Source organism: Roseobacter cerasinus, from assembly GCF_009811755.1.
In the GTDB taxonomy this organism is placed as follows: domain Bacteria; phylum Pseudomonadota; class Alphaproteobacteria; order Rhodobacterales; family Rhodobacteraceae; genus Roseobacter; species Roseobacter cerasinus.
On record NZ_BLIV01000002.1, the window covers coordinates 280,273 to 393,763 of the forward strand.

At 60.6% G+C, this 113,491-nt stretch carries 112 protein-coding genes (2 of these 112 running past the window's edge); 51 read left to right on the top strand and 61 right to left on the bottom strand.

Annotated features, from left to right (window positions below; translation table 11 throughout):
• Positions 1-211: the 3' portion of a VOC family protein gene (locus tag So717_RS05190; RefSeq protein WP_159975151.1), read on the top strand. Its footprint begins 146 nt before the window's first position; only the last 211 of its 357 coding nucleotides appear in the window; its start codon lies off the left edge, out of view; it ends in the stop codon at positions 209-211.
• Positions 212-214: 3 nt separating this feature from the next.
• Positions 215-637: an alternative ribosome rescue aminoacyl-tRNA hydrolase ArfB gene (arfB, locus tag So717_RS05195; protein WP_159975152.1), complete on the top strand. Its 423-nt coding sequence runs from the start codon at positions 215-217 to the stop codon at positions 635-637.
• A gap of 165 nt (positions 638-802) precedes the next feature.
• On the opposite strand, the gene So717_RS05200 is transcribed toward arfB, so the two are convergent.
• A complete protein-coding gene (locus So717_RS05200; RefSeq protein WP_159975153.1) occupies positions 803-1,219 on the bottom strand; it encodes a VOC family protein in 417 nt (138 codons plus the stop codon).
• 474 nt (positions 1,220-1,693) lie between these two features.
• On the opposite strand from So717_RS05200, the gene So717_RS05205 reads away from it, so the two are divergent.
• From So717_RS05205 to So717_RS05300, 20 genes are all read left to right on the top strand, one after another.
• A complete protein-coding gene (locus So717_RS05205) occupies positions 1,694-3,013 on the top strand; it encodes an ABC transporter substrate-binding protein (protein ID WP_159975154.1) in 1,320 nt (439 codons plus the stop codon).
• Positions 3,014-3,112: 99 nt separating this feature from the next.
• Positions 3,113-4,060: a carbohydrate ABC transporter permease gene (locus So717_RS05210; protein ID WP_159975155.1), complete on the top strand. Its 948-nt coding sequence runs from the start codon at positions 3,113-3,115 to the stop codon at positions 4,058-4,060.
• Entirely contained in the window at positions 4,060-4,245 is a 186-nt protein-coding gene (locus So717_RS05215) for a hypothetical protein (protein ID WP_159975156.1), read from the top strand. Before So717_RS05210 ends, So717_RS05215 begins: the two co-directional genes overlap by 1 nt.
• Complete coding sequence (locus tag So717_RS05220; RefSeq protein ID WP_159975157.1) at positions 4,242-5,180, top strand: carbohydrate ABC transporter permease; 939 nt, start codon at positions 4,242-4,244, stop codon at positions 5,178-5,180. Before So717_RS05215 ends, So717_RS05220 begins: the two co-directional genes overlap by 4 nt.
• A complete protein-coding gene (locus tag So717_RS05225; protein WP_159975158.1) occupies positions 5,177-5,365 on the top strand; it encodes a hypothetical protein in 189 nt (62 codons plus the stop codon). Before So717_RS05220 ends, So717_RS05225 begins: the two co-directional genes overlap by 4 nt.
• 5 nt (positions 5,366-5,370) lie before the next feature.
• Positions 5,371-5,733: a bleomycin resistance protein gene (locus So717_RS05230; RefSeq protein WP_159975159.1), complete on the top strand. Its 363-nt coding sequence runs from the start codon at positions 5,371-5,373 to the stop codon at positions 5,731-5,733.
• A 1-nt stretch (position 5,734) separates the two neighbouring features.
• Complete coding sequence (locus So717_RS05235; protein ID WP_159975160.1) at positions 5,735-6,832, top strand: ABC transporter ATP-binding protein; 1,098 nt, start codon at positions 5,735-5,737, stop codon at positions 6,830-6,832.
• Entirely contained in the window at positions 6,825-7,820 is a 996-nt protein-coding gene (locus So717_RS05240) for an ABC transporter ATP-binding protein (RefSeq protein ID WP_159975161.1), read from the top strand. The genes So717_RS05235 and So717_RS05240 overlap by 8 nt, the downstream gene beginning before the upstream one ends.
• 14 nt (positions 7,821-7,834) lie before the next feature.
• Positions 7,835-9,466, top strand: coding sequence for a dihydroxyacetone kinase subunit DhaK (locus So717_RS05245; protein ID WP_159975162.1), 1,632 nt, complete (start codon positions 7,835-7,837; stop codon positions 9,464-9,466).
• A gap of 9 nt (positions 9,467-9,475) precedes the next feature.
• Entirely contained in the window at positions 9,476-10,552 is a 1,077-nt protein-coding gene (locus tag So717_RS05250; RefSeq protein WP_159975163.1) for a LacI family DNA-binding transcriptional regulator, read from the top strand.
• A 1-nt stretch (position 10,553) separates the two neighbouring features.
• Entirely contained in the window at positions 10,554-11,609 is a 1,056-nt protein-coding gene (locus So717_RS05255; protein ID WP_159975164.1) for a sugar phosphate isomerase/epimerase family protein, read from the top strand.
• Between the two features lie 70 nt (positions 11,610-11,679).
• Positions 11,680-12,810: a Gfo/Idh/MocA family protein gene (locus So717_RS05260; protein ID WP_159975165.1), complete on the top strand. Its 1,131-nt coding sequence runs from the start codon at positions 11,680-11,682 to the stop codon at positions 12,808-12,810.
• Positions 12,811-13,035: 225 nt separating this feature from the next.
• Positions 13,036-13,719, top strand: coding sequence for a PAS domain-containing protein (locus So717_RS05265; RefSeq protein ID WP_159975166.1), 684 nt, complete (start codon positions 13,036-13,038; stop codon positions 13,717-13,719).
• 92 nt (positions 13,720-13,811) lie between these two features.
• Positions 13,812-14,426 (top strand): ribonuclease D, encoded by a 615-nt coding sequence (locus So717_RS05270; RefSeq protein WP_159975167.1) that lies wholly within the window; start codon positions 13,812-13,814, stop codon positions 14,424-14,426.
• Positions 14,423-15,385: a KpsF/GutQ family sugar-phosphate isomerase gene (locus So717_RS05275; RefSeq protein ID WP_159975168.1), complete on the top strand. Its 963-nt coding sequence runs from the start codon at positions 14,423-14,425 to the stop codon at positions 15,383-15,385. The genes So717_RS05270 and So717_RS05275 overlap by 4 nt, the downstream gene beginning before the upstream one ends.
• Positions 15,386-15,391: 6 nt before the next feature.
• Entirely contained in the window at positions 15,392-16,000 is a 609-nt protein-coding gene (locus So717_RS05280) for a hypothetical protein (protein ID WP_159975169.1), read from the top strand.
• Between the two features lie 3 nt (positions 16,001-16,003).
• A complete protein-coding gene (locus So717_RS05285; protein ID WP_159975170.1) occupies positions 16,004-16,495 on the top strand; it encodes an LptA/OstA family protein in 492 nt (163 codons plus the stop codon).
• Positions 16,495-17,253, top strand: coding sequence for an LPS export ABC transporter ATP-binding protein (gene lptB, locus So717_RS05290; RefSeq protein WP_159975171.1), 759 nt, complete (start codon positions 16,495-16,497; stop codon positions 17,251-17,253). Before So717_RS05285 ends, lptB begins: the two co-directional genes overlap by 1 nt.
• A 250-nt stretch (positions 17,254-17,503) precedes the next feature.
• The gene (gene hpf / locus So717_RS05295; RefSeq protein WP_159975172.1) at positions 17,504-18,070 is read left to right on the top strand and encodes a ribosome hibernation-promoting factor, HPF/YfiA family; all 567 of its coding nucleotides are present in this window, start codon (positions 17,504-17,506) and stop codon (positions 18,068-18,070) included.
• Between the two features lie 43 nt (positions 18,071-18,113).
• The gene (locus tag So717_RS05300; RefSeq protein WP_159975173.1) at positions 18,114-18,578 is read left to right on the top strand and encodes a PTS sugar transporter subunit IIA; all 465 of its coding nucleotides are present in this window, start codon (positions 18,114-18,116) and stop codon (positions 18,576-18,578) included.
• 10 nt (positions 18,579-18,588) lie between these two features.
• Here the strand turns inward: So717_RS05300 and So717_RS05305 are convergent, their stop codons facing one another.
• The 6 genes from So717_RS05305 to cysQ form a co-directional block, all read right to left on the bottom strand.
• Positions 18,589-20,289 (bottom strand): DUF5927 domain-containing protein, encoded by a 1,701-nt coding sequence (locus tag So717_RS05305; protein ID WP_159975174.1) that lies wholly within the window; start codon positions 20,287-20,289, stop codon positions 18,589-18,591.
• Positions 20,286-21,239, bottom strand: coding sequence for a glycosyltransferase family 2 protein (locus So717_RS05310; RefSeq protein ID WP_159975175.1), 954 nt, complete (start codon positions 21,237-21,239; stop codon positions 20,286-20,288). Before So717_RS05310 ends, So717_RS05305 begins: the two co-directional genes overlap by 4 nt.
• A gap of 204 nt (positions 21,240-21,443) precedes the next feature.
• Positions 21,444-22,460, bottom strand: a complete 1,017-nt coding sequence (locus tag So717_RS05315; RefSeq protein WP_159975176.1) for a glycosyltransferase family 2 protein — start codon at positions 22,458-22,460, stop codon at positions 21,444-21,446.
• 141 nt (positions 22,461-22,601) lie between these two features.
• A complete protein-coding gene (gene galU / locus So717_RS05320) occupies positions 22,602-23,495 on the bottom strand; it encodes a UTP--glucose-1-phosphate uridylyltransferase GalU (protein ID WP_159975177.1) in 894 nt (297 codons plus the stop codon).
• Positions 23,496-23,981: 486 nt separating this feature from the next.
• Entirely contained in the window at positions 23,982-24,782 is an 801-nt protein-coding gene (locus tag So717_RS05325; protein WP_159975178.1) for a 3-deoxy-manno-octulosonate cytidylyltransferase, read from the bottom strand.
• Positions 24,782-25,579 carry a 3'(2'),5'-bisphosphate nucleotidase CysQ gene (gene cysQ, locus So717_RS05330; RefSeq protein WP_159975622.1) on the bottom strand — a complete coding sequence of 266 codons (798 nt, stop codon included), beginning with the start codon at positions 25,577-25,579 and terminating at the stop codon, positions 24,782-24,784. The genes So717_RS05325 and cysQ overlap by 1 nt, the downstream gene beginning before the upstream one ends.
• A 118-nt stretch (positions 25,580-25,697) precedes the next feature.
• On the opposite strand from cysQ, the gene So717_RS05335 reads away from it, so the two are divergent.
• Positions 25,698-26,522, top strand: a complete 825-nt coding sequence (locus So717_RS05335; protein WP_159975179.1) for an ABC transporter permease — start codon at positions 25,698-25,700, stop codon at positions 26,520-26,522.
• Positions 26,523-26,607: 85 nt separating this feature from the next.
• Positions 26,608-28,287: a putative bifunctional diguanylate cyclase/phosphodiesterase gene (locus tag So717_RS05340; protein ID WP_159975180.1), complete on the top strand. Its 1,680-nt coding sequence runs from the start codon at positions 26,608-26,610 to the stop codon at positions 28,285-28,287.
• Between the two features lie 24 nt (positions 28,288-28,311).
• Here the strand turns inward: So717_RS05340 and So717_RS05345 are convergent, their stop codons facing one another.
• Complete coding sequence (locus tag So717_RS05345; protein ID WP_159975181.1) at positions 28,312-28,914, bottom strand: alpha-ketoglutarate-dependent dioxygenase AlkB family protein; 603 nt, start codon at positions 28,912-28,914, stop codon at positions 28,312-28,314.
• Between the two features lie 211 nt (positions 28,915-29,125).
• On the opposite strand from So717_RS05345, the gene dnaK reads away from it, so the two are divergent.
• From dnaK to radC, 3 genes are all read left to right on the top strand, one after another.
• A complete protein-coding gene (gene dnaK / locus So717_RS05350) occupies positions 29,126-31,036 on the top strand; it encodes a molecular chaperone DnaK (protein ID WP_159975182.1) in 1,911 nt (636 codons plus the stop codon).
• 76 nt (positions 31,037-31,112) lie between these two features.
• Positions 31,113-32,267, top strand: coding sequence for a molecular chaperone DnaJ (gene dnaJ / locus So717_RS05355; protein WP_159975183.1), 1,155 nt, complete (start codon positions 31,113-31,115; stop codon positions 32,265-32,267).
• A gap of 136 nt (positions 32,268-32,403) precedes the next feature.
• Positions 32,404-33,165, top strand: coding sequence for a RadC family protein (gene radC / locus So717_RS05360; RefSeq protein WP_159975184.1), 762 nt, complete (start codon positions 32,404-32,406; stop codon positions 33,163-33,165).
• 3 nt (positions 33,166-33,168) lie between these two features.
• Here radC and So717_RS05365 read toward each other — a convergent pair whose 3' ends face one another.
• Positions 33,169-34,728, bottom strand: a complete 1,560-nt coding sequence (locus So717_RS05365) for a phosphate ABC transporter substrate-binding/OmpA family protein (RefSeq protein ID WP_159975185.1) — start codon at positions 34,726-34,728, stop codon at positions 33,169-33,171.
• A 97-nt stretch (positions 34,729-34,825) separates the two neighbouring features.
• Positions 34,826-37,534 (bottom strand): preprotein translocase subunit SecA, encoded by a 2,709-nt coding sequence (gene secA / locus So717_RS05370; RefSeq protein ID WP_159975186.1) that lies wholly within the window; start codon positions 37,532-37,534, stop codon positions 34,826-34,828.
• A 172-nt stretch (positions 37,535-37,706) separates the two neighbouring features.
• Between secA and So717_RS05375 the strand changes: the two genes are divergently transcribed.
• The 3 genes from So717_RS05375 to So717_RS05385 are packed head-to-tail and all read left to right on the top strand — an operon-like array spanning position 37,707 to position 40,204.
• On the top strand, positions 37,707-38,570 hold the full coding sequence (locus So717_RS05375; RefSeq protein WP_159975187.1) for a peptidylprolyl isomerase: 864 nt from the start codon (positions 37,707-37,709) through the stop codon (positions 38,568-38,570).
• 5 nt (positions 38,571-38,575) lie between these two features.
• The gene (argJ, locus tag So717_RS05380; protein ID WP_159975188.1) at positions 38,576-39,802 is read left to right on the top strand and encodes a bifunctional glutamate N-acetyltransferase/amino-acid acetyltransferase ArgJ; all 1,227 of its coding nucleotides are present in this window, start codon (positions 38,576-38,578) and stop codon (positions 39,800-39,802) included.
• Positions 39,803-39,805: 3 nt separating this feature from the next.
• Positions 39,806-40,204: a (deoxy)nucleoside triphosphate pyrophosphohydrolase gene (locus tag So717_RS05385; protein WP_159975189.1), complete on the top strand. Its 399-nt coding sequence runs from the start codon at positions 39,806-39,808 to the stop codon at positions 40,202-40,204.
• Between the two features lie 332 nt (positions 40,205-40,536).
• Here the strand turns inward: So717_RS05385 and infB are convergent, their stop codons facing one another.
• From infB to pip, 6 genes are all read right to left on the bottom strand, one after another.
• The gene (gene infB, locus So717_RS05390) at positions 40,537-43,011 is read right to left on the bottom strand and encodes a translation initiation factor IF-2 (RefSeq protein ID WP_159975190.1); all 2,475 of its coding nucleotides are present in this window, start codon (positions 43,009-43,011) and stop codon (positions 40,537-40,539) included.
• Positions 43,012-43,020: 9 nt separating this feature from the next.
• The gene (locus So717_RS05395; RefSeq protein WP_159975624.1) at positions 43,021-43,641 is read right to left on the bottom strand and encodes an RNA-binding protein; all 621 of its coding nucleotides are present in this window, start codon (positions 43,639-43,641) and stop codon (positions 43,021-43,023) included.
• 22 nt (positions 43,642-43,663) lie between these two features.
• Positions 43,664-45,286 (bottom strand): transcription termination factor NusA, encoded by a 1,623-nt coding sequence (gene nusA / locus So717_RS05400; protein ID WP_159975191.1) that lies wholly within the window; start codon positions 45,284-45,286, stop codon positions 43,664-43,666.
• Positions 45,287-45,865 (bottom strand): ribosome maturation factor RimP, encoded by a 579-nt coding sequence (rimP, locus tag So717_RS05405; RefSeq protein WP_159975192.1) that lies wholly within the window; start codon positions 45,863-45,865, stop codon positions 45,287-45,289.
• Positions 45,866-45,998: 133 nt separating this feature from the next.
• Positions 45,999-46,895: an ABC transporter substrate-binding protein gene (locus So717_RS05410; protein ID WP_159975193.1), complete on the bottom strand. Its 897-nt coding sequence runs from the start codon at positions 46,893-46,895 to the stop codon at positions 45,999-46,001.
• Positions 46,892-47,863, bottom strand: a complete 972-nt coding sequence (gene pip / locus So717_RS05415; protein WP_159975194.1) for a prolyl aminopeptidase — start codon at positions 47,861-47,863, stop codon at positions 46,892-46,894. The genes So717_RS05410 and pip overlap by 4 nt, the downstream gene beginning before the upstream one ends.
• 48 nt (positions 47,864-47,911) lie before the next feature.
• Here pip and ubiG point away from each other — a divergent pair, with 48 nt between their 5' ends.
• Positions 47,912-48,658 (top strand): bifunctional 2-polyprenyl-6-hydroxyphenol methylase/3-demethylubiquinol 3-O-methyltransferase UbiG, encoded by a 747-nt coding sequence (gene ubiG / locus So717_RS05420; protein WP_159975195.1) that lies wholly within the window; start codon positions 47,912-47,914, stop codon positions 48,656-48,658.
• 130 nt (positions 48,659-48,788) lie between these two features.
• Here the strand turns inward: ubiG and So717_RS05425 are convergent, their stop codons facing one another.
• Genes So717_RS05425 through So717_RS05440 form a run of 4 tightly spaced genes read right to left on the bottom strand, consistent with a single transcriptional unit; the run spans position 48,789 to position 51,084 of the window.
• Complete coding sequence (locus tag So717_RS05425) at positions 48,789-49,232, bottom strand: MarR family winged helix-turn-helix transcriptional regulator (protein ID WP_159975196.1); 444 nt, start codon at positions 49,230-49,232, stop codon at positions 48,789-48,791.
• A complete protein-coding gene (locus So717_RS05430; protein WP_159975197.1) occupies positions 49,232-50,062 on the bottom strand; it encodes a carbon-nitrogen hydrolase family protein in 831 nt (276 codons plus the stop codon). The genes So717_RS05425 and So717_RS05430 overlap by 1 nt, the downstream gene beginning before the upstream one ends.
• Positions 50,062-50,319 carry a glutaredoxin 3 gene (gene grxC, locus So717_RS05435; protein ID WP_159975198.1) on the bottom strand — a complete coding sequence of 86 codons (258 nt, stop codon included), beginning with the start codon at positions 50,317-50,319 and terminating at the stop codon, positions 50,062-50,064. The genes So717_RS05430 and grxC overlap by 1 nt, the downstream gene beginning before the upstream one ends.
• A 36-nt stretch (positions 50,320-50,355) precedes the next feature.
• On the bottom strand, positions 50,356-51,084 hold the full coding sequence (locus tag So717_RS05440) for a ComF family protein (RefSeq protein ID WP_159975199.1): 729 nt from the start codon (positions 51,082-51,084) through the stop codon (positions 50,356-50,358).
• An 18-nt stretch (positions 51,085-51,102) separates the two neighbouring features.
• On the opposite strand from So717_RS05440, the gene So717_RS05445 reads away from it, so the two are divergent.
• Positions 51,103-51,915 carry a methyltransferase domain-containing protein gene (locus tag So717_RS05445; protein WP_159975200.1) on the top strand — a complete coding sequence of 271 codons (813 nt, stop codon included), beginning with the start codon at positions 51,103-51,105 and terminating at the stop codon, positions 51,913-51,915.
• A 55-nt stretch (positions 51,916-51,970) separates the two neighbouring features.
• A complete protein-coding gene (gene hemH / locus So717_RS05450) occupies positions 51,971-53,050 on the top strand; it encodes a ferrochelatase (RefSeq protein ID WP_159975201.1) in 1,080 nt (359 codons plus the stop codon).
• 95 nt (positions 53,051-53,145) lie between these two features.
• Here the strand turns inward: hemH and So717_RS22030 are convergent, their stop codons facing one another.
• Both So717_RS22030 and So717_RS05455 read right to left on the bottom strand, forming a co-directional pair.
• Positions 53,146-53,322, bottom strand: a complete 177-nt coding sequence (locus So717_RS22030; protein ID WP_174238995.1) for a hypothetical protein — start codon at positions 53,320-53,322, stop codon at positions 53,146-53,148.
• A gap of 139 nt (positions 53,323-53,461) precedes the next feature.
• Complete coding sequence (locus So717_RS05455; RefSeq protein WP_159975202.1) at positions 53,462-54,073, bottom strand: L,D-transpeptidase; 612 nt, start codon at positions 54,071-54,073, stop codon at positions 53,462-53,464.
• Positions 54,074-54,238: 165 nt separating this feature from the next.
• Here So717_RS05455 and dalA point away from each other — a divergent pair, with 165 nt between their 5' ends.
• Positions 54,239-54,769, top strand: a complete 531-nt coding sequence (gene dalA, locus So717_RS05460; RefSeq protein ID WP_159975203.1) for a divisome-associated lipoprotein DalA — start codon at positions 54,239-54,241, stop codon at positions 54,767-54,769.
• Between the two features lie 3 nt (positions 54,770-54,772).
• Here dalA and So717_RS05465 read toward each other — a convergent pair whose 3' ends face one another.
• The 8 genes from So717_RS05465 to hslO all read right to left on the bottom strand — a co-directional run bounded on the left by So717_RS05465 (position 54,773) and on the right by hslO (position 63,996).
• Entirely contained in the window at positions 54,773-55,273 is a 501-nt protein-coding gene (locus So717_RS05465; RefSeq protein WP_159975204.1) for a L,D-transpeptidase family protein, read from the bottom strand.
• 87 nt (positions 55,274-55,360) lie between these two features.
• Complete coding sequence (locus tag So717_RS05470) at positions 55,361-56,140, bottom strand: ion transporter (RefSeq protein ID WP_159975205.1); 780 nt, start codon at positions 56,138-56,140, stop codon at positions 55,361-55,363.
• A gap of 10 nt (positions 56,141-56,150) precedes the next feature.
• Complete coding sequence (locus So717_RS05475; RefSeq protein ID WP_159975206.1) at positions 56,151-57,386, bottom strand: class I SAM-dependent RNA methyltransferase; 1,236 nt, start codon at positions 57,384-57,386, stop codon at positions 56,151-56,153.
• 40 nt (positions 57,387-57,426) lie between these two features.
• Positions 57,427-59,259 (bottom strand): ABC transporter ATP-binding protein, encoded by a 1,833-nt coding sequence (locus tag So717_RS05480; RefSeq protein WP_159975207.1) that lies wholly within the window; start codon positions 59,257-59,259, stop codon positions 57,427-57,429.
• Positions 59,256-61,100 (bottom strand): ABC transporter ATP-binding protein, encoded by a 1,845-nt coding sequence (locus tag So717_RS05485; protein ID WP_159975208.1) that lies wholly within the window; start codon positions 61,098-61,100, stop codon positions 59,256-59,258. Before So717_RS05485 ends, So717_RS05480 begins: the two co-directional genes overlap by 4 nt.
• 166 nt (positions 61,101-61,266) lie before the next feature.
• Positions 61,267-62,424 (bottom strand): CCA tRNA nucleotidyltransferase, encoded by a 1,158-nt coding sequence (locus So717_RS05490; protein ID WP_238840683.1) that lies wholly within the window; start codon positions 62,422-62,424, stop codon positions 61,267-61,269.
• On the bottom strand, positions 62,421-63,017 hold the full coding sequence (locus tag So717_RS05495; protein ID WP_159975210.1) for a CoA pyrophosphatase: 597 nt from the start codon (positions 63,015-63,017) through the stop codon (positions 62,421-62,423). Before So717_RS05495 ends, So717_RS05490 begins: the two co-directional genes overlap by 4 nt.
• The gene (gene hslO, locus So717_RS05500; RefSeq protein WP_159975211.1) at positions 63,007-63,996 is read right to left on the bottom strand and encodes an Hsp33 family molecular chaperone HslO; all 990 of its coding nucleotides are present in this window, start codon (positions 63,994-63,996) and stop codon (positions 63,007-63,009) included. Before hslO ends, So717_RS05495 begins: the two co-directional genes overlap by 11 nt.
• Positions 63,997-64,077: 81 nt before the next feature.
• Between hslO and So717_RS05505 the strand changes: the two genes are divergently transcribed.
• Positions 64,078-64,515 (top strand): NUDIX domain-containing protein, encoded by a 438-nt coding sequence (locus So717_RS05505; RefSeq protein ID WP_159975212.1) that lies wholly within the window; start codon positions 64,078-64,080, stop codon positions 64,513-64,515.
• On the opposite strand, the gene So717_RS05510 is transcribed toward So717_RS05505, so the two are convergent.
• Positions 64,503-65,708: a PP2C family protein-serine/threonine phosphatase gene (locus So717_RS05510; protein ID WP_306439496.1), complete on the bottom strand. Its 1,206-nt coding sequence runs from the start codon at positions 65,706-65,708 to the stop codon at positions 64,503-64,505. The two genes, So717_RS05505 and So717_RS05510, sit on opposite strands and share 13 nt — an antisense overlap.
• Positions 65,709-65,932: 224 nt before the next feature.
• Between So717_RS05510 and So717_RS05515 the strand changes: the two genes are divergently transcribed.
• Complete coding sequence (locus tag So717_RS05515; RefSeq protein ID WP_159975214.1) at positions 65,933-66,265, top strand: Hpt domain-containing protein; 333 nt, start codon at positions 65,933-65,935, stop codon at positions 66,263-66,265.
• Between the two features lie 36 nt (positions 66,266-66,301).
• Here So717_RS05515 and So717_RS05520 read toward each other — a convergent pair whose 3' ends face one another.
• Together So717_RS05520 and ilvA are read right to left on the bottom strand one after the other, a co-directional pair.
• Positions 66,302-67,114, bottom strand: coding sequence for an SDR family NAD(P)-dependent oxidoreductase (locus So717_RS05520; RefSeq protein ID WP_159975215.1), 813 nt, complete (start codon positions 67,112-67,114; stop codon positions 66,302-66,304).
• 8 nt (positions 67,115-67,122) lie between these two features.
• Positions 67,123-68,358 (bottom strand): threonine ammonia-lyase IlvA, encoded by a 1,236-nt coding sequence (gene ilvA / locus So717_RS05525; RefSeq protein ID WP_159975216.1) that lies wholly within the window; start codon positions 68,356-68,358, stop codon positions 67,123-67,125.
• 131 nt (positions 68,359-68,489) lie between these two features.
• Between ilvA and So717_RS05530 the strand changes: the two genes are divergently transcribed.
• On the top strand, positions 68,490-69,710 hold the full coding sequence (locus So717_RS05530) for an argininosuccinate synthase (protein ID WP_159975217.1): 1,221 nt from the start codon (positions 68,490-68,492) through the stop codon (positions 69,708-69,710).
• Positions 69,711-69,742: 32 nt separating this feature from the next.
• Here So717_RS05530 and So717_RS05535 read toward each other — a convergent pair whose 3' ends face one another.
• On the bottom strand, positions 69,743-69,922 hold the full coding sequence (locus So717_RS05535) for a YegP family protein (protein ID WP_159975218.1): 180 nt from the start codon (positions 69,920-69,922) through the stop codon (positions 69,743-69,745).
• A 273-nt stretch (positions 69,923-70,195) separates the two neighbouring features.
• Positions 70,196-70,891, bottom strand: a complete 696-nt coding sequence (locus So717_RS05540) for a sulfotransferase-like domain-containing protein (protein WP_159975219.1) — start codon at positions 70,889-70,891, stop codon at positions 70,196-70,198.
• 190 nt (positions 70,892-71,081) lie between these two features.
• On the opposite strand from So717_RS05540, the gene msrA reads away from it, so the two are divergent.
• Complete coding sequence (msrA, locus tag So717_RS05545; RefSeq protein ID WP_159975220.1) at positions 71,082-71,744, top strand: peptide-methionine (S)-S-oxide reductase MsrA; 663 nt, start codon at positions 71,082-71,084, stop codon at positions 71,742-71,744.
• On the opposite strand, the gene So717_RS05550 is transcribed toward msrA, so the two are convergent.
• On the bottom strand, positions 71,745-74,000 hold the full coding sequence (locus tag So717_RS05550; RefSeq protein ID WP_159975221.1) for an NADP-dependent malic enzyme: 2,256 nt from the start codon (positions 73,998-74,000) through the stop codon (positions 71,745-71,747).
• A gap of 135 nt (positions 74,001-74,135) precedes the next feature.
• On the opposite strand from So717_RS05550, the gene mutS reads away from it, so the two are divergent.
• Positions 74,136-76,772 carry a DNA mismatch repair protein MutS gene (gene mutS / locus So717_RS05555; protein ID WP_159975222.1) on the top strand — a complete coding sequence of 879 codons (2,637 nt, stop codon included), beginning with the start codon at positions 74,136-74,138 and terminating at the stop codon, positions 76,770-76,772.
• A gap of 57 nt (positions 76,773-76,829) precedes the next feature.
• Here the strand turns inward: mutS and So717_RS05560 are convergent, their stop codons facing one another.
• On the bottom strand, positions 76,830-77,393 hold the full coding sequence (locus So717_RS05560; RefSeq protein WP_159975223.1) for a nucleotide exchange factor GrpE: 564 nt from the start codon (positions 77,391-77,393) through the stop codon (positions 76,830-76,832).
• A gap of 9 nt (positions 77,394-77,402) precedes the next feature.
• Entirely contained in the window at positions 77,403-78,467 is a 1,065-nt protein-coding gene (gene hrcA, locus So717_RS05565) for a heat-inducible transcriptional repressor HrcA (RefSeq protein ID WP_159975224.1), read from the bottom strand.
• Between the two features lie 113 nt (positions 78,468-78,580).
• Here hrcA and rph point away from each other — a divergent pair, with 113 nt between their 5' ends.
• From rph to hemW, 3 genes are read left to right on the top strand one after another with little or no spacing between them, the layout of a single operon-like run.
• Positions 78,581-79,294 carry a ribonuclease PH gene (rph, locus tag So717_RS05570; RefSeq protein ID WP_159975225.1) on the top strand — a complete coding sequence of 238 codons (714 nt, stop codon included), beginning with the start codon at positions 78,581-78,583 and terminating at the stop codon, positions 79,292-79,294.
• Entirely contained in the window at positions 79,291-79,902 is a 612-nt protein-coding gene (gene rdgB / locus So717_RS05575; RefSeq protein WP_159975226.1) for an RdgB/HAM1 family non-canonical purine NTP pyrophosphatase, read from the top strand. The genes rph and rdgB overlap by 4 nt, the downstream gene beginning before the upstream one ends.
• On the top strand, positions 79,895-81,052 hold the full coding sequence (gene hemW / locus So717_RS05580) for a radical SAM family heme chaperone HemW (RefSeq protein WP_159975227.1): 1,158 nt from the start codon (positions 79,895-79,897) through the stop codon (positions 81,050-81,052). Before rdgB ends, hemW begins: the two co-directional genes overlap by 8 nt.
• Here hemW and So717_RS05585 read toward each other — a convergent pair.
• The 7 genes from So717_RS05585 to hemJ all read right to left on the bottom strand — a co-directional run bounded on the left by So717_RS05585 (position 81,038) and on the right by hemJ (position 88,415).
• On the bottom strand, positions 81,038-81,931 hold the full coding sequence (locus So717_RS05585) for a ParB/RepB/Spo0J family partition protein (RefSeq protein WP_159975228.1): 894 nt from the start codon (positions 81,929-81,931) through the stop codon (positions 81,038-81,040). The genes hemW and So717_RS05585 overlap by 15 nt on opposite strands.
• Positions 81,932-81,943: 12 nt before the next feature.
• Positions 81,944-82,753: a ParA family protein gene (locus tag So717_RS05590; protein ID WP_159975229.1), complete on the bottom strand. Its 810-nt coding sequence runs from the start codon at positions 82,751-82,753 to the stop codon at positions 81,944-81,946.
• On the bottom strand, positions 82,746-83,345 hold the full coding sequence (rsmG, locus tag So717_RS05595; RefSeq protein ID WP_438810637.1) for a 16S rRNA (guanine(527)-N(7))-methyltransferase RsmG: 600 nt from the start codon (positions 83,343-83,345) through the stop codon (positions 82,746-82,748). Before rsmG ends, So717_RS05590 begins: the two co-directional genes overlap by 8 nt.
• Positions 83,342-85,210, bottom strand: coding sequence for a tRNA uridine-5-carboxymethylaminomethyl(34) synthesis enzyme MnmG (gene mnmG, locus So717_RS05600; RefSeq protein ID WP_159975230.1), 1,869 nt, complete (start codon positions 85,208-85,210; stop codon positions 83,342-83,344). The genes rsmG and mnmG overlap by 4 nt, the downstream gene beginning before the upstream one ends.
• Positions 85,211-85,214: 4 nt before the next feature.
• Positions 85,215-86,501 carry a tRNA uridine-5-carboxymethylaminomethyl(34) synthesis GTPase MnmE gene (mnmE, locus tag So717_RS05605; protein WP_159975231.1) on the bottom strand — a complete coding sequence of 429 codons (1,287 nt, stop codon included), beginning with the start codon at positions 86,499-86,501 and terminating at the stop codon, positions 85,215-85,217.
• A 29-nt stretch (positions 86,502-86,530) separates the two neighbouring features.
• The gene (rho, locus tag So717_RS05610) at positions 86,531-87,826 is read right to left on the bottom strand and encodes a transcription termination factor Rho (RefSeq protein ID WP_159975628.1); all 1,296 of its coding nucleotides are present in this window, start codon (positions 87,824-87,826) and stop codon (positions 86,531-86,533) included.
• A gap of 139 nt (positions 87,827-87,965) precedes the next feature.
• Positions 87,966-88,415, bottom strand: coding sequence for a protoporphyrinogen oxidase HemJ (hemJ, locus tag So717_RS05615; RefSeq protein WP_159975232.1), 450 nt, complete (start codon positions 88,413-88,415; stop codon positions 87,966-87,968).
• A 403-nt stretch (positions 88,416-88,818) separates the two neighbouring features.
• Between hemJ and So717_RS05620 the strand changes: the two genes are divergently transcribed.
• The 4 genes from So717_RS05620 to dnaQ are packed head-to-tail and all read left to right on the top strand — an operon-like array spanning position 88,819 to position 91,532.
• Positions 88,819-89,418 (top strand): Maf family protein, encoded by a 600-nt coding sequence (locus So717_RS05620; protein ID WP_159975233.1) that lies wholly within the window; start codon positions 88,819-88,821, stop codon positions 89,416-89,418.
• On the top strand, positions 89,415-90,263 hold the full coding sequence (locus tag So717_RS05625; RefSeq protein WP_159975234.1) for a shikimate dehydrogenase: 849 nt from the start codon (positions 89,415-89,417) through the stop codon (positions 90,261-90,263). The genes So717_RS05620 and So717_RS05625 overlap by 4 nt, the downstream gene beginning before the upstream one ends.
• A complete protein-coding gene (gene coaE, locus So717_RS05630; RefSeq protein ID WP_159975630.1) occupies positions 90,260-90,853 on the top strand; it encodes a dephospho-CoA kinase in 594 nt (197 codons plus the stop codon). Before So717_RS05625 ends, coaE begins: the two co-directional genes overlap by 4 nt.
• On the top strand, positions 90,846-91,532 hold the full coding sequence (dnaQ, locus tag So717_RS05635; protein WP_159975235.1) for a DNA polymerase III subunit epsilon: 687 nt from the start codon (positions 90,846-90,848) through the stop codon (positions 91,530-91,532). Before coaE ends, dnaQ begins: the two co-directional genes overlap by 8 nt.
• 3 nt (positions 91,533-91,535) lie before the next feature.
• Here the strand turns inward: dnaQ and secB are convergent, their stop codons facing one another.
• Together secB and So717_RS05645 are read right to left on the bottom strand one after the other, a co-directional pair.
• The gene (gene secB / locus So717_RS05640; protein WP_159975236.1) at positions 91,536-92,015 is read right to left on the bottom strand and encodes a protein-export chaperone SecB; all 480 of its coding nucleotides are present in this window, start codon (positions 92,013-92,015) and stop codon (positions 91,536-91,538) included.
• 61 nt (positions 92,016-92,076) lie between these two features.
• Positions 92,077-92,553, bottom strand: a complete 477-nt coding sequence (locus So717_RS05645) for an FxsA family protein (protein ID WP_159975237.1) — start codon at positions 92,551-92,553, stop codon at positions 92,077-92,079.
• 104 nt (positions 92,554-92,657) lie between these two features.
• Here So717_RS05645 and So717_RS05650 point away from each other — a divergent pair, with 104 nt between their 5' ends.
• The 3 genes from So717_RS05650 to So717_RS05660 are packed head-to-tail and all read left to right on the top strand — an operon-like array spanning position 92,658 to position 94,941.
• A complete protein-coding gene (locus So717_RS05650; protein ID WP_159975238.1) occupies positions 92,658-93,317 on the top strand; it encodes a Tim44/TimA family putative adaptor protein in 660 nt (219 codons plus the stop codon).
• Positions 93,314-94,351, top strand: a complete 1,038-nt coding sequence (gene mltA / locus So717_RS05655; protein ID WP_438810638.1) for a murein transglycosylase A — start codon at positions 93,314-93,316, stop codon at positions 94,349-94,351. Before So717_RS05650 ends, mltA begins: the two co-directional genes overlap by 4 nt.
• Positions 94,348-94,941, top strand: a complete 594-nt coding sequence (locus tag So717_RS05660; RefSeq protein ID WP_159975239.1) for a Smr/MutS family protein — start codon at positions 94,348-94,350, stop codon at positions 94,939-94,941. The genes mltA and So717_RS05660 overlap by 4 nt, the downstream gene beginning before the upstream one ends.
• Here the strand turns inward: So717_RS05660 and So717_RS05665 are convergent.
• The 12 genes from So717_RS05665 to regB form a co-directional block, all read right to left on the bottom strand.
• A complete protein-coding gene (locus So717_RS05665; RefSeq protein ID WP_159975240.1) occupies positions 94,925-96,151 on the bottom strand; it encodes an MFS transporter in 1,227 nt (408 codons plus the stop codon). The genes So717_RS05660 and So717_RS05665 overlap by 17 nt on opposite strands.
• Before the next feature lie 38 nt (positions 96,152-96,189).
• Positions 96,190-97,494, bottom strand: coding sequence for an ATP-dependent protease ATPase subunit HslU (hslU, locus tag So717_RS05670; protein WP_159975241.1), 1,305 nt, complete (start codon positions 97,492-97,494; stop codon positions 96,190-96,192).
• 3 nt (positions 97,495-97,497) lie between these two features.
• Positions 97,498-98,574 carry a hypothetical protein gene (locus tag So717_RS05675; RefSeq protein WP_159975242.1) on the bottom strand — a complete coding sequence of 359 codons (1,077 nt, stop codon included), beginning with the start codon at positions 98,572-98,574 and terminating at the stop codon, positions 97,498-97,500.
• Positions 98,571-99,128 (bottom strand): ATP-dependent protease subunit HslV, encoded by a 558-nt coding sequence (gene hslV, locus So717_RS05680; protein ID WP_159975243.1) that lies wholly within the window; start codon positions 99,126-99,128, stop codon positions 98,571-98,573. The genes So717_RS05675 and hslV overlap by 4 nt, the downstream gene beginning before the upstream one ends.
• Before the next feature lie 130 nt (positions 99,129-99,258).
• On the bottom strand, positions 99,259-99,579 hold the full coding sequence (gene trxA / locus So717_RS05685) for a thioredoxin (protein WP_159975244.1): 321 nt from the start codon (positions 99,577-99,579) through the stop codon (positions 99,259-99,261).
• A gap of 36 nt (positions 99,580-99,615) precedes the next feature.
• Positions 99,616-102,969: a double-strand break repair helicase AddA gene (gene addA / locus So717_RS05690; RefSeq protein ID WP_159975245.1), complete on the bottom strand. Its 3,354-nt coding sequence runs from the start codon at positions 102,967-102,969 to the stop codon at positions 99,616-99,618.
• The gene (gene addB / locus So717_RS05695) at positions 102,966-105,920 is read right to left on the bottom strand and encodes a double-strand break repair protein AddB (RefSeq protein ID WP_159975246.1); all 2,955 of its coding nucleotides are present in this window, start codon (positions 105,918-105,920) and stop codon (positions 102,966-102,968) included. The genes addA and addB overlap by 4 nt, the downstream gene beginning before the upstream one ends.
• On the bottom strand, positions 105,913-106,605 hold the full coding sequence (locus So717_RS05700) for a nucleotidyltransferase family protein (RefSeq protein ID WP_159975247.1): 693 nt from the start codon (positions 106,603-106,605) through the stop codon (positions 105,913-105,915). The genes addB and So717_RS05700 overlap by 8 nt, the downstream gene beginning before the upstream one ends.
• Positions 106,581-107,603 carry an aminoglycoside phosphotransferase family protein gene (locus So717_RS05705; RefSeq protein ID WP_159975248.1) on the bottom strand — a complete coding sequence of 341 codons (1,023 nt, stop codon included), beginning with the start codon at positions 107,601-107,603 and terminating at the stop codon, positions 106,581-106,583. Before So717_RS05705 ends, So717_RS05700 begins: the two co-directional genes overlap by 25 nt.
• Positions 107,600-108,070 carry a tRNA (adenosine(37)-N6)-threonylcarbamoyltransferase complex ATPase subunit type 1 TsaE gene (tsaE, locus tag So717_RS05710; protein ID WP_159975249.1) on the bottom strand — a complete coding sequence of 157 codons (471 nt, stop codon included), beginning with the start codon at positions 108,068-108,070 and terminating at the stop codon, positions 107,600-107,602. Before tsaE ends, So717_RS05705 begins: the two co-directional genes overlap by 4 nt.
• A gap of 52 nt (positions 108,071-108,122) precedes the next feature.
• Positions 108,123-109,568 carry a PAS-domain containing protein gene (locus So717_RS05715; RefSeq protein WP_238840689.1) on the bottom strand — a complete coding sequence of 482 codons (1,446 nt, stop codon included), beginning with the start codon at positions 109,566-109,568 and terminating at the stop codon, positions 108,123-108,125.
• A gap of 192 nt (positions 109,569-109,760) precedes the next feature.
• Positions 109,761-111,149 carry a sensor histidine kinase RegB gene (gene regB / locus So717_RS05720; protein ID WP_159975251.1) on the bottom strand — a complete coding sequence of 463 codons (1,389 nt, stop codon included), beginning with the start codon at positions 111,147-111,149 and terminating at the stop codon, positions 109,761-109,763.
• Positions 111,150-111,245: 96 nt separating this feature from the next.
• Here regB and So717_RS05725 point away from each other — a divergent pair, with 96 nt between their 5' ends.
• Both So717_RS05725 and So717_RS05730 read left to right on the top strand, forming a co-directional pair.
• Positions 111,246-111,872 carry an SCO family protein gene (locus So717_RS05725; protein WP_159975252.1) on the top strand — a complete coding sequence of 209 codons (627 nt, stop codon included), beginning with the start codon at positions 111,246-111,248 and terminating at the stop codon, positions 111,870-111,872.
• Between the two features lie 176 nt (positions 111,873-112,048).
• The gene (locus So717_RS05730) at positions 112,049-112,603 is read left to right on the top strand and encodes an ActR/PrrA/RegA family redox response regulator transcription factor (RefSeq protein WP_159975253.1); all 555 of its coding nucleotides are present in this window, start codon (positions 112,049-112,051) and stop codon (positions 112,601-112,603) included.
• A gap of 96 nt (positions 112,604-112,699) precedes the next feature.
• Here the strand turns inward: So717_RS05730 and So717_RS05735 are convergent, their stop codons facing one another.
• Together So717_RS05735 and So717_RS05740 are read right to left on the bottom strand one after the other, a co-directional pair.
• Positions 112,700-113,185: a GNAT family N-acetyltransferase gene (locus tag So717_RS05735; protein WP_159975254.1), complete on the bottom strand. Its 486-nt coding sequence runs from the start codon at positions 113,183-113,185 to the stop codon at positions 112,700-112,702.
• Positions 113,182-113,491: the 3' portion of an HD domain-containing protein gene (locus So717_RS05740; protein ID WP_159975255.1), read on the bottom strand. The gene runs 287 nt beyond the window's last position; only the last 310 of its 597 coding nucleotides appear in the window; its start codon lies beyond the right edge, outside the window; its stop codon occupies positions 113,182-113,184. Before So717_RS05740 ends, So717_RS05735 begins: the two co-directional genes overlap by 4 nt.

Here is a 113,491-nt window from a genome sequence, read left to right on the forward strand (position 1 = left end):
GCTGCTGTTGCACCCGGCCGCAAAGAGCATGCGCGCGGGACAGGCGGCGGTGAAGATCGTCTTTGCCTGTGATGATGTCGAAACCTTCTGCACACGGGCTGCCGAGCGCGGTCTGACCTTCGGCAAGATCCACAAGGCGGATGGATATGTCTTTGCCAATGCGAAAGACCCGTCCGGCAACTCGGTGAGCGTCTCGGGGCGTTTCAGCTGAGCCATGCTGCAGATCACCGATGATATCATCCTGCAGGACTGGGAACTGACCGAGAGTTTCATCCGCTCCTCCGGCCCCGGCGGGCAGAATGTGAACAAGGTGTCCACGGCAGTGGAGTTGCGATTTGAGGCTGCACGCTCACCCGCCCTGCCTGGTCCGGTCAAGACGCGGCTCAAACGGTTGGCCGGGCGGCGCTGGACCCTGGAGGGTGCGCTGATCATTCAGTGTGACGAAACACGCAGTCAGGCACGCAACCGCGAGATCGCCCGTGACCGTCTGGTCGAGTTGATCCGGAAAGCACTTGTCCGCCCCAAGCGGCGCATTCCGACCAAACCGACGCTCGGGTCCAAAAAACGGCGGCTAAAGGCCAAGAAAGCGCGCGGCGAGGTCAAGGCGCTGCGCGGTGCCGTCAAAGACAGCGACTAAAGCGTCATGCGAAAAACCTGAATCACATAACGCTGCCTGAAATCATAGATTTCAACGCGTTACGTGATATGCGACGTTTCAGGTATTTCGTCAGACGCTCTAATCGAACACAGCCGGACCTATCTGCAAGATTAGGTTCTCGGTTGATCCTGCACTACGATCCGATCAGATGACGGCGACTGTCCCACGGCGGTCCGCATGCCTGAACTCAATCAGATCCCAGCGGTTGCCCCATGGATCGGACCATACCACGACCCGGCCATAAGGCTCATCGCGCGGAAGAGCTTCAAACTGCACACCCTCGGATTGCATGCGGCGATAATCGGCATCGAAGTCTTCGGTTTCGAGAAACAGCCAGACCCGTCCGCCGCCCTGTGCGCCAACTGCGGCCTCCTGACTGTCGCCGACTGCCCGCGCCAAGAGGATCTCTGTCTCGCCACCCTTCGGCGCAATTCTGACCCAGCGCTTGCCGCCGCCAAGGTTCGTGTCTTCCCGGCATTCGAAGCCGATGCGCAGAAAAAACGCCAAGGCCTCGTCGTAGTCCGGGACCAGGAGGGAAAAGAGCGCGATGCGTAAGGGCATAGGTGTGGGTATCAGGAGCCGGTTCCGGCATCAATCACCGATCATAAACGGCGACGCATATCCCGACGATTTGACTGGCGCCTGTGGCGAACATCCTCAGAGCAGCCCGCTCGGCGTCAGGCCTGATCGATCCCGACATCAGGGAAGCCAGGCCCTGCCTCTCGCACTCCTTGCTGCGCGGGACGACACATGTGAGGTCAGCTATCCGGCGCGGAGGGATCGACGCAATTGCGCGATTGAGACCGGGACTGCGTGACACAATCAGGTGACCGAATGTGGAATAACTCAGTGCTCGGGGGCAATTCAGCGGGTCATCGATTAAATTTATAGTACCAGATATCAGGCCGTTATCTTCATTTGAGGGGCGTACCTCAAGAAAAGTGTCGACATGAGGTACGTCCCTCAAATAGCGTGAAAGGGTCCGGAACCGACTCGGCGGGGACCGATCGGACAGGATCGTTAGGGAGGTACAACATGACAAATTCGAAACTGACGGCCGTCAGTGCACTCAGCCTTGCCGTGGCAGGTCTGGGAGCATCCGCACAGGCCGAGGATCTGACCCTCTGTTGGGCAGCCTGGGACCCGGCGAATGCGCTGGTCGAGCTGAGCAAGGAATTCGAGGCCCAGTCGGGGCACAGCATGAACTTCGAGTTCATCCCATGGCCCAACTTTGCCGACCGGATGCTGAACGAGCTGAACTCGGGCGGCAACCTTTGTGACCTGCTGATCGGGGATAGCCAGTGGATCGGCGGCGGGGCTGAGAACGGCCATTACGTCAAGCTAAATGACTTCTTCGATGCCGAAGGCATCTCGATGGGCGACTTCGCGGATGCGACCGTCTATGCCTATTCCACCTGGCCGAAGGGCACCCCGAACTACTATGCGCTGCCCGCCATGGGCGATGCCAATGGCTGGTTCTACCGCAAGGACTGGTTCGAGCGGGAGGACATTCGGGCCGCCTTCAAGGATGCCACAGGCCGCGAGCTTGCCGAGCCGAAAACACAGAAAGAGCTGTTGGAGATCGCCCAGTTCTTCCAGGAGCGTGAGATTGACGGTCAAACCGTCTATGGCGCCGCGATCTTCACCGAACGGGGCTCGGAAGGCATCACCATGGGGGTGACCGGGGCGCTTTATCCCTGGGGTTTCAAATACGAGAACACGCCCGGCTCCTACGATATGGAAGGGGCGGTGAATTCACCCGAAGCGGTTGAGGCGCTGGAGTTCTACAAAGAGTTCTACGAGACCGCGACACCGCCGGGTTACACCAACTCCTACATGGGAGAATCGCTCGACGCGTTCAAATCAGGGCAAGTGGCGATGGCCATGAACTGGTTTGCGTTCTTCCCCGGCCTCTATGCAGACCCCAACACCGGCGGCGACAAGATCGACTTCTTTGTGAACCCACCGCAGAACCAGGCAGGCTCTACCTTGGGTGGTCAGGGCATTTCCGTTGTGGCCTATTCCGACAAGCAGGACGCAGCGCTTGAGTATATCAAGTGGTTCGCTGACCCCGAGGTCCAGCAGAAGTGGTGGGATCTGGGAGGCTATTCGGCGCACAACGCTGTGCTCGAAAGCCCGACCTTCAAGGACAGCGCACCCTTTGCTGGGGACTTCCTTGAAGCCATGGGCGCGGTTCAGGACTTCTGGCAGGAGCCAGCCTATGCAGAGCTGCTGCTCGCCATGCAGAAGCGCATCCATGACTATGTGGTTGCCGATCAAGGCACCGCCAAGGAAGCCCTCGACAAGCTGATCCAGGACTGGACCGAGACCTTCGAAGACGAAGGCAAGCTCTAAGACCCACCGGGTGGGGCGGCCTGAAAGCCCGCCCTACCTGCCTGTTCACACCGCAGAGTTGGCCCACTGGCCTGCCCTGCGACGGGAAAGTTGTGCCACGTGACCCAAGCCCCGATCACCCGCGCCGCTGAGGCCACACCGCCCACTGTGGCGCGCAAGATCCGCGGCCTCAGCGACCGGGCCATCGCCTGGATTTTCGTAGGCCCCACGATCTTCCTGCTGCTGGCCATCAACATCTTTCCGCTGATCTGGACGATCAACCTCAGCTTCACCAATTTTCGCGCCAATCGGCCCAATCGCGAGGTCGAATATGTCGGTCTGCGCAACTACGAACGCATCCTGACCGACACCGACATCTGGCTGAACATGCAAGCCACCGCTCATTTCCTCTTCTGGACGATCCTGCTACAGGTGCTGATCGGTTTTGCGCTGGCCTATCTGATCAACAAAAAGTTCAAGGGCAACGACCTCTGGACCACGATCATCGTGTTGCCGATGATGCTGTCCCCAGCGGTGGTCGGAAACTTCTGGAAATTCCTCTACCAGCCGCAAATCGGGCTTTTCAACTACATCATTGCCTTCTTCACCGGGCGTGACCCCTCCAGCTTCGAGATGCTGGGGCAGGTGACCCTCGCGCCCTGGTCGATCGTGATCGTCGACACCTGGATGTGGACGCCTTTCGTAATGCTGATCTGCCTCGCCGGGCTGCGCTCGATCCCGGATTACATCTACGAGGCCGCCGAGATCGACCGCGCCTCCAAATGGCGGCAGTTCTGGACGATCACCGTGCCGATGGTGATGCCGTTCCTCATGCTCGCCGTGCTCTTCCGGGGCATCGAGAACTTCAAGATGTTCGATCTGGTGGTGCAGCTCACCGGCGGCGGCCCCGGCTCCACCACCGAACTTACGTCGATCAACCTCAAGCGCGAGGCCTTCGAGAAATGGCGCACAGGCTATGCATCGGCCTACGCGATCATCCTCTTCGTGACCGTCTTCGGCCTTGCGTCCATCTACGTGAAAGCCCTCAACAAGGTGAAGGAGCGGTGATGACCCTGTTTGAAATCCGCCTGCCCAAAGGCTCCCATCGGACCAGCTGGGCCGCCCCGCTGACCCCGCTGGCGCTGGCCTTTGCATCGTTGGCAGACCACGCCAACACCGACACGGCACCCGCCACAATCGAGGGTATGCAAATCGCTGATCCGCAGGCTGACCTGACAGAGACACCAACATGAGCGGCTTCTCCGTCACGGAACCGGGCGCACGGACCAAATGGGTCGCAGGGTCGCTTGTGATCCTCTATGCGCTCATCACCATGATGCCGCTCGTCTGGATCATGCTCACCGGCTTCAAATCGCCGGCGGATGCGATCAGCTACCCGCCGAAGGTGATCTTCGACCCGACACTCGAAGGCTATGTGAACCTCTTCACCACCCGCACCCGGCAGACCGATGAGTTCCTCGCCGCCAACCCGCCCGAGACATGGTACGAGGAAATCGTGCGCCAATACGATATGGTCATCGCGGGCCCCTCGAAATTCGGCGAGCGGTTCCTCAACTCGGTGATCATCGGCTTCGGCTCGACCTTCCTCAGCGTCTTTCTCGGCACGCTGGCGGCCTACGCCTTCAGCCGCTTCCGCATCCCGCTCGCCGATGACCTGCTCTTCTTCATCCTCTCCACCCGGATGATGCCGCCCATTGCGGTCGCCATCCCGATCTTCCTGATGTACCGCGAGTTGGGTCTGTCAGACACGCATCTGGGCATGATCCTGCTCTACACGGCGGTGAACATCTCTCTCGCGGTTTGGCTTCTGAAAAGCTTCATCGACGGGATCCCGACCGAATACGAGGAAGCCGCGCTGATCGACGGCTACACCCGCTTTCAGGCCTTCTACAAAGTCGTCCTGCCTCAGGCCGCGACCGGCATCGCCTCCACCGCGATCTTCTGCCTGATCTTCGCCTGGAACGAATATGCCTTTGCGGTGCTGCTGACCTCCGGCACCGCGCAGACCGCCCCACCCTTCATCCCCACGATCATCGGCGTAGGTGGCCTCGATTGGCCCGCTGTGGCCGCGGGGGCGACGATCTTCCTTCTGCCGGTGATGATCTTCACGGTCGCCCTGCGCAAGCACCTGCTGCGCGGCATAACGTTCGGAGCCGTACGGAAATGAGTAGTTTCATCTCGGGTCTCCTTCGTCTGCGCCGCGGCCCATGGGAAATGCTGGCGACCATAATCATCGCGCTTGGCGTCTTTATGCTGATGCAGCCCTTTGTGATGTGGGCCTTCACCTATTCCTTCATAACAACGCTGGTTGGCACCGTGATGTTCATCATTGTCAGCCACTTCCCGGAGTAGATTACATGCTTGAGCAAATCTGTCCGATCCTGCCGTCCTCCGACTTTGCTCGAACGGAGGGTTTCTATACGAGCATTGGCTTCAAGACCCAGTACAAGCAGCCTGATCAATACATGCTTATGAACCGTGATCAGGTCGAAATCCATTTCTTCTATTGTCCGGGTCAACGCCCTGAACACAGCGACCATGGCGCTTACCTGCGGCCGGTGCATGTCGATGTGTTCTCGGCGGAGGTGGCGTCCCTCAACCTGCCAGACAAAGGCGGTTTTCCACGTTTCTGGCCGGCGGAGGATAAACCCTGGGGCATGCGCGAAGCTGTGATCTGGGATCCGGACGGCAACATCCTCCGTATCGGGCAGGATATCTGATATGGCCCAGATCGTTATCAAAAACGTCCGCAAGGAATTCGGCGATTTCGTCGCGGTGAAGGAGTCGAGCTTCACCATTGAAGATGGCGAGTTCTTCATGCTGCTCGGCCCCTCGGGCTGCGGCAAGACGACGACCCTGCGCATGATCGCCGGGCTGGAGCTGCCCACCTCCGGCGAGATCTACCTCGACGGCGAAGAGATCAGCCAGCGCCCGCCCAGCCAGCGCGACATCGCCTTTGTCTTTCAGATGTTCGCGCTCTACCCGCATATGAATGTCTACAAGAACCTCAGCTACCCGCTGGTGAGCCAGGGGATGCCCCGCGCCGCCGTACGTGAAAAGGTCGAGGATGTGGCGCGCATCCTTGGCATTCGAGACATCCTGAAAAAGCCCGTCGGCGGCCTCTCCGGCGGCGACCGCCAGCGCGTCGCCCTGGGCCGCGCCATCGTGCGCGACCCCAAAGCCTTCATGATGGACGAACCCCTGGGCGCGCTGGATGCGGAGTTCCGCGAGCATATGGCCGAAGAGCTGCGCGCCCTGCACGACCGCATGGGCGCCACCACGGTCTACGTCACCCATGACCAGTTGGAGGCCATGCAGATGGGCGACAAGATCGTGGTCATGAACAACTCCGTGGTCGAGCAGTTCGGCACCCCGCAGGAGATCTATGACAAGCCTGCCACCATGTTCGTGGCCGACTTCATCGGTTCACCCTCCATGAACTTCCTGGCGTTCGAGGGCACAGTGGCTGAGGGTGCGCAACGCATTGAGATGCAAGGGCAATCGATGACCGTGCCCCGCCAGCATCAGGGCGCCTCGGGGCAGCTCATCTTCGGCGTCCGGCCCGAGCATGTGACCCTCTCGGATGCCGGTGCGTATCGCGGCGAAGTGCGCGCCACCGAGTATCTTGGCACCACGCAGATCATCACGCTGGACACGCCGAACGGCGAGCTCAAGGCCCGTGTTCCCGCGGGACAAATCGCAACGGTTGGCGAAAAAATCGGCCTCGGGTTCAAGGGCGAAGCCGTCACGCTCTTCGACGATACCTCTGGCCGCGCGCTGCGCTCTGAACTCAACGAGGGGATCGTGACCCATGGCTGAGGTGGTCCTGAAAGGCGTCTCGAAATCCTTCGGCGACACCGTGGGCGTCGCGGACATCGACATGACCATCCCCGACGGCGCCTTTGTCGTGCTGCTCGGGCCCACGGGCGCGGGCAAGACCACAACCCTGCGCCTCATCTCCGGGCTCGAGGCACTCGACTCGGGCAGCATTCACATCGGCGGGCGCGATGTGGGCAGTGAGACACCGGCGCAGCGCGACGTGGCGATGGTCTTCCAGCAGTATTCGCTCTACCCGCATCTTACCGTGCGAGAGAACCTCGAATTCCCGCTGAAATCCCCGATCCTGAACACACCGCGTCCCGAGATCGACCGCAAGGTGACCGAGGTCGCGCAGGTGCTCCAGATCAGCCACAAGCTCGACAACAAGGCCACGGCCCTCTCGGGGGGCGAGATGCAGCGGGTCTCCATCGGGCGCGCGTTGGTGCGCGAGCCGCAGGTCTACCTGATGGACGAACCGCTGAGTTCGCTCGACGCCAAGCTGCGCACCGATCTGCGGATCGAGCTCAAACGCATTCAGGCGAGCCTCGGTGCCACAATCCTCTACGTCACCCACGACCAGATCGAGGCGATGACCATGGCGACGCATGTGGGCGTGCTGAACGAAGGGCGGCTGGTGCAATTCGGCACGCCGCGCGAGATCTATGAGAACCCAAATTCCGTTTACGTCGCCTCGCGCCTTGGGCAGCCGCGCATCAACATCCTGCCGGCTGATCTTTTTGGCGCGGCTCCGAAGGGCGCGCATCACATCGGGTTGCGGCCTGAGCATGTCGCGCAGGGCGAAGGCCGGGCAGCACGGATCAACCGGCTGGAGCGGCTTGGCGATCACACCCGGCTGCACCTCAATCTTGATGGGCATGACATCATCACGCTCGCTGACCCGCACGCCGACTACGCCCCCGGCAGCACGCTGAACATCGCGCCGGAAGACCCGTTGTGCTTCGACGCGCAAGGCGACCGGATTTACTGACGAAGGAGACGACCATGGCCCAGTTCATCAACGACAAGGAAACGCTGGTCACCGATGCGATTGACGGTCTCCTCGCGGCGTCCGGCGGGCGGCTCCACCGGCTCGACGGCTACCCGCATATCAAGGTGGTCTGCCGCAGCGATTGGGACAAATCACGCGTCGCGCTGATCTCCGGGGGCGGGTCAGGGCACGAACCGGCACATGCGGGCTTCGTGGGTGAAGGCATGCTGACCGCTGCGGTCTGCGGAGAGGTCTTTGCCTCGCCTTCGGTCGACGCGGTGCTGGCGGGCATCCTCGCCGTGACGGGTGAAGCGGGCTGCCTGCTGATCGTGAAGAACTACACCGGCGACCGGTTGAACTTCGGCCTGGCGGCGGAACGTGCGCGTGCGTATGGTTTGAAGGTCTCCATGGTTGTGGTGGATGACGACATCGCCCTGCCCGACCTGCCGCAGGCCCGCGGCGTCGCAGGCACCCTCTTCGTGCATAAGGTCGCAGGCGCCCTGGCCGAGGACGGCGCTGATCTCGACGCCATCACGACAACGGCAGAACAGATCATCGGCCAGATGGCCTCCATTGGCAAATCCCTCGACACCTGCACCGTTCCGGGCTCCGCCAGGGAGGACCGTATCGCGCCTGGCAAGGCCGAGCTGGGCCTTGGCATCCACGGTGAAGCGGGGGTCGAGCAAGTCGATTTCTCCGGGGCAACCCGCGCGATGGAGATGGTACTCGACAAGCTGGCGCCGCATATGTCCGACGGCCCGCATGTGGCGCTGCTGAACAACCTCGGCAGCACTACACCGTTGGAGATGTCCGTGCTCACCCACGCGCTGGCGACCTCCGAGAAGGCAAAAGCGATCACCGCGATCATCGGCCCGGCGCCACTGATGACCTCGCTTGACATGCACGGGTTTTCCGTCTCGGTCCTGCCGCTGACGGAGGACACAAAAGCCGGTCTGGAGCGTCCTGTGCCCCTGTGCGACTGGCCCGGGCTCTCCTCGCTGGGCACAGTAGATGTCAAGCCCCTGCCCGACGGGCTCAGCCCGATCCAGCCGATCCCCTCAGACCATCCGGCCACGCGCAGCCTGATTGAAACCTGCTGCGACCTGCTGATCGCGGCGGAGACCGATCTGAACACGCTCGACGCCAAATCCGGCGATGGCGACACCGGCAGCACGCTCGCCACCGCTGCCCGCGCGCTGAAAGGCGCGATGGACAGGATGCCGCTCGCAGACCTCACGCAGCTGTTCCGTGCGGTGGGCAATGAGCTGAGCCAGACCATGGGCGGCTCCTCCGGCGTCATCCTGGCGATCTTCTTTGGTGCGACAGGCGATGCCTGCGCCAATGGCAAACCCACGCCCGAGGCCCTGCGCGCGGGGCTCAAGCGGATCAGCGAAGTGGGCGGCGCAGAGATTGGCGACCGCACCATGATCGACGCGCTGCACCCCGCGCTGGACGCGCTTTCGCAGGGCGTTGATGCTGCCGCGCATGCTGCCCGCACGGGTGCGAATGGAACTGCGCAGATGACGCGCGCAAAAGCGGGGCGCGCCTCTTACGTTCCTGAAGAAAACCTGATCGGCCATAATGATCCTGGCGCCGAGGCCGTCGCCCGGCTCTTTGAAGGGCTCGCCGCCGCACTCAAGGACTAGACCTCTCGCATGAAGACCAGCCGAGACACACCTCTAAACCCCACGGTGAACGACATCGCCCGCGTCGCGCAGGTGAGCCTTGCCACCGTGGACCGGGTGTTGAACGAACGCCCCGGCGTGCGGCAAGTCACGGTCGAGAAGGTCAACCGCGCCATCGCCGATCTGGGCTATGTGCGCGACACCGCCGCTGCCAATCTGGCGCGCGGCCGGATATACCGGTTCCTCTTCATCCTACCCGCAGCGAACAATGAGTTCATCGATCTGATCGAGACGCAGGTGGATGAGCTGGCGGCCGGGCTCAAGCGCGAGCGGACGCAGGTGTCCTGTGCCCGCGTCCCGGCCTTCGACCCGATGGCGCTGGCCGAGGCGATCAATGCGCTGGACCCCGCGCAGGTCGATGGGGTGGCGATCTTCGGGCCGGAAACGCCCTCGGTGCGGGACAGCATCTCGCGCCTGCGCGCCCATGGCGTCTCGGTCATCTCGCTGGTCTCGGACATCCCCAGCTCAGAGCGCACCGCCTATGTGGGCATCGACAATATCGCCGCCGGACGGACGGCGGCCCAGCTCATGGGCCGCTTTCTCGGGCCGGTCGAGGGGGACGTGCTTGTGGTCACCGGCTCGATGCTCGCGCGCGACCATCTGGAGCGCCGGCTGGGCTTCGACGAGGTGATGGCCCGCGACTTTCCGCATCTGACGGTGCTGGCCTCGCTGGAGGGCCGGGACGACCCGGAGCTGATCGAGCGGCTGATCCCGCAGGCGCTGGCGCCCGAGCGCAACATCGTCGGCATCTATTCCTCGGCCGCGGGCAACGCCGGGCTGATCCGGCATTTCGACGCGACAGCGCCTGCGCCGCATCCCGTGGTCATCGCCCATGAGCTGACGCCGCTGTCGCGTGACGCGCTGGGGCGCGGGCTCTTTGATGCGGTGATCAGCCAGGATTCCGGCCATCTGGTGCGCAGCGCCATCCGCATCATGCGCGCCAACAGCGACAACGCGCCGATCAATCTGGGGCAGGAGCGCATTCGCATTGATGTCTATCTGAAGGAAAATCTGCCGCCTGACCAGGGCGGCTCAACGGGAGGATAAGATGAAGACAATCAAGGGACCAGCGCTGTTTCTGGCGCAATTCGCGGGCGACGAGGCGCCGTTCAATTCCTGGGATGCGATCACCAAATGGGCCGCCGACTGCGGCTACAAGGGCGTGCAGGTGCCCAGCTGGGACGCACGGCTCTTCGATCTCGCGCAGGCGGCGGAGAGCAAGGATTATTGCGATGACTTCAAAGGGAAGGCCGCGCAGAACGGCGTGGAGGTGACCGAGCTTTCGACCCATTTGCAGGGCCAGCTGGTCGCCGTGCATCCGGCGTATGACACCGCCTTCGATGGGTTTGCCGATCCCTCGGTGCACGGCAATCCGGCCGCGCGGCAGGCCTGGGCGGTGGATCAGGTGATGAAAGCGATCAGCGCGTCCGCGAACCTCGGGCTCAAGAACCATGTGTCCTTCTCGGGCGCGCTTGCTTGGCCCTACGTCTATCCGTGGCCGCAGCGCCCGGCGGGGCTGGTCGAGACGGCCTTTGACGAGCTTGCCAAGCGCTGGCGCCCGATCCTCGATCATGCTGAGGAGAACGACGTGAACATCTGCTATGAGATTCATCCCGGCGAAGACCTGCACGATGGGGTGACCTTCGAGATGTTCCTGGAGCGGGTCGACAATCATGCGCGCTGCAACATGCTCTATGATCCGTCGCATTTCGTGCTGCAATGCCTCGACTATCTCGATCACATCGACATCTACGGCGGGCGGATCAAGATGTTCCATGTGAAGGATGCGGAGTTCAACCCTACGGGTCGGCAGGGGGTCTATGGCGGCTATCAGTCCTGGGTGGACCGGGCGGGGCGGTTCCGGTCCTTGGGGGACGGGCAGGTGGATTTCGGCGCCGTCTTCTCGAAACTCACCGCGCAGGATTTCGACGGCTGGGCCGTGGTCGAATGGGAATGCTGCCTGAAGCACCCCGAGGATGGCGCCCGCGAAGGTGCGCAATTCGTGAAGGACCACATCATCCGGGTGACCGAGCGCGCCTTTGATGATTTCGCCGATGGCGGCACCGATGAAGCGGCGAACCGCAAAATGCTGGGGATCGGCTGAGGCGGCGGGCCGGGGGATTTGCATATTTTTGGAACAATGAAGATGGGGCGGCGCCTCGGGAGGAGACGGGATGGCACGGATCAGACTTGGGATGGTGGGCGGCGGCAAGGACGCCTTTATCGGAGCGGTGCACCGGATCGCGGCGCGGCTGGATGATCGCTATGAGCTGGTGGCGGGCGCGCTGTCCTCGACGCCGGAGAAGGCGCGGGCCTCCGGCGAGGCGCTGGGGCTGCCGCGTATCTACGACGACTTCAAGCAGATGGCGATCCGCGAGGCGCGGCGGAAGGACGGCATCGAAGCTGTGGCCATCGTCACGCCCAATCACATGCATTTCGCCGCCGCGCGCGAGTTTCTGAAACGCGATATCCATGTGATCTGCGACAAGCCGCTGACGTCGACCCTGGCGGATGCGCGCAAGATGGTGAAGGCGGTGGAGGCGTCGAAGGCGCTCTTCGTGCTCACCCACAACTACACGGGCTACCCCATGGTCCGTCATGCGCGCGAGATGGTCGCGGGCGGCGAGATTGGCAAGATCCGCGTGGTGCAGGTGGAGTATCCGCAGGACTGGCTCACGGTGGAGCAGGACTTCAAACAGGCGGAATGGCGGACGGACCCCGCGCGCTCGGGCGCGGGCGGCTCGACCGGGGATATCGGCACCCACGCGCATAATCTCGCGCGGTTCATCACGGGGCTGGAGGTCGAGAGCCTCGCTGCCGATCTTGACGCCTTTGTGCCCGGGCGACAGGTTGATGACAACGGTCACGTGATGTTGCGCTTTCGCGGTGGGGCCAAGGGGATGCTCTGGTGCAGTCAGGTCGCACCCGGCAATGAGAACGCGCTGCGCATCCGGGTTTATGGCGAGACCGGCGGCCTCGAATGGGCGCAAGAAGACCCAAACTACCTTTGGCACACGCCCTTTGGCGAACCCAAGCGCCTGATTACCCGCAATGGTGCCAGCGCGGTAGAGGCCGCCGCGCGGGTCAGCCGCGTGCCACCCGGGCACCCCGAGGGCTATCTGGAAGGGTTTGCGAATATCTACAGCGATGCAGCGGAAGCCATCATCGCCCACCGCAACGGCAGGGCACCCGACGACGGCGTGACCTATCCGACGATCACAGACGGCTGGCGCGGCATGCAGTTTATCGACGCCTGCGTGCGGTCCTCGGCGCGCGATGCGGCCTGGGTGACGCTTGCAGATTAACCCATCGCATTGGCGAACACAGTGTCCACAAGCGGGAAACGGACACCCATAGCGCAAGCGTTATTCGGGTATCCTATTGACTTTATTTCTCTTTCCAAGCTGCCAAGTGTGACGGCTTTTTGCAGGTGCAGCATAGATAGAACTCGTCTCAAACCCGCGAGGCTTTCGTAAGGACTTGGCAAGGCCTCTGGGCCATCTTCCTGATTTTAAGGATTGCGAGGACCCATGTTAAACACAAGCTCCGCAGAGAAACTTGCGGCGATACTTGATCAATTTTCCATCCCGATGTTCGCAGCAGAGCGGGCATCACATAAAAGCGACTTTCAGATTGTTTGCATCAACCGCGCCCACGCGGAGGCCACGGGCGTCAAAGCCGAGGCCGCGCGGGGGGCGACCCTGCGCGACATGCTGCCACCACGACAGGCCGATGTCGTTCTGGGGCGCTATGCGGAATGCGCGCGCACGCAGAGCCCGCTGCGGTATCTCGAAACACTGACACTGCCCGATGGGGTGCAGCAGTGGGACACGACAATCCAACCGGTGCGCCTGGCCTCGGGAGGGGATCGTGTGATCGGCACCGCCATACAAATCATTGGCGATAGTTCATCCAAGGGCACGCAGATGACCTATGATAACATCCGCTATTTCTCGGCGATGGCGGACATGCAGTTGCAGAATCTGCTGTCCATGTTCGATGCGGCGCGCGACCAAGGTCTATTCAGTGATGACAGCGTCAGCCGTGTCAGCCGCCTGTGCAGTGTGTGCCGGTCGGTTCAACGCTCGGTCGAAGATATCCGGGAGACGGTGCGACAGGCGGCGCCTGCCGCATCGACCGCGCAAACGGATCTCGACACCATCGGTGGCAATACGCTGCGTGCGCTGAATGACACCGCCGCAGCCGAAAGCTGAGGTCAAAACCACCCCACGCCGTGATAAACCCTGTGTGTCTTTCCCCATAAGCGGTGCTTTCACACCGACAAAAGGCAAGCTATAGGGGGCGCATGACACACAGCGTTTACAAAAGAGATCTGCCTGACAAGCTGGACCTCGGCCCCATCGTCGCCATTGATTGCGAGACCATGGGGCTGAACCCGCACCGCGACCGGTTGTGTGTGGTGCAGCTGTCAGGCGGCGACGGGCAAGCGCATCTGGTGCAGATCGCCAAAGGCCAGACCGAGGCGCCCAACCTCTGCGCCCTGCTTGCCGATCCGAAGGTGCTGAAGCTCTTTCACTTCGGACGTTTCGACATCGCGGCCATGCACCACACGTTCGGGACACTGGCTGCGCCGGTCTATTGCACCAAGATCGCCAGCCGTCTTGTGCGCACCTACACCGACCGGCACGGGCTGGCCAAGCTGCTGCAGGAGATGCTGAACATCGACATCTCAAAACAGCAGCAATCCAGCGACTGGGGTGCGGACACACTGACGGAGGCGCAGGTCGAGTATGCTGCGTCCGACGTGCTATACTTGCACCGCTTGCGAGACGCGCTGAACATCATGCTGGAACGGGAGGGGCGGATGGGCCTCGCACAGGCCTGTTTTGACTTCCTGCCGATGCGCGCGCAACTCGACCTCGACGGCTGGCCCGACACGGACATCTTTGCCCATTCATGAGCACCCCGTTTCTTGATACCGCGCGGCGCGTGATCCGCACCGAAGCGGAGGCCCTAGGCACGCTTGCGGACACGCTTGACGGGCGCTTTCGTGGGGCCATCGACCTTCTGCTGAACGCCAAGGGCCGCGTGATCGTGACCGGTATTGGCAAATCCGGCCATATCGCCCGCAAGATCGCCGCGACCATGGCCAGCACCGGCACCCCTGCGCAATTCGTGCACCCGGCCGAGGCGAGCCACGGCGATCTGGGCATGATCACCAGCGCCGACGTCGTCCTTGCGATTTCGAACTCGGGCGAAGCGCCTGAGCTTGCAAATCTCGTGGCCTACGCGCGCCGCTTTGGCATTCCCCTGCTGGGGATCACCAGTGTCGAGACCTCCAGCCTCGGGCGGGAGTGTGACGTGGTGCTGCTTTTGCCACGTTTGGAGGAAGCCTGCGGGACAGGCGTGGTGCCCTCAACCTCCACAACCATGACGCTGGCGCTTGGTGACGCGCTGGCCATCGCGCTGATGGAGCACCGGGCCTTCACGCCCGAGAACTTCCGTGACTTTCACCCGGGCGGCAAGCTCGGCGCGCAGCTCAGCCGCGTGGCGGACCTGATGCATTCCGGTGATGCGCTGCCGCTGGTCACCCCTAAGACCCCGATGTCGGATGCCCTGATCGAGATCAGCCAAAAAAGCTTTGGGGTGGTGGGCGTGATCGACGCAGACCGCCACCTGATGGGGATCATCACCGACGGTGACCTGCGCCGTCACATGGAGGGTCTACTCTCGCTGACGGCCGCCGACGTCATGACCGCCTCACCCGTCACCATCGCTCCAAATGCTCTGGCGCAGAAAGCCGTCGCCATGATGCAGGAGCGGCAGATCACCAGCCTCTTTGTCCTTGATCCGGGTGCACCGCCCGAACCACTTGGCCTGATCCGCATTCACGACTGCTTGCGCGTCGGTCTGGGATAGCCCGGCATGAACGCGGACCGCTACTCCAGAACAGTGGCCTGGCTGAAGGTGGTTCTACCCCTCGCGGCCCTCGCGCTTCTGTCGACGCTGTTTCTGCTGTCCCGCGTGATTGACCCAACCGAAGCCATTCCCTTTGCCGACAACGAAGTTCAGGATCGCTTGCTGAATCAGCAAGTCTCCGGGCCTTACTATTCCGGCACCTCTGCAGATGGCGACAAGATCGCCTTTATTGCCGACAAGGTCACCAGCCCCAACGGGTTCGCCGGTGCCAGCCGGGCCGAGGACGTCTTTGTGAAGATCGACCTGGTCGGTGGCGGCACCGTCAACGTGACATCTGACCGGGCGTCTGTCAGCATCGCCGAAGATCTGGCAAACCTGACAGGCAATGTGGTGATCACCACGTCACAGGGATATGTGGTCACCAGCCAGGAGCTTATTGCGCGCGTCACCGTGCTGAACCTGCGATCGCCGGGCACCGTGTTCGCAGACACCCCCGCAGGTGATCTGGTTGCAGGCACTATGCAGCTTTCGAAGCAAGAGACGGACGGGCCGGCCCAATTGGTTTTCACAAACGGCGTGAAGCTGATATATGATCCCAAAAAGGTGGAAGATTGATCCGTGACGGTGTTGAGACTTATCCTGCTCCCTCTGGTGCTGCTGACCGCTGTCACCATGGCGGCTGCACAAGGAACGCAGGTCGCCTTTGGGGCGATCAAACAAGATACAGATCTGCCCGTTGAGGTGACCGCCAACAATCTGGCTGTAGATCAGGCCACGGGTGAGGCTGTCTTCACCGGTGATGTCATTGTCACTCAGGGCGAGATGCGCCTCTCGGCCAAGCGGCTGTTGGTGGTCTACCGCGAAGATACCCAAGGCATCGAACGCATGGAAGCAACCGGCGATGTGGTGTTGGTCTCAGGCCCTGATGCGGCGGAATCCGAACGGGCCGACTACAGCATCGACGAGGGTGTGATTGTCATGACCGGCGACGTGCTGCTGACCCAGGGCCCCTCGGCTCTGACCGCTGACAGGATGACCGTGCAACTGGAAAGTGGCACCGCCCAGATGAGCGGATCGGTCAAGACAATCCTGCAGACCGGCAACAACTGATGACCCAGGCAGAACTGACAGTTGCCGAAGGGTCGGGCGGCCTGCGCGTCGACCACCTGCGCAAATCGTACCGCAAGAAGACCGTGATCCGCGACTTTTCCATGTACCTCAATCGCGGGGAAGTGGTTGCGCTTCTGGGGCCAAATGGCTCCGGCAAAACGACGACCTTCTATGCTGTGGCCGGTCTGGTCACGCCCGAGGGCGGAACCGTGCTGATCGACGGGCAGGATGTGACCGCCCTGCCCATGTATCGCCGCGCCAGGCTTGGCATCGGCTATCTGCCGCAGGAGATGAGCATCTTTCGCGGCCTGTCGGTTCAGGACAACATCAGCGCCATTCTCGACATCGCGGAACCGGACCGGCACAAGCGGCGCGAGCGGCTCGAAGAGCTGCTCAGCGAGTTTTCCATCGAGCATCTGCGCCGCGCGCCTGCTCTGGCGCTTTCAGGGGGGGAGCGGCGCCGGGTCGAGATTGCCCGCTGCCTTGCGGCCAATCCGAAGTACCTGTTGCTGGATGAACCCTTTGCCGGGGTCGACCCAATCTCGGTCGGCGATATCCGCCACCTTGTCGCTGATCTTAAAAAACGTGGCATTGGTGTGCTGATCACCGACCACAATGTGCGCGAAACGCTCGAAATTGTGGACCGTGCCTACATCCTGCACGAGGGCCGCGTGCTGATGTCCGGCACGCCCGAGGATGTGGTCCAAAACGAGAACGTGCGCCGGGTCTACCTGGGCGACAACTTCAAGATCTCCTGAATGAAGGCACCGGCGTAAAAACACTTTTTACGAGAGTTGCAGCCGCTTTCATTTGACTCGCGCCTGTCTTTTCTGGCTCAATGATGACATGGCAAGTCCCTGTCCTGTCCGATCACCAGTCGGCCTCTCGATGAGAGCCGGAACCATCGCCATCAGGGCAAACGCCGGTTTCCGTGACCCTTGGACCCTTGATCCCCCCGTGATGATACACAGGTGGAAAGGGACGGGTTGTCCATATGAAGGAGAGACTATGCGGTACCAAATCAGCGGCAAACAGATCGACATCGGCGAAGCGCTGCAAACCCACGTGCAAGAAGAGCTGGGCGAAGCCGTAAAGAAATATGCCGAACGCCCGACCGAAGCGGTTGTGGTGTTTTCAAAGTCGGCACATGAGTTTGTCTGCGAAGCGACCGTGCACCTCTCCACCGGCCTGACAGCGCAGGCCAAGGCCCATCAGACAGAGATTTATGCCGCCTTTGACAGTTGTTGCGACAAGATGGAAAAACAGCTGCGCCGATACAAGCGTAGGTTGAAAGACCATCACAAAGATCGGTCCGAACCGGTTGAAATCTACGGCGCGTCCTCATATATCCTCGCATCAGACGCCGACTCAGGCGAGCAGGAACCCGAGACCCTGCAACCGATCATCGTCGCGGAGATGGAAACCAAGATCCCATCTTTGTCCGTCGGTGAAGCGGTCATGCAGATGGAACTGGCAGGCGCGCCCGTTCTGGTCTTTCGAAACGAAGGCAAAGAGGGCTTGAATGTCGTATACCGTCGCGATGACGGAAACATCGGCTGGATAGACCCGCAGTAGGATTTCTCCGAGGCGCTGCCGCCTCCTGAACAGTACGAGCAGAATGGATTTTGACACTCTCCTCAAGCCGGAGGCGGTGAAGGTTTTGACTTCCGCCTCCAGCAAAAAACGTCTTATGCAAGGTCTCAGCGACCTGGCGGAGCAGGCCTATGGCCTCAGATCCGGCGACGTTCTTGATGCCTTGCTTGCGCGAGAGGCCCTCGGGCCGACCGGTGTGGGCCATGGCGTGGCGTTGCCGCACGCCCGGCTCGATGGCCTTGACCATGTGGTCGGCGCCTTTGTGTTGTTGGACAAGCCGATTGACTTCAATTCCGTTGATCGCCAGCCGGTCGATATCGCCTTCGCGCTGTTTGCGCCCGAAGATGCGGGGGTTGAGCATCTCAAGGCCCTGGCTTTGGTGTCGCGGACGTTGCGTGACACAGGTCTCTGCGCCAAACTCCGCGCCAACCCGGATGCGGCCACGCTGCATACGATCCTGACATCGACGGAATCCGAACAAGCCGCCTGACCTGGCGCGATCACCCGACCAGGTAGGGCCGCTCGCGGCGCGCATCGTCCTCTTCCAGCGGCATAGGTTCCACCGGAAAGTCCCCAACCAGATAAGGGTGCATTCCTTCGTTCTTGAGCTTTTGCAGAAAGGCTCCAAATCCATCAAGGTCGGCCATGCGCGGCACTTCAGACAGGCCCCTTGGGCTGGTCGATCCGATATCATTCAGGATCGTCAGCAGAGGCTCCATCGGGGTGGCAACAAAATCGGCCAAGGTCCAAATGCGGATCCGCGCCTTGGTCCAGCTTGATCCAAGCACCTTCAGATGCTCACTTTCGATTTTCTGGAACCGGGCCGCCCTCTTGCGCAGCGTTCCGAAATCATCGGCCGACTGAAACAGCGGAATGGCCCAGGCGCCGGTGATCACCGATATCCGCGCGTTCGGATCCTTTGCCACCTGCCAGTTGATACTCTGGTTGTCCGCCGGGCCGAACTGGAAGCACTGGTGTTGCCCCCGGGTATTCCAGATCAGATTTTGTAAAAACGCATGCGGGTTGTAGTCGCGCAAGGTCGCACTGTCGCTTAAGGCCCCATCCGAACTCGTCTGGCCGGATGTGAAATGCGCCCGATCCGGCGCAAAGAGATGCCCGTGAACCCGCGCTTCGGTTGCGCGAGTCAGCCAAGCTTCGAAATTCTCGAACAGATCGCTGAACCCCTGAAACACTGAATAGGGCGCAGCCGTCATCTGTGTGTCGTCCGAATGCCAAAGATACCGGCTGCGCATATGCAGGGCCGGGTTGATCGGCGCCTGCGTCTCAACCGCCTTGGCAAGAGCACGATCGATCTGCCCAGGGTTCGGCTCCCGGGCTACCTGACCGGTTGGTCGGTGGATCGGGAAAGCCGCATACAGTTGATCCGAATGACGCCAGATCTTGCGCGCCACGAAACACTCCGACCGGCGCAGCAAAGGCAGGTGATCGTCATAGAAGACGTGCGGCCTTCCTCGACGATCAAACTTCGACAAGGTCAGCGATCGGCTTTCCAGCTGGATCGCATGTCGCCGGACCAGCGTCTGAAAATAGCTTTCATCTGGCACCCATACCCGGCGGAAATAACGATCATAGCGCGCGCGCGACGGATCCCGCAGAATGGCCGAGAGTGTGCGCCGGGTCAGACACCACCATTGCGATCCCATATGCGGCACGATGCCATTGGGGATCTTGCGTTTCACGCCCAAGCGCCGCTGCAAGGCAACATAGCGGTCAAACAGGGCGCGCCGCCGCTTCCACGGAAATGGAAACCGCAGGGTAAAACGCTCTTCCTGAAGCCCGCCGACCGTCCAGGGTACATCCGCTGTCGTCACGCTCTCGATGAAGTCAGTCTCGGGGCGTGCGGCCAGATAGGCGGCCAATTCGCTGACCGGGCGCAGCGGCAAGCACGCGCCGGAGGCAAGAAACACATGGTTCACCTCAGGATGGCGCGCAAGCATCTGCTCCGCCGCATATTGTGTGGCGGCCACAATGCCCCAGGTGCCCCATTCGCTGCGGTACCGTCTGGAAAAGGACAGGTTTGGCAGATCGGAGACAGCGCGCGCAAAGGCATCGCGCGTCTTACGGTCGACGCATCTGTCAACATGAACCACAATCGGGCAACCAAAGGCAGACCAGTGCCGTGCCGCCTGCTCTGCCCGGTCAAAAGCCGTGTGCACCAGCATGACAACACCAAAGGTCATGCCCAGTTTCCTTTGGACATGAGGCCCAAAAGCTCAAGCTGGCGCCAGTTGACGTATTTTTCCGACCATCTGCACCAGGGCTGGGCCTCACCCGCGCTGCCATCGGTGATTGCAGTGCTCTGATCAGCGCCGTCTGCCAGCGTCGTTGCCCCGGGAAGACCAGCATGCAGCAACACGCCCGAGGCCTTGTCGCCATCCCACGCCCCATAAGCCAGGTTGAGCCCCCGCGGCAGCAACATATGCGTCGAGCTTACATAGGCATACTTGCGGTGCCATTTGACCAGCGGGATCTTGTTCAGCGCAGGCGCCTGTTCGGGCTTGTCTGCAAACTGCGTCCGGGCTCGTGGGCCGCCCTGGATCCACAGGTTGTTGTAGAGCGGATTGTGAGAGACCGTGTAGTTGCCGCTGTCAAACCAGCAGGCGGTATCAATCGGGTTTTGCCCCCGGACATAACTTGCATCATCCCGCGGCGCCTTTGCATACATGTCGAGCAACATGGCTGAAAACGCACGGACGGAGCAGGACTCGAGCCAGTCCGTCAAGGCGCGCAACGGCCGGGTATCGCAGAAAGGATAGACGAGAAGCTCGTCCGCATCGACGGTCACACACCAATGGCCATGGCCATATCTGCCCTTGATGTAGTTCAGCCAATCGACGCCGCAGCGCGCCTTGCGATAGCTGCCCATCGTGCGCCACAACGAGACATCCGGCTGCGTCGCCAGATACTCCGCTGAACCATCAGTACTGCCATTGTCAACCAGCAGAAAGTGCGACACGCCCAGATCCCGGTAGTACTGCAGGAAATGGGGAAGCCGCAGATTATCGTTGCGCAGCACCGCAAACAACAAGATATCCTGAGCTTGCAGCTGGGCCGTCCGATCCACTGCGGGCCGCAGCTGAAATCCTTTGCCATATGCGCGGATTCGTAACCGTTTGCGTATCAGACGCATCCGGTAAGACCCTAAGATACCCAAGTTTCAGCCCTTCTTTACCGCCCCGACCCCAGGTTTGTTGGAGGATATCGGCCCCCAAGTTCCTGCGAAATTTGACCGCCGCATTTGGTTAACTGCGACTTATTGATATTTTATTGCTCAAAAACAGCTTTGTAACAATTTCTTTAAAAGATCGGGCGCGGTATGAGCGGATTCCAACTCTTACCAGCCGCCGCGCGACATCAAGCCAAGGCGCAACAATTGCTGCCAACCGCTCAATCTGAGCGACTCCGGCGTCCAAAGATCGGGGTTTCTGGCCATCGCGGCATAGTACTCATCATAGAGCGACGAGTTCGAAAAATGCTCCTTGCGCTGCTGCTCCTGACGCGCGCGCGCACCGGCATCGGGCAGAAATTTGGTGTGCAACAAGACGCCACTGACCTTTTCGACCCCACTTTCATCATAGATCCGGTTTAGCCGCGTAGGCAGCGCGCTGTGGGTCGAACTGACATAGGTGTAGCTGCGGTGCCACTTGATCAGCGGTGTCTTGTTGAGCGTGGGCGCGCGCCGTGGGTCTGCGCCGAAGAACCGCCGCGCACGTGGACCGCCCTGCAGCCAAAGCGCCTCCATCTTCGGTTGCCGCTGTGCCCAATAGCCATAGGCATCGAACCATTGCAGCACCTCGCAGGGGTCATCCCCTGCATAGTATTCCTGCGTATCGGCGGGTCCCTTGGGATAAAGATCCAGCATCAGCGCGCCCATCATGGGTTGCCCGGTTCGATCAAGCCAGGCGGTCAGTTCGGGCAGTTTTCGGCTGGTGTGATCCGGGTAGATCAGCAACTCGTCAGCATCGACCGTGACAGTCCAATGGCCGTGACCGTAGCGGCGCAGCAGCCAGGTCAACCAGTCCATGCCAAAGCGCGATGCCTTGTAGCTGTCGAAGGTCAGCCAGACGGAAACATCAGGCTGCGCTTCCAGAAAGGCGAGGCTTTCGTCCTCGCTGCCGTTGTCGACAATCAGAAAGTGGTTCACGCCGAGGTTTCGATAGTGTTCCAGAAAGTTGGGCAATCGAAGGGACTCGTTGCGCATCGTGGCAAACAGCAGGATGTCATTTTCTTTGATCTGAGCTGTTCTGTCCCGCAGGTTGGTCAGCGCCTTACGGCTTTGATGGGCGCGCAACAGCAAGCGTTTGCGTCGTATCCGCAATTTGTATCGCTGCAGAGGCGAAGGGCGCGCCATCGCGGAACCTTTCAAAACATGGTCGTATCGCGCTGTTATTGCTGGTTTGCAGACCGCAGCCAACCTGGAATTGTATCAGGCGCGTAAAAACGGCGCCAAGAACCCCTTGGCGCCGCTATAAAATTCGGAAATGAGGCGGGGTTATTCCGCCGCTTTACCCATGTTCACGACGTCGTGCAGATAGGCGGAGAGATCATCCCGCAGATCGTCCCGATCAAGGCCGAAGGCCACGGTAGCCTGCAGGAAGCCGGATTTGGAGCCGCAATCGAACCGCTGGCCGCGGAAGCGGTAGCCGTAAACATTGCTCTTTTTCTCGATGTCCTGAGCGATGGCATCTGTCAGTTGAATCTCACCACCAGCGCCGGACTTCATCTTGTGCAGGTTCGTCAACACTGACGGCGACAGAATGTAGCGACCGATCACGGCGAGGTTTGAGGGCGCTTCGCCCGCCTTGGGCTTTTCAACCATGCCCTTCACCTTGACCATGGCACCCATGTCTTCGGACACATCCAGCACGCCGTAGGACGACGCCTTGTCGGGGGCCACTTCCATCGCGGCCACCATATTGCCGCCCGTCTCTGCATAGGCTTCGACCATCTGCTCAAGGCAGGGCTTATCGGCGGCGATGACATCATCAGGCAGGATGACAGCGAAGGGCTCATCCGCGATCAGACGGCGCGCGCACCAGACAGCATGACCAAGGCCCAGCGCCTTATGCTGACGGATGTAGGCAATTGCGCCGCTGTCCATATTGGTGGTTTCCAGGACCTCCAACAGCTCCGTCTTGCCCTTCTTGCGCAATTCCTGCTCAAGCTGTGGTGCATGGTCAAAGTAGTCTTCAAGGGCACCCTTGCCGCGCGACGTCACGAAAATGAATTCTTTGATGCCAGCCGCACGCGCCTCGTCGATGGCGTATTGGATCAACGGCCGGTCGACCAACGTCATGATTTCTTTCGGGACAGATTTGGTGGCGGGTAGAAAGCGCGTTCCCATCCCGGCTACGGGAAAGATCGCCTTGGTCACTTTACGTTTCATACTGATGCCCTCACACATGAATTTCGAAATCGTACCCCGTCAGCGCCCAACTAACGCCCAATTGCGTCAAAAACACGACCTGCACGTCAATAAAAGCGATTTCTGCGACAAACTGTTCCCATAATACGAAAAACGGCGAAGTCCCGCCAGTGCCATCGCCGCGAAGGAAAATTCCAGCGCCTCCTGCAAGGTCGGGTGATTCACGCTGCTCTAGATTTCAGATATTTCTTTTTATTTCATGAATTTACTCTATCCCGCGATACACCGATTCTATGCCCTTGGCCCAACACAACCATACGGTGTATCGCGAGGTCCGTAGCACAACGCGACTCTCAAACGCCTCACGGCTGACAGCCGTCAGGCGTCGGCAACTCCCCGCTTGCAGATCAAAAAGCAGGCAACTGATGCTGATCTGCGATAGAATCAGGCGCTCTCATTGAGTGTCGCCTTCCGCAGGCCGGACCTTGCGGCGCCAAGGTGCCGCGCTTAGTCCAGCCCCATCCGCGCCATCATCTGTTCAAGCTTCGGCACATCTTGCGGGTTGTTCAGCTCCCAGAACTGGCGCTCCCGGGCATCGACTTCGACGCAGAGAACGGCCCGGCCGTTCTCCATGAAGCGCAGTTGTTCCAGGCCCTCCAGCTGCTCCAGCGGGCCAATCGGCCAGCCAGGGTAGGCGGCCAATGCCTGCGGGCGATAGGCATAGACGCCGACATGATGGAAAACCGGGGTCTCCTCGGTCTCAGCATAATATGCGGAGGTAAAGGGGATCACCTCCTTGGAGAAATACAGCGCCCGATGCGTGGAATCGAAGACAGCCGTGGTGCCACCGACGCGCCCAGCCTTGCGATCGTCGAGAAACCCGGTGAGCGTCGCACCGTCACAACGCAGCACGGGCGTGGCGATTTCCGCCTCCGGCGCTGCGCGCAGCCCGGCCACGAGATCTTCGATGAACCAATGCGGGGTCAGCGGCGCGTCACCCTGCAGATTGACCACCACGTCATAACCGCCGCCAAGCGTCTCATGCGCCTCGGCGCAGCGTTCGGTGCCATTCACACAGTCGGAGGATGTCATGACAACTTCGGCCCCAAACCCCTCAGCGGCCTGCTGGATCCGGCCATCATCTGTCGCCACGACGACACGATCGACACCGCTGACCTCTTGGGCCGCGCGCCAACTGCGCTCAATCAGACTACGCGTTTGCCCGGAAGCGCCAGTCAGCCCGACCAACGGTTTGCCTGGGTAGCGCGAGGAGGCGTAGCGCGCCGGGATGACGATCAGGACGGACATCAGCTGTCTTTCAGATCGACTGTGGGCGCATGAGCGATGAAGAACGGGTTAGCGTAGCCGTCCTTGCCATAGGTGAGCGGGCTGAGGTCATCAAACCGCACAACCGATCCCCCGGCCCCCGAAAGCACCGCGTGGCCCGCCGCCGTGTCCCATTCCATGGTGCGACCAAGGCGCGGATAAAGATCCGCTTCGCCCGTCGCGACCAGGCAGAACTTGAGCGATGAGCCTGCGCTTTTCATGTCCTTCACAGCATATTTGCCGATGTAGTCGTCCGTGGCCTGATCCCGATGAGATTTGGACGCGACGACCATCAGCGCGTCATTGTCCGCATTCGACACCGACATCCTGGTCGTCGGTCCGGGTGTGTCCGGGGCCAAATCACCGGTTTCCTCAACGGACTGACCTGCGGCGTCCGTATAGAACATCCGACCTTTGGCGGGCGCATAGACTACTCCGCGTGTCGGCACACCGCCCTCGACCAGCGCGATATTGACTGTGAAATCTCCCCGGCGGTGGATGAATTCCTTGGTCCCATCGAGCGGATCCACAATCAGGAACGTGTCGCCGGATGTGCCATGGGTCGCGGATTGCTCTTCGGTCACCAGCATGATGTCGGGAAAAGACGCACGCAGCCCGGCGGAAATCAACGCATCCGCCGCCTCATCCGCCTCGGTCACCGGGCTGTCGTCGGATTTGACCTTCACGTCGAAATCGTCCGCGTCATAGATCTGCATGATCTTTGTACCCGCTTCGATCGCCAACCGGCGCATGACCGCCACCAGTTTCTCATAATCCACAGCCATGCCGCTTATGTCCCGATGATTGATGTTGAAAACGAGGCCCCTTATGCTGAACCTCTAACGGAACAGCAAGAATTCCGTGCGAGGCTCCGCATCAACACAGGGCATAGCGGTCATGTTTCAGGCAACAAAACGCGACGCGAGCGGGCTGGTTTCAGCCCTGACGCTGTTTCAGCTGATCTATCACGCAACGGTGCGCTCGATCCGCAAGACCCATAACAACGCCTTTGCCGCCCTGCTGATCAATGTTCTGCAAACGGTGATTTTCGTGCTCGCCTTCTATCTGCTGTTCTCGTTGCTGGGCCTGCGGCGCGCCTCGCTGCGCGGGGATTTCCTGCTTTACATCATGTCGGGCATTTTCCTGTTCATGACCCACACCAAGACCCTGAATGCTGTCGTGAAATCCGAAGGGCCGGCCAGCCCGATGATGCAACACGCTCCGATGAACACGGTGATCGCCATCGCGTCCTCCGCTCTCGGGTCGCTCTACATTCAGGTGATGTCGCTCTGCCTGATCCTCGGGGCCTACCATGTGATCTTCCAGCCCGTGGTGATCGAAGACCCGGTGGGCGCCTTTGGCATGCTGATGGTCGCCTGGTTCACCGGCGTGGCGCTGGGTGTCGTTCTGCTCGCGGTCAAGCCGTGGTATCCGCAGGTGGTCAACATCTTTTCAACCATCTACCAAAGGGCGAATATGTTCGCCTCAGGCAAGATGTTTGTGGCCAACACCCTTCCAGGCTCGATGCTGGCCTTGTTTGACTGGAACCCGCTGTTCCACAGCATCGACCAGGCCCGCGGGTTCATCTTTATCAATTACAATCCGCATTACACCGACTGGCGCTATGCCGTCTGGGTTGGTGTGGTGCTGCTGATGATCGGGTTGATGGGAGAGTTCTACACCCGCCGACACGCCTCGCTCAGCTGGAGCGCGCGACGCTAATCCACGCCATACAGGTCAATTGGGCGCGCGGTGCCGCAGACGAATTCCTTAAATTTAGCGGAAAGCTTCGGATAGTTCGGCGGTTTTGGTTCACCCCTTGGAAACCGTCGATGCCTACGATCTGCCGACAGGTCTGTCGAAGGTTGGGGTCATGTTCGAAAAGATGCGCCGCGCGAAGTGGACGACGAAGGTCTTTAACGTCCACACCGCCTTCTTTCTGTCTGCGATTGTCACCTGGCCCGTATTCGCGGAACTTGAGCTTTTCGAGGCGTTCTACGAGTTTTCCCGCGCCCATGAAAACTGGGATCTGGATGAGCTGGTGCTTCTGGTTGGCAATCTTTCAATCGCGCTGATCGTCTCGTCGATCTACCGGTCCCGGCAGTTGCGCAAAGTCGTGAGGGAGCGTGCGCAGGAATACGAACGCGCCGAACGCAATGCGCGGCACGACCCGCTGACGGGCCTCATGAACCGGCGGGCCTTTGGGGAGGTCATGCAAAAGATCGAAGCGCAGGATACCCCCGAGGGCCGCTACATGGCGATGATTGATCTCGACCGGTTCAAACCCATCAACGACCTTCAAGGGCACGCCGCTGGAGATGCCATACTGCGCCGCGTTGCCGATCGGCTTGTGGAGCACACGGGCAGCACCGATCTTGTGGCCCGGCTCGGCGGGGATGAGTTTGTCGTGATCTTCGACACCAAGCGCCCCTCTGCCGCAGTCGAACGTCTGGCGCGCCGCTTGCTGCATGCGATGGAAAAACCATTTGAGTATGAGGGCGCGCAGCTCCACATCAGTTGCAGCATCGGGCTGGCGCATTGGGCAAGCGGCGTGAGCCAGTCGACGGCGCTTGCCCAGGCGGACCGCGCGCTCTACACGGCCAAAAACATCGGACGTGCGCGATTTGCATGGTATGATGCCGACCTTGACCGCGATGCAACCGAACGGGCCCAGATCGAGACTGACCTGCGCGAGGCCATTGTGACCGGGCAGGTGCAGCCATGGTTCCAGCCCATTGTCGAGATCAATGCACAACGCCTCACCGGGTTCGAGGTTCTGGCACGGTGGACCCACCCCGAACGTGGCGCGATCGCACCCGAGGTCTTCATCGAAATCGCAGAGGACAGCGGCCAGATCAGCGCGCTGAGCAACAGCCTCCTGCGCCGCGCCTGTTTGGCAGCGCGGGACTGGGATGCGAGCCTGTCGATGTCCTTCAACATCTCTCCACGGCAATTCCACCACCCTGCGCTGGTCAGTGACATCAAACTGATCATCGATGAGACGGGCTTTGATCCGACCCGCCTGACCATCGAGGTCACGGAGCGGTCTGTCATCCGCGACTTCGAGACTGCGCGTGAAAAACTGAACGCGCTGAAAGCGATGGGGATTTCTGTGGCGCTGGATGATTTCGGAACCGGCTACTCCAGCCTGGCCAGTCTGCGCCAGCTGCCCTTCGATCGGATCAAGATCGACAGAGGCTTTATCACCAATATCGAGCAACAGCCGCAAAACCAGAAAATTGTCTCGGGCATCATGTCACTCGCACGCGGTCTGGAACTCGATGTCACGGCCGAAGGGATCGAATCGCGCGAAGATCTGGATTTCGTCAAGCAGCTGGATTGCGCGTTGGGCCAGGGGTTTCTGTTCGACAAGGCCGTCTCTCCGGATGAAGTGGCGTGGCTGTTGCAAACCAAGTGGAGCAATCTGCGCGGCTCCAGAACCCCGGGCGATGGGGAGACACCGGACCGCAGCTTTAAGGCTGGCTGACATGCCACGCGTCAGCCGTCCACATCAGGTCACCACACGGAGGGTCAGGTTGATCCGCCCGCCCTTTGGCAACAGCGTGCTTGATCCAAAGCGGATCCGGTCCACACCATGATAGGCCAACCGCGCCGCGCCGCCCATCACCACGACATCTCCCGACTGTAACCAGATCGACTGAGTCTTGCCGCCGCGCGCCGGGCCTCCCATGCGAAACAGCCCGTCATCGCCCAGTGAAACCGACATAACCGGCCAGTCATAACACGCTTCATCCTTGTCCTGATGCAGCCCCAGTCGCGCACCTTCTCCGTAGAAATTTATAAGACAGCACTCCGGCTGGCGCTCCGAACCGGTGAGGTCCTCCCACATTGATAACAGCTGCTGGGGAATGGGCGGCCAGGGCATGCCGCGCGGTTGTTCTGTTGCATAGCGGTATCCTCGTCTGTCGGTGATCCACCCATAGGCACCCGCCGCTGTCATCTGCACGGACATGGGTTTCCCGCTTGGTGTCACGGGGGTCACGAATGGGGCACGGCGCACCACATCTCTTAGTGCGGCGACAAGATCCGCCTGCGCTGCACTGTCGAGGTATGATGTATGAATATCGAAGCCTGCGACCTTCAGATGCGTCACCGCGTTTCATCCTCCCCGGGAATACCGGGTATTTGTGATAAGAATCCCGACCGACTCCGCCCCTAGAGGTTGCAGCGTCCCGGACCCCTCCTTATATACGCTCCGAACCGCAGGAAGCGACCCGCTTCATGTGTCATCCGGATCGGGGCAGCGGCGCCATAAAGGGCCAATCGCTCCGTGTCATCGCCTTGAGTTAAAGAGGGATCAAAACATGGCCAAAGTCATTGGTATCGACCTGGGAACCACCAACAGCTGCATTTCCATCATGGACGGCAGCCAACCCCGCGTCATCGAAAACTCCGAAGGGGCCCGGACAACCCCGTCCATCGTTGCCTTCACGGATGACGAGCGCCTCGTGGGCCAGCCCGCGAAACGGCAAGCCGTCACCAACCCTGAAAACACCATCTTCGGCGTGAAGCGTCTGATCGGCCGTCGGTATGACGACGCGGATCTGGCCAAAGACAAGAAGAACATGCCGTTCAACGTCATCGACGGCGGCAACGGCGACGCCTGGGTTGAATCCCGCGGCGAGAAGTATTCGCCGTCACAGATTTCCGCCTTCATCCTCGGCAAGATGAAAGAGACCGCCGAGAGCTACCTCGGCGAAGATGTGACCCAAGCGGTCATCACCGTGCCTGCCTATTTCAACGATGCCCAGCGCCAGGCCACCAAGGATGCGGGCAAGATCGCGGGCCTCGAAGTGCTGCGTATCATCAACGAGCCGACAGCCGCCGCGCTGGCCTACGGCCTCGACAAAGAGAACACCCAGACCATCGCCGTCTATGACTTGGGCGGCGGCACCTTCGACGTGACCATCCTCGAAATCGACGATGGCCTGTTTGAGGTGAAATCCACCAACGGTGACACCTTCCTCGGTGGTGAAGACTTCGACATGCGCATCGTGAACTACCTCGCGGATGAGTTCAAAAAAGAGCATTCCGTTGATCTGACGCAAGATAAGATGGCCCTGCAGCGCCTGAAAGAAGCCGCTGAGAAAGCCAAGATCGAGCTGTCGTCTTCATCTCAGACCGAAATCAACCAGCCGTTTATCTCCATGGGCGCCAACGGTCAGCCGCTGCACATGGTCATGAAGCTGACCCGCTCCAAGCTGGAAAGCCTCGTGAGCGACCTGATCAAGAATTCTATCAAACCCTGCCAGGCCGCTCTGAAAGACGCAGGTCTGTCGGCGGGCGACATCGACGAGGTCGTGCTGGTCGGCGGGATGACCCGGATGCCGAAGGTGGTCGAGGAAGTGACCAAATTCTTCGGCAAAGAGCCGCACAAGGGTGTAAACCCGGATGAAGTGGTCGCGATGGGCGCCGCCATCCAGGCCGGTGTTCTGCAGGGTGATGTGAAGGACGTGGTCCTGCTCGACGTGACCCCGCTGTCGCTTGGCATCGAAACCCTGGGCGGTGTCTTCACCCGCCTGATCGACCGCAACACTACGATCCCGACCAAGAAGTCCCAGATCTTCTCCACCGCCGAAGACAATCAGAACGCGGTGACCATCCGGGTCTTCCAGGGGGAGCGTGAGATGGCCTCCGACAACAAGATCCTCGGTGCCTTCAATCTTGAAAACATCCCGCCTGCCCCGCGCGGTCTGCCGCAGATCGAGGTGACCTTTGATATTGACGCCAACGGCATCGTCTCGGTCGGCGCCATGGACAAAGGCACTGGGAAAGAACAGAAAATCACCATCCAGGCTTCGGGTGGTCTGTCCGACGAGGACATCGACAAAATGGTCAAGGACGCCGAAGAGAACGCGGAGGCCGACAAGGCGCGCCGCGAGCTCATCGAGGCGAAGAACCAGGCCGAAAGCCTCATCCATTCGACTGAAAAGTCGATGGAAGAGCATGCCGACAAGGTCGACCCGACCACCATCGAGGCCATCGAACTGGCGATTGCAGCCCTCAAGGACGAGCTGGAAACCGACAATGCCGACAAGATCAAATCAGGCATCCAGAACGTGACCGAGGCGGCCATGAAACTGGGTGAAGCCATTTACAAGGCCGCGCAGGAAGAGGGTGAAGATGTGGCCGAAGCCACAGACGAGCCCCGAGCGGATGACGATGACATCGTTGATGCCGAGTTCGAAGATCTCGACGACAACAAGCGCGCGTAAGCGGCACGTAACCCGGAACCACTGAATAGGCCGACCCCCGGGTCGGCCTCTCACGTTCCAGCAAGGGGACTTTTGAATGGCAAAACGTGACTATTACGACGTGCTTGGTGTCGCCAAAGGCGCATCCGCAGATGAGATCAAGAAGGGTTATCGCCAGAAGGCGAAAGAGCTGCATCCCGACCGCAACAAAGACAACCCAGATGCCGAATCCCAGTTTAAAGAAGCCAATGAGGCCTATGAGGTCCTGAAGGACGCGGAAAAAAAGGCGGCTTACGACCGCTTTGGCCATGCGGCGTTCGAAGGTGGCATGGGCGGCGGTGGCGGACGCGCGGGCGGTGGCTTCGGCGGCGGCCAGGGCGATTTCGGATCGGCCTTCTCTGACGTCTTCGACGATCTTTTCGGCGACTTCATGGGTGGCGGACGCGGCGGCGGACGGCAACGCGCTGCACGGGGCTCGGACCTGCGCTACAACCTGCGTGTGACGCTGGAAGATGCCTACCGGGGGCTGCAGAAAACCATCAATGTGCCCACCTCCGTGGCCTGTGGCAGCTGTAGCGGTTCAGGGGCGGAAGGCGGCGCCGAACCCACGCAGTGTCCCACCTGTTCAGGCATGGGCAAGGTCCGCGCACAGCAAGGTTTTTTCACCGTCGAACGCACCTGCCCCACCTGCAACGGTTTGGGTCAGATCATCAAAAACCCCTGCAAGGTCTGCCAAGGTGCTGGTCGCGTCGAGAAAGACCGTGCTCTCAGCGTCAATATTCCTGCGGGTGTCGAAACCGGCACGCGCATTCGCCTCGCTGGCGAAGGCGAGGCGGGCATGCGTGGTGGCCCATCGGGTGATCTCTATATCTTTATCGATGTCGCAGAACACGAACTGTTCTCGCGCGAGGGGACCAACCTCTTCTGCCGCGTGCCCGTGTCCATGGCCAAGGCGGCGTTGGGTGGATCCATCGAAGTTCCCACCATTGATGGTGGGCGCGGACGAGTACAGATCCCCAGCGGCAGCCAATCAGGGCGCCAAATGCGGTTGCGCGGCAAGGGCATGCCCGCGCTGCGCGGTGCGGGGTCCGGCGATATGTTCATCGAACTTGCGGTGGAGACACCGGTCAATCTGACAGCACGGCAAAAAGAGCTCCTGGCAGAATTCGAAGAGCTTGCCGAGAACAACAATCCCGAAACATCGAGCTTCTTCTCTTCGGTCAAGAACTTCTGGGACTCCATGAAGGGGTGAGGCGGCGGCCTGAAAGCCCGCCGTACCTGTCAGTTGGCAGGTTGGGTGGGCTTTAGGCCACCCTTGGCACGGTATTTGCCGGGTTTGCGGGCTGCAGTTAACCAATCGGAAACCAAGACTGAGCACAGTCGGGCGCATGAGTCGTGATGCTGCCAATTTTGCCGAATCCTCGCTTCCTTTTCTGCTGGATGAAGCTGAGCCTGTGCCGCTGCCCAACGGCACCACCCCCTCCTACATTGCCGATCATCGCAAACGCCTGCGATCCCGCTTCATGCAAGGTGGGGCTGCGGCGATGCCCGACTACGAACTTCTTGAGCTGGTTCTGTTCCGCGCAATACCGCGCCGCGATGTAAAACCACTCGCACATACGCTGATGGATCGGTTTGGCGACTTCAACAGAGTCATCACCGCCTCAGCGGAACGGCTACGGGATATCACAGGCATGGGCGAGGCTGTCATCACCGAGCTCAAGATCGTCGAAGCCGCTGCGCATCGTATGGCACGCGCCCGCGTGATCCAACAAGATGTGGTCAGCAGCTGGGACGCGCTGCTCGACTATTGCCACACAACCATGGCGCACCGGGAGACGGAGCAGTTTCGCGTCCTCTACCTTGACCGCAAGAACATGGTGATCGCCGATGAAGAGCAGGCGAAGGGCACCGTGGATCATGTGCCGGTCTACCCCCGTGAAGTGGCCAAACGTGCGCTTGAGCTGAACGCAAGTGCCCTGATCCTCGTCCACAATCACCCTTCAGGCGATCCAACACCATCGCAGTCCGATATCTCCATGACCGATCAGATCAACAACGCCTGCCTCGCCCTGGGGCTCACATTGCACGATCATCTGATCATCGGGAAATCACGCGAACTGAGCTTTCGCAGTGAAGGTTATATTTGACCGTCATCGCACCCAGACCTCAACGCGACGGTTGATCAGACGCCCCCAGGCTGTGCCGTCGCAGGCCATGGGCATGGCCTCACCAAACGCTTCCACCTCTAATGTAAGCTGCTCCAGGTCTGCGGTCTCCGCGGCTGAGACAACGGCACGCCTCACCGTCTCCGCACGTTGCAAGGCGATGGACCGATTGGGCCCCGGCGGACCCTCCCCATCGCTGAAGCCGACAAACATCACCGTCCAACCGTCGTAGCGACCTTGCTCAAACGCTTGGGCCAGCTTGTGCACATTTGAGCGTGATTGCGCATCAAGACGTACCGACCCCGGTTCAAACCGGAACGAAATCGTCAGCCGCCGCAACGGCGACAGCACGTCAACCATGCGCTGCAACTCGGACAGTGGCACCCCTGTGCCCGCCGCCGCAATGGCATTCGCAAACCGGTTGCCCTGGTCATCCAATGGCACCTCTTCTTCCGCCTGGTCCACAAACCCAGCACGTCTAATCACAATTTGCGCGGAGGGCTCATCCATATAGGCCAGAAATTCCCGGGCAATCTTTGGCAAGCGTCGGGCAGGACGATACAGAAACATCGGGGCGGTCAACGGGTAGTCTTCTGTCTTGATGGTCCGGCGGGTCGCGCGCAACGCCCGCCCGCAGGCTCCGGTGAGCGTCAAGGCCTGCGCCGATCCGACCTCTGCAAAGCTGACCACCCCCAGAGCAAAGGCATCCTGCGCCACTTGCCGGGCGAGAGCCTGCGTCCGCGCGTGGCGGGTGATATCCGGCGACATGCGCAATCCCACCGGGCGGATGATCTTGTCTTCAACGGCCTGCCCCAAACCGGTGCGCGGCGCCGGTGCGTGCAGGCTGATAAGCGCATCAGGCCCGCCAAGATCGGCCCAGTTGGTGATTTGACCCGCATAGGCGCGCGCCAGATCGAGCAGGGAGATCTCGCGCACCGGGTTGCCTGGCGCCACGATCGGCACAATCCCATCCAATGCGATCACGCGACTACGCCGGGCGTCTGTCAAATTGCCCAGACCCGCCTCTTGCGCGCGCGCCTGTTCCTGATGGCGGATCTCACGCAAGGCCATGACCACATCTGCCTCATTGGCGAGCAGATCGGCAAAGCCCTCGTCGGTGTTTGTCACCCGAAACCGGAATACGGCGCGCAGCTTGCCGGTTTGGGCATCGCTCAGGTGGTAGTCAAAATGTGTCTCGTCCTGAACCTGCCGCGTGGCTACGTAGCTGTCGCGCAGGGCGAATCCCTGCACCAGGGCCGGCAGCAGAACCGCGCCCATGGTTGCGGAGCCGGACAGCTTCAGCTCAGCGACAAAGTCGTGCAGATTAGGACACCCAGGCCCGTCGCATAAGACGCCGGAACCCTCGACCGTCAACTCCCCATAGATGGTATCAAGGCGGTAGAATTCCCCGTCATAGCCCAGCAATATGCCAGACAGGGCAATGCTTCCGTCGCGCGACGTCAGCGTGACATCCTGCGCCAGAAGCGGTTGCCACAGCACAGAGAAAAGAAACGCAGCGCCAAGGGCCAGCCGTTTCAGTCGCATTGAAAGGGGCTTTGTTCAGGGTCCATCGCAGCCGATTGTCAGGCTTTGGAGCGAAACTTTCAACACATCAGCGGGGCACAAGGCCCGCAGATGGGCTTTAGGCCAGACGCCCGTGGCAATGCTTGAACTTCTTGCCGGATCCGCAGGGACATAGATCGTTTCGGCCGGGATTCCCCCATGTCGAGGGATCATCCTCAACAAAGCCGGGCGCTGCATCTCCGGTTGTCTCGGCCGAAGCCGCACCACCGGAGGCGGCCGCAGCCGCCGCGACCTGGGCTGCTTGCTGCGCGCGGATCTGTTCCAGCATCTCGCGCTGCTCTTCCTCAGACAGCGGGCGAATCTGCGCCAGTTTTTGCGTCACATCCGCGCGTAGACTGTCCAGCATGCCCTCGAAGAGCTGAAACGACTCGTTCTTGTATTCGTTCAGCGGGTCGCGTTGCGCGTAACCCCGGAACCCCACAACCGAGCGCAGATGCTCCAGCGTCAGAAGATGCTCGCGCCATTTCGCATCGATCACCTGCAAGAGCAGCTGTTTTTCGATGTTGCGCATGTTTTCAGAGCCGAACTGCTCCGCCTTTTCGGCCATGAACTGATCGGTCGCCTGCACCAGACGCTCTCGAATGGCGTCGTCATCGACGCCTTCTTCCTCGACCCAGTCCATGACGGCGAGGTCCAGCCCCAACTGCTCCTGCACCGATGTGTGCAACCCTTCGGCATCCCACTGATCGGCATAGGTGTTGGGCGGCAGATATTGGTCGATCATGTCGTCAATGACCTGATGCCGCATGTCGGTGGTGATCTCACTGAGATCCGCCGCTTCCATGATGTCGCGGCGTTGGGTGAAGACCACCTTGCGCTGCTCGTTCATTACATCGTCGAATTTCAGCAGCTGTTTGCGGATGTCGAAGTTGCGCCCTTCGACCTTGGCCTGCGCGCGTTCCAGCGATTTGTTAACCCAGGGGTGCACAATCGCCTCGCCCTCTTTCAGGCCCAGCGTGGTCAGCACCTTCTCCAACCGTTCGGAGCCGAAGATCCGCATCAGATCGTCTTCGAGGCTGAGGTAGAAGGACGAGCGCCCCGGGTCCCCCTGACGTCCCGAGCGACCCCGCAGCTGGTTGTCGATGCGACGGCTTTCGTGGCGCTCGGAAGCCAGAACATAGAGGCCACCGGCCTCCAGCACCTTGGCTTTTTCATCGGCATGCTGTGCCTCAACCCGGGCGCGGATGGCTTCGGGGTCGGCCTCAGGGTCTTCGGAGATGGCGGTCATCACCTGCATATCCACGTTGCCGCCAAGTTGAATGTCTGTGCCGCGACCGGCCATGTTGGTCGCGATGGTGACCGCGCCCAGCTTGCCCGCATCGGCCACGATCTGCGCTTCCTGCTCGTGCTGGCGCGCGTTCAGGACGTTATGTTTGATGCCCGCGTCGGTGAGCATTTTGCTGAGCACTTCGGATTTCTCAATCGACGTGGTGCCAACCAGCGCGGGCTGGCCCTTGGCGTGGCTCTTCTGAATCTGCTCCAGCATGGCCGCGTATTTCTCGCGCACGGTGCGATAGACCTGATCGTCCTCATCAACGCGCGCGATGGGTTTGTTGGTCGGCACCTCAACCACGCCGAGGCCGTAGATTTCCTGAAACTCTTCCGCTTCGGTCAGCGCTGTTCCGGTCATGCCCGCGAGTTTGTCGTAGAGGCGGAAGTAGTTCTGGAAGGTCACCGAGGCGAGCGTCACGTTCTCCGGCTTGATAGAGACATCTTCCTTGGCCTCGATCGCCTGATGCAACCCGTCCGACAAACGGCGGCCCGCCATCATGCGGCCGGTGAATTCATCGATCAGCACGACATCATCATCGCGGACGATGTAATCCTTATCGCGCTGGAAGAGCTTGTGCGCCCGCAGGCCCTGGTTGATGTGGTGCACGATGGTCGTGCTTTCCGGGTCATAGAGGGTCTGACCCTCTTCCAGCATCCCACGTTCGCGCAGCAGGTTTTCGAGGAACTCATTGCCCTCGTCGGTGAAGGTCACATTGCGAGTCTTCTCGTCGAGCTCGAAGTGCTCGTCCGACAGCTCGGGGATGACCGTGTCGATCACCTTGTACATGTCCGAGCGGTCCTGCGCCGGGCCGGAGATAATGAGCGGCGTGCGCGCCTCGTCGATCAGAATCGAGTCGACCTCATCCACAATCGCGAAGTTGTGATACTTCTGGAAAATCTGGCTCAGTTCAGATTTCATGTTGTCGCGCAGGTAGTCGAACCCAAGCTCATTGTTGGTGGCATAGGTGATGTCACTGGCGTAGGCATCACGCTTGGCATCCTCGGGCATATCCGCATGCGCCACGCCTGTGGTCAGACCCAAAGCGCCAAACACCTGCCCCATCCACGCGGCGTCCCGCTTGGCGAGGTATTCGTTCACCGTCACGATGTGCACGCCCTTGCCGGTCAGCGCATTAAGATAAGCCGCAAATGTCGCGGTCAGCGTCTTGCCTTCACCGGTCTTTTGTTCAGCAATATTACCCTGATGCAGGAAAATCGCACCGATCAGCTGGGTGTCGAAGGCGCGCAGGCCCAAGGCGCGCCGCGCCGCTTCGCGACAGTTGGCAAAAGCCTCCGGCAATAGGGCGTCCAGGCTTTCCCCGTCCAGCGCACGTTTGCGCAGCTCTTCGGTCTTGGCCTTGATATCCTCATCGCTCAGCGTCTCAAAATCCGGCTCAAGCGCGTTGATCTTGTCTACGAGGGGGCGGGTCGCTTTGATCTTGCGGTCGTTGGGTGTACCAAAGACCTTCTTTGCGAGTGTTCCGATGCCCAGCATGCGTTCTCCAGCCGAAGTTCAAGTATTGGTGCCGATCTGCTTGCTCGTCTGCGAGACAGCCCATAGATAAGGTGAAACGCAACACCCTGGCCGCGCCCATAGGGCGATGTAAGGGTCACGCCAAACCGTGTCAATGTCGCGCGCGGGCGCGACCCAGCCCAAGGACCAGCCCATGCAGACCCCCTTCAGACTTCTGGTGAGCGCCGCACTTGCAGCAGGCCTCGCCACCGCGTCCCTGGCGCAGGATGAAACCCCGACTGAAGAACCAAATGCTGAAACGGTTGTGGCGACAGTGAATGGCGTTGAGATCACCCTGGGCCATATGATTGCAGCCCGGTCCAGCCTGCCGGAACAGTATCAGCAGCTAGACGACAAGGTGCTGTTTGACGGCATTCTTGAGCAGTTGGTCCAGCAAAGCGCCCTGGCCCAGACGTTCGAGGGTGGCACGCCGCTGCGGATCACGAAGTCTCTGGAAAATGAAGAGCGGTCGCTGCTGGCGGGTGAGGTCGTGGAAGGGGTGCTGCAGGAGGCGATTACAGACGAAGCGCTGCAGGAACTTTATGATCGTCAGTTCGGCAACATTGATCCCGAAGAAGAGTACAACGCCTCACATATTCTCGTTGAAACCGAGGAACAGGCCAAGGCGGTCAAGCAAACCATTGATGATGGTGCAGATTTTGGCGCGACCGCGCGGGACAAGTCTATTGGGCCATCCGGGCCGAACGGCGGCGATCTGGGATGGTTCAGCTCCGGTATGATGGTCCCAAGCTTCGAAGCCGCAACCATTGCCTTGGGTGTTGGCGAAGTCTCTGACCCCGTTCAAACGCAGTTTGGCTGGCACATCATCAAGCTGAATGACAGCCGGCAGGCAGAAATCCCGACGCTGGAAGATGTGCGCGCCGACCTGACGCAAGAGCTGAGCCAGATCAAGGCGCAGGAGGCGATCAAGTCCACCACCGAAGCCGCAGATGTGCAAGTGCGGGCTGATCTCGGCATTGATCCGGCCATCCTGAAGCAGACCGATCTTCTGGACTGAGGGATATGGGGACGACAACGGCTGTCTCGCCGCTCGCGCCAGCGGCATTTCCCGATCTGCCCCGGGTGGACGGCGTGCGATTTTCGACCATCGCCGCTGGTGTGCGCTACCGGGGTCGCGATGACGTGATGCTGGCCCGGCTCGCCCCGGGCAGTGCAGTGGCGGGCGTTTTCACCACATCCGCCACACGCTCCGCCCCGGTTCTGGATTGTCAGGACAAGCTGGGCAAGCCCACGAGTGATGCAGCGGCGATCCTCGTCAACTCCGGGAACGCCAATGCCTTCACTGGCCGGAATGGCCGTGACGCGACCGCTGCCATCGTAAAGGCCACGGCTGCGGCCTGCGGCGTGCCGGAGGAGCGGGTATTCACCTCCGCGACCGGCGTGATCGGGGAGCCATTGCCGTTTGAAAAGATCACGGCCGCGCTGCAACAGCTGGCAGAGACGGCGGATCCGGGCGGCATCGACCGCGCAGCCCGCGCCATCATGACAACGGACACCTTCGCAAAGGGCGCCAGCGTGGTTGTCGACACCGAAAACGGCCCGGTGACCATTGCCGGGATCGCGAAAGGCTCCGGCATGATTGCGCCGGACATGGCGACCATGCTGGTCTATATCTTCACCGATGCAGTCATTCCGCAATCGGAACTGCAGGACCTCGTGTCGACCCACAATGCACAGACCTTCAACTGCATCACGGTCGATGGCGATACGTCTACTTCTGACACGCTTCTGGTCGCAGCAACGGGTGTCTCGGGCATTGACGTGAGCGGCGATGCGGCTTTTTCGGACGGGTTGCACGAAGTCATGCAAGAACTGGCGCATCTGGTTGTGCGCGATGGCGAAGGTGCAACCAAATTCGTTGAAATCGCCGTGACAGGCGCTGCGAACGATTCTGATGCGCGGACGCATGGGTTGTCGATCGCCAATTCACCGCTCGTCAAAACCGCCATTGCCGGAGAAGACCCGAACTGGGGCCGTGTGGTCATGGCCGTGGGAAAATCGGGTGCTGCGGCAGATCGCGACAGACTGTCGATTCGGTTTGGCGATGTGGTCGTGGCCGAGCATGGGTGGGTCAGTGATGATTACGACGAGGCCACCGCTGCGGCCTGTATGAAGAATCAGAATTTGACGATTGGTGTCGATCTGGGGATCGGCCCGGGCAAGGCGACGGTGTGGACCTGCGATCTGACCCATGGGTACATCGACATCAATGCCGATTACCGGTCCTGAAACATGAAAACGATACTCGTTTCTGCCGTTGCACTGATTGATATTGACGGGCGAGTGCTGCTGGCACAACGCCCGGAAGGGAAATCAATGGCCGGGCTGTGGGAGTTTCCCGGCGGGAAGGTGGAATCAGGAGAGACGCCCGAAGCGGCCCTGATCCGCGAATTGCGTGAAGAACTTGGAATCAACACCTGGGATTCCTGCCTCGCACCGTTGACATTTGCCAGCCACAGCTATGAGGATTTCCACCTTCTTATGCCACTCTTTGCCTGCCGAAAGTGGGAAGGCACGCCAATAGCGAAAGAAAATCAAATACTTAAGTGGGTTCAACCCTCAGCGCTCAAGACCTATCCGATGCCGGACGCAGATATTCCATTGATCCCGATCTTGCGCGACTGGCTATAAAATTTTGCAAAAAAATCGCTATTCGCGGTTTTTCGCCTATGGCCAATACACGTAAAAATTGTTTATGGTATTTTAATAAAATGGAGATAATTCTGTCATAGTCACGATCCTGGGGAGGAGAACGACATGTTACGCACGATCACTCTGGGGAGTGCTGTGTCAATTCAAGGCTGGTTTGTTCGGGCATTGCCTGACGGACGTATAGTCGTGAAGGTGGATGACACAAGCTACACAGGCGCGCCGGTTACTGCGGCAGCTTAAGCAGGCACTCAATCACATTAAAGGGCGCGGCAATTTCGGCCGCACCCTTTTTTTATCTAAAAATCTGATATTTAGCTCAGAGTACGCGTGACTTCTTCGCGCTCAAAGATTTCGATCACATCATCGGCGCGGATATCGTCATAGTTCTCAAACGCCATACCGCATTCCTGACCTGACTGAACTTCGGCCACTTCATCCTTGAAGCGCTTGAGCGTTTTGAGAGTGCCTTCGTGAATCACGACGTTGTCGCGCAGCAGGCGCACACCGGCAGAGCGGCGCGCCACCCCTTCGGTCACCAGACAGCCAGCCACCTTGCCAACGCCTGTGACCTTGAAGACCTCTTTGATGGTCGCGTAACCGATAAAGTTCTCGCGAATCTCTGCGCTCAACAGGCCGGAGGCCGCCGCTTTCACATCGTCCACAAGGTCGTAGATCACTGAGTAATAGCGGATCTCAACACTTTTCTGATTCGCCGTGTTCCGGGCGGAGGCGTTGGCACGGACATTAAAGCCCATGATCGGCGCACCGCTGGCTTCGGCCAGACCGACATCCGTTTCGGTGATCGCGCCCACTCCCGAGTGCAGCACGCGCACACGCACCTCATCGTTGCCGATCTTCTCCATCGCCTGAACGATGGCCTCGGCAGAGCCCTGCACGTCCGCTTTCACGAGAATCGGCAGCTCGCTGACATTCTCGTCCGCCTTGGCGTTGGCCATGAGCTGTTCGAGCGTGGTCGCAGCCCCCGCAGCGGCACGCTTGTCTTTCGCCGCCTGCTCGCGGTACTCGGCAATTTCCCGCGCTTGTGCTTCGGTCTCGGTCACGTTGAGAACATCGCCCGCTTCGGGCGTGCCGTTCAGACCCAGCACCTCAACTGGCACCGATGGCCCTGCTTTTTTGACGCGATCGCCCTTGTCGTTGATCAGCGCACGGACCTTGCCGTATTGCTCACCCACAACAAAGATATCGCCCTGCTGCAACGTACCGTTTTGCACAAGAACGGTCGCTACCGGGCCACGACCGACGTCAAGTTGCGCTTCGATTACGGCACCCACGGCAGCCCGATCCGGGTTCGCTTTAAGCTCCAGTATCTCCGCTTGCAACGCAATGGCTTCCAGCAGCTCGTCAAGGCCCTGACCGGAGATGGCAGAGACTTCGACGTCTTGCACATCACCTGACATCTTCTCAACGATCACCTCATGCTGAAGCAGATCAGTGCGCACCTTGTCCGGGTTCGCTTCGGGCTTGTCGATCTTGTTGATCGCCACGATCATCGGCACTTCGGCCGCCTTGGCGTGGTTGATCGCCTCGATGGTCTGCGGCATCACGGCGTCATCCGCAGCGACCACAAGCACAACGATATCCGTGACCTGCGCGCCCCGCGACCGCATCGACGTGAAGGCCGCGTGGCCCGGTGTATCGAGGAAGCTGAGCACCTGCCCGCCATCGGTTGTCACCTGATAGGCACCAATGTGCTGGGTGATGCCACCCGCTTCGCCCGCCACGACCTTCGCGTTGCGGATCGCGTCCAGCAGCGAGGTTTTGCCGTGGTCGACGTGACCCATGATGGTGATGACCGGCGGGCGCGACTTGAGGTCATCTTCGGAGTCTTCGACCTCCTTGATCACGTCCTCGACGTCTGCGTCGGAGACCCGCACCACTTTATGGCCGAATTCTTCGACAATCAGCTCGGCGGTGTCCTGATCAATGGTCTGGTTCTGCGTGACCATCATGCCATTCTGCATCAGCGCCTTCACAACGGCACCAACTTTTTCCGACATGCGGTTGGCCAGCTCCGAGACGACAATCGCCTCGGGCACCTGCACGTCGCGCATCACCTTCTCGCGCTCAACCGGGCCGCCCATTGCTTTTTGCCGGGCGCGCTCCTGCTTGCGCTTCATCGCCGCCATGGACCGTTGACGCCCACCGTCCCCACCGGCCAGCGCCTGGTTCAAGGTCAGCTTGCCCGAACGGCGATTGTCGTCACCACCCTTGCCGCCGCGGCGGTTGTTGTCGCGATCACGGTCCTGCTGCTTGCGCGGCGCAGCATCAGGCGCCTTTGTGTTCGGTTGGCGCGCAACGACGGGCTCTGCCGCCGGTGCAGCAGCGGCCTTGGCAGCGGCTTCGGCCTCCTGCTTGCGGCGCGCATCTTCCTCCGCCTTGGCTTTCAGGCTTTCCTCGCGCTCGCGCTCGGCTTGTTCCTTGGCTTCCTGCTCGGCCCGACGGCGTTCGCGCTCTTCCGCGCGCGCCTTCTCTTCCGCAGCCCGCGCCGCAGCTTCTTCGACCTCGCGGGCTTTGGCCGCCTGAACCGCCTTCAAGCGGCGTTCCATCTCCGCATCGGAGATCCCGGCAGGTCGCTTTGACGGATCCCCAACAGTCGCCCCGCCCGAGCCAGACTTCGATGCACCCGGTTTGGGCACCACAACGCGCTTGCGCTTGGTTTCGACCACGACGTTCTTGGTCCGTCCGTGGCTAAAGCTTTGCTTTACGTTGCCCGGACGTGCGCTTCCGCGCAGACCCAATGTTTTTTTGCCGTCAGTATCGCTCATGAAGCTCGTCTATCCTTTCGAGTGGCCGATGCCACCCTCGTTTTCGCGCACGCCTTTTAATCGGTTGGCTTCCTCTACAACACGTTGCGTGAGTCCACCAGAGGCGAGCGCCCCATGTATCACAGTTTGACGTCCGAATGCCAAACCCAATTCATCTGCCGTCAACCAGCCAATATAGTGGCCGAAGTGCGGCGTGCTCAGTTTCGATTTGCCACGCCCCGATCCATCCACCGCCTGGATCAGAACCTCGGCTTCTTCCATCTGCAGCCAGCTTTTGACCTTCTCATAGCCCGCGACCGCCTTGCCTGCCTTGCGCTGCAGCGAGATCAGATCGACCACGCGCCGCGCCAGCTGTGTCTCGACCTCGGCAATCAGCCCCTCCGGCGCCTGAACGGGTTTCTTCGCACCCCGAGCAAACAGCTTCTTGTCCACGGCCTTTTGCAGCGCCGCCCGATCCGCCGCCACGTAAAAGCCCCGCCCGGGCAGTTTGCCCAGAATATCAGGCACCACGCGATCATCCGGCCCGGCCACAAAGCGGATCAGCCCGTATTTCGGCTGCAACTCACCTGTGGCAATGCACTTGCGACCAGGACCGTCACCACGATCTTTTGGAGCGCCACCGCGACCCATCAGGCTCATCCGAGGCCTGAAATCAGGCCTCGGACTCCTCGGTTTCAGCGTCGTCTTCCAGCTCGGCTTCGGCCTCAGCTTCCAACTCCGCCGGATCGACCCACCCCAACATGATGCGGGCGGTCATGATCAGATCCTGCGCCTCTTCCAGCGACACATCGAAAGGCTCCAGGACCCCGTCGTCCTTCACCCGTTCGCCATCCACGGTTGTCCAGCCGCCTGCCAGTTCCCAATCGGCGCAGGTGGCGAAGTCTTCCAGCGTTTTCACGTCATCCTTGGCCAGGGCCTCAATCATTTGGGGTGTCAGCCCTTCGAATTCAACCAGGCTGTCTTCAACACCCAGGGCACGCGCACTCTCAAGCGCGGCCTTGTTCTGCGCTTCAAGCACGTCGCGGGCGCGGGCCTGAAGCTCGTTCGCCGTGTCTTCATCGACGCCGTCGATGACCAGCAACTCGTCCAGCTCCACATAAGCCACCTCTTCGAGGTTGGTGAAGCCTTCGGAGACCAGAAGCTGCGCAAAGAACTCGTCGAGGTCGAGGTTGTCGACAAAGAGCTTGGTGCGCAGCTCGAACTCGGCCTGACGGCGCGCGCTTTCCTGCTCTTCGGTCATGATGTCGATGTCGAGCGCGGTGAGCTGCGAGGCCAGACGCACGTTCTGACCGCGACGACCAATGGCTAGGCTCAGCTGCTCTTCGGGCACCACCACTTCGATCTTGCCCGCTTCTTCGTCCAGAACCACCTTGCTGACCTCGGCAGGTTGCAGCGCGTTCACGAGGAACGTCGGCTGGTCTTCGTTCCATGGGATGATGTCGATCTTCTCACCCTGCAGCTCATTCACCACGGCCTGCACGCGAGAGCCGCGCATACCAACGCAGGCGCCGACGGGGTCAATCGACCCATCGTAGGAAATCACCGCGATCTTCGCACGGGAACCGGGGTCACGCGCCACCGCCTTAATCTCGATAATGCCGTCGTAGATCTCCGGCACTTCCATTTTGAACAGTTCCGCCATGAATTCCGGCGCCGTACGGCTGAGGAAAATCTGCGGGCCGCGCTGCTCGCGGCGCACGTCCTTAATGTAGACGCGGATGCGATCGTTCGGGCGGTAGCTTTCGCGCCCGATCTTCTCGTTGCGGCGCAGGATTGCTTCGCCCGCGCCCACATCGACGATGACGTTGCCATATTCCTCGCGCTTGACGAGCCCGTTGATGATGGTGCCAGCGCGGTCCTTGAACTCTTCATACTGACGGTCGCGCTCAGCTTCGCGCACCTTCTGCAAAATCACCTGCTTGGCCGATTGCGCAGCGATGCGGCCCATCTCAACCGGGGGCACTTCCTCGACAAAGGTGTCACCCACCGCCGGGTTATCGAGATACTGCTTGGCCTGCTCGACAGTGAACTCGGCCTGATAGTTCTCCAGCTCTTCATCCTCGACCACGGTGCGCACGCGGGTAAATGTCGCCTTACCGGTTTTGCGATCAATGGACACGCGAATGTCCATCTCGGCGCCGTAGCGGGACTTGGCCGCGCGGGCGAGCGATTCTTCCATCGCCTCGACCACCAGACCGGGGTCGATCATCTTTTCGCGGGCCACAGCCTCGGCGGTTTGCAACAGCTCCAGCTGGTTTGCAGATGTGATTGCCATTTACAGGTCTCCCTCAGCAGACTGATCCGTCTGGATCTCGTCAAATTTTGTCTCATCGATGGCGCCCGACGCTTTGCGCTGGCGCAGCATCTCCTTGATCAGGTCATCGGTCAGAACGAGTTTCGCATCCGACAACCAATCAAACTTCAGACCAATCGTGCCTTCCGCCACATTGATCAGCACCTCGTCATCCTCAATGCCCGCCAACTCGCCCTTGAAGCGCCGGCGCCCGTCGATCATCTCGCCCGTCTCGATCTTGGCCTCGTAGCCTTCGAACATCTCGAAGTCCTTGAGCCGCGTCAGCGGGCGGTCGATGCCCGGACTAGACACCTCTAGCGTGTATTCATCGAGAATCGGGTCTTCGACATCAAGGATTGCACTGACCGCCTGGCTGATCTCGGCGCAGTCATCGACCTCGATGCCCCCCTCGGGCTTGTCGGCCATGATCTGCAGTGTCGTACTCTTGCCCGACATCAGCCGCACACGCACAAGTTCAAACCCCATATCCTCGATCACCGGGGTGATGATCTCGGCCATGCGGCGGTCGATGGCGGCTTTGGCAATCAGGTCGTTGGTCATCGGTCTTTCAGGCACAAAAAAACGGGCGCGCGGCCCGTGTCGTGTTTCGGTGGAGCGTTTGGTGTGGACCCGAACGCGCCGCTGTTGTGACGGATATACGTGCGGGGCGGTGAGTCTGCAACCCCTGATCGCGTCAGCCCATCCACCACCGCTCTGCCGCGCGTAGGTTGTCGAGCGGCGCGCGGGTTCCGATCATCGTTGGGATCTGCACGTCTCGCACCGCAACCGAGCTGAGCCGCCGTGTGTCGGGCAGCAGCGCCAATTGGTCCAATCCGGCCACAAGGCCTGGGTCCGCGAGGTCCGCCACATCAACAAACCCCTCGCGCAGCGCCTCGACTCGCACCTGATCAGACGGAATCGAGACCAGCTCCACGCTGTCGAACCAGCCCGCGTCATCGTCCTTGTAATGCGTCTCGACCCGCTGGCCGATGACCTGTCGCCCGGGCAGGAAACGGTGCAAGCGATAAAGCCCGGTGCCGATGCCCTCGGCCATCGCCTGCGCGATAGTGCCCGCCGGGTAGATCACCAATTGTGGCGCCGAGAGGCGATAGGGAAAATCTGCATCAGGTGCAGTCAGCGTGATCCGCACCCGGTTTGGGGCAATGGAGTCAATCGCCGCGACATCAGCCAAAAGCGTCTCGCGGTGCAGCGCGAGCGAGGCCACCACATCCTCCGCTGTGAACCCCGCGTCATTGTGGAACTGCACATCACGCCGCAGCTCCAGCTCCCAGATGCGGGCATCTGCGCTGCCGTGCCAAGCTGTGGCAAGCTCACCGCGCAGGGTGCCATCAGCGCTCACTTCGGTCAGCGTGTCAAAGATGAGACCAGACATAGCGACCTGCATGAACAGCCCTTGGGTCGCGCGCCCATCAAAACTGTCATCGCGCGCAGCACCCGACAGCGCCATACGTAATCGTCCACCCCGCTTTGGCTGAGGCCCGGCCGAAACACCCGTTGCGGCCAGCAACGCCGCCGCCGCACCCGAGGCAAAGAGCCCCCGTCGGTCGATATGCCGCCGCGCGCGGCTCATTTGCCCGCGATCCGATCCATGCTGCGCACCAGCTCCGCACTGATCCCCGGCTCGGACAGCGCGTGGCCAGCATTGCGCACCATCTTCAGCTCCGCATTGTCCCAGCGCTGCGCCAGCGCATAGGCGCTGTCGGGCGGGCAGATCATGTCATAGCGGCCCTGCACAATCACGCCCGGGATATGCGCAATGCGTCCCATATGCGCGAGGATCTGGCCATCAAACTCCAGAAATCCGCCGTTAGAAAAATAGTGATTCTCCAGCCGGGCAAAGGCCCGCGCATAGTCCCCCGGGCTTTCGCCAGTCGACCCGGACGAATGGATCGACGCCAGTGCATTCTCCCAGGATGACCAGGCGCGGGCATAGCGCGTCTCAATATTCATATCGCCGGAAAAGAGCCGGCGACGGTAGGCCTCGATCAGGTCGCCGCGCTCATCCTCGGGGATCAGCGCCGTGAACCGCGCCCAGACCTCGGGCCAGAACTTGCCCGCGCCACCGCCATAGAACCAGTCCAGCTCTCCCTTCGTCATCAGGAAGACACCACGCAGAACGATATGCCGCACATGATCGGGATGCGCCTGCGCATAGATCAGCGCCAGCGTGGCCCCCCAGCTGCCACCAAAGACGATCCAGTCGTCGATCTCCAGATCGCGGCGGATGAACTCGATATCATCCACCAAATGCCAGGTGGTGTTGTGCGTCACGCTTGCATGCGGGCGCGACCGGCCACAGCCACGCTGATCGAACAGGATCACGCGATAAATCTCAGGGTCGAAATACCGCCGCATCGCCGGGCTGCACCCGCCACCCGGGCCCCCGTGCAGCACGATCACGGGCACGCCACGCGGGTTGCCGCACTGCTCCACATAGATCTTGTGGCCCTGCCCCACGTCCAGCATCCGCTGATCGAACGGGTCGATCGGCGGATACAGGTATTGGACTGCGCGCTTTTGGTCCGAGAATTTATCCATTACGGGCCTATATAATACGAAATCGCACTTGAGCACATGGAGATCAGAATGCAAGCGCCACAGACCACTGTTGACCCCTCAGAGATCGCTAAATTTGAGGCGATGGCGGCGGAGTGGTGGGATGAAAACGGCAAGTTCAAACCGCTGCACATGCTGAACCCCTGCCGGTTGGACTATATCACCGCTCAAATCGCAGCGGAATATGACCGAGATCTGAAGGCCGACGCGCCGTTCAACGGGCTGCGTATCCTCGACATCGGCTGTGGCGGCGGGCTTTTGTCAGAGCCCATGGCGCGTCTGGGCGCCGAAGTGGTGGGCGCCGATGCCGCTGAGCGCAACATCCCCGTGGCGCAGATCCATGCGGAGCAGTCCGGGCTGACCATCGACTATCGCCACACGACGGCAGAGGACATGGCAGAAGCGGGCGAGCAATTCGACGTGGTACTGAACATGGAGGTGGTTGAGCACGTCGCCTCACCCATCGACTACCTGACCGCCTGCCGAAAGCTACTGAAACCCGGCGGGCTGCACATCTGCTCGACGCTGAACCGCAATCCGAAATCCTACATGATGGCGATCATCGGGGCGGAGCACGTGATGCGCTGGCTGCCCAAAGGAACGCATGAGTGGTCGAAGTTCATCACACCCGATGAGCTTTACGACCTGCTGCGGGATGCCGGGCTCGACCCGGTGGATCGCAAAGGGTTTGTCTTCAACCCGCTGTCATGGTCCTGGCGCCTGTCAGACCGGGATTTGAGCGTGAACTACGTGACGGCAAGTGTGAAACCCACCTGACCCGCAGGCCATTGCAAGCACCAAACCTCTGATCCGGTGCGCCCAGCCAGCATCGCTGGCCAGCGCCCGCCCCCCTTCGATGGGGGGAAGGGTGCTTCCCCCGCCGCCAGCACATCATGACAGACGGAGACTAAGCGTCCTCACCCAGCTGACGGCGCATCTCTCGCAGGATCGGCAGCGCCTCGCGCACCTGGGCATCGCCCAGTTTCTCGACCACCTGATTGATCAACGGTGTGATCGACCCCACCGCATGATCGCGCGCCTGCCGCCCCGCCGGGCTGATCGCCACCATCTTGCGCCGTGCATCATCCCAGTCGGGCCGGATATGCACATAGCCCGCCCACTCCAGCTTGCTCAACGTGTTGGTCATCGCGCCGCGCGTCACATGAAAGGTCTCGGCCAACTGCGCCGGGGTGCGCTCGTCCATCGTATGCGCCAGATGGTTCAGCACCGAAAAATGAGAGATTTCCATGCCCTTCGGCAGCACCTTGCTCAGCCGGGCGCGCACCATCTGGTCCGCCGCGAGCACCTCGCTAAAGAGGGCAATCGCCAATGCATTTCGGTCGTCGCTCATCAAGGCCCATCGAATGGTCGCGCATTTGCAAGGCTCGGCACACGGCCGCGCGCCTTCGCTACTTCTCCCATATCGATGTCCGTCATGTAAACGCCTGGGGCCTCATCTGCGTCCATTTGGACCTCGCCCCAGGGGGTGACGACCAGTGAATGCCCGTAGGTTCGGCGTGTCTTGTGCCGCTTGCTTGCATGTTCGCCGGTCTGCGCGGGCGCCAGCACGAAACACCCCGTCTCAATGGCTCGCGCGCGCAACAGCGTATGCCAATGTGTGGCACCGGTGACGGGCGAAAAAGCCGCCGGAACCGTCAAGATCTGCGCGCCTGCATTGGCCAAGGCTGCATACAACTTGGGAAAGCGGATATCGTAACAGATCGACAGACCGACCGGCGCGAACTCGGTCTGGGCGATCACCGCTTGCGCCCCAGGCCGGTAGCCTTCGGATTCGCGCCAGGTCTCTTCCGGCGTCACATCCACGTCGAACATGTGGATCTTATCATATCGCGCAACGATCTCGCCCTGCGGATCAATCATAAAAGACCGGTTGGCAAAGCGCCCGTCAGCGTCCTGCGTCTTCAGCGCCAAAGACCCGATCAACAGCCAGATGCCATGCGATTTCGCTTCGGCCCGCAGCGCCGCCAGCGTCATGTCATCCTCTTCAGGCTGCAGCACAGCATTCTGATGTGACCGGCTGGTCGAGATGCAGTTGCTGACCTCAGGTGTCAGGACAAACCGCGCACCCCGCGTTGCTGCCTCCCGAACGAACCTGAGTGTCACGGCCAGATTGGCCGTCGGCTCATCCGAGACATTCAGCTGCAGCAGCGCGGTGCGCATTACGCCGCAAGCAGTGCGTCAAGCTTGCCTGCACGTTCCAGCGCATAGAGATCATCGCACCCACCCACATGGGTTTCACCTACAAAGATCTGTGGCACCGTCCGCCCACCGTTTGCACGTTGGATCATCTCGGGCTTGCGGTTGGGGTTCGCCAGAACATCAACTTCAGAAAAGCTGACACCTTTCTGTGTCAGAAGCCGTTTCGCGGCGTGGCAGAAACCGCAGAGCGGGGAGATGTAGATTTCAACAGGTTGCATGATCGTTCCCTAAAACACAAAGCGTCGATGCGGAACTTAGGCATCCCGCACCGTTCGCGCCAGTGTTACGACGTATACCGGCCCTGATCCTGCCGCAAGACAAGCATCTGCGGCAACGGCAAGGGTGGCCCCTGACGTCAAGACGTCATCAACAAGCAGAACCGGCCGCGCGACCAACCGATGACGGCGACGCGGATGCACCGAAATGGCGCCCTTGACGGAAGAAAACCGCACTTCGCGCGTCATGCCCTCCATCGGTGGTGTGCGCTTCGGACGCTGCAACAGATCAGGACAGATCGGCAGGCCCGTTTGCTTTGCCAAAGCCTGCGCCAAAAGGGCAGATTGGTTGTAGCGCCGCTTGACCATGCGCGTCCAATGCAGGGGAACGGGCGCGATGATCATGTTCTCTTTCGGAAAATCCGCGATCGCCTGCGCCATCCACTTGGCTGCGGGTGTCGCAATCTCCTGCCGGTCCCCGTGTTTGAGGCCCAGCACCAGCCGCCGACCATTGTCCTTGTAGATCAGCGCAGAACGCCCGCGATGCCAGGGGCGGGGCCTGCGCATGCAGTCATCACATTTCAGTGCATCACTACGATCATCCCCCGGAAGCGGCGCGCCGCAGCCGTCGCAGATGGCGCCGCCGATAAACTGCGTGTCCCGCCAGCAGGTGCCGCAGAGTCCAAAATCGCTGAGCACCTTGTCACCACAGCCCAGGCAGCGTGGCGGATAAATCGTCGATACTGCGGTTTGAAAACTGAACGCCACCGGCTTACTTTCCCTCTCATGACTGATCCGAACGTCCTCACCGACCTCACGGCGTTGCAGCGGCACCGCGCGCGGGCCACTGCCCACTTCCTGCAAGAATCTGCGGCGGACGAGATCGAGGATCGGCTTTCCATGGTTAACAGGTCGTTTAAATCACCCGCTATTGTGACCCCATTTGCCGATGTTTGGGCAAACCGGCTGAATGGAGCGGTCATCTGCGCCGACACGGACCATCTGGACCTGTCGGAAGGCGCCCACGATCTGGTGGTGCACGCAATGAGCCTGCATTGGTCCAATGATCCAGTGGGCCAGTTGATCCAGTGTCGGCGCGCCCTCAAACCCGACGGCCTGCTGATCGTCGCGACGCTGGGTGGGCAAACCTTGCAGGAGCTGCGCAGCTGTCTGTCGGAGGCAGAGATTGCCCTCTCGGGCGGGTTGTCACCGCGGGTTGCACCCATGGGCGAAATTCGGGATCTCGGCGCACTTTTGCAGCGGGCGGGGCTGGCCATGCCCGTGGCAGATAGCCTCACCCTACCGGTCGACTACCGCGATGCCTTCAGCCTGATGCGCGATCTGCGCGCCATGGGAGAGAGCAACGCGCTGGCCACGCGGCGGCGCAAACCCGACAACCGGCGGCTTTTTGAAGAGACATCAAACCTCTATGCCACCCATTTCGCCACGGGCGAAAGCCGGGTCCGTGCCACCTTCGAGATGGTTTTTCTCACCGGCTGGGCGCCGGATGCCTCACAGCCCAAACCGCTGCGCCCAGGGTCCGCCAACCAGCGTCTGGCGGACGCGTTGGCCGTGACAGAAACACCCCTGCCTGATTGACGCGCGCGCAAAAGCGTCTATCTCAGGCTCAATCTATGTTTGAAGGACGATCAAGATGCTGGACAGCCGCGCATCGGCGCCCGTGAAGGTCCGCCCCACGCATGCACAGGACGACCATCCGGAGATTGCGACCGCCAAGGTTGGCATCCTGCTGGCCAATCTGGGCACGCCGGACAATTATGACTACTGGTCCATGCGCCGCTACCTGAACGAGTTCCTGTCCGACCGCCGCGTGATCGACTACAGCCCGTGGATCTGGCAGCCGCTGTTGCAGCTGATCATCCTGTCGAAACGGCCCTTCTCCAGCGGAGCGGCGTACAAGTCGATCTGGAATGAGGAAGCGGGGGAAAGCCCGCTGATGACCATCACCAAGGCGCAGACAGAAAAGGTCAGGATCGAGATGGCCAAACGGCACGGCAGCCAGGTCCTGGTCGATTTCTGCATGCGCTACGGCAACCCGTCGACCCGGTCGAAAGTGGCGGAGATGACGGCTGCGGGATGCCGCAAGATATTGTTTTTCCCGCTTTATCCGCATTATGCAGGGGCCACGTCAGCCACCGCCAATGACGAGTTCTTTCGCGCGTTGACCTATGAAAAATGGCAGCCGGTGACCCGCACGGTTGACCCTTATTACGCGCGCGCCGACTACATCGACGCTTTGGCGCAATCAATCGAACGCGCCTATGCACATATGGAGAGAAAACCGGACATCCTGGTCTGCTCCTACCATGGCGTGCCGATCCGGTACTTGATGGAGGGGGATCCCTACCACTGCCAGTGCCAGAAAACGACGCGCCTATTGAAAGAGCGGCTGGGGTGGGAAGACACCGAGATCACCACAACCTTCCAATCCAGATTTGGCCCCGAGGAGTGGCTGCAGCCCTATACGGTGGAGGAGGTGGCGCGCCTCGCTGAAGCGGGCAAGAAAAACATTGCCGTCTGCGCGCCTGCATTCTCTGCCGATTGCATCGAAACGCTTGAAGAGATCAATGAAGAGATCAAGGAAAGTTTCGAGGAAGCTGGGGGTGAGACCTTCACATACATCCCTTGCCTGAACGACGATGACGCGCATATCACCGCATTGTCCAATGTGATCGACGACAATCTCTCGGGCTGGATCGAGCACCCTGCCTGACGTTTCTAAGTGACAGAAGCGCCAGATGCTTGGGCTGCGCACAAAAAAAGGCGGTGCTGAACAGCACCGCCTTTTTAAAATGAATAGCGCTTCGCTTAGGCGACAGCAGCAGCAACGATCAGCAGCAGCAGGATCGGCAGCAGGACGCCTGTGGACGAACCTTCTGCTTCTTCAACCACAACCGGTGCTTCCACAACCGGCTCGGCCAGCGAACCGGCGTAGGCTGTCGATGCGGCAGCTGTCAGAGCAGCAGCAAGAACGAGTTTCTTCATATCATAACCTCCAGAATCGGCGAACCACGCATGGCGAGAGAACGCACTAAGACTTACCTCGTGGCTTTCGGTAAAGCATCATAAGGTGATGTATGCAAACCCGATTCCCGCCTACCGAGACAGATCAAAGCCGATGTCGTCAAATTAGCAACACTTGCGTTCCAACCTTGGTCAGCTCGTAAAGCTCAGCGATATGCTCGTTGTAGAGCCCGATGCATCCATTGGAGGATTGGCGGCCAATCTTGCGCGTATCATGCGTGCCGTGAATGCGATAATACGTCCAGCTGAGGTAAAGCGCGTGTGTTCCCATGGGGTTATCCGGGCCGGGGCCAATGAACTCTGGCCACTCGGGATTGCGCTTCAACATCGATGGGGTCGGGCGCCAGCTTGGGCCTTCGACCTTGCGCACGATTTTGGTACGACCCCGCCGGGTCAGCTCCTCGGTCAGCGGAACGCTTGAGGGATAGAGCTTGTAGAAGCTTTCATCCTCAGCCCAGTAGTGCAGCGCGCGGCTGTCGATATCGACCAGCACAGCGCCGTTTTTCAGGTCAGAGAAGTAGGGCCGCCAATCCAGCGTGCGAAAGCTGGAGATATTGCGACGAACAGCTTCGCTGAGATCGCGTTCGCCTTGCGTGGTCTCAGCCGCGTTCACCGAAGACGTGTCTTGTGCGATGGCGGGCGCTGCGAACATGGCAGCACCACCAGCCAGAAAAGACCGGCGGCTTGGAAAGTTGAAACGTTTAACAGACATCGGATGCCTCCATAAGCGCGTGTTGGGAGCTTTGACGCGCAGTTTATTGCGTGAATGCCGCAGTCGCAAATCAAAGGGTTGTCATTGAACCAGATCACGCCGAAGTGCGTTTGAATTGCGACATGCTGCAAGATATGCGGTAAGACAACGCTTAAGGAGTGCAAGATGATCCGGATTTTATCGATTTTTGTTGCGCTGGGGCTCACCCTGGCGGCCTGTGGTACAACCGGCCCGGTCGTCACCGATGGCACAAATGCGGGTAAAGTCTATCGCATCGGGCGCGGCGACACCGGGAAAATCCAGTTCCGCATGTTGGATTCGGTTAACGCTCTGCGCAGTGCGTCCGGCCAGCCACCGCTTGAGTTGGAGGCCAAACTGAACGCCGCCGCCGCCACGCACGCCCGGGACATGTCGGTGCAGAATCGCCCATGGCACTTCGGGTCCGATGGGTCCTCCCCGATCGATCGGGTGCAGCGCGTGGGCTACACGGGCACATTGGTTGGAGAGAACATCTCTGAAACCTATGAGTCAGAGTTGGAGACGCTGGCGGCTTGGATGGAAAAGCCAGACACCCGCCGGGTGATCCTGTCGCCCGATGCGACACAGATGGGATTTTCCTGGTTTCAGGAGAACAACGGCAAGATCTGGTGGACGCTGGTGACCGGTAGCGGTGCAAGCTTCCCCGGCTCGGTCTGATCCTCAGGCATTGAGCGCGATGAGCGTGTCGTCGCGCACCATCGCGTAGATCTCTTCCATCTCGTCATTGGTCACGGCGATGCAGCCCCAGGTCCAATCCCCCTTGGCGCGTCGAAACGCGCTTTTCTGACCATGAATGAAGATGTCACCACCCGGCGATTTCCCCAGCGCCTTGGCAGCGGCCACGTCGTTCACATTGGGGTAGGAAATCCCCAAAGACAGGTGAAATTCGGAATTCGGGTTGCGCCGGTCAATCCGGTAGACCCCTTCCGGTGTTTTCCCGTCGCCCTCAATCTGCTTATGCCCGATGGGCGCAAACCCAAGCTGGATATCGTAGCTTTTAAGCAAAGACGCGTTGTGGAGAAGGTGCATGCGCCGCTGCCCCTTGTTCACAACCACATAGGTGACCTCCGGCCCATCGTATCGCCGGAATTTCGAACTGCCCGCACAACCACCCAGCGCCACCGCTGCGGTCGTCGTGAGAATTAAATCTCTTCGACGCATTTTGCTGCCCCGTATCTGTCTTTTTGACGTCTGCTCTTTTTCTAGACAGGTACCATGGATAATCAGTTAAACAACCTCACAAATTTGTCACTTATCCGCTTTTTCGCCAAGCCGTTTCTCAATGGCGATCAGCCGTGTCAGCACCTCGTCGCGGTAGGCATCGGTCACGGCACCGGCCTCTTCCTGATGCGCGTCCTGCATCGAATTCACGATCAGACCCACCAAAAGGTTCACCACCGCGAAGGTGGTGATCATGATGAAGGGCACGAAAAAGGCCCAGGCGTAGGGGTAGACCTCCATCACCGGGCGCACGATGCCCATCGACCAGCTTTCCAGCGTCATGATCTGGAACAGCGTATAGCCGCTTAAGGGAAGCGACCCGAACCAGTCCGGAAAGCTTGCCGCAAAAAGCTTCGTTGCGATCACGGCACCGATGTAGAAGATGATCGCCATCAGCAGGAAAACACTGGCCATGCCAGGCAGGGCGGTGACAAACCCCTCGACCACACGCCGCAAGCGCGGTGCCACCGATATCACACGCAAGACCCGCAGGATGCGCAGCGCCCGCAAGACCGACATGGTCTGCGACCCAGGGATCAACGCCGCCGTCACAATGGCAAAATCAAAGAGATTCCAGCCGCTTTTGAAGAACCGCCCACCCCGCGCAAAGATCTTGAGCAAAAGCTCTGCAATGAAAAAGCCAAGGCAAACCGTGTCGAGCGTCACGATCAGCGGTCCGGCTGTGGCCATAATCTCGGGCGACGTCTCAAGCCCCAGGATCACGGCGTTGAAGACAATCACCGCCATGACCATATTGGTCACCCAGGTCTGATCCAGCCAGACATCCAGTTTCTGCCGCAGTGTCATCTGCCTCTCCTCACGCGTTTTTGCGCATATGGGGCGATGTGAAGCGCGCCACAAGCTCCACATGCGCGGACCAACGGAATTGGTCGACGACTTGTATCCAGTCGAGGGTAAAGCCCGCGTTTACCAGCACCTTTGCATCCCGCGCAAATGTCACCGGATTGCAGGAGACATAGGCGATGCGCGGCACATCCGATTGGGTCAGTTCAGCCACCTGCGCCTCGGCGCCCGCGCGCGGCGGATCTAGTACAACGGCGTCCGACTTCCGCAGCTCATCCGGCAAAAGCGGCCTGCGAAAGAGATCGCGCGCTTCGGTTGTGACGTGTTTCAGCCCATCCGCCTTGCGCCAGCCCTGATCGAGCGCGGCGATCATATCCGGCGCGCCCTCGACCGCATGCACCTCTGACTTGCGAGCCAGCGGCAAGGCAAAGGTGCCGCATCCGGCAAAAAGATCGGTGATCCGAGAGGCGCCTTGCGCGATCTCCTGCACCGCGCGCCGCAAGGCGGCCTCGCCATGGGTCGTGGCCTGCAGGAATGCCCCCGGCGGCGGGGTAACGGCGATGCCATCGAAGCGGTGCACAGGCGGCGACTGCATGGCAATCAGCTCTCCGTCCCATGACAGGCGCGCCAGATCCAACTGGGCGCAGGCATTGGCCAGCTGTTGGCGCAACGGCCCGTCCAGAGGTTTGCCATGGCTGACCGCCACGTCCAGCCCCGTGTCGCTCGCAGTGACCATGACCGACAGCGCGGTCTTTCGACTGGCCCCAATCATCGCAAAGGTCTCAGCGATCTCGGGCCCGCGGCGCAGAGCAGAGTCGATCAATATGCACTCGGGAATGGCGACAACTGTATCGGATGCCCGCCCGTGAAACCCGGCCAAGGCACCCTTCTTCGTCCGCCGCGCCGCAAACCCGGCCCGCCGCCGTGACGCGGGCGGAGACGTCTGGATCGGGCAGAAGATGGTCTCCAGCCCCTGCGCTGCCAGCGCGCGGCGCACCACATCGACCTTCCACTCCACCACAAAGGCATCATCAGCGTGTTGCAGCTGGCAGCCGCCGCAGGCTTTGAAATGGCGGCAAGGGGCTGTGACGCGCCGGTCGGAGGGCTGGTGCACCTTCACATCCCTGAGGCGGCTGCCCTCAAGCGTGCCGGTGATCACCTCACCGGGCAGGGTCAGCGGGGCAAACACCGGGCCATCACCTACGCCGTCGCCCTGCACACCAAGATATCTGATCGTGTAGTCCGTCATGGCCTAGCCATTACGGCAGGGCAGCGCGCAGAAAAAGCCCCTATTCCGCCGCCTGCGTGCGGATGAACCCGCCGGATTGCCGCTCCCAATAGCGGGCATAAAGCCCGCCCTTTGCCAAAAGCGCCTCATGACTGCCGTCTTCGACGATCTGGCCATCGTCCATCACGACGATGCGGTCCATCTCGGTTAGCGTCGAGAGCCGGTGCGCGATGGCCAGAACGGTTTTGCCCTGCATCACCCGCTCCAACGCGGATTGAATGGCGGCCTCGACCTCACTGTCGAGCGCACTTGTCGCTTCGTCCAACACAAGGATCGGCGCGTCTTTCAGGATCGCACGGGCCAGCGCGATGCGCTGCCGCTGCCCGCCAGAGAGTTTCACGCCGCGCTCGCCGAGATGGGCGTCATAGCCGGTCCGTCCCTCATGATCGACCAGCCCTTCGATGAACTCATGCGCCTCGGCCTTGCGCGCGGCGGCGATGACCTCAGCCTCGCTGGCGTCTGGCTTGCCGTAAAGGATGTTATCGCGGGCCGAGCGGTTGAACATCGCCGTTTCCTGCGTGACCATCCCGATATTATGGCGCAGGCTGTCCTGCCGGACGGTGGCGATGTCCTGACCGTCGATTTCAATCACACCCTCTTCGGCGTCATAGAGGCGGAGCAGCAGAGCAACGAGCGTCGACTTGCCCACGCCGGAGGCGCCCACGATACCCAGCTTTTCGCCCGGATGCACGGTGAGATCGATGCCCCGAACGCCGCCAGTGTCGCGTCCATAGGCAAACCCCACACTCTTCAAGTCGATCTGCCCAGTGGGCACCTGCAACGCCTGCGCGCCCGGCGCATCCTCAACCCGCTTGCGCGGGGTCAGCGTGCGGATGCCGTCTTCGATCTCACCAATGTTGGCGTAAACCACCATCAGCGTGAAACTGACCCAGCCGGTCATCTGCGCAATGCGGATCGCGACAGCCCCCGCTGCCACGATATTGCCCTGGGTGGCCTGCCCGGATTGCCACAGCAGGATCGTCCCGCCCAAAAGCAACACCGGCAGAATGCCCGCCATGGACATCAGCGCAAAGCGAAACCCGGCCGCGAGATAGCCATAGTCCAGCGACCGCTGCCGAAAGCTGCGCATGGCGCCCAGGGCTGCCTGATCCTCGTGATCCGCATGGGCGAAAAGCTTGACGGTCTTGATATTGGTGATCGTGTCGACCACCTGACCGGTCACCATGGCCCGCGCCCCCGCGCGCTTGGCCGAGCGCTTGCGGATCCGTGGCAGGAACCAGCTGATCATGGCAAAATATCCGATCAACCAAACTGCAAAACACAGGGCAATGCGCAGATCAATCGTGAGCAACAGCAACACCGACCCAATCAGCGAGGCCAGCGCAAAGGCGACAACGTTGATGAGTTCCGAGACCACATCCGTCACGGCTCGCGCGGCCTGCATCTGTTTCTGCGCGATGCGGCCTGCGAAATCATCATCGAAGAATCCGACCCGTTGGCCGAGCGTCCAGCGATGCAACCGCGACAGCACCAAAGGATTGAGATTCGGTTGAACGATGATCGCATTGGCTGCCGCAGAAAAGCCAAAGAACACAGGCCGTGTCAGAAGAAAGAAAGCAATCGCCCCCAGGATCAGCCCCATATTTGCGGGGGCGAAGAACGCCTCCGGCCCCGAGCTGGCGGTCGCATCGATCACCAGGCCCAAGATCAGCGCGGTGCCAGCCTCCATCGCGCCGGCCGCCGCCGACAGGAAGGCGGCCAGCCACAAGGCGGGCCAGGCGCCGGAGAGGCACCAGCGCATGAAGGCCCCCAGCGTTTGCGGCGGCGGGCCGTCCGCTGGGCGGAAGGCGTTGATCCAGTTTCCGATGTTCAAGAGGCCTCCTCGATATCTGCGGCCAGAAATCCGCCCGACTGCCGGGCCCAGAAATCTGCATATAGTCCGCCTCGCGCCAAAAGCGCGTCATGGGTGCCATCTTCGACAATCCGCCCCTGATCAAGCACCAGAATGCGGTCCATCTGGGCAATGGTCGACAGGCGGTGGGCAATCGCGATCACTGTCTTGCCCTCCATCATGCCGTATAGCGTGTCCTGAATGGCAGCCTCCACCTCACTGTCCAAGGCGCTGGTCGCTTCGTCGAGCAGCAGGATCGGCGCGTCCTTCAGGATCACCCGCGCCAGCGTGATCCGCTGCCGTTGCCCGCCCGACAGTTTCACCCCACGCTCGCCCACTTGCGCCTCATATCCCTGACGGCCTTCGGGGTCTTGCAGATCGAGGATGAACTCATGCGCCTGCGCCTGCCGCGCGGCGGAAAACACATCCTCCTCGGTCGCATCAGCCCGACCATAGAGGATATTGTCCCGCACGGAGCGATGCAAGAGCGAGCTGTCCTGCTGCACCATGCCGATGGCCAGACGAAGACTGTCCTGCTGCACTTCTGTGATATCCTGACCGTCGATCAGGATCTGCCCCCGTTCCGGATCGTAAAATCGCAACAGCAGCTTCACGAGCGTGGATTTGCCCGCGCCGGACCGGCCCACCAGACCGATCTTCTCACCCCGGCGGATCGTCAGATCAATCCCGTCCAGACCGCCGGAGCCACGCCCGTAGTGATGCGACAGACCTTTAATCTGGATGGTCCCATCGGTGAGCTGCAGCGGCTTAGCGCCAGTTTGGTCAATCAGGGTGATGGGCTGGGCAATCGTCTCCATACCTTCGGAGACAACACCAAGCTCCTGAAAGAAAGTGGTCAGAGCCCACATGATCCAGCCTGTCATCGCATTCAGCCGCAGGGTCAGCGCCGTGGCCGCCGCCACCACGCCCACGCTTGCCTGGCCTTGCATCCACAGCACAATCGCCCAACCGACAACACCAATGATCAGCACACCATTGAGCGCCACAAGCAGCACATCCATGATGGTGAAGATGCGCATCTCCGCCTGGAAGGTGCGCCGCGTGTCTTCGATAGCCTCCTTGGCATAGTCGAGCTCCTTCTCATGATGCGCAAACATCTTGACGGAGTGAATGTTGGTGTAAGCATCGACCACGCGGCCCGTGACCACAGACCGCGCGTTGGAGGCCGCTTTGGATGCCGGACCAATGCGCGTGATTGTCCAGCGCAACAGCAGCCCGTAGAGGACAAACCACCCCAATAGCGGGATCAAAAGCCGCGGGTCTGAGGTCGACAGCAGGATCGCAGCCCCGATCAGATAGGCCAGCGAAAAGGAGATCGCATCGAAAACCTGAAACACCACCTCGCCCGCTGCCGGTGGTGTCTGCATGATCCGGTTGGCCACCCGGCCCGCAAAATCATTCTCGAACCAGCCAACCGACTGACGCAGCACCTGCCGGTGCGCCCGCCACCGGATCATCGTGGCGAAATTCGGCAGGATGGCATTGTTCAGCAGCGCAACGTCAATGGCCTGCAGCAAAGGCCTGGCGGTCAGGATGAACAGCGCCACGAGGATCAACTCGGTGCCATAGCGGTCCCAGACGGTGGCGGGCTCTCCATCGAGCAGGTCAACAACCCGGCCCATATAGAAGATCAGCCAGATCTCGATCGCGGCCACAACCACCGACATGATCCCGGCGAGCACAAAGACCCGTTTGAAGGGCTTTGAGTATTGCAGAAAGAACGGCCAGAGCCGCTGAGGCGGAGTGTTGGTCTCGGTATAGTCGCAATAGGGATCAACAAGACGTTCGAAAAAACGGAACATGGGATGGGCCTTCGGTAGAATATACAACATGATCAGGCACTGGTGATCAGGCCTGACGGTATCGGGTTATGACAGGGTCAGGTGAACCAGATCCCGCGATACATGTCGTATTCCTCCGTCTTGGTGCTTTGCTACTTACAAGAGAAGTCTGCCTTTGTCGACCACCTCAATCAGGTGTCATCAACTCTTCACGTGTGAGCGTGAAATCAGAGGCGATCCAGCGCTCTTCGAGGGCCGCCAGACGGGCACCCAGTGCCTTACCACTCAAGCCGGGCATGAAGTCCTTGGCGCGGATGGGGAATTGCGCCTGCGCCGCTGTTTTCAAGGGGCCCAAGGCACTTGGGTCCGGCAGATGATTAGCAAGGGCAGAGCGCAAGACCAAGGTTTGCGCCGCCAGATCATAGCCGGACCTGTAGGCAATCTCGGACACCGGCGGGCCCTCGCTCATGGCCTCTCGCAGCACCGTGAGATGCTGGGCGTCCTTACTGCTGAGGCGCAGCCGCTCCGCCACATCCAACCCGCCCAGCGCGGCCAGCCGCATCCGCCAGTCCTGTGTCATCGCCAGATGCGCCTCGATATGCAGCGCCGGGCCAAGGAGCGTGATGTCACTGCCGGGCAGAAGCCGCTGCAAGACGCCCGTTCGCTGCATCGTCGCCAAAGCCGGAGCGGGGTCGGGTGCGGCAAGAAGACGGCGCATTTCCTGACCCACGCGCTCGGCTGAGAGCGTCTCCAACCCTTCCGCGTGCGCAGCGATGGCGTCCAACGCATCTTCGTCGAACCCTCTGGACGAGTCCGCATACCAGGCGTGAAAGCGAAAGAACCGCAAGATCCGCAGATAGTCCTCGCGGATGCGATCCCGTGCCGTCCCGACAAACCGAATGCGCCGAGACAGGCAATCCTCCAACCCGCCAAGCGGGTCGAGGATACGACCTTCCGGCGTCGCGTAAAGCGCGTTCAGCGTGAAATCCCTGCGGCGTGCATCCTCGGCCATGTCGGTGGAGAACGCGACCACGGCGCGACGGCCATCGGTGGCGACATCTTTCCGGAACGTCGTCACCTCGTAGCCTGTGCCACCCGCCACCACCGTCACTGTCCCGTGCGCGATGCCGGTGGGTACCACCTTCAGCCCGGCAGCTTCCGCCAGGCGGGTCACCTCGGCGGGTGAAAGCGGTGTCGCCATATCGACATCGGACCCCGGGATGCCCAGGATCGCATCGCGGACGCAGCCGCCAACCAGATAGACATCATCCCCCGCCGCACGCAGGGCGTCGCAGACCGCGCGCAGGTTTGCGTCCGATAGCCACTCGGTCTCGGGTGGGATCATGTGTTCAGCTGATCGGTCCATGCCCGCAACATACGCGCAGTCGCACCCCAGATGTAATAGGGACCATAGGGCACGGCAAAATAGTCGCGCCGCTGGCCACGCCACCAGCGCGACTGGACCACGAAGTTCTGCGCGGACAGCACATGGGTGAGCGGGACCGAGAACACCTCATCCACTTCACCCGGCTCCGGCCTGATATCAAACGGCTGTTTCACATAAGCGATGACCGGCGTAACAAGAAAGCCTGTGACAGTCTCATGTGCTGGCAACGTGCCCAGAACATCCACATGCGCTTCGGGCAGGCCGATTTCCTCGTGCGCCTCGCGCAGCGCTGCGGCGATCACATCGGCATCGCCCTTGTCCTGCTTGCCCCCGGGAAAGGCGATCTGGCCCGGGTGGTGCTTGAGCGCGGAGGACCGTTTCGTCAGCAACAGGTGATAGCCATTGCCTTGCCGGAGGATCGGCGCAAGCACCCCCGCCGGGCGCAGCTTACGGCCTTCGGGTAGAACCGTGCCGGGGTTCAGGTCATAGTCCGACGAGGGCCGACCCGGGCGCGCAAGTGCTGCCCGGATCGCATCCATATCAGGCGCCATGATCACCCTGTTCAGCCTCGAAGCCGACGGTGGCCGGGTCAAGGTCGTAATGCGCGCCGCAGAACTGGCAATCAGCGGTCACGCGCCCCTCATCCGTGGTCATCTTTTCGATGTCACGCGCAGAATAAATCGACAGGCTTTGGCGCACACGGTCTTCCGAGCAGGTACAGCCGAACCGCACGGTCTGCGTGTCGAAGACCCGGGGCTGCTCTTCATGGAACAACCGCAAGAGCAGATCGTTTGGCGCCAGTGACGGGCCGATCAGCTCCAAATCCTCGACGGTATCGAGCAGGATGTTTACCCGGTTCCAGTTCTCCGCCTCGTCGTCCTTGAGCAGATCAGAGGCCGACAGCGTCTCGCCATTGCCGTCCGCCTCAGCCACAAAGGGCGACGCCTTTGGCATATGCTGAAGCATCACCCCGCCAGCACGCCAATGCTCAACAACGCTCGGTTCCGTCGACTGGCCGAAGCTCAGCGAAAACCGCGTGGGCAGCTGTTCAGACTGGGCGAAATAGGTTTCAGCACAGGCGGCCAGCGAACCACCCTCCAACGGTGTGATCCCCTGATAGGGCGTCATGCCCTTGCCCTGGTCGATCATGATCGCGAAATACCCTTCGCCCACCTGATCGAAAGGTGCCGCATCGGTCAACCGATCTGCATCATAGCTGGCATAGGCGCGGATGCGCGCGGGCTCACCCTCGGCCTCGGGGCCGTAGTAATCCGTCGCAATCATGCGCACAGCACCTTTGGACTGGACCTGCAATTGCAGCTTCCAGCGCAGCTTGATGGTCTGCCCGATCAGCGCGGTCAGCAGGGCCATCTCAGCCACCAGCGCCTCGACCTGCGGAGGATAGTCATGTTGCTGCAGGATACCGTTCAATGCGCCATCCAGCCGCGCAACACGGCCGCGCATATCGCTCGCATCCAGCTGAAAAGGCAGGACCGTATCGTCCCACGCGATCTGGTGTCCAGGTTTCATTGGGGTTTCCTTATCGCCATCGGGTTGGCATACCGGGTCCATATAACCGTCCTGCCTGCGTTGAAAAGAGGGCAAGCCAGAATGATCAGACGCATCGGCCATGCACCTCGTGCAGATCAACGCTATGTGCTGCGGCCCGGCGCCTATGCGATTTTGCCCCTGAAACGGCGTGTTCTGCTAACAGCGCAGATCGCGGAGAAGGTTGATATTCAACTGCCCGGCGGCGGGATCGACCCCGGTGAAAGCGCCATTCATGCCCTGCACCGCGAGGTCATGGAGGAAACCGGCTGGCGCATTGCTGCGCCGCGCAAGCTGGGCAGCTTCCGGCGATTTGTCTTCATGCCGGAATATGACATCTGGGCTGAGAAGCTGTGTCATGTGTATCGTGCGCGCCCGGTCCGGCAGGTGGCAGTGCCGTCCGAGCCGGATCACGAGACGCTTGTTCTCTCGCCCGCTGACGCACTGGAGTGTCTCGGCAATGATGGCGACCGGCTGTTTCTGGCCCGCTATTTTTCCTGATTGGTGCCGGTGAATTCGAACAAAAGCCCGGAGACATCATCGGGAAACTCGGTCAGCCCTGATATCTCCGTCATCCTGTGGATGAGCGCTTCGAAAAATGCCTCTCCCGTTACCTGTTCAAGATCGGGCAACAGTTGCTCAAGCCCGTCTTCCCCCAAAAACTCACCCTCGCTGGCCGGGCATTCCGTCACCCCATCCGACAGGATCAGCAACCGGTCGCCAGGCGACAGCTGCATCTCGAACTGTGAAAATGTAACGCCGGCCATCAGGCCCACCGGAAAGCCCCCCGTCCCGTCCTGCTCCAACGTGCCATCGGCCCGTTGAATCACCGGGTGCGGATGCCCGGCCTGCCCGATCACAACCCGCCCGGTCGCGAGATCGATATCGGCGAGGATCATGGTGAAGTAATGCTCGGTCTCCATCTCATCGAGCACCATCTCATTCAGCGTCCTGATCGCCTCAGCCGGCGGGCGGGAGCGATATCCCGTCTCCGTCTTTTCGAGCGCGATGTTCTGATCCAGCGCGGTGGCGGACAAATACCCAGCCAGGCGCGCGGTCATCAGCGCCGAGCTGATGCCATGGCCAGATACATCAATGGAAAACAGCCCAAGGTGCCCCTCTGCGGCAGGAAAGAAGCCCACCAGATCGCCCCCGACATGACCGCTGGAGCGCAGCATGAGCGCCAGATCACCGCCATCGAACGCCTTTGCACGCTCCCGTACAAGAGATTGCTGCAGTTGTTTGGCTTCGATCAGGTCACTGTCTAGGGAGTCGTAGAGGCGTTGCAACTCGTCGAGAGTCTCTGTGATGACCTGGTTCTTCAGCGTCAGCTCCCGCTGCATTTCAAGAATGCGCTGCCCGGCCGTCAAGCGCGCGCGCAGCTCGTGCCCATCAACCGGTTTGGTCAGAAAGTCATCCGCACCGGCGTCCAGCCCTTCAGCCACGTCATTCTTTTCACTCTTTGAGGTCAGAAGGATGAAATAGCTGTAGCTGTCCGCCGACAGACCACGAAAGGCCTTGCAGAATTCAATGCCGGACATGCCAGGCATCATCCAGTCACTGAGGATCAACTCAGGCAGGCGCTGTTCGCAAAGCTCCAGCGCGGCCTCACCCGACTCTGCCTCCATCACCTCATATCCCCAGCGTTTGAGAGAGCTGGACAGGATCTTGCGCTGGAGGCGGCTGTCATCCACAACGAGCACGAATTTTGCCCGCTCTGATGGTTCAGAAAGGCTCGATTCAGCAGGCGCGGACGAAAATGTACTCATGTAAAGCCCAGTGTCTTCTCACGCAGCCCTACTCTTGAATGCTTAAAGTGAGGTGAACCCTAAAATTTGTGTGAAAAAGCCAATGGTGCACACGAAGCGTTAGGTTCTGTCTGGAATACTTATTACGGTGCACGAGCAGGGTTTGTAGCATGATAGATTGGGATAGAGTCGCGACACTGAAGGAAGAAGTGGGCGCAGAAGACTTTGAGGAGGTGGTGGAGCTCTTTCTTGAAGAGGTCGATGCAGCCATTGACACACTGGCCACCCAGCCAAATCCGCAGGATCTGGAGGAGCAGTTGCATTTCCTGAAGGGAAGCGCACTCAGTCTCGGGTTTCGGTCATTCTCAGATCTGTGCCAGACCGGCGAGACCGCAGCGGCACAATCGGCAGACGCGGCCATTGACGTCGATGAAATCATGACATGCTACAAACAATCCCGCGATGCCTTCCTGACCCAACTCCAGGCCAAAATCGCAAGCTGAAGCCCCGGAATCCGTGCTGGCCGGGCGCAGACCGCTCTACTCCAGCCGGTACAAATGCGCGATACTATCTGGCCCCAGCTTATCCAGCGCGTGCGCCTGCAACCGTTGCATACCTTTGAGCCAACGCCCATGATCCGCGGCGCGGCGCCGTGCGTGACCTGCCACGTCAGGGTGTGGCAGAATAAGGAACGCACCCATCTCTGCCCCTGCAATGATACTCTCGGCGACTTCATCTGCTGTCAAAAGCATGTCTGAGCCTCGCGACAGATCACGCTCCAACCCGATCAGCGGTGTGGCTACATATTGCGGGCACACCACCGAAACGCCGATCCCGGCTGCTCCATGGGTGATGGCCAGTGACTCCGCAAAGCTGACTGCGGCGTGTTTTGACGCCGAATAGGCTGCATCGCCGATCTGGTTCAGCAGACCAGCCGCCGAGGCGACGTTCACAAAATATCCCGCCCCCCGCGCCAGCATCCCGGGCAGCAATGCCCGCGCCGCATAAACATGCGCCATAACATGCAGTTGCCAGTTCAGCATCCACACCGCATCCGGCGCAGAGGCCGCATGATCCGGCTGCCCCTGAAACACACCGGCGTTAGACACAAACACATCTATCGGGCCATATGCTGCCTCGACCTGCCGGATGCACGACTGAATGGCCGCTTCCCGGGTCACATCGCAAACCACGCCCAAGCACCCGATCTGCTCTGCCGCCTGATCGACTGCTTGCGCCGACCGGTCAGCAATCGCGACGCGCGCACCTTTGGCCTGCACAGCTTGGGCGAGCGCCGCACCGATCCCGCTTGCGCCGCCGGTGATCACAACTGTCTTGTTAGAAAAATCCATGCGCCGTCTCAGATCACAAACTGAGCGAGCGTTTCGTCATTGGTGATATCGGTATAGGTGAACCCCGCCGCATCAAGCTTGCTCAGAAAGCGGACAAAGTTCTCCGGCTGCGTCGTCTCGATCCCGATAAGCACAGAACCGAAGTTCCGAGCCGATTTCTTGAGGTATTCGAACCGCGCGATGTCATCTTCGGGGCCAAGGATGCCCAGGAACTCCTTCAACGCGCCCGGGCGCTGCGGCATGCGCAGAATAAAGTATTTCTTCACTCCCGAATAGCGCTGGGCCCGTTCCTTGACCTCGGGCAGCCGCTCAAAATCAAAGTTCCCGCCGGAGGCGACACAGACCACCGTCTTACCTTCGATCTGATCACGAAGGTCCGACAAGACTTCGATCGCCAGGGCACCCGCCGGTTCCAGAACGATGCCTTCGACGTTCAACATCTCGATAATGGTGGTGCAAATCCGGTCTTCGGCGATATGCACCGCATCCGCCCGGTCCACATCGCTGAGCCGTGCAAAGGTCCGGGCCCCGATCTTGGCCACGGCCGCACCGTCGACAAAACTATCAATCGGCGAGACATCCACCGGCGCCTGCGCTTCGAGCGCAATCCCGAGGCTTTGCGCCCCGCTTGGTTCAACAAATGTGTAGCTCACCGATCTGCCAAAGTAACTTCGCACACCGGAAGAAAGGCCCCCGCCACCCACTGGCAAAACCACGCGGTCGGGCAACCGCCCCAGCTGCGTCTCGATCTCCACCGCGACGGAGGCCTGACCCTCGATCACATCCTCATCGTCAAAAGGCGACAGGAAATGCGCGCCTTTCTGGGCGCAAAAGGTCTGCGCTGCGGCCAGTGTTTCGTCGAAGTAGTCGCCCACAAGACGCACTTCGACATGGGTACCGCCAAACATCTGCGTTTTCTGGATCTTTTGCTGGGGGGTCGTGACCGGCATGAACACAACACCGCGCACCCCGAAATGCCGACACATAAAGGCGACGCCCTGCGCGTGGTTGCCCGCACTGGCACAGACAAAAAGGTCATGCGCGGGGATCACTTTCCGCATGGCGTTGAACGCCCCGCGCAGCTTGTAAGACCGCACCGGGCTGAGGTCTTCACGCTTGAGCCAGATGTCCGCGCCAAACCGATCCGACAGGTGATCGTTGCGCAGCAAAGGCGTCGGTGGGAAGACCGCGCGCATCGCGCGTTCCGCCGCTTGCGCACCTGTCACAAATGCTGATGCCGTCATGTTGCCTGCCCTTCCGGCTCGGAATGTCCGATCAGTAGGTGCAGGGGCGCCGTCGGTCAACGCGCATCCACCTTGCCGCCCCTGCCAAAACCCGCTATCGCAACCCGGATTTCGAGACAAAGGAACCGGTTATGTCTGCGCCCAAGAAAGTCGTGCTCGCCTACTCTGGCGGCTTGGATACCTCCATCATTCTGAAGTGGCTGCAAACCGAATACAGCTGTGAAGTGGTGACCTTCACGGCGGACCTCGGCCAAGGGGAAGAGCTGGAGCCTGCGCGCAGGAAAGCCGAGATGATGGGCGCCACCGACATCTACATCGAAGACCTGCGCGAAGAGTTCGTGCGCGACTTCGTCTTCCCGATGTTCCGGGCCAATGCGGTCTACGAAGGGCTCTACCTGCTGGGCACGTCGATTGCGCGGCCGCTGATCTCCAAACGTCTCGTGGAGATCGCCGAAGAAACCGGCGCCGATGCCGTGGCCCATGGCGCCACTGGCAAGGGCAACGATCAGGTCCGGTTTGAGCTCGCTGCCTATGCGCTGAACCCCGAGATCAAGGTGATCGCCCCCTGGCGCGAGTGGGATCTGTCGAGCCGCACCAAGCTCATCGACTTTGCCGAGAAGAACCAGATCCCCATCGCCAAGGACAAGCGCGGCGAGGCGCCGTTCAGCGTGGATGCGAACCTGCTGCACACCTCCTCCGAAGGCAAAGTGCTGGAAGACCCCGCCGTGGACGCGCCCGATTACGTCTACCAGCGTACGGTCCACCCCGAGGACGCGCCCGATACGCCGGAGTATGTTGAGATCGGGTTTGAACGCGGCGACGCGGTCAGCATCAACGGCGAGGCGATGTCGCCCGCGACGATCCTGACCAGGCTGAACGAACTCGGCGGCAAGCACGGCTGCGGGCGGCTGGATCTGGTCGAAGGCCGTTTCGTTGGCATGAAGTCACGCGGAATCTACGAAACCCCCGGCGGCACGCTGCTTCTCGAAGCCCACCGCGCCATCGAATCCATCACGCTCGACCGCGGTGCCATGCACCTCAAGGACGAGCTGATGCCGCGCTACGCCGAACTGATCTACAACGGCTTCTGGTTCTCGCCCGAGCGCACCATGCTGCAAGCCGCCATCGACGCGAGCCAGACCCATGTGACCGGCACCGTGCGCCTGAAACTCTACAAAGGCCACGTGCGCACGGTGGGCCGCTGGTCCGATGACAGCCTCTATTCCGAAGCGCATGTGACCTTCGAAGACGACGCAGGCGCCTACGACCAAAAAGACGCGGCAGGTTTCATTCAGCTAAACGCCCTGCGCCTGAAACTGTTGGCGGCGCGGGACCGGCGCTTGAAGATTTAGAAATGGGCGGCGTAAAACCGCCCAAAACTTTGCTATGCAACTGCGCTCTCATGCACGGGAGCGGTGTAAGCTGACTTAGTAAGACGAATGTCATGCTCGGCATCGAACTTACGAACGTAGCTTTCGGAAGATACCGCAATGGGTTCGTGGTTAGACGCCTTAAGCGTCCAGCGCCAGTAACCGGAGCGATCTTTATAGATAACGAAATACATTGTGCGTCTCCTTAAAGATGTGCCGCACCAACGTTATTGTCGGGACTAGCGAGGACGCCGCAGTATACTTGACGAGAAAGCCCAATTCCGCGAATAATTGCGGTGTCTGATCAGGACGGGCTGCCGCCTACGGCAGTCATGGGGCGCGACTGGAATCGCGCCCCTTATGATTCCCGAAACAACCCGTTGAGTCGAATCTTTTCTCTAAATCTGTCCAAATTTCACTCAGCTCGATCAAGATCTTGTGGTTATCCATAGGTATTCAATGATGACTCATCCCAGCGCTTGCTTAGCGAGTCTCTCGTAGTAGGGCAGCGCTGCCTCAAGCACCTTGCCCACCGCCCCTTCCAACGCTGGCAAATCCCCCTCTACCCCCGCAAACTTGGTGCTCCAATGCACAGCCCCATACCAATGCGCCGCCCAGATGCCGTCTTCGGCGCGCGGACCAGCACGCCAGCCCAGCATAGCCGGATCGAAAGGCAAATCGATCGCCTCGCACAACAGCCGCAACATGCGCTCGGGGTTGGCGCGGATATCGGTGCTGTCGATGACAACTCCGCCCAGCGCCTCATACAGATGGACTCGCTGGGCAAACCCAATGTCCTCCAGCGTGGGGCGTTCCCGCCTGGCCGCATAACTGGCGATGACTCGAGCCGGATGGCGGATCAAATGCACGTTCACACACTCCCGCGCCCAATCGAGCGGAAAGCCATCGAGCATGTGATGCGGCATGTGTTTCATGTAAAGATGTGGCGTTTCCGGATCAGCCGCACAGGCCGCCGCAACTCGCGCTGGGTCCGTTTCATGCGCCTCCAGGATTTCAGACCGCATCGGGTGGTCAGCGCCTGACGCCGCGAGATAGGCCGCATAGAACGGCTCATCCATCACGGAGAAATCCCCGCGCGTGCCGAAACTGTACATCATAGCGGTCGACAGATTCCGCGGGCCGGACCACATGGCGATCTTCATCTCGTCAGACCCCGCTCGGAAATTGTTTCAGATGGCATGAAACCGCCCCTTCCATGTTTCAGTTGAAGCTAAAAAACGCCGGTCTCAAAGCCAAGGCCGTAAACTCACCTCACCAGCCCGTGACATCGCAGGCTCGTGAGTTGTTGAAAGCCCGGAGTCGCGACAAACTTAAGGGCAAAGGAGACATGCTATGTTCAAACGGGAAACACTCAAGCCCATCGTGCTGGCGGGTATGATCGTTGTCGGCTTTATGGCGCAGAGCAAGACCGCGCACGCGGAGAACCTGCAAACGCTGACTGTTGCAGGCGGCTGTTTCTGGTGCGTGGAAGCGGATTTCGAGAAGGTGCGCGGGGTGAAAGAGGCCGTTTCCGGCTTCACCGGCGGTACCGTCGCGAACCCAACCTACAAGCAGGTGACCTCCGGTGGCACCGGGCACTACGAGGCGGTACAGATCACCTTTGACGCGGAGATGGTTAGCCGCCATGCGCTGCTTGATCTGTTCTTCCGTTCGGTCGACCCGACGGATGCGGGCGGGCAGTTCTGTGATAGGGGTGAAAGCTATCGCACCGCGATTTTCACCGACACGGCAGCCGAGAAACGAACGGCTGAGGCTGCGAAAGCCAAGGCTGCGTCAGATCTGGGTCAGACCGTTGTGACCCCGATCCTCGGCGCGTCAGAGTTCTACCCGGCGGATGAATACCACCAGGACTATTACAAAGGGCGCCAGCTGGTGATCACACGCTTTGGCCCCAAACGTCAGGCTTCGGCCTATAAGGCGTATCGAGAGGCCTGCGGGCGCGACGCGCGGGTCAAGGAGCTGTGGGGCAGCGCCGCGCCGTTTGTAAACAGCTGATTAGCCAACCTCGCAGGCGGCCAACACGGCCATGTTCAGAATGTCGTTCGCCGTCGACACCGTCGAGCAAATCTGGATCGACCGATCCACGCCTGCGAGGATTGGCCCGATCACCGTCGCGCCCGCCATCTCCTGCATCAGCTTGACGGAAATGCTGGCCGAGTGCCGCGCAGGCACGATCAGGATATTCGCAGGCCCGGTCAGCCGAGAGAACGGATAGGCCTCCTGCGCGAGGCTGTTCAGCGCCACATCCACGGTCATCTCGCCTTCGTACTCAAAGCTGACCCCACGGCGGTCGAGCACATCCGCCGCCTTGGCCATCTTGTCCGCCCGCTCCGACACGGGGTAGCCGAAGGTCGAAAAGCTGACGAAGGCCACACGCGGCTCCAGCCCCATGTTCTGCGCCACGGTTGCTGCGCGTTCCGCGATGTTGGCGAGGTCTTCCTCATCCGGCCATTCGTTTACGATGGTGTCGGCGATGAAGACGATCCGGCCTTTATGCAGCACTGCCGTGATGCCAGCCACGCCGTGGTCTTTATCCGCGTCAAACACATGGTTGATCCGGTCAAGGATATGCGCCGATTTCCGCGTCGCGCCCGTGACCAAGCCATCGCCATGCCCGTGCTGCAGCATCAGGGCTGAGAACACGTGCCTGTCCCGCGCAGCCAGCCGGTGAATGTCCTGCCGGTCAAACCCGCGCCGGTGCAGACGGTCGTAAAGGAACTGCTTGTAGGTCTCCAAATGCTGGGTGTTGGCGGCGTTCACGATCTCGATCTGGCGATGCGCGTCTTCGAGCCCTGCAGCCTCCAGCTTGGCCTTCACATCGTCTTCTCGACCTACGACCAGCGCTTTGCCGAAGCCCGCGCGCTGATACATTACGGCGGCGCGCAGCACCCGCGGATCATCCCCTTCCGCAAATATCATGCGCGCCTGATTGGCGCGCGCGCGGGCGTTGATGCCGCGCAGAATGCTCGCCGTCGGGTCCATGCGCGATTTCAGCGAGAGCTCATACGCTTCCATGTCGATGATCGGGCGACGGGCGGCCCCTGTATTCATGCCCGCCTGCGCGACGGCGGGCGGAACGCGGTGGATCAGCCGCGGATCGAACGGCGTCGGGATGATGTAATCCCGACCAAAGCTGAGGTTCTTCCCATAGGCCAGCGCCACCTCATCGGGCACGTCCTCGCGCGCGAGGTTGGCCAGTGCATGGGCGCAAGCAATCTTCATCTCGTCATTGATCGCCCGCGCGTTGATATCCAGCGCCCCCCGGAAGAGATAGGGAAAACCCAGCACGTTGTTGACCTGGTTGGGGTAGTCGCTGCGCCCGGTCGCCACAATCGCGTCAGGCCGGACTTCATGCGCGTCTTCGGGCGTGATCTCCGGGTCCGGGTTCGCCATGGCAAAGATCACCGGATCATCGGCCATGCTGACCACCATCTCCTGCGTCACGGCGCCTTTGACTGACACGCCAAGGAACACATCCGCGCCCTTCATCGCCTCTTCGAGCGTGCGCAGCTCGGTTGAGACCGCGTGAGCCGATTTCCACTGGTTCATGCCCTCGGTGCGGCCCTGATAGATCACACCCTTGGTGTCGCACATGATGCAGTTCTGGTGCTTTGCCCCCATCGCCTTTAACAGTTCCAGACAGGCGATGCCCGCAGCCCCCGCACCGTTCAGCACGATGCGCACATCTTCGATTTTCTTGTTCGAGAGCTTGAGCGCGTTAAGCAGCCCAGCAGCACAGATCACCGCCGTGCCATGCTGGTCATCGTGGAAGACGGGAATGTCCATCTCCTCTTTCAGGCGCTGTTCGATGATGAAGCACTCAGGCGCCTTGATGTCTTCGAGGTTGATGCCGCCAAATGTCGGCCCCATCAGCTTGACCGCATCCACAAACGCATCCGTATCTTCTGTGTCGAGCTCGATATCGATGCTGTTCACATCCGCGAACCGTTTGAAGAGCACCGCCTTGCCCTCCATCACCGGCTTCGAGGCCAACGCGCCAAGATTGCCCAGCCCCAGCACTGCCGTGCCGTTGGAGATCACCGCGACCAGATTGCCCTTGTTGGTGTAGTCATAGGCCGTTTCCGGATCTTCCGCGATTGCCTCGCAGGGCACGGCGACACCGGGCGAATAGGCCAGGCTCAGATCGCGTTGTGTCGTCATGGGTACCGTGGCCGTGACCTCGAACTTGCCGGGGGTCGGTTCCAGGTGGAAGGCCAGCGCCTCTTCGGGCGTCACGCGGGTTTTTGACATCGGTTCTGGCCTCTTCTGACGGTCTGAGCGGATAACCTCTAGCCCAGCGGTGACCGGGCCTCAAGCGGTCCGCATTTGAGGCTTTTACCCGGTGGCACGCATTTGTAAGGTTTGGCGAAACCCCCGGGAGGCCCTATGACCGTCACGCCCATGATGGCGCAATACCTCGACTTGAAAGCCAACTATGCGGACGCGCTGCTGTTCTACCGCATGGGCGATTTCTACGAGATGTTCTTTGATGATGCGGTTGCGGCAGCCGAAGCACTGGATATCGCGCTGACCAAACGCGGCAAGCACGAGGGGGCTGACATCCCCATGTGCGGCGTGCCGGTGCATGCGGCGGAGGGCTACCTTCTGACGCTAATCCGCAAAGGCTTCCGCGTCGCAGTCTGCGAGCAGATGGAAAGCCCAGCGGAGGCGAAAAAACGCGGCTCGAAATCCGTCGTGAAGCGCGACGTCGTGCGGCTGGTCACACCCGGCACTCTGACCGAAGACAGCCTGCTAGAGGCGCGGCGGCATAACTACCTCGCCGCCTTCGCCGAAGTACGGGACGCCCAAGCGCTCGCCTGGGTCGACATCTCCACCGGCGCGTTTCACGTGATGCCGCTAAGCGACCTGCGGCTCGGGCCGGAGCTGGCCCGGTTAGCGCCCTCGGAACTGATCGTGTCAGAGAGCAGGGAACCCGATCTGCGTGAAACGACGCAAGATTTTGGCATCGCCCTCACCGGACTGGCGCGGTCTGCCTTCGACAGCAGCGGGGGCGAGGCCCGGCTCTGCACCCTGTTTGGTGTCGAAACGCTCGACGCCTATGGCCATTTCTCGCGCGCCGAAGTCTCCGCCATGGGGGCGATCCTCCAGTATCTGGAGATCACACAGAAAGGCAAACTGCCCCTCCTGCAACCACCGCAAAAAGAGGCCGAAGCGCGCACGGTTCAGATCGACGCCGCAACGCGCCGGAACCTCGAACTCACACAAGCGCTCTCCGGTGGCCGCGCAGGGTCGCTGCTGTCGGTGATTGACCGGACGGTCACGGCGGGTGGCGCCCGACTGCTGGAACGGCGCCTCTCCAGCCCCTCCCGCGTGCTGGATCAGGTGCAGAACCGCCTCGCAGGCGTCGCCTGGTGCGTTGAGCAAACTGCCCAGCGCGACGACATGCGAGACAGCCTACGCAAGGTGCCCGACCTTGACCGCGCGATGTCGCGCCTCTCGATGGAGCGCGGTGGCCCCCGCGACCTTGCCGCCATTCGCAACGGGCTGACCCAGGCCGGGCTGATCCACGAGGCGCTCAATGTCGTCAGCCCGCCAGACTTGATCGCAGACGCTTTGGGCAACATGATCGGCCACAATATCCTGATCGACCATCTGGATGCCGCTCTGGTGGCCGAACCACCGCTGCTCGCCCGCGATGGTGGGTTCATTGCCCCCAACCATGACGAAGAGCTGGACGAAGCCCGCCAGCTGCGCGACGAAGGCCGCGCCGTGATCGCCCGCATGCAGGCGGAATATGTCTCTAACACAGGCATTTCGTCTCTAAAGATCAAGCACAACAACGTGCTCGGCTACTTCATCGAGACCCCCGCCACCCATGCGGAAAAGATGCTGTCCGCCCCGCTGTCCGAGACCTTCATCCACCGTCAGACCACCGCCAATCAGGTGCGCTTCACCACGGTGGAGTTGTCGGAGATGGAGACCAAGATCCTCAATGCCGGGTCTCGCGCGTTGGAGATCGAGAAACGTATCTTCGAAGAATTGTGCAACGCCGTGCTCAGCACCGCCGCCGAAATTGCCCAAACCGCAAAGGCACTGGCAGAACTTGATCTTGCCAACGCCCTTGCGAAACTTGCGATCACTGAAAACTGGGTCATGCCCAAAGTGGACAGCAGCCGCGCCTTTCAAATCACGAACGGCCGCCACCCGGTCGTTGAACACGCGCTGAAATCCGGCGCGGGTGAACCCTTCATCGCCAATGATTGTAACCTCAGCGCCGACAACACCACAGCCAATATCTGGCTCCTGACCGGCCCCAACATGGCAGGCAAATCCACCTTCCTGCGCCAGAACGCCATCATTGCACTGCTGGCACAAATGGGCAGCTTTGTGCCTGCGGACGCCGCGCACATCGGCCTCATCAGCCAGCTCTTCAGCCGCGTCGGCGCCTCCGACGATCTGGCACGGGGTCGCTCGACCTTTATGGTCGAAATGGTAGAAACCGCCGCCATCCTGAACCAGGCAGACGACCGCGCTCTCGTCATCCTCGACGAAATCGGGCGCGGCACCGCCACCTACGACGGACTCTCCATCGCCTGGGCGACGCTGGAACATCTGCACGATATGAACAAAAGCCGCGCGCTCTTTGCCACCCACTACCATGAGATGACCGCCCTCGCGGGCAAATTGCCCGGTGTCGAGAACGCAACCGTCACGGTGAAAGAATGGGAAGGCGACGTCATCTTCCTGCACGAAGTGCGCAAAGGCGCCGCCGATCGCTCTTACGGCGTTCAAGTCGCGCAACTCGCCGGCCTGCCCCCGCAGGTCATCGCCCGGGCACGCGTCGTCCTGGACGCGCTGGAGAAAGGCGAACGCGAAGGCGGCGCCACGCAGAAAACCCTGATCGACGACCTGCCGCTCTTCTCAGCGACCCCCGTTGCGCCACCGCCAAAGCAAAAAACATCCGAAGTAGAGACGCTCCTCGCCGACATCCTCCCGGACGAGCTCACCCCCCGGCAAGCGCTCGACGCCCTCTACAAACTGAAAGACGCGGCCAAATCCTGACCGCGCCTTCATTGTTCTGGAAAATATGCCCCCCGGAGGGTCGCGCTCAAAAAGCGCTCAACCAGCGGGTGTCGACGACACCCCAACCTGCGCCGGGCGCAGCAGCCGGTCATGCAGCATGAAGCCTTCCGCCGCGACCTGAATGATATCACCCGCCTTGGTTCCGGGCACCGGAGCCTCAAACATCGCCTGATGGTGCTGCGGGTCAAACCTATCACCAACCTCGGGCGCAATCATCTCGATCCCGTGCTTCTTGAAGACGCTCAGCAGCTCCCGCATGGTCAGCTCGATCCCCTCGATCAGGGCGGAGTTGGCTTCCTTCTGCTCATCGGTGATGGTCTCAAGTGCCCGCTTCATATTGTCATAGACCGGCAACATATCACGAGAAAGCTTGGAGCCGCCGTAATTCTCGGCCTCGCGCCGATCCCGGTCCGAGCGTTTGCGTGCATTTTCAGCATCTGCCAAAGCGCGCATGAAACGGTCCTTCAGCTGATCCCGCTCCGCACGCAGCTGGTCAATCTCCAACGCGTCGTCATCAATCTCTTCCATCTCATCGGCAAAAGCCTCTGCTTCCACCGCATCAATATCGTCCAGAAACTCTTCGTTCTTGGGCTCTGCCATAACTCACCTCTAGCTCCGGTCAGAGATCAATTTCCCGACCAGCTGCGCCGTATAGTTCACGATCGGCACAATGCGTCCATAGTTCAGTCGTGTGGGACCAATGACGCCAACAGCGCCAATGATCTTACGATCAGCGTTCATATATGGGGAAACCACCAGAGAGGAACCCGAAAGTGAAAAAAGTTTGTTCTCAGAACCGATAAAAATGCGCACACCGTCGCCGTCCTCGGCCAACTCCAGGAATTCGGCGATATCGCGCTTGCGTTCAAGGTCATCAAAGAGGTGGCGGATGCGCTCCAGATCCTCCGCTTCCCCGTCTTCGCTCAGCAGATTCGATCGCCCCCGCACAATCAGTCGCTCGATCTGGTCGCCCTCGCCCTCCCAGACAGCCAAACCACTTTCCACAAGGTCCCGGGCCAGCGAATCGATCTCCTGACGGCGGCGGCCAATTTCGGTCTGTATGGTGGCGTGCAGCTCGCTGAGCGTTTTGCCTTCGATCAGCGCATTCAGGAAATTCGCAGCCTCGCGCATCGAACTGGGTGTTTGCCCGGGCGGCGGCGTGAACAGACGGTTTTCCACCTGCCCATCCGCAAAGACCAGCACCACCAGCGCTCGCTCCGGCGAGAGCGACACAAATTCGATGTGCTTGATCGGCGCTTCATGCTTCGGCGTCAGAACCAGCGAGGCGCCCTGCGTCACACCCGACAGGGCAGAGCCCACACGATCGAGCAACCCGCTTACGTCCTCGGAGTTTGACGTGGTGGAGGCGTCTATCCGGCCCCGGTCCGCATCATCCGGGTCGCCAATCTCCAGCAAACCATCCACAAACATCCGCAGGCCAAGCTGCGTCGGGATACGCCCCGCGCTGACATGCGGGCTGTCGAGCAGGCCCAGATACTCAAGATCCTGCATCACATTCCGGATGGTCGCGGCGCTGACCTTCTCGCTGAAATCCCGCGTCAGCGTGCGCGACCCAACGGGGCTGCCGTCCGACAGATACCCTTCGACGACGCGGCGAAACACCTCGCGTGAGCGCTCATTCATCTCTCCAAGGATCGTTGACGCGTCGTTCATGCCTTTTGCCCCCGCTGAACCCGCATAAAAGCATGAAATCAGCGGAATTCAATCGGGGTTGCATCTGCATACCCGGGAACGATATCGGGAGGAACACCAGAAAAGGATATCTCATGCGCCCTTCAGGTCGAGCCTTGGACGAAATGCGTGCCATCTCTATCGAGACAGGCTTCACGAAACATGCCGAAGGATCGGCGCTGATCAAGATGGGCGACACGCATGTGCTGTGCACGGCAACCATCGAAGACCGCGTGCCGCCTTTCATCAAAGGTTCTGGCCTTGGCTGGGTCACGGCGGAATACGGCATGCTGCCGCGCGCGACGAACACCCGCATGCGGCGCGAGGCGACCGCCGGCAAGCAAGGTGGGCGCACCGTTGAGATCCAACGGCTGATCGGGCGGTCCTTGCGTGCGGGCGTGGACCGGGTCGCACTGGGGGAACGTCAGATCACCGTGGATTGCGACGTGATTCAGGCGGATGGCGGCACGCGTTGTGCGTCGATCACCGGCGGGTGGGTTGCTCTGCGGCTCGCGGTGAACAAGCTGATGAAAGCCGGTGACGTGATCAGCGACCCGATGGTCGACCCCGTCGCGGCGATCAGCTGTGGCATCTACGCGGGCCAGCCGGTTCTGGATCTGGACTACCCCGAGGATTCCGAAGCAGGCGTCGACGGCAATTTCATCATGACCGCAAGCGGCCAATTGATCGAAGTGCAGATGAGCGCCGAAGGCTCCACCTACTCCCGCGATCAGATGAACGCGCTGATGGATCTGGCCGAAAAGGGCGTGGCCGAACTTGCCGCAGCACAGCGCGCCGCCACCGCATGAGCCGCCGTTTCGACGATAAGCGCATTCTCGTCGCGACCCACAACGCGGGCAAGCTTGACGAGATGCGGCAGCTTTTTGCGCCTTACGGGGTCGAGGTGGTTGGTGCGGCAGAAATGAACCTGGCCGAACCGGAGGAGACCGAGACAACATTCGTCGGCAACGCCCGCATCAAGGCGCGCGCGGCGGTGGAGGTCACCGGCTTGCCCGCGCTGGCGGATGATTCCGGTATCGAGGTGGAAGCGCTGGACAATGCGCCCGGCGTCTACACGGCGGATTGGGCCGAGACGCCGAACGGGCGCGACTTTTTCATGGCCATGACCAAAACACACAGGCTGCTGGAGGAAAAATCCGCCCCGCACCCGCGCAAGGCCCGCTTCTGCGCGACCTTCGTCTTGGCCTGGCCGGACGGACACGAGGAAATCTTTGCAGGGCGCGCGACAGGCACTTTGGTCTGGCCGATGCGCGGCGCGACGGGCCATGGTTATGACCCGATGTTCCAGCCGGACGGCCATGACCGCACCTATGCCGAAATGGACCCGGCTGAGAAGAACAGGATCAGCCACCGCGCCGACGCCTTTGCCCAGTTGATCGCGGGTTGCTTTGGCTGAGGATTGGGAAGCCGGGGGCTTTGGCCTCTACCTGCATTGGCCATATTGTGAGGCCAAGTGCCCCTATTGCGACTTCAACAGCCACGTCAGCCGCCAGATCGATCAGAGCGCTTGGTGCACAGCCTACCTTACTGAGCTCGATCGCGCGGCCGCAGAAACCCGAGGCCGTATCCTGCACTCGGTGTTTTTCGGCGGCGGCACCCCGAGCCTGATGGACCCGGACACCGTGGCGCAAGTGATAGCGCGTATCCGGCATCATTGGCCCTGTGCCAATGATCTCGAAGTCACGCTGGAAGCAAACCCCAGCTCTGTCGAAGCTGGTCGCTTTCGCGCCTTTCGCGACGCCGGTGTCAATCGCATCTCCATGGGCATTCAGGCCTTGAATGACGCGGATCTGCGGCAGTTGGGTCGCCTGCACACGGCGCAAGAGGCCATGGCCGCCTTTGACATTGCGCGCAGTTGCTTTGACCGCGTGAGCTTTGACCTAATCTATGCCCGGCAAGGCCAGTCTTTGGCCGATTGGCGGACGGAACTGCAGCTCGCCCTGTCCATGGCCGTCGATCACCTGTCGCTCTACCAGCTGACCATCGAACAAGGCACCGCCTTTGGTGACCGCTACAACGCGGGCAAGCTGCGCGGCCTGCCTGACGATGACCTCAGCGCGGATCTCTATGCCCTGACGCAGGATATCTGCGGAGCCCACGGCATGCCTGCCTATGAGGTGTCGAACCACGCGCGGGATGGTGCCCAGTCACGGCACAATCTGATTTACTGGCGCTATGGCGACTACGTCGGGATCGGCCCCGGTGCGCACGGGCGGCTGACGTTGAACGGGCAGAGATGGGCGACCGAATGCTTATCGAATCCCGACCGCTGGAAAGCAGGCGTGCCAGACCGCATGGCAGAGAAGCCGAGGCAGCTGTTGTCGCTTGAAGATCAGGGGCAAGAGATGCTGCTGATGGGCCTGCGGCTCAAGGAGGGGATCGACATGCACCGTTACGAACAGCTGTCCGGCCGCGCACTGTCGCCCGCAACCCTCGATCACTTGAGCAGCATAGGCATGATCAAAACAGACAAAAACATATTATCTGTTTTAAATCAAGGGGTTATGGTGCTAAATCAGGTAATCTCTGCCCTAGCCGCTTCCTAGAATGCGGCACAGCTCATCCAGGTCGTCCAGCGATTTGTAATGCAGCGTCATCTGGCCACCGTCATCCCCGGGCTTGTGCGTCAGCACAACCTTCATCCCCAAGGCAGCGGAAAGATCGCCCTCCAACGCCTTGGTGTCGGCATCCTTCGTCTCTTCCGATGACACGGGTTTTGGCCGCGCTGGGTCCCCCCCGGCGGCTTGTTTCTTGACCAGCACCTCGGTCGCGCGAACCGAAAGACCTTTGTCGACAATCATGCCCGCAAGCGACAACGGATCATCTGCGGTGATCAGCGCCCGCGCGTGACCTGAACTCAGATCCCCCCGCCGCAGCATCTCCAGAACACCCTCCGGCAGATTGAGCAACCGCAGAAGGTTTGCGATGTGGCTGCGGCTCTTGCCCAGGGCCTCCGCCATTTTCTCCTGCGTGTGACCAAACCGGTCCATCAACTGCCGGTATCCAACAGCTTCCTCAACCGGGTTCAGATCAGCCCGCTGGATATTTTCGATGATCGCAACTTCCAGAACCTCCACATCGGTGAAGTCCCGCACGACAACCGGTAGCTCATGCTGTTTGGCCATCTGAGCAGCCCGCCAGCGCCGCTCTCCGGCGACAATTTCATATTGCGCCTCGCCGACAGCCCGCACGATCAGCGGCTGAATAACCCCCTTTTCGCGGATGGAGGCCGCAAGATCATCAAGGTCGCCTTCGGCAAACCGTTTGCGGGGTTGATCGGGGTTGGGCGAAATCTGTTCAATCGGAACCATCTGATCGGCACCGGCAGGGCCAGCACCGGCCGCCCGTTCCGTCTCAGCCACATCGGACATCAGGGCAGACAGACCCCGCCCCAGGCCCCGCTTACGATCCACGCCACTTGCCATCTTAGCCCCCTCTTACGCCGCTGTTTGCATATTCTTGTTGAGCACTTCCTGCGCCAATGCGCGATAAGCCTCCGCCCCTTTCGAAGTCGCGTCGTAGGTCAACACCGGCATCGCAAAGGACGGCGCCTCACTGACCCGCACATTGCGCGGAATCCGCGTCGCAAACACCAGCTCTCCCAGATTGTCCCGCGCATCCTGTTCGACCTGAAGGGACAAGTTGTTGCGTTTGTCGAACATGGTCAACACAATACCTTCGATCCTCAGGTCCTGATTGCCGCTCTGCCGAACCTCGCGCACCGTCAGCATCAGTTGCGACAACCCCTCCAAGGCGAAGAACTCACTCTGCAGCGGCACGAGGACGGAATTGGCCGCAATCATCGCATTGACGGTCAACAAGTTAAGGGATGGCGGGCAGTCAATCAGCACATAATCCAACCCCAGATCTGCCACAGCCGGCTGCCTAAGGGCTTCATGCAGCAGAAAGCTGCGTTTTTCGTTGGAAATCAACTCAATATCTGCCGAGCTCAGATCAACCGTCGCAGGAATAATCGTCAGTCCCGGCGTCAGCGTCGGCAGAATGAGAGATTGCAGGTCTACATCCCCGAGCAACAGATCATAGGTGGTGTATTCCCGATCATCCAACTCGATCCCCAGCCCCGTCGATGCGTTGCCCTGAGGGTCCAGATCGACCACCAACACCTTCTTTCCCGTTTCAGCCAGCGCTGCAGCAAGATTGATCGTGGTTGTGGTCTTGCCAACCCCACCCTTCTGATTGGCAACGGCAATGATCTTGGGATCTGCCGGACGCATGACATCAGACACGTTGAATATCCCTCACTTCCAGAATGGCACCCTTTTCGTGTGTTTTACTTGTATGTGCCACCAGGTCAAAAGACCATGATTCCCGTGCCGTCTGCACCTCTTTTGGCCAGGTCTCGCCTTTGTAGAACAGGGCTGTGCCATCCTGGCTTAAATGCCGCTCCGCAAAGGACAAAAGACGCGACAGATCCGCCAAAGCCCGCGCAGACAAGACATCTGCCTGCTGGGGTTCCAACTCTTCGATGCGCGCGGTGGAGACAACCGCATTCAGATCAAGCTCGCGAATCACCGTTCTCAGGAAGACAGATTTGCGCGCATCGCTTTCGATGAGCGTCACCTGAGTTTCAGGGTGGTCTTCTTTGGCCAGAATGGCAACAACCAGACCGGGAAGGCCGCCACCGCTGCCCATATCCACCCAATGGTTAACATGGGGGCTGAGCCGATAGACTTGTGTTGAGTCCGATATATGGCGGTTCCAAAGGTCAAGGATACTAGATTTCGACACCAGATTTATCTTCGGGGACCACTTTTGTATCAAATCATGATAAGTCGTTAATCGATCAAGTGTTTCACGTGAAACATTGAGGTCTATCACGCCGACCTCTTCTGCGTCTGTCGTAGCTTCCCGAGAACCAATGTCAGCGCGGCCGGCGTCATGCCATCGATACGGCCCATCTGTGCAATGGTCGCAGGCCGTGTAGAGATCAGTTTCTCTTTCAATTCACTCGATAGGCCGTCGAGATCCGAATATTCGAAGTCTGCTGGCACCTCTAAGGCTTCGTCGCGGCGTAAAAGCTCCAGATCTTTCTGCTGGCGCTTGATATAGTTCGCATAGAGCGCCTCACGCTCCATCTGCCCCCGGATTTCATCATCGATTTGCTCAAAATCCGGATCCAGCGTCAAGATATCCGGAAAAGTAACATCTGGAAACGCGAGCAGCTGCATCGCTGTACGCTTTGACCCGTCTTGATTAATACGAATCCCAGCAGAAGCAGCCTGCGACGGCGTAAAAACCTGATCGTTCAAAGCTCTACGCGCGTTTTCGAGGCGGTCAGCTTTGTTTTGATAGATCTTCGCGCGATGAGATCCGACGCATCCCAATTCAATCCCAAGCGGAGTCAACCGCTGATCGGCGTTGTCGGCCCGCAGTGACAGCCTGAACTCCGCGCGAGACGTGAACATGCGGTATGGCTCTGTGATCCCTCGCGTCGTGAGATCGTCAATCATCACTCCAATATAGCTTTCGGACCGGGAAAACAGCGCGGGCGAGCGATTTTGCACGCTCAGCGCGGCATTTAGGCCAGCCACAAGACCTTGGGCCGCCGCTTCTTCATATCCGGTGGTCCCATTGATCTGGCCCGCCAGATACAACCCTTGCACATCACGAAGCGCAAGAGTGTTGTCCAGCGACCTTGGATCAACATAGTCGTACTCAATCGCATATCCCGGCTGCAGGACAACCGCTTCTTCCAACCCAAATATGGATCTCACATAGTCTTCTTGCACCGATTCAGGCAGCGACGTCGAAATGCCGTTCGGATAGATCGTGTTCGTCCCCAACCCTTCGGGCTCAAGAAATATCTGATGAGAGGTTTTGTCTGCAAAACGAACAATCTTATCTTCAATCGATGGACAGTAGCGTGGGCCTATCCCGTCGATATGACCACCATACATCGCTGATTTATCGAGATTTTTCCGAATGATCTCGTGCGTTTGGTCGTTGGTGTGCGTAATCCCGCAGGAGACTTGCCGCGCAGAAACACTCCTGGACAGGAAGGAAAACAAGACCGGATCATCGTCCCCCGGCTGCGCTTCCAAATCATTCCAACGAATGGTTTTCCCATCCAAGCGCGGTGGCGTTCCAGTTTTTAGCCGGCCCAACCGCAAGCCAAAGGAGTCGATTCTTTCCGCCAGGCGAACAGAAGCTTTCTCTCCCATGCGCCCGCCTGATCGAGACACGTCACCAATATGGATGACACCCCGAAGGAAAGTTCCGGTCGTCAAAATCAGCCGTTCCGCTGAAATCTCTGTGCCGTTGTGAAGAGCAACGCCCTCAACCCGATCTCCGGCCATCCGGAAATCGACAACCTCACCCATGACAATGGTCAAATTCTCGCAACTTGTCATTTCTGCGAGCATTTCCGACTGGTAGATTTTCCGATCTGACTGCGCGCGCGGACCCTGAACGGCTGGTCCCTTGCGGCGATTAAGCAATCGGAACTGAATACCAGCCTTATCCGCAACACGACCCATGACACCATCCAAGGCATCGATCTCACGAACAAGATGCCCCTTTCCCAAACCGCCAATCGCCGGATTGCAGGACATCGCCCCGATTCCATTCTCGTTCAAGGTAATCAAACCAGTCCGGGCGCCCATGCGTGCAGCCGCATGCGCGGCCTCGCACCCAGCATGCCCACCCCCAATCACCAATACATCAAAATGTTTCACGTGAAACACTCCGCTATTTACCCAAGCAAAAGCTCGAGAAGATTTCATCCAGCAAGGATTCTACGTCTATGCGCCCGACCACAGTTTCCAACGCTCGAATCGCACTTCGTAGCTCCTCCGCCGCTATATCATAGCTTGCAGGACCTTGCTTAATGACCAGCCGGGCCTGACCCAGGATGTCAGATGCCGTCTGCATCGCAACTCGATGCCGTTCCCGCGTCGCCAGGCCAATCCCACTTGCTCGTTTTTGCAAAATACCGTGCACCCGATTAACTAGTGTTGATACACCATATCCTGTCTTCCCAGATATACCGCCTACCACATCTTCTTCCAAATCTGACTTTGGACGCAGGGTAATATCTGTAGGTCCCGGATTAATCAGCAGTTTCTCATCTGGCCGAGACAGGAAAACACGCAGGTCCGCAGCTGCAGCCCTGTCTAGCCCGCGGGTGATGCCAATGCTCTCTATTTCATCCGCGCTCTCACGCAGACCAGCGGTATCAAGAAATGTGACGGGCAGACCTTTCAGATCCATGCTCACCTCGATCACATCGCGCGTGGTGCCCGCAATCTCAGATGTGATCGCCGCTTCCCGCCCGGCCAATCGATTCAGCAACGTCGACTTGCCGACGTTCGGTGGGCCAACTATGGCAACCTCAAACCCAGACCGGATACGTTCGGCCACAAAGGTCCCCGCGATTTCCTGCGTCAACTCGTCCTGCACAGCGCTCAGCAGGTCAAGCACTTCCCCGCTGACATCTTCCGGCACCTCCTCATCAGCGAAGTCAATTGTCGCCTCAATCAACGCAGCACAACGGATCAAGCGGCTGCGCCAGCCTTCAACGCGCGCACCGAAGTCACCGGAAAATACCCGCAAGGCCTGTTTGCGCTGCGCCTCAGTCTCCGCATCAATCAGATCCGCGAGACCTTCGACCTGCGATAGATCCAGCTTACCGTTTTCCAAAGCCCGCCGGGTAAATTCGCCCGGCTCAGCCAGGCGAGCGCCGTCTTGCTTCCCCAAAGAGCTCAGCATTGCCTGCACGATGGACACGCTGCCGTGCAGATGAAACTCCACCACATCTTCGCCGGTAAAACTGCGCGGTGCGGCAAAACACAAGACCAGCGCCCGGTCGAGTATCTCACCATCAGCATCACGCAGAATCCGGGTTGCAGCCTCTCTGACCGGGGGCAGAGACCCGATCAGGCTAAGCGCAATGGTAAAGGCATCCGGTCCGGACAGCCGGACAACCGACACCCCGGCCCGCCCTTGGGCAGTGGCAAGCGCAAAGACTGTATCCATATCTTAACTCACTGTATTTAAACAATAAGTCAGGTATTCATCGAATCGAAGAAGTCCGAATTTGTCTTGGTCTGTTTCAACTTGGAAATCAGGAATTCGATGGCGTCGGTGGTGCCCATCGGATTCAGAATCCGGCGCAGTACAAAGGTTTTCTGAAGATCGACCTTGTCGACCAACAGGTCTTCCTTGCGGGTACCGGATTTGAGAATGTCCATGGCCGGGAACACACGCTTGTCAGCCACCTTGCGGTCCAGCACAATTTCGGAGTTACCGGTGCCTTTGAATTCTTCAAAGATCACCTCATCCATCCGGCTGCCCGTATCGATCAGCGCCGTCGCGATGATGGTCAGCGAGCCACCCTCCTCGATGTTCCGCGCCGCACCGAAGAACCGCTTGGGCCGCTGCAAGGCATTCGCATCCACACCGCCCGTGAGAACCTTACCCGAGGACGGCACCACAGTGTTGAAGGCACGGCCCAGGCGCGTGATCGAGTCCAGCAGGATCACCACATCCCGCTTGTGTTCCACCAGCCGTTTGGCTTTTTCGATCACCATGTCCGACACCGCAACGTGCCGCGTGGCCGGTTCATCAAAGGTTGACGAGACAACCTCTCCTTTGACTGAGCGTTGCATATCAGTGACTTCTTCGGGCCGCTCATCGATCAGCAAGACGATCAGATAGCATTCCGGATGGTTCCGTTCGATCGAATTGGCAATGTTCTGCAACAGCACGGTCTTGCCCGTCCGCGGGGGCGCCACGATCAGCGACCGCTGTCCTTTACCAATGGGCGAGACCAAATCGATGATCCGGGCTGAACGGTCTTTCACCGTCGGGTCGTCGGTTTCCATGGTTAGACGTTCATCTGGATAAAGCGGCGTCAGGTTCTCAAAGGCCACCTTATGGCGGGCCTTTTCAGGCTCTTCGAAGTTGATCTGGGTTACGTCGAGCAGGCCGAAGTACCGCTCATTATCATCCGGCGCACGGATCACACCTTCAATCGTATCGCCTGTGCGCAGCGAAAACTTGCGGATCATCTCGGGCGAGACATAGATATCATCCGGCCCCGGCAGATAATTCGCCTCAGGGGAGCGCAGAAACCCGAACCCGTCCTGCAGGACCTCCAACACACCGTCGCCAGAGATTTCCCAGCCTTCATCCGCGCGTTCACGCAGGATTTGGAACATCATCTCGCCTTTGCGCATGGTCGATGCGTTTTCGATCTCCAGATCCTCCGCCATCGACAGAAGGCTTTTCGGACTCTTGCGCTTCAGATCAGCGAGGTTCAGCGTTTCCACTTGCTCGGGCGCTGTGGGTGTGTCGCTCATGTCAGATGTCATGGAAAATACCTCAATCCAGCCTCGGCGATCTGCGGGCTGAATGTTGAATGAAAATGTCAGGTCTGCGCCATCCCCGGACGGGGTGGTGCTTTGCACATAAGAGCACGAACACTGAGAGTCAATTCTTTCAGAAACGAACGACCACTGACAAAACGATCAGCACCATCAGCAAGGTGGGCACCTCGTTCATCATCCGGTATTGCCGACCGGTGAATTGGTTGGCGCCGTTCATGAAATCCTTTCGCCGCAATCCAAGCCAGTGATGAAACCACGTCATCCCCAGCACCCCTGCCGCTTTGGTCCAGGGCCAGATCTCAGCCCAGCTGACGATGCCCGGTGTAAACACGAGGCACAGGCCAAACACCCATGTGGCAATCATGGCCGGGTTCATGATCACCCGCAGCAGCTTCAACTCCATGGTCTGGAACAAAACGTGGGTCTCACCGCTCTGTCCAACTGTCTCGGTGTGATAGACAAACAGACGTGGCAGATAGAACAGCCCGGCCATCCAAGCGATCACAGACATGATGTGAAACGCTTTGATCCATGGATACATCAGGGCAAGTAGGTCTGACATGTGAATCTCCGGGCTGCTCACCTCTCTTATTCATTAATAAGAAAAGAGAAAAGAATGATGATTTGGTAGGGCAGCCAGCTTCTGTGGATTACGATGTTGTCCCTGTGGTTCTCCGACTTGGGACAACTACACCCCGGTTTCTACCGAGTCTGGGTATCATCAGATATATTACATAAAATCAGTATCTTATGAGATCGGAAATTTCCGTCAGGCTTGGACAACCATGTGCGTAATTTGCCTGATCCTGGCTTATCCCCATCACCGGGTTTGTCCTTCTCCGCAGCCTCATATCTTTTGAATTGGCTGATCTTGTCCACTGGGTTTCTTTTCCTTGCAGGATGTGGGGATTTTCCTCAGAAGAACATATTGAGAAAACGTTAACGCTACACACAGGCTTACCCACATGGCTCACCCCCTGATCCTGGCGTCCTCCTCGACCATTCGAGCGCAGCTGTTGCGGCAGGCTGCTGTGACGTTCGTGGTTGAGCCTGCGCGTGTCGATGAAGATATGGTCCGCGATGCGCTGTTGGCGGAGCAAGCGCCGCCGCGCGATATTGCAGATGCGCTGGCCGAATTGAAGGCACGCAAAGTCAGTGAAAAGCACCCTGACGCGCTGGTTTTGGGCTGCGATCAGGTTCTTGATCACCGTGGAGCGCTCTTTTCCAAGCCTCAAACGCCTGGTGAGGCCACCGAGCAGTTGCACGCCCTGCGCAATGATCGGCATATGCTCCTGTCCGCCGCGGTCATCTGCGAGGCAGGCCGCCCGGTGTGGCGTCATGTCGGGCAGGTCCGGCTACAGATGCGGGACGCGTCAGACGAGTATCTTTCCGGGTATGTAACCCGGAATTGGGACAGCATCCAGCATGCTGTTGGCGCCTATAAGCTGGAAGAAGAAGGTGTGCGGCTCTTTTCTGGGATCGAGGGTGACTACTTCAATGTTCTGGGCCTGCCTCTGGTGCATGTCCTGTCCTACCTGACACTACGTGGAGTGATTGAAAGATGAGTGATATGTCCTCTCCGCCGTCTAAGATCCCCTTGGCGGGCGTGATCGGCGCGCCAATTGCCCACTCAAAATCGCCGCGCGTGCATCGGCATTGGTTGACACGCTACGGTGTGCAGGGGTTTTACATTCCAATGGATGTGAGCGCGCCTAATCTACGCGAGGTACTTCAGACTTTGCCAAAAGCCGGGTTTGTCGGAGTGAACATCACGATCCCGCATAAGGAGGCTGTGCTCGACATCGCGGATCTGATCACAGATCGCGCCACGCTCATCGGCGCTGCCAACACGTTGATTTTTCGACAAGATGGCAAGATTCACGCTGACAATACGGATGGGTATGGATTTCTCGAAAACCTGAAGGCGGGCGCGCCTAACTGGGTGCCAAAGAACGGGCCCGCTGCGGTTTTGGGTGCGGGCGGCGCGGCGCGGGCGGTTCTCGCGTCTTTGTTGGAGGCGGGTGTGCCGGAGATCATGATCTCGAATCGCACCCGGGTCCGCGCCGAGAAACTGCAGGAGGATTTTGGTAATCGCATCACGGTTGTCGATTGGGTCCAAGCTGGCAACATGATGGAACAGGCCAGCCTGGTGGTGAACACATCTTCACTTGGCATGGTCGGAAAACCAGATATGCGGGTGCCGTTGGACGGGCTGAAAAAAGGAACGGTGGTGACCGACCTCGTCTATACTCCGTTGAAAACCCGCCTGCTTGAGGTCGCTGAAGAGCGTGGGTGCATCACCGTCGATGGGCTTGGCATGTTGCTGCATCAGGCGGTACCGGGGTTTGAGCGATGGTTTGGCCCCCGCCCCGTCGTTGATGATGCTACCCGTGCGGCGGTGCTTGGCTGATGTTTCGGATTGGGCTGACCGGCTCCATTGGCATGGGCAAGAGCACGACGGCCCAAATGTTCGTGGACGAGGGTTGCGCTCTTTGGGATGCTGATGCGGCTGTGCACCGGCTATATGCCGAGGGCGGTGCGGCGGTGGTGCCCCTGGCCCAGTTGTTCCCGGAGGTCGTGCAGGAGGGGGTGATCGCACGTGACGCGCTGCGGGCGGTCATCGCACGCGATCCTGGGGCCCTCGGAGCCATTGAAAAAATTGTACATCCGTTGGTCGCCAAGGACCGTGCCGATTTTATGGCCGTCACAGACGCTGACATCGTCGTTCTCGACATTCCGCTACTGTTCGAAACCGGAGGTGAGGCGCAGGTTGATGCGGTGGTTTGCGTCTCTGTAGAGCCAGAGGTTCAAAAAGCCCGGGTTCTTGCGCGCGGCACAATGCAAGAGGCGGACTTTGACCGAATTCTCGCAAAGCAGATACCCAACGCCGAGAAATGTGCCAGATCGGATTATGTCATTCAGACCGATACGCTTGAACATGCCCGCGCGCAGGTTCAGGATATTGTCCGTCAGATCAGGGAAACAAAGACCCATGCGTGAGATTGTCCTCGACACCGAAACCACGGGCTTTGATCCGGAAACCGGTGACCGGATTGTAGAAATCGGCGCGGTTGAGCTGATGGGTCACATGGCGACGGGCAAGACCTATCATCAGTACATCAACCCCGAACGGGCAATGCCGGAAGAGGCCTTCCAGGTGCACGGTCTGGGGGATGAGTTCCTACGCGACAAGCCCAAGTTTGCTGAGGTTGGCCAGGCGTTTCTCGACTTCATCGGCGACGCCAAGCTGGTGATCCACAATGCAGCCTTTGACATCAAGTTCCTGAATGCTGAGCTGGGCTGGATGGGTCTGCCAAAGATCCCATGGGAGCAGGCCATCGACACGTTGGAGATCGCGCGCAAGCGGTTCCCCGGTTCCCCGGCATCGCTTGATGCGCTGTGTCGGCGGTTCGCGATCGACAATTCCTCGCGCACACTGCACGGCGCGCTTCTCGACAGTGAGATTCTGGCGGAGGTTTATCTGGAACTGATTGGCGGTCGCCAGCCCGACTTTGGTTTGCAGAGCATGTCGGGCGCAGGCGGCACGGAAGCTGGCGAGGCCTGGACACCCCCGCCGAGGCCGTCGCCTCTCGAACCACGATTGTCGGAAAAAGAAGCTGCCGCCCATGCCGAGTTTGTCTCAAAGCTGGGCGACAGCGCATTATGGTTGAAAAGCTGACGATCAGGCGTCGGCTTTTGGGGTCTCTTCAGACTGGCGGCGCGCCAGCTCGTTGCGGTAAAGCGCGAGGAAGTCGATGTTTTCCAGGTTCAGCGGCGGGAAGCCACCGTCGCGGGTCACATCGCTGACGACACGGCGCAGGAACGGGAAGATCATGCGCGGGCATTCGATCAGCAGGAAGGGGTGCAGCTGGTCTTCAGCGACATTTTCGATCTGGAAGATACCGGCATAGTCTATCTCAAGCACAAACAGTGTTGCGTCGCCGTCTTTGGCCTTGGAGGTCACGTTCAGCTTGATTGCGCTTTCATATTGCCCTTCGGTCGTACGTTTTTTTGCGTCAAGATTGACCTGGACCTGAATGTCAGGCTGCACATCAGCAGGGGCGCCTTTTTGCGCCATGATGTTTTCAAAAGACATGTCACGAACGAATTGTCCAAGCACACGCATTTGCGGCGCTGGGATTTGTGCTTCGGCTTCAGCCATTGAGATCTCTCCTAGAGAAAAAATAAATCCGGGCGAGCCTTAGCAGCTTGCAGCCCATGGCTCAATGGTCGGACCACTTCGACGGGCCGGGCCGGGCCGTCGGCTCTCTCGGCACCTCGGTAAACTCTCCATCAATGACATCGCCCTGCTGGTGCGGTCGCTGCGGACGCGGTCTGGCCTCGAAGCTCTGCACGTTGATCCGGCTGCGCAGCGCCTTGAAGACGGCCACACGCACCGCCGGAACCAGCAGTAGAAAGCCAACCGCATCCGTAAAAAACCCAGGCGTGAGCAACAAAGCACCGGAAAACAGGATCATCGCCCCGTGCACCAGCGGTTCTGTCGGGTCGCGCAGATCCGAGAAGGAGCTTTTCAGCTGGCTCATCGCCAGAAGCCCCTGATTGCGCACAAGCCAAGTGCCCGCGATGGCCGTCAGCACGACAGTGACCAGGGTCCAGCCAAGACCAATGGCCCCGCCAATTTGGATGAACAGGGTGATTTCGATCAGTGGGACCGCAAGAAAAGCGATAAATAGCCACATATTGATGTGTCCTTTCCTGGAGCGAGAGTGGACTTGCCACGGCCCGCCACCTACATAAGAGGGAAATCCGCCCGTTTCCATGATTTACCCCACATGAGGTACATATGAACTCCCCCTTGATACAGCTGTTGGTGCTGGCTGGCATCGCTGTTTTTCTGATCCTGCGATTGAAGAACGTGTTGGGGACACGGGACGGGTTCGAACAACCACCCCTGCCCAAACCCCAGGCACGATCTCGTACGGGTCCGGAGTTCGAGGTGATCGATGGCGGGCCGGATCTCGACATCACCGATCATGTCGAAGAAGACAGCCCGGCGGCCAAGGCTCTGGCAGAGATGAAACGGGTTGAGCCCTCCTTTAGCGTGACAGAGTTTCTGGGGGGTGCGCGCAGCGCGTATGAGATGATCGTCATGGGATACGAAAAGGGTGAACTCTCCGATATCCAACCGTTCCTGGCGGAGGATATTTATGAATCCTTCGTTGACGGTATCGCTGCCCGCGAAGACCAGGGGCTAACGGTCGAATCCAACTTCATTGGCGTGCGAGAGCTTAAGCTTGTCGACGCGACCTTTGATGATGACACGCAGGAAGCAGAGCTGACGATCCGCTTTGTGGCCGAGCTCACCTCGGTGGTGCGCAACGCTGAAGGTGAAGTGATTGACGGAGATCCCAAAGAGATCAAACGTCAGAAAGACACCTGGTCGTTTGCGCGCGTCATGGGGGCGGATGATCCGAATTGGTTGCTGGTGTCCACAGACGCATGACTTCGGTCGTGTCTGCTGCTGTGTTCGCTGGCCTGCTTGGCATGGCGGGTGAGGCAGCGGCCGAAGCGACTGTCACGGTGCTGGACTTCAACGATCTCGACGGTTGGGCGGAGGATGATCATCAGGCCGCCTTTGATGCCTTCCGCGCGACCTGCCCTGATATGGATGATCTCGACTGGCAGTCGCTTTGCGGTTACGCGACCACCGATCCTGATCCGAGGATGTTTTTCGAGCTTCTGTTTCGGCCCGTCCTGATTGAGGATGGCGCGCCGGGGCTGTTCACCGGGTATTTTGAGCCTGAACTGAATGGGTCGCGCCAACGCACCGACAGGTTCCGCTATCCGCTCTATGCGATGCCGCGTGAGGCACGAAAAACCGACCTCTGGTATTCCCGTCGGCAGATCATCAATGGGCGCCTGCTCGAAGGGCGCGGTCTTGAAATCGCCTGGGTCGATGACCCGGTAGAGCTGTTTTTTCTACAAATTCAAGGATCTGGGCGGGTGCATCTGCCGGGCGGAGACAAGCTGCGCGTGGGTTATGCTGGTGCCAATGGCCACAGCTATCGTTCTATCGGGAAGGAGCTTGTGCGGCGCGGCATCTACGCCGCGCATCAGGTCAGCGCCGAGGTGATCAAGAACTGGGTGCGGCGCAATCCTGTCGCAGGGCGCGAGTTGTTGTTTCACAATCCCTCCTACGTGTTCTTCCGCGAAGTGAGTGAGGTGCCCGCGCACAAAGGGCCGCTGGGTGCGATGAACCGGTCTGTCACGCCGATGCGCAGCATCGCGGTCGACCCTGATTTCGTCCCTCTGGGTGCTCCGGTTTGGGTTGAGAAGGACGGCGCGCAGCCGCTGCGCCGCCTGATGATCGCGCAGGACACCGGCTCGGCCATCAAGGGCGCGCAGCGGGCGGATGTGTTCTTTGGCACGGGCGATGTTGCCGGGCGCGCGGCGGGCAAGCTGAAGGACCCCGGGCGCATGGTCGTCCTGTTGCCAATCCAGCGCGCCTTTGCCATGGCCCCGGACGGCACCCCGTGACACGCCGTAAACTGTCGCCTGAGGAAGAGGCCCTCTGGCGCAAGGTCACTGAAAACACCGAAGCCCTGCGCGCGCGGGAGACCTTTGACCCTGATGCGGTCGCTCCGCCGCCCAAACCATCGGCTGCACGACCAAAGCCAGACTTAAACAAGCTCAACCAGACATTCCCGCCCAAGCCCGAACGACGCAAAACCTCCTTTGATCTTATGCCGTCCCTGCCCGACCGGCTACAGGCAGCACCTGTGCAGATGGACCGCAAGGCTTTTGCAAAGATGACACGAGGCAAGCTCAAACCCGAAGGACGGATTGACCTGCATGGCATGACGCTGGACCGTGCGCATGGGGTCCTCGCCACCTTCATCCTGTCTGCACATAAGTCGGGGAAACGGCTGGTGCTGGTCATCACCGGCAAGGGCAAAAACCGCGATGAAGGCGGGCCGATCCCCGTCCGCCACGGCGTTTTGCGCCATCAAGTGCCGCAATGGCTGGCCGCGCCGCCGCTGTCGTCTGTGGTCATGCAGGTGAGCCAGGCTCATGTCAGCCACGGCGGTGGTGGGGCCTATTATGTCTATCTCAGGCGCCGCCGTTAGGCAGGTCGCGCCGGTACCGCAGGATGCCCAGTGTGGCGAGCGCCGCACCCACCAGGTAAAACCCGGCGTAGGGGATCATCTGCTGCGGAAAGGCGATGCCATAGTCGATCAATGCCCCGCTGATCCCCGGCCCTATGGCAGAGCCAAAGACCGCAAGGGCCCCGGCTGCCGCTTTGATCGCCCCGAGGTTTCGGGTGCCGTAAAACACAGGCCAAAACGCGGTGATGGCCGTGCCATGCATGCCCTGTCCGATCCCAAAGATCACAAGGCCGATGCCAGCGGCCACGAGGGTATCGGCAAGCCCGAGCGCCGCAAAGGCCAGTGCGAAAGGCAGCAGCTGGAGAGGCAGAACGCGTGTGACGCCGAAGCGGTCTACCGCCCAGCCTGTCAGGAAGGTAGCGGCGATCATCGAGACGGTCAGGAGCGGCATCAACGACACGAAAGCGACCAGGCTCCAGCCCTTCACCTCGGTCAGATGAACCAGCTGAAAGAAAAGCGCGGTCCCCCAGGCCGGTGGGCCGACCATCAGGGGGAGGAGCAGGTAAAAGAGCGGATGCCGCAGAACCTCGAGCCGCGTCCAGTGCCGCTCGGCCATCCCAAGGCTTGTGCTGCTTTCCGCAAGTGACTGTGGGGTGCGTTCTCGCCGCAGCAGGCTCTGGATCGCGGGGATGGTCAGCACGACCAACCCCGCCGCCACAACCCATAGGGTGCGCCACTCCGTAATGGCGAGAAGGGCGACAAAGAAGATCGGCAGCACCGCCTGCCCGACGGCAAAGCCCATAGAGGCAATCGAGATCGCGCGTCCCCGCGCGGCGACAAACCAGCGGGACATGGCGATATAGGCAAGCTCGGACATGATCCCCTGCCCGAGCAATCGCAGCGCATAGATGGTGACGATCAGGGCGATCCAACCCTTGGCGGCAGTCATGGCGAGGCAGGCAAGTGCCAATAGTACCATCACAACGAGTGAGAGATTGCGGACGCGGAATCTATCCGTCAGCACGCCCGCCCAGATCATCGTCACCGCAGAGAGCGTCGTGCCGATCGTATAGAGCCCGCCCCATTGCCCGTCGGTCAGGCCAAAGTCGCGCATGATGTCACCGGCAAAGAGCGCGATGAAAAACGTCTGACCGTAGGAGGAGGTGAACGACAACAGGAACCCTGCCAGCAGGAAGAGCCGGTTGTCGATCAGGAAGCGGATGTAGCCCATGCGCCTGATCTTGCAGGCGGACGAGCGGAAGGGAAGCGTTAAAGCACGTAGCGGCTGAGATCGGTGGATTTGGTCAGCTCACCGAGGTTTTTCTCAACAAAGTCTGCGTTCACGGTCACCGTCTCGCCCGCCTGATCCGGGGCGTTGAAGGACAGCTCTTCAAAGACGCGTTCCATGACCGTATAGAGCCTGCGCGCGCCAATGTTCTCGACCGACTGGTTCACGTCCGCGGCGATCTTGGCCAGCGCCGCGATGCCCTCCGGCTCGAAGGTCACGGTGACCTCCTCGGTGCCCATGAGCGCAGTGTATTGCAGGGTCAATGCGTTGTCGGTCTCTGTCAGGATGCGCACAAAATCCTCTTCGGTGAGCGCGCGCAGCTCCACGCGGATGGGCAGACGGCCTTGCAGTTCAGGCAGCAAGTCAGAGGGTTTGGCGATGTGGAAGGCGCCCGAGGCGATGAAGAGCACGTGGTCGGTCTTCACCGGCCCGTGCTTGGTGCTGACCGTGGTGCCTTCGATCAGTGGCAGCAGGTCGCGCTGCACGCCCTCGCGGCTCACATCCCCGCCGCGCGCGTCGGAGCGGGCGCAGACCTTGTCGATCTCATCGAGGAATACGATCCCGTTTTGCTCCACAGCTTCGATGGCCGCCTTGGTCACCGTCTCATCATCGAGCAGCTTGTCGGCCTCTTCGCCAATCAGCATGTCATAGCTCTCTGCGACCGAGAGGCGCTTGCGCGTCTTCCGCCCGCCCATGGCCTTGCCGAAGATATCCCCGAGGTTGAGCATGTTCATGCCCCCCGGCTGGCCGGGAATGTCCATCATCGGGAAGGGGTTCGAGGTGTCGGCGACCTCCAGGTCGATCATCTGATCGTCCAGATCGCCCGCTTTCAGTTTCTTGCGGAACATCTCTCGTGTGCCGTCGCGCGCGTCTTCGCCAGCGATGGCGTCGATCACCCGCTCTTCCGCCGCTTTATGCGCGCCCGCCTTCACATCGTCGCGCATGTGCTCGCGCGTCATGATGATGGCGCTGTCCACCAGATCGCGTATGATCTGCTCCACATCGCGGCCCACATAGCCGACTTCGGTGAACTTCGTTGCTTCCACTTTCAGGAAGGGCGCGCGGGCGAGCTTGGCCAGACGGCGACTGATCTCGGTCTTGCCGACGCCGGTGGGCCCGATCATCAGGATGTTCTTGGGGTAAACCTCGTCGCGCAGATCATCCCCAAGCTGCTTGCGCCGCCAGCGGTTGCGCAGCGCCACGGCGACGGCGCGCTTGGCGTCCTTCTGCCCGATGATGAAACGGTCGAGCTCGGAGACGATCTCGCGGGGGGTCAGGTCGGTCATGGGTTAGGCCTTTGTTACATGAGAGGGCGGCAGCCGGTGCAGCGGGACAAACCCCGGCAGCAGCGCCAGCAGGCGCGTGCGGATTTTCTCCCACCGCGCGCCGAGGAAAAGCAGCACGACACCGAGGAAGAACACGGTGAACACCGCGCCATCCCCTTCGAAGATCGTGGCGGTCAGGATCACGGTGTAGCCGATGGCGGCGATCAGGAACGAGCGTCGGTCGATGATGATGGCAACCAGCGCAAAGAGGGTCAGCACGGCAACCAGCGCAGTGTTGGACCAGCTTTCCTCGCGGTCGAGCAGCGTGAGCGCGATGGTGTTCACGAGCGCCGGGGCCGCGACCACATGCAGCCAGAAGCCATTGGCCGCGCGGCGGGTGACCCGGTGCGGGTCGGACATATCGAACGTCATGGCCACGCCAAAGACCACGAGGCCAAGCGCCAGTGTGATCCAGGCGAAGGGGCCACCCGCCGAGAGCAGGAAGAGGTCTTCAATCGACTGTGGCGAGCCGCTGCTGTTCCCTGCGATTATAATGGCCACGCCAAAGGCCCCCAACGCGATCAGCGCTAGGGCAAAAGGCACGCGGAAGCGAAACCAGAAGATGAACAGCGCCAGCGTGGCAAGGGCAAAGGGCATCGGCAAGCTGCTGTTGTCGCCCTGCGCTACCATAAACAGTTCGGAAAAGGCCCCTGCCAGCCCGTAGGCGGCATTTGCCGCGAAGAGCACGGCGAGCGCAATGGCTGGCGCAACCATGCGGCGGCGGCGGATGAAGTATTCCGACAGTGTCCAGAGCGCGACCGCCCCGGCGACACTTGAGTACATCAGCGTATCGCGGATTTGGAGCGGGTCCTGCGCGATCCAGAAGGTCACGATGCCGATCCAGCCCATGGCCAGAATGCTGAGGCCCACGACGATGAAAATCTCGTTGAACCCTTTGAAAAGCTCAAAAGGTTCATCACCAGGTGCAAGGTTCTCGCGCGCACCGCTGCGGCTGTGCGCGAGGCTGACGAGCGCCGCCGCTTGAGCCTCCGTCACGATACCGGCGCTGACGGAAGCGCGGAGATCGTCACGGTCGATCATGCAGAGATGCTCTCCACCGTGAGATTGCCGTTGGTGTAAACGCAGATGTCGGCCGCAATGGCCATGGCGTCGCGCGCCACCTGCTCGGCGGAGCGGTCCCCGTCCATCATCCCGCGTGCTGCGGCCAACGCGTAGTTCCCGCCCGACCCGATAGCGGCCACATTGTGCTCGGGCTCCAGCACGTCACCTGCGCCGGTGATGACCAGAAGGTCGTTCCCGTCGGTCACGATCAGCATCGCTTCGAGCTTTTGCAGGTATTTGTCGGTGCGCCAGTCCTTGGCCAGCTCGACACTGGCGCGGGCCAACTGCCCGGGCGTTGCCTCCAGCTTGGCCTCCAGCCGTTCAAGCAGCGTGAAGGCATCGGCGGTGGACCCGGCAAAGCCTGCCACCACGTCAAACCCACCGGGGCTGAGCCTGCGCACCTTGCGCGCCGTGCCCTTGATGACCGTCTGGCCCAACGACACCTGCCCGTCACCGGCGATCACAACTTCACCAGCCTTTTTCACACCGATGATCGTGGTCCCGTGCCATCCGGGAAACTCGTCCTGCGCCATGTGGGCCTCCTTTGTCGTGCTGCTCTATATGGCGCGCAGGCTCGGGGGCTACAAGGTCCGGTGTCTGCCGCGCACAAACAACAAAGGGCGCCCGGATGAGGCGCCCTCTCTGTCTGTTCGATGGATTTGATCAGATCGCGTCTTCGATCCAGCTTTGCAGGGCCGCCTTGGGCCGTGCGCCCGCCATGTTGGAGACAACCTGCCCGTCTTTGAAGATGAAGAGCGCCGGAATGCCCCGCACACCCATTTGTGCGGGCGAGTTCGGGTTCTCATCGACGTTCACTTTCACGATCTTTACCTTGCCGTTCATCTCGTCCGACAGCTCTTCGAGCGAGGGGCCGATCTGCTTGCAGGGGCCACACCACTCTGCCCAGAAATCAACAACAACGGGGATGTCGGAATTCTTCACTTCGGCGTCGAATGTCGCGTCGGTTACAGCAAGGGTGGCCATGGTGATCTCCTGACAGGCTATGCTTGGACGGTGAACCTAGGGAGCGGGTGCAGCGGCGTCAAGATCTTGCGCGCGTTCAAGTGCAGTTGTCACGATATCGTGCGGCAGCGGCATAAGCGCACGGGCATGTGTCCAGAGGATCGCCGTTTCGATCCGGTGCCGCGGATAAATCTCCGCCAGCATATGGGCATAGGCACCCATCTGGCGCAGCAGGCCTTCGGGGCAGTCCTCCGGGCGCGAAGGGACTGCGCGGTTGGTCTTGAAATCCACGGCCAGCACGCTGTCGGGGCGGATGATCAGCCAGTCGATTGTGCCCGAGAGACGCGCCTCGCGCCACGGGGCGGACAGGCTGACCTCGGCCAAGGCCTCCTCGTTGAACAACCGCGCCAGTGCGGGTGTTTTCACAACTTCGGTGGCCTCGGCAAAAGCTTCCGCCTGATCGGGTGTCTGAAAACGGTGCCAATCCGACGGATCGGTGCCGCTCAGTACTTCAAGATAGTGATGCACAGCGCTGCCATAGGCTTTGGCTGTCTCTTCATCCCGGCCACTGTCGCCGGGCAACGCCTTTGCGCCGCCAAGCTCCGTTGGCGCGATAACAAGGGTCGGGTCTGGAGGCGGTGGCGCCTTGCGGTTGAACAACGGGTCAAGCGCTGCTGTGGGCGGTTTGGTCGAGGGTTGCGCAAGCAGGGGAAGATCCTCCCAATCTCCATGTGCGTGGCGCCGGATGTCGAGCCCCTGAAACCTCAGCTGCTGCGGCCCCAGGGTTTCCACCGCCTGCTCTACAATCTGATAAAAGCTCTCGCCGGTTTTCGACAGATCTCCCGCCGCCGCCACGATCAGCCATTTCTCTGCCCGCGTCAGCGCCACATAGAGCAGGCGCATCCGCTCCTCGAATTGCGCGGTTTTCATCTCGTCGATGCGGTCGGACATGGCGGGGGGCATCTCTGCGCTGCGTGTCTTCCACAGGGGCTGACCCTCGACTTGCACAATCTCATCGCGGATCTGGATGTCGCGCTTGCCCATGTCCGGCAAGATCACGATGGGCGCCTCCAGCCCCTTGGCGCCGTGGATCGTCATGACGCGGATCTGGTCCGACGCGCTGTCGATCTGCCGTTTGATCTCCAGATCATCTGTCTCCATCCAGACCAGGAAGCCGGTGAGGCTTGGCACTGCGGTGCGTTCATAGGCCAGCGCCTGGGAGAGCAGGGCGTTGATGCCGTCTTCCGCCTCGCGCCCCAGCCGCGCGAGCAGCCGTTTGCGCCCACCATGCCGGGTCAGAACCCGTTCGATCAGGTCGTAGGGGCGCAGGAAATCCACATTGGCGCGCAGATCGTTCAGTACCGCCAGTGTGTCGCCATAAACCTCGGGCTGGCCGCGCAACGCTTGCCACAGATGGTCTTCAGCGCGGCCATGCGCCAGATCAAACAGCTGCTTTTCGCTCCAACCGAAAAGCGGCGAGCGCAGAGCCGTGGCTAATGACAGGCTGTCTTCGGCCACCGCGAGGAAAGACAGCAAGGCCGCCAGATCGCGCACCGCCAATTCACCGCCCACCTTCAACCGGTCCGCCCCGGCGATGGGCAGGTCATGCGCTTTGCAGGCGCGGATGATCTCGGCAAAGAGGTCCGAGCGGCGCTGCACAAGGATCAGGAAATCGCCCGCTTGCACCGGGCGCTTTGCGGGGCCATCCGGGCCATCGACCGGAATGGTCGCGCCGGTGTCGATCATCTGGCGGATCTGGCTGGCGATCTGCTGGGCCAGGAGAACCATGTGGTGCTGCGGGCTCTTGCGGTCGAGCGGGTCGTACCACGGGCGTTCTTCCGCCTCGGGCCGCTTGTCGAGCACGGGCCAGAGGTCCACCCGGCCGGGCAGCGCGGATTTGAAGGCGATGTGGCGGTTCTCCGCATCGAACCCGGCGTCTGACTGTGTCTCGAACGCTGCATCGACCACATCCAGCACGGCGGGCGACGACCGGAAGGAATAGGCCAGCGAGAGGCTTTGGAACCGCTGTTCCACCGCCTCGATCTTGGTTTTGAACTCCGCATGCATCCGGTCGAACTCGCGCGGATCCGCGCCCTGAAAGGAATAGATCGACTGTTTTTTGTCCCCGACCACAAAGAGCGTGCGCGCCACGTCTTCGCGCGCGCCCTGCCCGCTGGAAAATTCCGCCGCCAGCTTGCGGATCACATCCCATTGCGTTGGGCTTGTGTCTTGCGCCTCGTCGACAAGGATGTGGTCGATGCCGCCGTCGATGCGGAAGAGCACCCAGGCTGCCACCGCCGGGTCGGTCAGCAGGTCGCGGGCCTTCAGGATCAGATCATCGAAATCCAGCCAGCCGCGCAGGAGCTTTTGCTCCTCGTAAAGCGCCACAAACCGGCGGGCAAAGCGGTGCAGGGCGAGGCTCTTGCGCGCGGCGGCAAGCCCAAGCCGCGCCGCGCGGGCGTCTTCCACCCGGCGCATGAAGTCATCAAGGGCGGGCACATAGGCGCCGAGTACCGCCTGTGTCGCCTTGGTTGGGAAACTGCCGATCTTGGCAGAGAACGGGGATTTTGTAGAGGGGCCGGTGAGGAACACAGCCTCCAACCCCGGCAACGCGCCATAGCCGAGCGGCCCCAAGGCCATCAGTTTCTCAGCCGCCTTGGCGTCATTGCCGCCCTTGTCGCGCAGTGCAGGCAGGATGGCCGTGATCAGATCCGTCTCATCGCCTTGGAACACCGCGCGCTCAATGTTGGCCTCGGACAGATCGGCAGGCTGGTCGAACAGCGCCAGCAGATCCGCCAGCGTCACGTCCTGCGCAAACCGGGTGCGATGCTGGATTATTGTACGCATCAGGTCGCCGACATCCTGCCCGGTGGCAAAACGCGCGATGTCGGCAATCAGGCCTGCATCTGCGCCTTCGGCCATTTGGTCGACAATCTCAGCGCGCAAGAGATCTGCGGCGCGGTCTTCGATTTCGGTGAACTGCGGGCTGACCCGCGCTTCGAGCGGAAAGCGGCGCAAGAGCGCGGCGCAGAACGAGTGGATCGTCTGGATCTTCAGCCCACCGGGCGTCTCAATGGCGCGGGCGAAGAGCGTGCGCGCCTCGCGCAATCGCGTATTTTCGATGTCGCCTTCGATGCCCAACTCGTGCAGCGAGGCGCGCAGCTCTGCCTCCGGCAGCATGGCCCAGGCGCCAAGGCGGCGGAACAGCCGGTTCTGCATCTCTGACGCCGCGGCCTTGGTGTAGGTCAGGCAGAGGATGTGATGCGGCTGCACCCCGTCGAGCAGCAGGCGCGCCACCCGGTCGGTCAGCACGCGGGTCTTGCCCGATCCGGCGTTGGCCGCGAGCCAGGTGGAGGCATCGGGCCGCGCGGCGCGGACCTGCGCTTCGGTTGCGTCGTCGCGCGGGGTCATGACAGATCCTCCGGTACCGGGTGGTCCGCCGCATCCCATTCGCCAAAACGTGCCAGCTGGTCATAGTCGCTGGCGATCTTGTCTTCTTCCATCATGCGCCGCGCGGTAAAGCCCTGCCCGGGCGCGAGATAGGCCAAGATCAGCGCGCGCAGATTGTCCAGCACCTCAACCGGCGGCTCCTTGTGCAACGGCGCTGCGACCTCTTCCGGGTCTGCGCCGAGGCCGATGAACACCGCCTGCCTGACCGCGCTGGGACCGACCGCGTCGAAGGCACCCTCCTCAATCATCGCTGCTTCGATCAGCAGTTGCTTGTCAAAGCGGGTCTGCTGTTTCAGCGTCGGTGGCTTGCCGGTCTTGTAGTCGTAAAGGATCGCGCTGCCGTCTTCTGTAACGTCGATACGATCTGCCCGTGCACTGAGGGTGAAACCCAGCTCAGGCCAAACCAGTTTGCCCTTGGCCTCACCTTCAAAGGCAATCGGCGTTGCCATACGTCTCCGTATGGTTTCACGTTCCACAAACCATGGGGCGATCTTTTCGATCCGCGCCAGCCAGAGCGCCCGAGCGGTGGGCCAAGGCACCTCCTCAGTCATGACCGTGTGTGCGATGTGCATCAAATGATTTGTCGTGAGACTGCTCAGATCGACCACCGTATCGCGAATGAAGCGCTCCAGAATGTCATGGGCCAGCGTGCCCCGCATCAGCGCGTCGGGGCTTTGTACCAAAGGCCCGAACGGAGACAGCTTCAGCACGTGCCGCGCGTAGATGGCATAGGGATCGCGGATCAGCCGCTTGATGTCCGTGACCGAAAGCGCACGGGGTCGAGCAGCCACGGGCGGCATCGGCGACGGGCGCGGGGCGGCGGGCGTCGCTTCGACCTGCTCGAAAGCTGCGGCCCTTGCCAACCACGCGCGCCCCCGGGCCAGCATGGCATTCAGCGCATCCGGGCCGCCCTGCGCGGGCAGCCCGTCCAGCAGGTTGCGCAACCGGTTCAGCCAGCGCGAGACCACCGTTTCCGCGTCATCGGAGCGGATTGAACGGGTCAGCCAAACGTCCCTGGCCCCGATGGCCTGTTGGTAGTCATGGGCCGAGAGACCAATGCGCCGTTCGGGTAACAAAAGCCCGGCTTGATGCCGCAGGGCGCGGTTCAGCCAGGGGTCGGGCTTTGGCGCCTCAGGCCAGCTGCCCTCGTTCAGACCGGCAAGGATGACCAGATCAGCGCCCTGCACCCGCGCCTCCAGCGTGCCCCAGATCATGATGCTTGGGTGGGGCGCGTCGCGGTCACGCACCTCTTCACCGGACAACAGCGCACCGACAAGATCAGCGTAGTCGCGGGCTGACATGGCAGGCCCGAAAGCGGCCTGATCCTTGAGCCCTTGCATGACAGCCAGCGCCTTCTGCCCCGCCTTTTTCTTCCAAAGTTCACCGGGGGCCGTGCCACCCGGCCCCGCCGCGATGCTTTCGGCCAAGATGATATGCAGCTCTACCCAGTCCTGCAGCGGCTGGTTTGCTCGCTCGTTCCCGGCAAATGTCTGCCCGACCCATGCAGCCCAGTCCAGAAGTGCTGCTTGCCCCGCATCATCAGCAACAGAGCTTTGCAGCAGCTCCACCAGCCCTCGCGCATCGGGATACGGCAGCCCGCGGGCCCGGATGCGCAATTCCAGCCGTTGGGTGTTCAGAACATGTGGGCCCCGGTCCGTCTCGCTGTGGGTCAACGGGTGTTTGAGCAAGGTCAGGAGGGCTTCAGCATCCAGACGCCGGGTGAAGAGATGCGCGACATGCCTTAGAAACCGCCCTGGCGGCGAGAGATGCAGGGGCGTTCCGGCGGAATCGTCCGGCAGGATATCCCATTGGTCCAGCGCGGCCGTGACCTGCCGGGTCAGTGTTCGATCGGGGGTAATCAGGGCGGCAGTCTCGCCCGTTTCCGCCGCCTGGCGCAGGCGCAACGCAATCGCGAGCGCCTCGTCTCTCGGACTGGGCGCATCCAGCAAGGTGACACCTGCTGTGGCGTCGGCGAGGCCGCTCAGCCGTGGCCCTTCGATCAGCCAGGCGTCTGTCACCGGGGCCGGGCGCAGCGACAAAGACACCAGCGCGTTGCGTTCAGGCGATGGCGCGCGCGTGTCGTGCCAGTTGCGCACGTCCGTTGGCCGCAGCCCGAGGGCCGTGATGACCTTGTGAAACCGGTACTGCGGATGATCCTCCGAGGTCAGCGCTTCATCCAGCTGATCCCAGACGCCAATCGGCATGTCGAAATCGAAGCCGGGCAGGATCAGCCCTCCCTGCGGCAGCGTCGCGACCGCCTGCATCAGCAGCATCGTGGTTCCGCGTGATCCGGTGGAGCCCGCAATCAGGATCGGATCTGCAGGGGGGGCGTCGGCCCATCTCTGCGCCAGCGCGATGACCATGCTTCGCTGCCGCGCTTCCTGGTCGGGCGGGGTGTCGCTCTGATCGAGATAGCCCTGTGCAATGCGGATGAATTGCAAGGCGCGCTGCCAGTGTCCCGACTGGTCGGTCACGTCCAGATTGGCGATGGTCTGCGCGCTCACGCCTTCGCCTTGCATCTCGTCCAGCAGCGCGGCCAGACTGTCGGTCAATGCATAAAGAGAGGATTGTGGGGCAAGCTCCACTTGTTGTTCCAGCAGTCGGGCGACCAGTGCAATCAGATCCAGCCGTCGCCGCAGCGCCGGGATGGCCGGAGGCCCTGCCACTGTCGGGTCCAGTTTGTCCAACTCGGTCAGCAGGCGAATGCGCGGCATGAAACCGGCATCTCCTTGCTCGAACAGCTGCCGCAGTCGCCGCTGCATCCGGCGCGTGTTCACGATCAGATGGACCCGCGCCATGGCCTCGGGTGAGCGGTCTGCCATGCGGGCGATCAGGCCTGCCGTCAACGCTTTGGGAAAGTCAACGCCGGGCGCGAGGCCAAAGACCCGGGGTTCTTCGCTTTGCTCAAACATCGCGGCGGGCCAACAGCGCTTCGGCCTTGGCGATACCGGCCGGTTGGCCGACGTCACACCATTTGCCGGGGTATGGAACGCCAAAGAGCCGCCTGTCCTGCCCCATCAGATCCCAGATGCGGTTGAGCGAGAACGCGGCTTCGTCGATGTCCTGCAGCCGGTTGGTCTTGATGATCTGGGTGCCGCCATAGACATGGCCCGCACCACGGCGCAGCGTGCCCGCCTCACCCAAGGCGAAGTCACCTGCGCCATCGTAGCAATGGGTTTGCGCGACCGGCACGCAGATCAGCAGCGCGTCCATCCGCGTTGGATCCCAGGCGGCGCGCAGCACGTCCAGCGGATTGGGACCGCGCCAGATCACATCGGGGTTCATGGTGAAAACCGGACCATCGCCCAAGAGCGGCAAAGCGTTGCGCAGCCCGCCGCCCGTGTCGAGAATATCCGGCATCTCCAGCAGGGTGGTCACACCCCTGGCCCGCAGATGCGCCTCCAGCGCCGCAGGTTTATAGTGCAGATTGGCGACAACCCTGTCCGGGGCGATCCCTGTGATCCGCTCCAGCGCGTGATCGATCAAAGGGCGGCCCGCCACCTCGATCATCGGTTTTGGCCGGTCGTCGGTCAGCGGTCGCATGCGGGTCCCGAACCCAGCCGCAAACAGCATCAGCGATTGGGGCAGGTCGCGCATTGCTCTCTCAGTTCTGTCAAAATATCAGCTGCCGGGCGGGGCAGCGTCTGTGCGATCTCCACTGCTAGTTCATGCAGGGCTGGATGGTTGAGATTGCGCTCAATATGCCGCCAGACGCGCGGGATCATGTCGATGTAATGCGCCTTTCCGTCCCGCAGGCACAGGCGCGCGAATATGCCGATGATGCGTAGGTTTCGCTGGGTGCCCAACACGGCGTATGCGGTTCTGAAGGTCTCCGCATCCTGTCCAGTCTGCTCCAGATAGCGGTGGATCATGGTCGCTTCCATGTCAGATGATACATCCCGCCGCGCGTCCTGTAGCAGCGAGACAAGGTCATAGGCCCGGTGGCCTTGCAGCGCATCCTGGAAATCCAGCAGACCCACGCACGCCGGGCCATCGCGATCCGGCAGCCAGAGCAGGTTTTCGGAGTGATAATCCCTCTGGATCAGAACACGCGGTTGCGCATCCAGCGGCTCCAACAGGGCGCGCAAAATGCCCCGAACACGGGCCTTTGCCGCCATGTCCACAGCACCCGTCGCGCCGAACTGATACCAGTCGAAGGCCGGGGCGATCCATTCGGCGGCTTGCGTGGCGTCGAAGATTGGCAAGGGGGGTGGAGTGGTCTTGTGCAGGTGGGTCAGAACATCGACCGCCGCGGCGTAAAGCTGCGGCTCAAGCACCGGGTCTGTTTCCATCAGCCGGGCAAAGAGGTCATCCCCGAGGTCCTCCAACAGCAGGAATCCGCGCGTGTCGTCCTGCGCCATGATCTGCGGTGCGCTCAGACCCAGCCCAAGCAAATGTCGTGCGATCCGCGCAAAGGGGCGCACGTCCTCTCCGGTTTCAGGGGGTGCATCCATGAGAATGGCACGCGCGCCTGCTTTGCCCGTCAACCGGTCGTAGCGCCTCTTTGACGCATCCCCGGCCAAAGGCGAGTATCTCGCCGCGCCCCAACCAGCCTGTGTCAGGAAACTGTCCAGCATGGCCGCGCGCGTCTTCATGCGAGGATCGCTCCGAGCCTGTCGCGCCAGACCGCTGTAGAGGTCAACCGCAGCACGCGCGCCTGATCGTGTTGCCCGGCGTCGAGGTGAATGGAGAGCGCATCCTGGGGTCGCAGCGGGCCAAGCCGGTCCGGCCACTCAACGAGGCAGATGGCGGTCTCGAATGCCTCTGCCAGCCCCAGTTCCTCCACCTCCGTATCATCGGTCAGCCGGTAAAGGTCTGCATGCCACAACGGCCCCTGACGGGTGTCGTAGGTCTGCACGATGGTGAAGGTCGGCGAGGGCACGTCTTCAGGGACAACCAGGATCGACTGGATCAGATGCCGGGCGAGATGAGTCTTCCCTGCACCCACATCACCGGTCAAAAGTACGGTGTCGCCGGGTCGCAACAGCGGGCCAAGCCGGGCCGCAAAAGCCGCAGTTGCATCACTGCTGTGCATGTCGAAATTAAGACTGTCGGCGCCCATGTCCCATGCTTACCGCCTGCACAGGGCGCTGCAAGGGGGGAATGGCTTGTGGTCAGGCGGTGCGGCGGACGCGATCCTGCGGTTTCTGATCTGCTGTCTGACGATCCAGCTGTACGACAAAGCGCACAACCGTTGCACCGGAGGCGATGCGGGAGACGGTGCAGGTCAGGCGCGTGCCCGCGTTCAGCGTGGCGGGCATGTCCCAGGTTGTCCGCTCCCCAAAGCCACGGACAAAGTCAGTCAGTGCGGCCCAGCGTGCACCCGGTTTGCACTGTTTTTTCCATTCATCGACCGAGTCCCCGATTGTCACATCGGCAAAGCTGTTGTCCGGATCCAGACCCCAAAGCTCCCGATAGGCCAGGTTGCAGAAGGTCAGCACACCGGTTGATGAAAACACGACCAAGGCTTCGTTGAACGTATCCATCAGCGATTGGCCAAGCTCCAGTTCCGCGCGGAAATTCCGCGTCAGCGACACTTCGGCGCTGATGTCCTCGATCAGAAAGGCAACGGCGCCGTCCGGATGCGGACGCCCGCGTACCCGATACGTCTGGCCGGTCTCCAGTGTCCAGGTTTCCTGATACCGGCCATCGGTGGCCGCCGCGATGACCTCGGAGATTTCCTGGCGCCAGGAGTGATAGTTCTTGGGCTCCGGCATCCGGCGGTTTTCCCGCATGCGGTCAAAGAATGACAGCAAGGTCGGCCGCCCGCTGAGAAAGTCGGCTGGCAGATCCGTCAGGTCGATAAGTGCCGGGTTGAACAGCGCCAATTGTCCGTTCCTGTCAAAAATCGCCAATCCGATGGACAGATGCGCGAAGGTCTTGGCCAGGGTCTGCACAAAGTTGCGCTGGGCGGCTTCTGATTTCACAACGGCATTCACATCAACGGCATGAAAGATCGTGATATCACCGACCGTCACCGCGTTGACATCATACCAGTCCTTTTTGCCGCCAATCGCGGATTTGGTTGATACCCGCTGGCGGCCGGTCTTTTCATTAAGCGTGTCCGAGACCTCAAACACCGGTTTGGTTGGTTGCGGCGCGGTGTTGTGTAACCGAACGTAAAGATCTTCATAAGCCGCGTTGTGCCAGGTGACCTGGCCGGCGGAGTCCACCTGCCAGACCGCGTGTGGTGTGGTGTCGCTGGCGCGTCTCAGATCCGCCAGCTCTCGGTGCAGCGCACGCAGCTTTTGCGACTGGGCCGCATCGACCATCCGGTCGTCGTCAATGTGGATTTTTGTGAACTGCCCGCGGCTGGTCAGGGTCAGTGTTGCGGTGTCCTCCGCATGCCGCGCCGGTATGATCAGATCGCCTGTCTGGTTCGGCAGAGGGCGTTCCGGCAGGCTGGGAAATCTGTTGAGAAGCCGCGCACGCCATGTGCTCCAGTCATCCTGCCCTGGGACAAGCCGGTAGAGCTGCTGGGCCGTGTCCGATGCGTGATGCAGGTTTTCCTGTTCAAACAGGAAAGAGATATTGTCTGCGCGACCCGGGGCACCGGACATCGGAAGGCGCCGAGGCCTGATTGACGATGCGCGCGCAATCCAGACGAGCGCTGCGACCGTGCTCAGCCCGGTTGCAACAATAATGGCCGCGATGTCCCAAAAAGGCATACGACAAATGATCCTCAGACTCTGATGAAACGCGTCTTTACTATCTGCGTACGTAGGTTAATAGCGAGTTAACCCGTCGGTCCATCAGGCGGTTATCGGCTTGTTTTCCGTTTGATTGACCATCAGACCGCTTGTTCTTGCGTCAATTTTCTCCCTGCTCCACACGACCTGGACAACAGCGCCGAAATAGGTCGCGGCGGTGGCCTGTGGCTCGGCCGGGTCCCGACCGTTGGCAAACCGCAACTCTGCACCTGACCGCTCAAGCAGGGTTTTGGCGATAAAAAGGCCCAGCCCCATGCCTTCGTACCCGGGTCTGAGCCCGCGCCCCGGCGGCATGGCGCGCCGGTTCATGAAGGGATCCCCTATGCGTCCAAGAAGATGTGGCGGGAAGCCCCGGCCATCATCCATGATCCGCAGGGAGACCTCGGTCTCGGTCCAGTTGGCCTCGATCCAGACGTCGTGCTCGGCAAAATCGACCGCATTCTGGATCAGGTTTCGCAGGCCATGGATGATCTCCGGTTTGCGCTGGATGGCGGGTTGCCGCTGGGGATCCTCCAGATGATGGAAATGCACGGTCTTGCCTCGGCCCATATGCGGCTCGGCGGCTTCTTCCACCACCGCCATCAGCGGGGCCTGCCGCATGTGCAGGTCGTCTTTGCCCGCGCGGCCCATATCCCGCAGGATATCGCGGCAGCGATCTGCCTGCTCGCGGATCAGGGCCGCATCCTCGCGCAGTTCGGGGCGGTCAGCCAGCTCCTCGATCAGCTCTCCGCTGGCCAGCTTGATCGTGGCCAGTGGTGTGCCCAGCTCATGCGCGGCGGCTGCGACAACGCCGCCCAGATCCGTCAGCTTTTGTTCACGGGCCAGCGCCATCTGCGTCGCTGCCAAAGCGTCGGACATGGAGTGGATCTCGGAGGTTACCCGGACCGAATAGGCGCTGATAAAGACAATCGCGATGATCAGTGCAATCCAGTTGCCAAAGACGAAGAGCGGGGGAAATTCCAGGATCAGGCCGGTCTCCGTCTGCAGTGGCAGATGGATTTGCGACAGGATCGACACCATCAGAATAGCGGTGCTGCCCAGCAGGACCGTTGATCGCAGGGTAAGAACCGCCGCTGAAATCGTGACCGGCCCCAGCATCAGCAGCGCAAAGGGGTTGTGCAGACCACCTGTCAGAAAGAGCAGCACGCTCAGCTGCAACAGGTCAAAGAGAACCATGAGCATGTTCTCCCCTTCGCTCAGCCGTTTGTTTTCGGGGAAGATGAAGATGGCCACCAGATTGGCGATCACCGAGGCTCCGATCACCATATAGCACAGGCCCAGCTCCAGCTTGAGGCCGTACCAATGCTGCCCAACGATGATCGCGGTGAGCTGGCCGGCAATGGCGAACCACCTGAGCAGGATCATTGTGCGCAGCCGGATCCAGTTGGCGCGCGTGTCACCGCCAAGAGGTCTGACGTTGCTTTCCGGCATCGGTCTCACCACATATTGAGTTGCACAGATGTCGCAGGACGGTAGGACTGCGAGGTGATAAGACCACCCTATATCATGACAGGAGACGCGACACCCATGCGCTATATCGCAACCCTCGCCGCCATCGCAATTGCGGGTCTTCTTGGTGGGATCTGGTTTGCAACTCAACCATCTGGTGGTGAAGACGCCTTTGCCCAATGCAGCGCAAGCCAGGTCGCCGGCGGTACTGCCAGTATTGGCGGCCCGTTCGAGCTGGTGAACGCTGCAGGTGAGACGGTCACGGACAAAGACGTCATCACCGAGCCCGCGTTGATCTACTTTGGTTATACTTTCTGCCCTGACGTCTGCCCAATTGACACGGCGCGCAACGCGGTCGCCGTGGATGTTCTGGCCGAGCGCAACATCTCGGTCACACCAATGTTCATTTCCATCGACCCCAAGCGGGATACACCGGATGTGGTGGGTGACTTTGCAGCCAACCTGCATGAGCGGATGATTGGCCTCACGGGCTCGCCAGAACAGGTCAAGGCGGCGAGCGAGGCCTATCGGACCTACTACAAGGCGCATGACAGCGGGGACGACTATTATCTCGTCGACCATTCAACATTCAGCTATCTGGTTCTGCCGGAGCAGGGGTTCGTAGAATTCTTCCGTCGTGAGGCCACAGCCGAGGATATCGCTGAGGCGGTGGCCTGTTTTGTGGAGAACAGCCCGGCTTCCTGAGACGATCATCGCAGCGCCAAAGTTCACCTGATCAGGGCAACCGCAACGGGTGAGGCTGCCATATCTCCAGGATCAGTTGGTGCGGCACACAGGCGCAAACTGTCGCAGTGTTTGACGGGTGTACCTCTCTGCCACATATAGGTGGTGCAACGAATATGCTGCAAGAAAGGCGCCCCATGCAAACTGCTGCGCACCTGAACCCGGATGAAGACAACAGCCTGTTGCTGGTTGACGATGATGAACCGTTTCTGCGCAGGCTCGCCAAGGCCATGGAAAAGCGCGGGTTTTCAGTTGAGACAGCGGATTCCGTTGCCGCAGGAACGGCCATCGCGACGGCTCGCCCGCCTGCCTATGCCGTTGTGGATTTGCGGTTGGAAGATGGAAACGGTCTCGATGTTGTTGAGGTGCTTCGGGAAAAGCGTGACGATGTGCGGGTTGTCGTGCTGACTGGCTATGGCGCAATTGCCACGGCGGTGGCCGCGGTGAAGATTGGCGCAACCGACTACCTGTCGAAGCCAGCTGACGCGGCGGATATCGTGAACGCGCTTCTCGCGCGAGGTGATGACCTTCCACCTCCGCCTGAAAATCCAATGAGTGCCGACCGGGTGCGTTGGGAACACATTCAGCGCGTGTTCGAACTCTGCGACCGGAATGTCAGCGAAACGGCGCGACGCCTGAACATGCACCGCCGCACGCTTCAGCGCATTCTGGCAAAACGGTCACCAAGGTGATCTGTTGGGAGGGGTCGGCCTGAAAGCCCACCCTACCTGCCAGCACAGACGGCGCACCCAGCAGGTGCGGTGGGCTTTCAGGCCACCGCATAGCTCTCAAATATCGTAGCGCTTGCTGATCTTGTCCACGACCTGCCCGCTATCCAGCACGACACCCTCATCGAAATGCCAGTCCCGAAAACCCCGGCTCTGGTAGTAGGTCAACCCACCTTCATTGTCGGCGCGTATGGTCGCGTTGATCCAGACATATCCAAGTTGGCGTGCTGCATCGGAGGTTTTCTTGAACAGCGCGGAACCGATACCAAGACCAGTTTGACCCACCCGAACAAAGGTGGCGATATCGGCGGCGTCAGGGGGTAGATCGGCATGTGGCGCGATCCATTGAAAGCCGAGCACGACCTCGCGTGCGTCAACAGCCACATGCCAGGCCGAGCGGTCAGATGCGCTGGCCATCCTGTCAGTCAGGTCATCAGCCGTGACGGGGCGGGTCAGCGCTGTGGTTCCTCCGATCCCGATGATTTCGTTCAACAGCTGCGCCATCGAACCCGCATCGAGCACCATGGCTTTGCGCACCTCAATCATACGATCTCTTTCAACAAGGCCGCGTGCCGGTCCGTGAAGGCGCTGCGGGTCTCGACCGGTGGCCGCAGCACAATCTTTAGAGCCTCGATCTTCGTGAGATCGGGTTTGCCGAAAAAGCGGTTCGCCTCAGTTTCCGAAAACCCGGCGATCTGTGTTGCCTCCATCCAGGCGCTGATGCGGTCGGCTTTCTTGATCTGGCGTTTGATCTTGTCCGGGATTGCGGCGGGCAGGCCAAAGCGCAGGTGAATTGCAGCAGCAAGCCGTTGATCGAGCGCGCCATATCCCGGGCCGACCGCCTCTTTCACG

Excerpts from the sequence above, each read along its gene's own strand:
- arfB (WP_159975152.1), top strand. The coding sequence starts at position 215 with ATGCTGCAGATCACCGATGATATCATCCTGCAGGACTGGGAACTGACC.
- So717_RS05200 (WP_159975153.1), bottom strand. The coding sequence starts at position 1,219 with ATGCCCTTACGCATCGCGCTCTTTTCCCTCCTGGTCCCGGACTACGAC.
- So717_RS05205 (WP_159975154.1), top strand. The coding sequence starts at position 1,694 with ATGACAAATTCGAAACTGACGGCCGTCAGTGCACTCAGCCTTGCCGTG.
- So717_RS05215 (WP_159975156.1), top strand. The coding sequence starts at position 4,060 with ATGACCCTGTTTGAAATCCGCCTGCCCAAAGGCTCCCATCGGACCAGC.
- So717_RS05220 (WP_159975157.1), top strand. The coding sequence starts at position 4,242 with ATGAGCGGCTTCTCCGTCACGGAACCGGGCGCACGGACCAAATGGGTC.
- So717_RS05225 (WP_159975158.1), top strand. The coding sequence starts at position 5,177 with ATGAGTAGTTTCATCTCGGGTCTCCTTCGTCTGCGCCGCGGCCCATGG.
- So717_RS05230 (WP_159975159.1), top strand. The coding sequence starts at position 5,371 with ATGCTTGAGCAAATCTGTCCGATCCTGCCGTCCTCCGACTTTGCTCGA.
- So717_RS05235 (WP_159975160.1), top strand. The coding sequence starts at position 5,735 with ATGGCCCAGATCGTTATCAAAAACGTCCGCAAGGAATTCGGCGATTTC.
- So717_RS05240 (WP_159975161.1), top strand. The coding sequence starts at position 6,825 with ATGGCTGAGGTGGTCCTGAAAGGCGTCTCGAAATCCTTCGGCGACACC.
- So717_RS05245 (WP_159975162.1), top strand. The coding sequence starts at position 7,835 with ATGGCCCAGTTCATCAACGACAAGGAAACGCTGGTCACCGATGCGATT.
- So717_RS05250 (WP_159975163.1), top strand. The coding sequence starts at position 9,476 with ATGAAGACCAGCCGAGACACACCTCTAAACCCCACGGTGAACGACATC.
- So717_RS05255 (WP_159975164.1), top strand. The coding sequence starts at position 10,554 with ATGAAGACAATCAAGGGACCAGCGCTGTTTCTGGCGCAATTCGCGGGC.
- So717_RS05260 (WP_159975165.1), top strand. The coding sequence starts at position 11,680 with ATGGCACGGATCAGACTTGGGATGGTGGGCGGCGGCAAGGACGCCTTT.
- So717_RS05265 (WP_159975166.1), top strand. The coding sequence starts at position 13,036 with ATGTTAAACACAAGCTCCGCAGAGAAACTTGCGGCGATACTTGATCAA.
- So717_RS05270 (WP_159975167.1), top strand. The coding sequence starts at position 13,812 with ATGACACACAGCGTTTACAAAAGAGATCTGCCTGACAAGCTGGACCTC.
- So717_RS05275 (WP_159975168.1), top strand. The coding sequence starts at position 14,423 with ATGAGCACCCCGTTTCTTGATACCGCGCGGCGCGTGATCCGCACCGAA.
- So717_RS05280 (WP_159975169.1), top strand. The coding sequence starts at position 15,392 with ATGAACGCGGACCGCTACTCCAGAACAGTGGCCTGGCTGAAGGTGGTT.
- lptB (WP_159975171.1), top strand. The coding sequence starts at position 16,495 with ATGACCCAGGCAGAACTGACAGTTGCCGAAGGGTCGGGCGGCCTGCGC.
- hpf (WP_159975172.1), top strand. The coding sequence starts at position 17,504 with ATGCGGTACCAAATCAGCGGCAAACAGATCGACATCGGCGAAGCGCTG.
- So717_RS05300 (WP_159975173.1), top strand. The coding sequence starts at position 18,114 with ATGGATTTTGACACTCTCCTCAAGCCGGAGGCGGTGAAGGTTTTGACT.
- So717_RS05305 (WP_159975174.1), bottom strand. The coding sequence starts at position 20,289 with ATGACCTTTGGTGTTGTCATGCTGGTGCACACGGCTTTTGACCGGGCA.
- So717_RS05310 (WP_159975175.1), bottom strand. The coding sequence starts at position 21,239 with ATGCGTCTGATACGCAAACGGTTACGAATCCGCGCATATGGCAAAGGA.
- So717_RS05315 (WP_159975176.1), bottom strand. The coding sequence starts at position 22,460 with ATGGCGCGCCCTTCGCCTCTGCAGCGATACAAATTGCGGATACGACGC.
- galU (WP_159975177.1), bottom strand. The coding sequence starts at position 23,495 with ATGAAACGTAAAGTGACCAAGGCGATCTTTCCCGTAGCCGGGATGGGA.
- So717_RS05325 (WP_159975178.1), bottom strand. The coding sequence starts at position 24,782 with ATGTCCGTCCTGATCGTCATCCCGGCGCGCTACGCCTCCTCGCGCTAC.
- So717_RS05335 (WP_159975179.1), top strand. The coding sequence starts at position 25,698 with ATGTTTCAGGCAACAAAACGCGACGCGAGCGGGCTGGTTTCAGCCCTG.
- dnaK (WP_159975182.1), top strand. The coding sequence starts at position 29,126 with ATGGCCAAAGTCATTGGTATCGACCTGGGAACCACCAACAGCTGCATT.
- dnaJ (WP_159975183.1), top strand. The coding sequence starts at position 31,113 with ATGGCAAAACGTGACTATTACGACGTGCTTGGTGTCGCCAAAGGCGCA.
- radC (WP_159975184.1), top strand. The coding sequence starts at position 32,404 with ATGAGTCGTGATGCTGCCAATTTTGCCGAATCCTCGCTTCCTTTTCTG.
- So717_RS05365 (WP_159975185.1), bottom strand. The coding sequence starts at position 34,728 with ATGCGACTGAAACGGCTGGCCCTTGGCGCTGCGTTTCTTTTCTCTGTG.
- secA (WP_159975186.1), bottom strand. The coding sequence starts at position 37,534 with ATGCTGGGCATCGGAACACTCGCAAAGAAGGTCTTTGGTACACCCAAC.
- So717_RS05375 (WP_159975187.1), top strand. The coding sequence starts at position 37,707 with ATGCAGACCCCCTTCAGACTTCTGGTGAGCGCCGCACTTGCAGCAGGC.
- argJ (WP_159975188.1), top strand. The coding sequence starts at position 38,576 with ATGGGGACGACAACGGCTGTCTCGCCGCTCGCGCCAGCGGCATTTCCC.
- So717_RS05385 (WP_159975189.1), top strand. The coding sequence starts at position 39,806 with ATGAAAACGATACTCGTTTCTGCCGTTGCACTGATTGATATTGACGGG.
- infB (WP_159975190.1), bottom strand. The coding sequence starts at position 43,011 with ATGAGCGATACTGACGGCAAAAAAACATTGGGTCTGCGCGGAAGCGCA.
- So717_RS05395 (WP_159975624.1), bottom strand. The coding sequence starts at position 43,641 with ATGGGTCGCGGTGGCGCTCCAAAAGATCGTGGTGACGGTCCTGGTCGC.
- nusA (WP_159975191.1), bottom strand. The coding sequence starts at position 45,286 with ATGGCAATCACATCTGCAAACCAGCTGGAGCTGTTGCAAACCGCCGAG.
- rimP (WP_159975192.1), bottom strand. The coding sequence starts at position 45,865 with ATGACCAACGACCTGATTGCCAAAGCCGCCATCGACCGCCGCATGGCC.
- So717_RS05410 (WP_159975193.1), bottom strand. The coding sequence starts at position 46,895 with ATGAGCCGCGCGCGGCGGCATATCGACCGACGGGGGCTCTTTGCCTCG.
- pip (WP_159975194.1), bottom strand. The coding sequence starts at position 47,863 with ATGGATAAATTCTCGGACCAAAAGCGCGCAGTCCAATACCTGTATCCG.
- ubiG (WP_159975195.1), top strand. The coding sequence starts at position 47,912 with ATGCAAGCGCCACAGACCACTGTTGACCCCTCAGAGATCGCTAAATTT.
- So717_RS05425 (WP_159975196.1), bottom strand. The coding sequence starts at position 49,232 with ATGAGCGACGACCGAAATGCATTGGCGATTGCCCTCTTTAGCGAGGTG.
- So717_RS05430 (WP_159975197.1), bottom strand. The coding sequence starts at position 50,062 with ATGCGCACCGCGCTGCTGCAGCTGAATGTCTCGGATGAGCCGACGGCC.
- grxC (WP_159975198.1), bottom strand. The coding sequence starts at position 50,319 with ATGCAACCTGTTGAAATCTACATCTCCCCGCTCTGCGGTTTCTGCCAC.
- So717_RS05445 (WP_159975200.1), top strand. The coding sequence starts at position 51,103 with ATGACTGATCCGAACGTCCTCACCGACCTCACGGCGTTGCAGCGGCAC.
- hemH (WP_159975201.1), top strand. The coding sequence starts at position 51,971 with ATGCTGGACAGCCGCGCATCGGCGCCCGTGAAGGTCCGCCCCACGCAT.
- So717_RS22030 (WP_174238995.1), bottom strand. The coding sequence starts at position 53,322 with ATGAAGAAACTCGTTCTTGCTGCTGCTCTGACAGCTGCCGCATCGACA.
- So717_RS05455 (WP_159975202.1), bottom strand. The coding sequence starts at position 54,073 with ATGTCTGTTAAACGTTTCAACTTTCCAAGCCGCCGGTCTTTTCTGGCT.
- dalA (WP_159975203.1), top strand. The coding sequence starts at position 54,239 with ATGATCCGGATTTTATCGATTTTTGTTGCGCTGGGGCTCACCCTGGCG.
- So717_RS05465 (WP_159975204.1), bottom strand. The coding sequence starts at position 55,273 with ATGCGTCGAAGAGATTTAATTCTCACGACGACCGCAGCGGTGGCGCTG.
- So717_RS05470 (WP_159975205.1), bottom strand. The coding sequence starts at position 56,140 with ATGACACTGCGGCAGAAACTGGATGTCTGGCTGGATCAGACCTGGGTG.
- So717_RS05475 (WP_159975206.1), bottom strand. The coding sequence starts at position 57,386 with ATGACGGACTACACGATCAGATATCTTGGTGTGCAGGGCGACGGCGTA.
- So717_RS05485 (WP_159975208.1), bottom strand. The coding sequence starts at position 61,100 with ATGTTCCGTTTTTTCGAACGTCTTGTTGATCCCTATTGCGACTATACC.
- So717_RS05490 (WP_238840683.1), bottom strand. The coding sequence starts at position 62,424 with ATGATCCCACCCGAGACCGAGTGGCTATCGGACGCAAACCTGCGCGCG.
- So717_RS05495 (WP_159975210.1), bottom strand. The coding sequence starts at position 63,017 with ATGGCGCCTGATATGGATGCGATCCGGGCAGCACTTGCGCGCCCGGGT.
- hslO (WP_159975211.1), bottom strand. The coding sequence starts at position 63,996 with ATGAAACCTGGACACCAGATCGCGTGGGACGATACGGTCCTGCCTTTT.
- So717_RS05505 (WP_159975212.1), top strand. The coding sequence starts at position 64,078 with ATGATCAGACGCATCGGCCATGCACCTCGTGCAGATCAACGCTATGTG.
- So717_RS05515 (WP_159975214.1), top strand. The coding sequence starts at position 65,933 with ATGATAGATTGGGATAGAGTCGCGACACTGAAGGAAGAAGTGGGCGCA.
- So717_RS05520 (WP_159975215.1), bottom strand. The coding sequence starts at position 67,114 with ATGGATTTTTCTAACAAGACAGTTGTGATCACCGGCGGCGCAAGCGGG.
- ilvA (WP_159975216.1), bottom strand. The coding sequence starts at position 68,358 with ATGACGGCATCAGCATTTGTGACAGGTGCGCAAGCGGCGGAACGCGCG.
- So717_RS05530 (WP_159975217.1), top strand. The coding sequence starts at position 68,490 with ATGTCTGCGCCCAAGAAAGTCGTGCTCGCCTACTCTGGCGGCTTGGAT.
- So717_RS05535 (WP_159975218.1), bottom strand. The coding sequence starts at position 69,922 with ATGTATTTCGTTATCTATAAAGATCGCTCCGGTTACTGGCGCTGGACG.
- So717_RS05540 (WP_159975219.1), bottom strand. The coding sequence starts at position 70,891 with ATGAAGATCGCCATGTGGTCCGGCCCGCGGAATCTGTCGACCGCTATG.
- msrA (WP_159975220.1), top strand. The coding sequence starts at position 71,082 with ATGTTCAAACGGGAAACACTCAAGCCCATCGTGCTGGCGGGTATGATC.
- So717_RS05550 (WP_159975221.1), bottom strand. The coding sequence starts at position 74,000 with ATGTCAAAAACCCGCGTGACGCCCGAAGAGGCGCTGGCCTTCCACCTG.
- mutS (WP_159975222.1), top strand. The coding sequence starts at position 74,136 with ATGACCGTCACGCCCATGATGGCGCAATACCTCGACTTGAAAGCCAAC.
- So717_RS05560 (WP_159975223.1), bottom strand. The coding sequence starts at position 77,393 with ATGGCAGAGCCCAAGAACGAAGAGTTTCTGGACGATATTGATGCGGTG.
- hrcA (WP_159975224.1), bottom strand. The coding sequence starts at position 78,467 with ATGAACGACGCGTCAACGATCCTTGGAGAGATGAATGAGCGCTCACGC.
- rph (WP_159975225.1), top strand. The coding sequence starts at position 78,581 with ATGCGCCCTTCAGGTCGAGCCTTGGACGAAATGCGTGCCATCTCTATC.
- rdgB (WP_159975226.1), top strand. The coding sequence starts at position 79,291 with ATGAGCCGCCGTTTCGACGATAAGCGCATTCTCGTCGCGACCCACAAC.
- So717_RS05585 (WP_159975228.1), bottom strand. The coding sequence starts at position 81,931 with ATGGCAAGTGGCGTGGATCGTAAGCGGGGCCTGGGGCGGGGTCTGTCT.
- mnmE (WP_159975231.1), bottom strand. The coding sequence starts at position 86,501 with ATGGATACAGTCTTTGCGCTTGCCACTGCCCAAGGGCGGGCCGGGGTG.
- rho (WP_159975628.1), bottom strand. The coding sequence starts at position 87,826 with ATGAGCGACACACCCACAGCGCCCGAGCAAGTGGAAACGCTGAACCTC.
- hemJ (WP_159975232.1), bottom strand. The coding sequence starts at position 88,415 with ATGTCAGACCTACTTGCCCTGATGTATCCATGGATCAAAGCGTTTCAC.
- So717_RS05620 (WP_159975233.1), top strand. The coding sequence starts at position 88,819 with ATGGCTCACCCCCTGATCCTGGCGTCCTCCTCGACCATTCGAGCGCAG.
- So717_RS05625 (WP_159975234.1), top strand. The coding sequence starts at position 89,415 with ATGAGTGATATGTCCTCTCCGCCGTCTAAGATCCCCTTGGCGGGCGTG.
- dnaQ (WP_159975235.1), top strand. The coding sequence starts at position 90,846 with ATGCGTGAGATTGTCCTCGACACCGAAACCACGGGCTTTGATCCGGAA.
- secB (WP_159975236.1), bottom strand. The coding sequence starts at position 92,015 with ATGGCTGAAGCCGAAGCACAAATCCCAGCGCCGCAAATGCGTGTGCTT.
- So717_RS05645 (WP_159975237.1), bottom strand. The coding sequence starts at position 92,553 with ATGTGGCTATTTATCGCTTTTCTTGCGGTCCCACTGATCGAAATCACC.
- So717_RS05650 (WP_159975238.1), top strand. The coding sequence starts at position 92,658 with ATGAACTCCCCCTTGATACAGCTGTTGGTGCTGGCTGGCATCGCTGTT.
- mltA (WP_438810638.1), top strand. The coding sequence starts at position 93,314 with ATGACTTCGGTCGTGTCTGCTGCTGTGTTCGCTGGCCTGCTTGGCATG.
- So717_RS05665 (WP_159975240.1), bottom strand. The coding sequence starts at position 96,151 with ATGGGCTACATCCGCTTCCTGATCGACAACCGGCTCTTCCTGCTGGCA.
- hslU (WP_159975241.1), bottom strand. The coding sequence starts at position 97,494 with ATGACCGACCTGACCCCCCGCGAGATCGTCTCCGAGCTCGACCGTTTC.
- So717_RS05675 (WP_159975242.1), bottom strand. The coding sequence starts at position 98,574 with ATGATCGACCGTGACGATCTCCGCGCTTCCGTCAGCGCCGGTATCGTG.
- hslV (WP_159975243.1), bottom strand. The coding sequence starts at position 99,128 with ATGGCGCAGGACGAGTTTCCCGGATGGCACGGGACCACGATCATCGGT.
- trxA (WP_159975244.1), bottom strand. The coding sequence starts at position 99,579 with ATGGCCACCCTTGCTGTAACCGACGCGACATTCGACGCCGAAGTGAAG.
- addA (WP_159975245.1), bottom strand. The coding sequence starts at position 102,969 with ATGACCCCGCGCGACGACGCAACCGAAGCGCAGGTCCGCGCCGCGCGG.
- addB (WP_159975246.1), bottom strand. The coding sequence starts at position 105,920 with ATGTTTGAGCAAAGCGAAGAACCCCGGGTCTTTGGCCTCGCGCCCGGC.
- So717_RS05700 (WP_159975247.1), bottom strand. The coding sequence starts at position 106,605 with ATGCGCGACCTGCCCCAATCGCTGATGCTGTTTGCGGCTGGGTTCGGG.
- So717_RS05705 (WP_159975248.1), bottom strand. The coding sequence starts at position 107,603 with ATGAAGACGCGCGCGGCCATGCTGGACAGTTTCCTGACACAGGCTGGT.
- tsaE (WP_159975249.1), bottom strand. The coding sequence starts at position 108,070 with ATGGGCGCCGACAGTCTTAATTTCGACATGCACAGCAGTGATGCAACT.
- So717_RS05715 (WP_238840689.1), bottom strand. The coding sequence starts at position 109,568 with ATGTCCGGTGCCCCGGGTCGCGCAGACAATATCTCTTTCCTGTTTGAA.
- regB (WP_159975251.1), bottom strand. The coding sequence starts at position 111,149 with ATGCCGGAAAGCAACGTCAGACCTCTTGGCGGTGACACGCGCGCCAAC.
- So717_RS05725 (WP_159975252.1), top strand. The coding sequence starts at position 111,246 with ATGCGCTATATCGCAACCCTCGCCGCCATCGCAATTGCGGGTCTTCTT.
- So717_RS05730 (WP_159975253.1), top strand. The coding sequence starts at position 112,049 with ATGCAAACTGCTGCGCACCTGAACCCGGATGAAGACAACAGCCTGTTG.
- So717_RS05735 (WP_159975254.1), bottom strand. The coding sequence starts at position 113,185 with ATGATTGAGGTGCGCAAAGCCATGGTGCTCGATGCGGGTTCGATGGCG.